The sequence below is a fragment of the Larkinella fluvii genome, assembly GCF_051857545.1.
Lineage (GTDB): Bacteria > Bacteroidota > Bacteroidia > Cytophagales > Spirosomataceae > Larkinella.
In genome coordinates, this window is record NZ_JBPZHB010000010.1 from 121,170 (window position 1) to 236,512 (window position 115,343).

Here is a 115,343-nt window from a genome sequence, read left to right on the forward strand (position 1 = left end):
CTACTTTGGCGTTGGTTTCACCCGTCGTAATCAGAAAGCTGGTCCCCAATACCTGCGTCGAAATCTGGTCGGTATACACCCAAAACGGCATTTTTGGATTTTTCTTAACCGAAAAAAACGCCCGCCCGCTCAGGTAAACTTCCCGTTTGGTGGCCGAAAAACGATTCGGATACCGCAGCGTTCCATTGGGATACAGAACCACCGTGCTGCTGTCGTGGAGCACAAACGTCCGGGGTTCGGAACTTTCGTTGACGGTTTCGGTGTAATCGCTCGCCAGGGCAGGACTAAGTTTTTCAAGGGCCGAAAGACGGGTATCGGCCTGTCGGCGCGCATCGGATTTGACGGCATACGTGAACGCCAGATAACCCAAACCAATAAAAAGCAGGAGGGAAGCCGCCACCCGAAAAACGGTAGTTTGCCACAACGGAACGACGTTCTGCTGATTGGATTGAACGATATTATTAAAAATTTGATCCAGTTCTGCCGGTTGTAAGGCGGTATTTTTCTCCTCCAGCGCCTGCAAAAAAGCCCGGGCTACCTGCACTTTGTCGGTGCAATCCGGATTTTCGGCCAGCCATTCCGACCAGAACGCGCCACTCTGGGCGTTGCGGTCGATGACCCAATGCCGGAAGTACTCGTCCCGCGTCAAATCGTCAACGCTGTAGTTTCGATAATCGGGCGTCCTCATGGTGGTAAGCGTTCATGCTATGAACAGATGGCGGATGATTCGTTTTGATACCCGCCCATGTCCGTTTATTTAAAAAGTGCTGGTTTTGATGAAGTCAATGAAGATGATAAAACCGACCCAGTTGTCGCGGAAGGTTTTGAAGGCAGCCTGCAACAGGTTCGATACCGACTGGGGGTTGACGCCCATGATTTCGGCAATTTCGTCGCGTTCGAGGTTTTGGTAATAGCGGAGGTAAATCACTTCGCGCTGCCGTTTGGGCAACTGATTCAGCGAATCGGCAATCCGTTTGGTGGTTTCCGCCAGACTTTCCTGTTCGATCACCGACCATTCCGGCGAAAATTCCACGAAATTCAGGTCATTTTCGAGGTCCGTCGGCTCATCGTCCCGGTTGATGCGCTGCCGGTAGCCCTCGCGCAACACCCGCTTGCGGACGGAACTGAGCAGGTAGGCCCGGACGCTGTCGGGGACCGCCACGCGTTCACGCCGGTTCCAGATTTCGATGAACACCTCCTGAACACAGTCCTTGACGAAGTCTTCATCCCGCAGAAATTTGTAGCCGTAGTTCTGCAAAGCGTTGAAATACTTCTCGATCAATTTCCGCAAACCGGTTTCGTTCCCGGTCTTGAGCTGCTCCCAAAACAGCAAGTCCATTCCGGCCGACGCATTTCCACTGGTCTTCATACAACAGGAGCCCGGACGATAGCTTCCGGACTCCTGTTAAACGTGAGAATGTAAAATTCCTACTCTTAAAAAAACAATGTTCATTCGTAATGTCGTTATACGCTGTTCTTACTGAAGATAGGGAGGCAGGGGTAAAGCCACGCTCGATTCATCGGGAATAGCCGCCCGACGAACGGTTTCCAGCGGAATGACGCCCGACCAGATCGGTAGCTCCCGATGTTCCGGTTCATCATTGGGCCCTCCCGTCCGGATTTTGGCGGAGGCTTCATCCAGCGAAAACGACAAAACCGTTGTTTTCCGGATTTCACTTTCCGTTTCTTTGCGTAAATCATCCCACCGGTCTGGAATCAATTTATTGGTAATCAGGGTCAACGCTTCCACTTTTTGGGCAAAGTCTTCCACTTTTTCGGCGGTGGCAAAAATGATGACGGAGCGGTAGTTGACCGAGTGGCTGAACCCCGATTTCGCCAGCACCAGGCCGTCGAGCAGCGTCACCGAAATGCAAACCGGAATACCTTTTTCGACTTCCCGAATAAAATGACTGCCCACCGATCCGTGAATCAGCAGACGGTCACCGACCCGGGCGTAAGCCGTTGGAATCGATCCCGGTTGTCCGTCGATGGCATAACTGATGGTACAATAGAGGGCTTCATCGAGAATGGCATAAATCGTTTCGGCTTCATAATGAGCCCGTTTCGCTGAGCGGCTGGGCGTGGTACGTGGGGTTTGCATGTGTTAAGTTGGTTTACGGTTTTCAGTATTTGGTTTACGGTGGCTGGCGCGCTCTTATCATGCGCCAGCCACCGTAAACCAAATACTGAAAACCGTAAACGATTTAAAATTGTGAGTTGTCCTGCAAATTTGCACCTTTACCGGACTATCTATGTCGTCCGGTTTTTCAAAAATAAGTAGTCCGGTATGTTGCCTTTCAAAACACTAATCACGATTGACAAATCCACCGAAGCCTCGGTCTACCTCCAATTGGCCGAACAACTCCGGCGGCTGATCGGCGACGGCGTTTTAAAAACCGGCCAGAAGTTGCCGGGAACGCGACAGTTGGCCGAACTGCTTCTGTTTCACCGCAAAACGATCGTTGCTGCCTATGACGAATTGCTGGCGGAAGGCTGGCTTGAATCGCGGGCGGGCAGCGGCACGTTCGTGGCCGATACGTTGCCGCTGGTTCGGCCACAATCCCTTGTCAGTGAGGTTGATGGACAACGGACTAATCGCGAACCCGGTTTTCAATTCGAATCCAGATCGCATCTGGTTCGTTCGTTGCTGTTGATGGGAGAGGGCCTGCGGCTGGACGACGGTTTTCCGGACATCCGGCTGGCCCCGATGGAGGAACTGGCCCGCGCCTACCGGAGCTATTTTCGCTGGGGAAATCCGCAGCAGCATTTTGGTTACGGCGATCCGAAGGGCAACCGGCTTTTGCGCGAAGAATTATCGGTTTTCCTGAACGAAACCCGGGCGTTGCGAACAACCGCCGACAACATCCTGATTTCGCGTGGCAGCATGATGGGCATTCACCTGGCCAGTACGCTGCTGCTGAAACCGGGTCAGACGGCGGTGGTGGGCGAAACCAACTGGTCGGGGGCCAACATGAATTTTCAGCAGGCCGGGGCCGAATTACTGACTGTTCCCGTCGACCAGCACGGTCTGGATGTGGAAGCGCTGGCGGAGCTTTGTCAGCATCGCCCGGTTCGGCTGGTCTATGTGACGCCCCACCACCATTATCCGACCACGGTCACTCTGCCGCCCGATCGGCGGCTCCGGCTGTTGCAACTGAGTCAGCAACACGGTTTTGTCATTTTGGAAGATGATTACGATTATGAGTTCCACTACCTCCGCCGACCGGTTTTGCCGCTTGCCAGTGCCGATCCAAATGGCATGGTGGTGTACATTGGTTCACTATCGAAATCGGTGGCCCCGGCTTTTCGGATGGGCTACGTGGTCGCGTCCGAAACCGTCATCGATGAACTGGCCCGTTTGCGACGCATCATCGACCGGCAGGGCGACGCGATGCTGGAATTTGCGATTGGGCAATTGTTCCGAAACGGTGACATGCGACGGCATTTAAAGAAGGCGCACCAGACTTATCTGTCACGCTGCAATCAATTTTGTTCGCTGCTAACCAGTGCGTTACCGGATCAGGTGCAATATGTCAAGCCGGAGGGCGGTCTGGCGGTTTGGGCGACCTTCGATCCAACCATCGATCTCGCCCAACTTGCTCAAAAAGCCAAGGCGGAAGGGCTTACCTTTTCGGATGGTGTTGCGCACAACCCGCCCGGAAAAGTGCTGAACAGCACCCGGTTGGGGTTTGCGTCCAGCACCGAAACCGAGTTGGAACAAAGTGTATCGATTTTGCGGAAATTGGTCAAAGGGAAAGGTGTTTGTTCAACTGGGTAAATAATTGTCCTTCAGTGGAGTAACAGCTCAGTTTCGCCGGATTGTTGGCAAATGGCAACCAATCTATCCCTCTATCCCGCAGGGATTAAACAGCGCAGCGTCGGTAGCAAAAGGATGATTTGTTTTTCCAGCGTACCGTCAGGCACGCAACCATTCACAGAAATCTGACAGTTGCGTACCTCATGGCAACGGGAGGAGCGAATCACCCTTTTTTTCTACCGACGCTGCGCTGTTTTGCCCCTCATGGGGCATATTGAAAATCGTGAAGGGATTTTTGATAGTAAACGTCAATTTGACCACTACTCAAACTGAAACGCGAAATAGGTACACGAACCGTTGGTGGTATTCAGAATACCGTGGGGAACGTTGGATTCCAGGAAAATGATATCGCCGACTTTCGCCGGTTGCATCACGCCATTGATGCTTTCCTGGGCGGTGTTTTCAATCAGGAGCAGGATTTCGGCGGCCCGGTGTGTGTGGGGCGGATGACTCCACAAGCCTTCATTGAGCGTCGTAACGTGCATTTCAAACCGTTTACACATGACCGTCGCCCGGTCAAAGATGTTGCGCCGACCGCCTTTGGCGTTGGGTTGGTAGGCCACATCCTTCCAGTCGACCCAGAACGATTGCCCTTTCATTTGTTCTAAATCCAGATCCGGCACTTCTTTCGAGGTATACCGCATGAGGTGATACGTGACGGGTGCGGCACTTTTGTTTTCAATCCGGTGGGCATCGCCGGGCATGATCAGCACCACGCTGCCGGGGCCTACGGTTTTGATCCGGCTCCCGAGCGAAACCGTCAGTTCCCCGGTTTTGACGATAATCAGAATCTCATCATCCAGCGTTTGGGCGGGTTGCGGGGCTCGGTTGGGAGGAATCGTGATGCCGTGGACGGAGAAATCGTTGAAATCCCGCGTGGTGCCTTCTAAAATCGTTCGATCGATCATGCCGTCTTTTTTGACCACCGGCGCGTTATCCCAGGAATAGACTTTGGAAGGAATGGTCTGGGCGAAGACTGGACAAGTGGCGAAGACGAACAGCAGGAAAAGCAAAAACGGTTTCATGGGTAAAGCGATTCGTGGGATTCCATTCAAAGGTAGTGCAAAAAGTGCCACGAATTTAAGCAGGCAAGGCTTGCCGGGGTATTAAAAAAGCGGCCCCTGAAAAAGAAGGGGCCGCTTTTTTTCAGGCTGTAATCCTATTTATCGAACCACTGGGGGGTATCTACCGCTAAACCCGTCGGTGTCTTCGGGTTGGAGTTAATTTCCTCACTGCGGTAAAGTAACCGCCGAACCAGCCCCGCAACGGGAGCGCCAGCCGGTGTGGTCATGGCCGGAATTTCCTGACCCACGGGCCCCGACCGACGGAGTTGTACCCACCCCTCAACGGGCCTCATGAACAGATCGAGGTATTGTTGCTGGGCCAATACCGTCCGGTGGTTTGCCGCTGTCAGCGCGGGGAGTTGGTTGGCATAGGCATCAGACTGGGCGGCTGGTACACCAAACGACACCAGAGATGCCCTAACGCCCGCCCGCATCCGTTGCGTCGCCAGATCGAATCCTCCCGGTGCAAAACCGCGGGCGATGGCTTCGGCTTCCAAAAGCAGTTGTTCGGAGTAGGAAAAAGAAACTTCAGGCAAGTCGGGCTTGAGCAGGTTCATGTTCACCAGAGACGACTTGGGTGAGTATTCTTCGGTGGTGTTAAGGGCTACAAACTCATTGGCGGAGGCACCCGGTCCTGCCTGGAAGAAGTACGGAATACGCGGGTCGTTTAGGGATGCAAGCAAATTATAAACGACTTTGGAAGCGTACCAGTCCGACTGAACACCTCCCCGGAAAATGGCCGTGAACGAAAAGCGCGGATTTTGTCGGCCGGGTTGGTTGTAATACTGAAACTGCATGGCATCGGAGGGGGCGGAAATCAGGTTACCAGCCGCCAGGAGTTGACCGATGGCCGCTGCTTTCGTGGGGTCAGCATCGACCATGGAAAACAGAAGGCGCAATTTGAGCGAATTGGCAAACTTGCGCCATTTCGTCATGTCCCCGCCATAATACAGGTCATTCGGGGCAATGATGCCCTTGCCGGCCGGATCGATTTGCGTGATGGCCTCGTCAAGTAAAGCAATACACCCATTCAGTACGTCGGCCTGCTTATCAAATTTGGGGAGATCGACAGTGCCGGTAGCGGCTTCCGAAAATGGAATGTCACCCCAGAGCAAGGAGGTCTGGGAATAAGCGAATGCTTTCATGATTTTGCACTGCGCCACGGCATTGGTATTGACGGGCTGGGTGCTCTGGGCGAGAGTAATCGCTACCTCCAGGTTTTTGAGCACATCCGTGTAGGTGCGTCCCCAAACCGAGCGGATACGGGTCTGGTCGTATTGGGCCTGGGCCAATCCCCAGCGCCCACCCGAAGCCCACATTTGGCTCATCAGGGCTACGGGCCAGGTTAGTTCGCCGACGCGCAGGAGCGAAAACTGGGTGCTTGCTCCGGAAAAAAGCAGCGCCGGGGCGACGGTAGTCGAACGATTGGGGTCAATGTTGAGGTCGCTGTTCCTGAAACAGCCGGTGGACGTCAGTGCCAGCAGGCCGGCATACAGTATCTTTTTCATGGTGAAGGAAGCCTTTATACGTGAGCGAATGGTTGATCAAAAGGTGAAACGGAGGTTGGCGCCAATGCTGCGGTTGCTGGGAATGCTACCCCGTTCCAGCCCTTCGCCAATCAGACCCGTGCCGAGCACGTTCGCTTCGGGATCAATGTGGGGTACGTTCGAGTGAATAATCCAGAGGTTGCGACCTTCCAGACCAAGAGCAATGCTGCCAAATGGGGTCCGGTTCACCAGGGTCCGGGGCAGGTTGTAGGCAATCCGTACTTCCCGCAGTTTGGTGTATGAACCGTCGAATGTATTCGTTTCGGGACTCACCGAGTTGTCTTGCTGGCTCCAGTATTGCTGCACACTGGCCACCGGCACATCGTTCGGTCGGTACGTTCCGTCGGCATTGCGAATTACCCCGGGATCGATGAACGGTGTCCGGTTATTGACGGCGGTTTCGGCCGCCTGGCCACCGCTCCGTACAATACCGACCGTTTGCGAATTGATGACTCCCCCTTTGCGCATGTCGATCAGGAAGCTAAAATCAATCCCTTTGAACGAAAAGCTGTTGTTGATCCCCATCGTCCAGTCGGGGTAAATGTTGCCGAGGAGCTTCCGTGGTCCCGGTGTGCGCAGGCCGGTGGTCGGGTTGATGACGATATTTCCCTGCGGATCGCGCAACCAGCCAACCCCCTGAATATTGAAGGTTTCGCCGGGGCGGGCTACGACGAAAATGCCAAAACCGTCGCCCGAGGTGGTCACGAATTCGGTGAGCCCATCGGCCAGTGACTCTACCCGGTTGCGGTTGCGGTTAAAGTTCAATGCGGCATCCCAGCGGAAGCCCGACCGGGTTTTTAGGGGCGTCGCGGTCAGCATGGCTTCAACGCCCGTATTCGAGATCTCACCCACGTTGAGCCGCCGGGCCGAATAGCCGGTTGATTGCGGTATGGCAATCGAAATTATCTGGTCGTAGTTCAGGTTCCGGTAGTAGGTCAGGTCCAGACCCAGGCGACCGCCAAAAAATTTGAGTTCGGTACCAAATTCATACGACGTTTGCTGCTGCGGACGCAGGTTGGTGGGAGGCAGCACATTCGTGGCGCCGAAGGCCGATGCGCCCCCAATCGGATACAGGATATTGAACGTATAAATGTCGCTGGCCTGGGTGAGCGGGTTGTAGGTGAAGGCCAGTTGGTACGGATCTTCGTCGGAGCCCACATTGGCGTAGTTGGCCCGAAACTTGGCGTAACTCAGGATGTCGCGTTTGACAAGGCCGAGGTTCGGGAAAGCTTCCGTCAGAATAAACGACGCACTGACCGACGGGTAGAAGTAGGAATTGTTGCTAACCGGCAAGGTGCTCGACCAGTCATTCCGGCCTGTGACGTTCAGGAAGAGGAAGTTGCGGAAGTCGAAGCTGAAATCCCCATATACCCCAAAAATCTCCCGGCGGCTGTAGAAGTTTGACGCTACGTTCGATTGAGCGTTGGCAAATGTGTAGAGTTGGTCGATGTTCAGCCCGTCGGACAACACCCGCGACCGGCGAACGGTCCGTTGATTGAACTGATGTCCGACAATACCCTTAAACGTCCAGTCACTCGACAATCGACGCGTTAGGGTACCGATCAGGTCCGACTGGAGCTCCCGCTCGTAGATTTCGTTGGTGTCGAATTGTCCGTTCAGACGTCCGCGGGTACCCCGGCGGGTGGTCGACCGTCGGTTTTCAGTGAAGAAGTCCGTACCGACGCGTCCGGTTACATTGAACCAGGGCGTTACCTCATAGCCCAGGCTGGTACCCCCATAGACCCGGTCCACCGAGTTGGAGAACTTGTTGAACGCCGTAATGAAATACGGATTGTTCTGAATGCCGTCGAGGTCGATCGCCCGCGCCAGATCGCCCGTCCAACCCGCCGGTACGGCCTGCGTCGGGGGAGCGAAAAGGTTGTTTTTCAGATCATTGATATCGATAGTCGTGTTTATGCCGGTCAATATGGTGGTAAGAATGTTGGTCGTGTTGGAACCCTGCTGCGGTCGGCCGTCGCTGGTTGTCCGAACGTAGTTGAGCCAGGCCCGTGAGGTAAGTTTGTCGGTGATTTTGCGCCCTGCGTTGATGGCGAACGTATTCCGGCCCAGCTCGGAACCCGGTACGGTACCCGTTTGCCGGAGGTTGGTAAATCCGATCCGGTAGTCGCCCTGCTCACTGGCCCCATCCATTGACACGCTGTTAATGAGTGTATGCCCCGTGACGAAAAAGTTCTTCCAGTTGTCCGGATGGGCGCTTAATCCCTGAACGGTTGCGCCCGTATAATCCTGAACCGGCCCGGTTAGGCTCGATAGAGCCGGTCCCCAGCCATTGCCCTGACGTGGGTTGTAGACGCCCTGGTTGCCCTGGGCATACAGGTTCTGCGTATCGGGTACGCGCAGGACATTGTCAGTCCGGTACGACGAGTTGAACGACAGGTTCATCTTTTTCGACCCCACCTTGCCCCGCTTGGTCGTAATGACGATAACCCCGTTTCGCGCCCGGGACCCGTACAGGGCCGACGCTGCTGCCCCTTTCAATACGTTCATCGACTCAATATCGTCGGGATTGAGGTCACCCGCCCGGTTGCCGACATCGACGCCCCCCGTTACAATATCGGTTTCGGAGCCGTTGAAAGAAGAGTTGGAGATCGGTACGCCATCGACAACGAACAACGGTTCGCTGGAACTCGACAGGGAGTTCGCTCCGCGAATCATGACTCTGGTTGAGCCGCCCACCGACCCCGATTGCTGCGAAATGCGTACCCCGGCCACGCGCCCTGCCAGCGAGTTCAACAGGTTGGGATCGCGGGCTTTCACCAATTCCGCCCCGCCCACCGTCGAAACGGCGTAGCCCAGCTCTTTTTTCTCCCGAACAATGGCATTGGCCGTCACCACAACCTCGTTGAGATTGACCAGATCGGCCACCAATTTTACGTCCAGCGTATTGCGTCCGTCGAGGGCTATTTCGGCGGTTTTGTAGCCAATGAACGAGAAAACGAGCGTTTTTGCGTTGGCAGGAACCGTAATCTGATACGTCCCTTCGGCATTGGTAACCGTACCGGTCGTGGCATCTTTCAGTAAGATGTTCACCCCGGGAATGCCCTCATTTTCGGGCGAGGTAACTTTTCCTGACACAACTCGGGTTTGGGCATGTGTCATCCATCCACAGAGCAGCAGGAACGCCAGTAGCGTTTTTTTCATAGGTGTACTTGTTGAAAAGGTGGAACAAAAAAAAGGATCCCGCTTTCCCGGCTACTGAGCCAGCGGAGAGATTGACATACCGTTTACTAAATCCGGTTGATGCGAAGGATGCGAACGGGTTTTTTGAGCAGTTGCAAGGGATTCGAGTACGCATTGGTGGGGCCTGGCTGCCCGGTTTCACCCTGCTGAATCCGGCGCACGATCTCCATGCCTTCGACCACGCGGCCAAACGCGGCAAAGCCCTGGCCGTCGGGGTTGCGTTTGCCACCAAAATCCAGTTCGGGCTGGGCATTGATACAGATGAAAAATTCCGAAGCTCCGCTGTTGGGCAAACCACGCGCCATCGATAATGTACCGTCGAGGTGTTTTAGCCCGGTTTTTTGGGTAGTTTCCTGCGCAATAGGCGGAAACATTCGGGTCGAATCAGTACTGAGTCCACCCTGGATCACCTCGATCTTGACGGGGCTGGTAGCCTGGTTATCCAGCCGGACAACCCGGTAGAACGCGGCCCCGTCGTAGCGATTCCCGTCGACATACCGCAGAAAATTAGCTACCGTGGCGGGTGCTTTGTCGGCATATAGTTCTAAAACCAGTGAACCCGCTTCGGTATCGATACGAACCCGCTGGGCATTCGCGCCTGAAAAAAAGAAAAAAAGGATCAGGAAAAAATGTAGCGTTTGTTTCATATGTTGTTTTAAATGAGTTATTTACCGGGACTTTTTGCTTTATTCTGTTGATTTATTGATCTTATTTAAGAAGATTTTAATCTTCAATAGAATCTATTGGTAATACAGCAATCTATAGTATAAACACTTGCAAGACAAGTAGTTTGGGGGTCATTATTCTTGAAAAATCAGTATTTGCCTCTTTTTTAATTTTGATGTCTCTTGCTACCCGGTTCGCGACTCTCTTTCTACGGGTAGCAATACTGTATTGTGAAGGTTTCTTGATGGAAACGTGTAAACTTTCCAGTAAAACCTGCGGTTATCTCTTCAGCTTCACGAAGCTTCAACGACTCCATTTTATTGTTAACAGTATGGCAGAAATCATCAAAACCGCCCTCGTTACCGGCGGATCGAAAGGCATTGGATACGGCATTGCCGAAGTGTTGATCAACGAAGGAATCCGGGTGGCCATCACCAGCCGCTCGCAGGAAGCAGCCGGGGAAGCGGCCGCTTCGCTCAACAAAATCAAAGACGGTTTTGCACTGGGCATTGCCGCCGACGTCCGTGATCTGGTGTCGCAGCAACGCGCCGTCGATGCCATCACCCAGCAGTGGGGGCGGCTGGATTACGTGATCGCCAACGCGGGGGTAGGTCACTTTGCGCCGATTCAGGAACTGACCTCCGACCAATGGCAGGAAACCATCGACATCAACCTGACCGGCGTTTTCAATTCCATCAAGGCAACCCTGGACGAGTTGAAAAAATCGGAAGGCTACTTTATCACGATTTCGAGCCTGGCCGGCACCAACTTTTTCGAAAACGGCACGGCCTATAACGCCAGCAAGTTCGGGCTGGTCGGTTTTTCCCAGGCGCTGATGCTCGACCTTCGCAGCGAAGGCATCAAGGTGACAACCATCATGCCCGGTTCGGTGGCTTCGTATTTCAACAACCACGAGCCAAGTGAAAAAGACGCCTGGAAAATCCAGCCCGAAGACATCGGCCAGATCGTTGCCGACCTGATCCGGATGCCCGCCCGGACGCTCCCCAGCAAAATCGAGGTGCGTCCTTCCCGGCCCGGTGGCAAATGAGAGAATGACTTTAAAAAACGAAAGAAGCCGACTGAAAAGCCGGCTTCTTTCGTATACTACGATGTTTTCGGGTCTTAGTTCATGGCAATGTGACGTTCCGTGGTCGCCGTTGGCGCAGAGGTATGTAACTTTACTTCTTTCACCTGTTTGGTGTTGCCGTCCGAAATTTCAACCTGATAAATACCGTCCTGCAGTTGGTTCAGGTCAAATCGAATGGCCGAGGACTCGTGGCCTTTTCCCAATTTTTCCGAAGCCAGGATCTCGCCGGATTCGTTTTTCAGCGTGACATTGATTTTGGCATTTTTGTCCTTGTTGACATTCACCCGAATTTTCGACGTGTTGATTACCGGGTAGACAACCGATTGGTACGTAGATTGGGTTCCGGCGGTTTCTTTGTGATCAGCCGCAAAGCTGGATGAAGAAGTGGCAATGGTTAAAGCGAGGAAAGCGGAAGCGATGAGTGATTTCATGGTATTTGTTGTTTTTGTGTTGTGTTTCGTATCTGTTGTTTTCTGCGGCAGCTTGTGATTCGCCGTTTCGATGGGTCAAAACAACGGCGAAATGTGCTACCTTGCTATGCATAGTACTTCGGCGGTTAAACGGATCGATGAATGGTTTGCTGGATGGATGAATAATTAATCGGCGCGAACTGTGTATCTTTAAAAACCCATCAAAATCCCCCTCATGCGAGCATCCATACACTTCATCGGCCTTATGCTGGTCAGTTTCCTGAGTTTGAAACCGGCTTTTGCGCAGGTTATCACGTCACCCCAAATCGATCAACTGGTTGAAAAAACCCTGAAAACGTTCGAGGTGCCGGGAATTGCCGTCGCCCTTGTGAAAGATGGGAACGTGATTCATTCGAAAGGGTACGGTGTCCGGTCCATGCATTCCACGCGGAAGGTCGATGCCAATACGTTGTTCGGCATTGCCTCCAACAGCAAGGCATTCACGGCGGCCACGCTCGGCATTCTGGTCGATGAGGGCAAACTGAGCTGGGACGATAAGGTGATCGACTACATTCCGGAGTTTCGGCTGTACAATGCGTACGTCACCGAGGATTTTACGATTCGCGATTTGCTGACCCACCGCAGTGGCCTCGGTCTCGGCGCCGGAGATTTGATGTTCTTTCCCGATTCCAGCGATTTTCAGTTGAAAGACGTCATTCATAACCTGCGGTATCTGAAACAGACGTCCGGTTTTCGCACCAAATACGATTACGATAATCTGCTGTATATGGTCGCGGGTGAGGTGGTGAAACGGGCATCGGGCCAGAGTTGGGAAGAGTTCGTGGAAACCCGGATTATGAAACCGCTCCAGATGGAGAACAGCGCAGCGTCGTTTTCCCGGCTCAAAAATAAATCGAACGTCATCGATGCCCACGCTGTCATTGAGGGCAAATTGCGGACGGTCAGGCGCGGTCGGCTGGACGTCGGAAATTCGGCGGGTGGCATCAACAGCAGCATCAACGACCTGAGCAAATGGGTGATCATGCAACTCAATGGGGGAAAATACGGCGACGGGTTGAGCAAAACCCTGTTCAGTACGAAAGTGCAGGATGACATGTGGTCGCCCCAAACGATCATTCCCGTGCGCGCGCCCGGACCCTATAACACCCATTTCAGTTCCTACGGTTTGGGCTGGCGACTGAACGATGCGAAGGGCTACAAGCAGATTTCGCACACCGGCGGCTTGCCCGGTATGGTGACGCAGGTGATGCTGGTGCCGGAGCTAAAACTGGGCATCATCGTGCTGACCAACCAACAATCCGGAGCGGCTTTTACGGCCATTACCAACCAGATTCTCGACAGTTATTTCGGGATCACTGGCACCGACCGGGTGAAAGAATACAGCGACCGGCTGCGCGAAAATACCGCCAGTGCCGACAAAGTAACCGATGAGGTTTGGAAAACCGTTGCGGCTGAAAAGGAGAGCACCGCGTCAAAACCGCCGATTCATTTTTACACCGGCACCTACCACGATAAGTGGCTGGGTGACGTTTCCATTGTGCCGGATAACCTGAGACTCCTGTTTGTTTCGAAGCGGTCACCCCGATTAACTGGCGAGCTGTTTCATTACAAAGGCAACACCTTCGTGGTCAAATGGAACGACCGGAGTCTGGAAGCGGATGCGTTTGTGATGTTTGGGCTGGATTATGAAGGGAAACCGGTTTCGATGAAAATGAAGGCCATTTCACCCCTAACGGATTTTAGCTACGACTTCCACGACCTGGATTTTACGAAAAAGAAGTAGAGACAAGAGAGTTGAGACCAGAGAATAGAGACTGTCTTTACTCTCTTGTCTCACCTCTCTTGTCTCAGTCAATGCTATCGCGCCACTTCAATCTTATACTTTTTACCTTTCATCTTTTCGTCCTTGATCTTCGCCAGCAGCTCCTTGACTTTGGACTTTCGGACGGCCGCGAAGGAGATAAAATCCTTGACTTCGATCAGGCCCAGATCGCCTTTTTCAAGGCCGCCTTTTTGGGAGAAAAAACCGACAATGTCAATTTTGTTGAGTTTGTTTTTCTTGCCGCCACTGACGTAAATCGTCTGGAACTGGGGTGGATGGGGCAGCGGCTGATTGGCCGGAATGACAAACTCGTCGAGCGATTCGGGCAGATAGCGGGGGCGCTCTTCGTTGCGGTGCAGCAGGATGTAGGCGGTTCCGGAAGCGTGCATCCGGGCCGTCCGGCCGTTGCGGTGCAGAAACTCGTGTTCGTGCAGCGGCAGGTGGTAATGAATGACGTATTTCATCTCGGGAATGTCTAGTCCCCGGGCGGCCAAGTCGGTCGTAATGAGGTAACTGACACTGCCGTTTCGGAACTGAATCAGGGCCCGTTCGCGGTCGTCCTGCTCCATGCCGCCGTGGTAGAAGGTCGAAAAAATGCCCATTTCATTCAGGATGGCGCTGGTTCGTTCGGCGGCATCACGGTGGTTACAAAAGATCAAAGCCGCTTCCGAATCCAGGGCGCAGAGCAGCCGAAACAGCGTCTCGACTTTGTCTTTTTCTTCTGAAATGACAATTTTGGTCGTCAGGCTTTTGTCGCGGTCATCGTCGGGAATAAAATCAAGTTTGACCGGAGAACGCACGCCCGTAAACTCCGGAATGGAAATACCGGACGTGGCCGAGACCAGCACACGTTTTTGAAGATTTCGCAGACCGCCGATGATGTAGGACATCTGGTCGTGAAAACCGAGTTCCAGCGATTTGTCGAACTCATCCAGCACCAGCGTATGAATGCCGTCGAGGTCGACCGTTTTGCGGTCGATGTGGTCGGCGATGCGCCCCGGCGTTCCAATCAATACGGCGGGTGGCGTACTCAGATTTTGGATTTCGGTCGCCATCGGGTGCCCGCCGTAGCAGACGTTGACCTTAAAACCCGTCCCCATTTTTTTCCAGACCTGCTCAATCTGCAACGCCAGTTCGCGCGAAGGTGCCAGAATCAGACATTGGACTGTTTTTTGCTCGGGTTTAAGAAGTTGCAGAATGGGTAACAAAAAGGCGAGGGTTTTGCCGGAACCGGTCGGAGCCAGCAACAAAACCGCTTTCTCGGCCACTACGGCTTCCCGGGCTTCCCGCTGCATGGGGTTGAAGGCTTCAATTCCCAGGTTCGAAAGCAGGGGAGCAAGGTCTTGGTTGGTTTCCATCCTGCAAAAGTAAGGGATTTTAACCGACCCCGATGGTTTGTCGGGAATAACCTGGTGTTCGGAACGGTTTTCGCTTCAGGAAAGTATTTTTCAGAAATCGACAATCCCCGGCAGCAATTCGGAGAATCTTGTTCATTTTTGTGGTTCAACCCATTCCATTTCTTCAGAAACCGCTATAAGCGGACGGCATTTTTATGAAAGAACAATCACGCAGAGCATTTGTCAAAAGCAGTGTCGGGGCCGGACTTGGCCTGGGTATATCAGGCAGCGCACCGAAAGAACTGTTTGTCCATCACGTTTATTTTTACCTGAAAAATCCGGGCAGCGAGGCCGATAAAGCCAAATTGATCGAAGGGCTGAATAAACTGGCTAAAGTACCGACGATCAAGCTGGTACACATCGGCACACCGGCACCGACCACCCGTTCCGTCATCGAACGATCGTATGCGGTGTCGTGGCTGTGCTTTTTTGATAACCTGATGGATGAAGAGATTTACCAGACGCATCCCATCCACCTGAAATTCGTGGAGGAGTATTCGGCCCTGTGGGAAAAAGTAATCGTCTATGATTCCGTCGGCCCGAAGCGGTAAGAACCCTGTCAAGGTTCAAAGAAGTCAAGTTCCGGATTGATTTTTACGAACGGTTGTCCCATCGGGACATCACAGCAACGCGTCGGTAGTTGTGGAGGTGTTTGTTTCAAGCCCCCGGCGTGCCTTTGGGTACCTAACTAACGGTGGTGGTTGCGTACCCAAAGGCACGCTGAGTGAATTGATCATGATTTTGGCTACTACCGACGCTACGCTGTTGAACCCCTGCGGGGTAAAAAAACATAACCCATTCTCCCTCAAATGACTATTTACTCAACCGCTGCGGCTAAAAACACCGTTCTGACCATTCTGCTGGGTGGTTTTCTTTTAATGCAGGGCTGCACCCCAAAACAACCGGTCGAAACCGCCAATACAAACCCGGCAACTGACTTTATGTACCAGTATTCCATCATTGATGCCTTGCTCGCCGGGGTCTTCGATGGCAATCTGACGCTGGGGCAGCTAAAAACCAAAGGTGATTTTGGCATCGGAACCTTCAACCGGGTGGACGGCGAACTGATTGTGGATCAAGGTAGGGTGTACAAAGTGAGTTCCGACGGCAGCATTCACGAGATGCCGGACACCGACAGCACGTCGATTGCGTTTGTGAAGTTTTTCAAGGCTGATTCCACGTTTACCATCAACGGGACAACCACGCTTGACCAGCTTGAAAAGGACCTGCTGGCGGCATTGCCCGCCAACGAAATGTATGCCATCCGGATGAAAGGCGATTTCCCGAAACTGACGGCCCGCGCCCCCGGAGCTGCCAAAAAACCGTATCCGACGCTGAAAGACCACCTCGCCAAAGAACAGTATTTATTCAATCTGACCAACACGCGGGGTGTCGTGATCGGGTTTCTGTTGCCGGGCTATCTGGCGAAGGTCAACGTCCCCGGCTTTCACTTTCATTACCTGACCGACGACCACAAAGCCGGTGGACATATCTTCGATTTTACGACGAACAACCTCACCGTCGAGATTGACAAGATTCAGGGATACAGCGTGGAACTGAACACCAACGCCGACTTCGACAAAGTCAGTCTGGACAAAGACCGGCAGGAGGAACTAAAGAAGATTGAGTAGCTGATTTGGCGTTTAGAGCTACGCAATAGCTTTGTTTTCTGTAATTCTCCATAAAATATATGGCAATCATTATAAATGATAAAATTATATTTTGTAACTGATTTATCGAATCAGAAAATTAGCTTATTTCGTCTTACCAACGAACTAATCCGATTTCCTATGAGAAGACATTTTTTACACGGTTTATTCTTCTTGCTGGTTTTGAATCTGACGGCTGCTCAGGCTCAGACAATTCCTTCACCCAAAGAACATTTCGGTTTCAACATCGGTGACGACTACCAACTCGCCACCTACACCCAAACCGAAGCGTATTTCAAAAAACTCGCAGCTTCGGACCGCACCAAACTGGTCGATATTGGCATGACGGAAGAGGGCCGTCACCAGTATATGATCATCGTGTCGTCGCCCGAAAACCTCAAAAAGCTCGACCGGTACAAGGAAATTTCCACGAAACTGGCCCGCGCCGAAGGCATCAGCGATGAGCAGGCCCGCGCGATGGCGGCCGAAGGAAAAGCCGTGGTCTGGATCGACGGTGGCCTGCATGCAACCGAAACCGTCGGCACCATGCAACTGATCGAAACCGCCTGGCAACTGGTGAGCCGCAAAGACCCCGAAACGCTGCGGATTTTGGATAATGTGGTAATTCTGCTCACCCACGCCAATCCCGACGGGCAGGAATTGGTCAGTAGCTGGTACATGCGCGAACCCAAACCGGAAAAGCGTTTGCTGGAAAATGTGCCGCGTCTGTATCAGAAATACGCGGGACACGACAACAACCGCGACTTCTTCATCATGAACATGAAAGAGTCGCAAAATATTGGCCGTCAGTTGTTTATCGAATGGTTGCCGCAAATTATGTACAACCACCACCAGCGTGGCCCGGCGGGTTCGGTGCTGGCGGGACCGCCGTATCGCGATCCATTCAATTACGTGTTTGAGCCGCTGATGATCACCGGAATCGATGCCCTCGGCGCGGCCATGATCAACCGGCTGAATTCCGAAAACAAGCCCGGTTTTACGAGATTGGGCGGTTCGGTTTTCTCGACCTGGTACAACGGCGGGTTGCGCACCACGACGCACTTCCACAACATGATCGGTTTGCTGACGGAAATCATCGGAAATCCGACGCCGGAAGATGTGCCGCTCGTTCCCAATCGGCTGATACCTAACGGTAATACGCCGTTTCCGGTGACACCCCAGAAATGGCATTTCAAGCAATCGATCGATTATTCAATTTCGCTCAATTACGCCACGCTGGATTACGCAGCCCGTCACGGCGATCAGTTGCTATACAACATTTATAAGATGGGCAAAAATGCCATCGAACACGGTAGCACCGATTACTGGACGCTTTCGCCGAAACGCGTCGATGCGATCAACCAGTTGCACCAGGCGGATTTGAAAAAAGCCGCGCCGGGAGCCGCCGGGGCTACGACACCCGATCAATACGGTTTGCTGCCCCGTGGCGGTGGAATTCCGGTGAAATATTTCGATGCGGTTTTGAAAGATCCGGCCCTGCGGGACCCGCGCGGCTTTATCATTTCGGCTGACCAACCGGATTTTGCCACGGCGGTCAAGTTTGTCAATGCCCTCATCAAAACCGGCATCCAGATTCAGGAAGCCACGGCTGATTTTACGGTGGCAGGCAAGAAATACCCGGCGGGTTCGTACGTCGTGAAAACCGATCAGGCGTTCCGGCCTCACGTGCTGGATATGTTCGAACCGCAGGATCACCCGAACGATTTTCAGTATCCCGGTGGCCCGCCGGTTCGTCCGTATGATGCCGCCGGATGGACTTTGGCGTTCCAGATGGGTGTGAAAGTAGACCGGATTCTGGAAGGGTTCGACGGGCCGTTCAAAAAGCTGCCGTATGGCGAATTGCAGTCGCCAAAAGGAAAAATCGATGCGACGGCTGCGGCTGGCTATGCCCTGAGCGCGCAGGCCAATAACACCTTCATTGCGGTCAATGATTTGCTGAAATCGGGCGTAGAGGTGTTCCGGTTACCGACCGGTGTTAGCGGCAAATCGTCGCTTGGTGCGGGCGCTTTTTTTGTTCCGGCTTCTGCCAAAGCGAAGGCAATACTGGACAAATCCGCCAAAGAAATGGGTCTGGAAGTAGCGGGTGTGGCCAAACGGCCGACGGGCGCGATGGTCAAAGTAGCACCGATGCGGATTGCCCTGTGGGATGCTTACGGCGGATCGATGCCATCGGGCTGGGTGCGCTGGATCATGGAACAATACCATTTTCCGATGCAGGTGGTTTATTCGCAGGACATCGACGCGGGTGATCTGAAAAAGAAATATGATGTGATCGTGTTCGTGACCCGGGCCATTCCGGCCACAGGCCCGGGCGGTGCCTCTCAGGGCGGTGGCGGTTATGCCAGCCGGGAACCCAAAGCGGAAGAGTTGCCCGCCGAATTCCGGCCGTGGTTGGGCAAGATTACCGCCGAAAAGTCGATCCCGGAACTCCGGAAATTTCTGGAAGCGGGTGGCAATGTTGTTACCATCGGCAGCAGTACCAACCTCGCCTATCACCTGGGTTTGCCGGTTAAAAACGCGCTGGTCGAAATGACCAACGCGGGTCAGGAACGGCCCTTGTCGAACGAAAAATACTACATTCCGGGCAGCATTCTGCGGATCGATCTGGATTCGACCCAGCAGGCGACCTGGGGCATGGCCAAGCAAACGGATGTGTATTTCGACGCCAGCCCGGTTTTCAAAATCTCGCCGGATGCCGTGGCGAAAGGGACCGTAAAACCGCTGGCGTGGTTCTCCACCGACAAACCGCTGCGGAGTGGCTGGGCCTGGGGTCAGGCCTATTTGCAGGACGGCGTAGCGGCTTTCATGGCACCCGTCGGTTCCGGCAAACTCTACGCCTTCGGTCCGGAAATTACCTTCCGCGCCCAGGCACAGGGCACATTCAAGCTGCTGTTTAACCAGTTGTATTCGACGTCAATGCCCTAACCGGGGTCGAAACTGATTGATTCCGCTGGCCGGGATTGGAGCTGCAAAACGCAGTTCTGATCCCGGCCAGTTTTGTTTTAGGAGCCTGTTGCTAAGGATTTGGCGGGATGATTTTTGGTTTGTTATAATTTACATTTATTTTGCATTATAAAATTGATGTAAAATGATTCAGGTAATTAACCGCGCTCTTGACCTGCTCGAGCAAATTGCGAACGAACCGGAGAAGCCCAAATCTCTGACGGAACTGGCCGATGGCTTAAGTCTGAACCACGGCACCTGCGCCAACATTCTCAAGACGCTGGTAACCCGGGGGTATGTCGAGCAGATCGGAACCAAAAAAGGGTATATTCTGGGGGCCAAATCGTATTACTTAACGGGGAATAAGTCGTATCAAAAAGACCTTTTGGAAGCGGCCCGCGAAGAAATGGATGCCCTGACACTGCTCATCAATGAAAACTGTTTGCTGGCCGTTCTTAAAGATAATCAGCGGATTGCGTTGTATCGAACCTTCGCCGAGCAGGATTTGCAGGTGCGGACGACCGACATCAAACCGGTGTACGATTCGGCATCCGGGCGGCTTTTGATAGCGATGCTTCCCGACGAAAAGAAGCAACGGTTTATCGCAAAATATGGTCTTCCATCCGGCGACTCCTGGCCCGAAATTCAGTCCGAATCGAATCTGCTGGAGACCCTGGCGCTTATTCGCCGGGAAGAACTGGCCTTGCAAACGATTGCCAACCGGCACGTCATGGGATTGGCAGTGCCCATTTACAAGAATGGCCTGGTGGTGGCCAGCCTCAGCATCTACCTGCCCGAATACCGCTACATGGCATTGGACAAAAGACAACTGATTGCCTCACTTCGTGATTCGGCCGAAAAGATTAATAAGCGATTGATTTAAAGGTAATTATATTGAATTGTAACAGGGCTTCGGCCCTTTTTTTGTGTCCGGAGAAATTCAGCGATCGACCGAAAGCACTATTTTTTATAAAAAAACTGAAAATAATTTGGAGTGAACCCAAATTTGTGATTAGAATTGCAATGAAATAAAATTAGATTTTATAATATAAAAATTAAATACTGAACCCTATGAAAAAAAACCTTTATAGATGGCTTCGTGTCTGTCTGGCGGTTCTGCTGATCCCGTCGACCGGATGGACGCAATCGGTGGTGATAACGGGCCGGGTGACCGGAGCGGCCGACAATGCGCCCTTGCCGGGTACATCGGTTTCGCTCAAAGGAACCACAACGGGAACCACAACGGATGCGGAAGGAAATTACCGGCTAACGTTGGCAAACCAGGCTAACGCAACGCTGGTCATTTCGTCGGTGGGCTATGTGGCGCAGGAAATCGCCGTCGGAAACCAGTCGGTGGTCAATGCAGCGCTGGTGGTCGATTCCCGGCAACTGGATGAGGTCGTCGTGGTAGGCTACGGAACCGTTCGGAAGTCGGATTTGACCGGCTCCCTGGCGCAGGTGAAGGCCAAAGAGTTGAACGCTTTTCCGGCAACGAATGTCCTCCAGGCATTGTCGGGCCGGGCGCCGGGCGTGCAGGTGACGCAGAACACGGGGGCGCCAGGGGCCGGTATCAGCGTCCGGATTCGGGGAACCAATTCGATTCAGGGCAGCAACGAACCGCTCTACGTCGTGGACGGTTTTCCGACTTCGGGCAGCAATCCGACCATCATCAACAACACGGATATTGAAAGCATTGAAATTCTGAAAGATGCCTCGGCGACGGCCATTTACGGGTCGCGGGGCGCCAACGGGGTGGTTTTGATTACGACCAAGCAGGGCAAATCCGGCAAAATGCAGGTGGATTACGAAGGCAGCTACAGCATCCAGACCCTGCGCAAAAAGCTGGATTTGATGAATGCCCGGGAGTATGCGACGTTCTATAACGAACAGGCCACGACCGATAAAGTGACCCCGTATTTCACGCAGGCACAGATCGATGGTTTTGGCGAAGGGTTCGACTGGCAGGATTTGATTTTCCGGAAAGCACCCATGCAGACGCACAACCTGACCATCAGCGGAGGCAATGAGAAAACGCGGTATTCGGTGGGCGGCAGTATTTTTAACCAGCAGGGCATCGTGATCGGCAGTGACTACAAGCGGTATTCGCTCCGGGCCAACATCTCGTCGGATGTCAGCCGGAAGCTCAACCTGTCGTACGGTGCCACGCTGACCAAAATCACAACGAGCCGCCAGAATTCGGGGGGCGGCAACCGGGGCGGATCGCTCATCTCGGCAGCCATTTCGGCCCCGCCAACCCTGACGCCGTACAACGAAGACGGTTCGTACCGCGTGCTGGCAACGGCTTATCCCTTCATTTCCAATGTATTGACTAATCCGCTGAATTACATCTACCAGTCTTCCGACGATGTCGATGCCAACCGGGTGCTGGCCAACGCGGCCCTGACGTTCAAACCGTTCGACGGCCTGGCCATCAAGATTTCCGGCGGTATTGAAAACAGCGATGACCGCACAGACTCCTACACAACGACCAAATTTGTCAACTCCCAGGGCAGTGCCAGCGTGTCGACGAGCCGGGGAATGAGCCTGTTGAGTGAAAACACGATCAGCTACATCAAAACCGTGGCCGTCAAACACAGCATTTCGGCAGTGGCTGGTTTTACCTACCAGGATTTTCTGAGCAAATCGTTGAACGCGTCGGGTGTGGGCTTTCTGAGCGACATCACCGAAACCGCCAATCTGGGTTCGGCGGCAACACCGGGTATTCCGGGGACGGGCTATTCGCTCAGTACGTTGCTGTCGTATCTGGGGCGTGTGAATTACAGCTACAACAATAAGTATCTGGCTACGATCAGTTTCCGGGCCGACGGGTCTTCCAAATACAGCGAAGGCAACAAATGGGGCTACTTCCCCTCCGGCGCTCTGGCCTGGCGGGTATCGGAAGAAGAGTTCATGAAAAATGTGCCGTTCATTACCGACCTGAAGGCGCGGGCAAGCTGGGGCCTGACGGGTAGCCAGGCGATTGGGGCGTATGCGACCCTCAACAACCTGTCGGCGGGAAAAACCGTGTTTGACGATGCGCTCTTCAACACCTTCGCCCCCGGAACGCAGTTGCCCGGCAACCTGAAGTGGGAAACTACGGAGCAAACCGACTTCGGGATCGACGCGGGTTTTCTCAGCAACCGCTTCCGCCTGACCCTCGATTATTACATCAAAAACACCCGCGACCTGCTCAATACGGTGCAGTTACCGAGCGGTTTTGGGTTTACGAGCACGATTCGGAACGTTGGCGAAATTCAGAACAAAGGGCTTGAAATTGGGCTGGAAGCCCGCATTTTTGACAAGGCCTTTAAATGGGATGTCAACGGCAATATTTCGTTCAACCGCAGCAAGGTGGTCAAGCTGAACGGCGGGCAGGACATTCTGGGCGGCAGTGTGGGTGTGACGCTCATCAGCGATGCCGCCAACCTGTTGCGTGAAGGCCAGCCGATGAGTATTTTTTACGGCTACGTGGAAAAAGGCTACACCGAACAGGGCAAGGTGAAGTATGTGGATCAGAACGGCGACAACGTGATCAACCAGCTCGACAAAACCATTATCGGTAATCCGAACCCCGACTTTATTTACGGTTTTAATTCGGCCATGTCGTTCCGGGGCTTCGACCTGACGTTCTTCGTGCAGGGTACGCAGGGTAACAACCTGGTCAACGTCAGTTCGATCAACAACACGCTCGACTACGGTTTTGGGCTGAACATGCCGCGTGAAGTGCTGTATAATCACTGGACACCGACCAACACCACGGCGAAATACCCGGTTATTTCCCGCGCCAACAGCTACAATTACTCCAACCGCTTTGTCGAAGACGGGTCGTATTTACGCCTGCGTAACATTCAACTGGCCTACAACCTGCCGTTGCAGAAAATGGGCGTCACCTGGATGCGGACGGCGCAGGTCTACGCCAGTGGCCAGAACCTGCTGACGCTCACGAAATACTCGTGGTGGGACCCCGAAACCAACTCGCAGGGGGGCGCCAATTCCATCGGTCAGGGTATCGACCATTACAGCTATCCCACTTCGAAGTCCGTCACCTTTGGCCTGCGGGTCGGTTTTTAATTTTATTGAGCGAATTAGTGAATGAGCGATTGAGTGGCTGTCGCATGGATAATTCACTCAATCACTCATTCGCTCAATCACAAATAGCTATGAAAAAGATCCTATTCCTTCCCTTATTCCTCAGTCTGCTGGCTTGCGAGGATGTGTTGGTTGAGAAGCCCAAAGCCGTCGCGGTGGAGACGTTTTACAATACCGCCAGTGAAGTAGAAGCGGCCGTGAATGCGGCATACGCCCAGCTCCGGGCCACCAATGGCATCACGGGGCAGTTGGGCGCGCAGCTCGAAGCGTATACGGACTACAGTTACGGGCGGGGTAGCTACCAGGTGCTGAGCGATTTTCAGGGACTGAACAGCACGAACATTCCACGGACCGACGACGGCTGGCGGTTGTTCTACCTCAGCATCCGAAATGCCAATCTGGTGATTCAGAATGCCCCGAAAGGCAGCAGCATCAGTCCGGCCGACGTTACGAAATTTGTGGCTGAAGCCAAATACCTGCGCGCTTTCGCGTATTTCTGGCTGGTTCGCAACTGGGGCGGGGTGCCGATCCGCACCGAAGCGACGCTCAACGAACCCAATGTCAAGCGCAACACCGCCGAAGAAGTGTACGCCTTGATTCTGAGTGATTTAAAAGAAGCCGAAGCCAATCTGCCCGACAAAGGCACGCAGGTGGGCAGGGCCACCAAATGGGCGGCCAAGGCGGCTCTGGCCGAAGTATATTTTACCCGGAGCCAGTACGCCGAAGCCCGTGACAAAGCCGATGAAATCATCAAATCCGGGAAGTTTTCGCTGGTGCCGGTGGCAGTTGCCGCCGATTTTGACAGCAAGGTGTTCGGGCCGACGGTCGTTACTTCGACGGAAGAAATCTGGTATCTGAAAGCAACCCGTCAGGGCGGGCAGGGCATGTATCTGGCGATGTTTTCGCACCATCCGGGTTCGAAACTCCACGGCGCGGGCGGTTTTTATGCGCATTACAGCGACACCCAGAACAATCCGGTGCAAAAAGCCTGGGACGAAAAAGATTTACGGAAAACCGCCTTCTGGTATAGCTGGGACATTGGCCTGGGGAAAAACAGCATTTTGTGCAAGAAGTTTTCGGACCCGATTGCGGCTACCAGCGACGGTGCGGGGAATGATTTCCCAATCTACCGCTACGCCGATATTTTGCTGCTGTATGCCGAAGCCGCCAGCCGGGCCGGAACCGGGCCAACGGCTGCTGCGATGGAAGCATTGAATCAGGTGCACCGCCGGGCCTACGGAAAGGTGCCAACGATGGCTTCGGACGTGGATTTCAAACTGGCGGACTATACCGCGACGACCTTTCATGACCTGGTGCTGAAAGAGCGGGGCTACGAAACGCAGTATGAAGCCAAACGCTGGCTCGACCTGAAACGGCTCGGAACGGCCAAATTGAAAGAGGTGATCAAAACCGCTACCGGAAAAGACGTGGCCGATAAACACCTGTTCTGGCCCATTCCGGTTTCGGAGCTGAATTACAACACCGCCCTTTCCGCAACTGACCAGAATCCGGGGTATTGATCAGCGGGTTTCGGTATCCGATATGATGGATTATAAAAACGGGCGCAATCGGGCAATTAAGCTTTCAAAAAAAACAACTAGCCCGCCAATTTCCAACCGGTTAACCTTTCAAAATGAAACACATTGCCACGGCAGCATTCCTAACCTTATCGGCCCTTCAGGCTTCGGCCCAGCTTTCCGACGAGTATAAAAATCAGTGGAACGACCCCGCCATCCAACAACGCATTGCCGATGGCATCCGCGAAAACCGGATGGGGGCCTTCACCATTCAGTTTACGGATAAAGAAGGGAATCCCATATCAAGCGGGGAGGTTTCGTTAACACTAACCCGCCACGATTTTTACTTCGGAGCCAACGGCTTCATGGTGAAGGGGTTCCGGAATCCGAAAGAAGATGCACTGTATGAGGAGCATTTTGCCAAACTGTTCAATTTCGTGACCATTCCGTTCTACTGGCCCGAACTGGAGCCTGAGCCGGGCAAACTCCGTTTTGGAAAAGATAGCCCCTATAGTTACCGCCGTCCTGCACCCGACGTCGTGATGGAGTTTGTCCGGAAATACAATCTGACGCCCAAAGGCCATACGCTCGTGTGGGACAATCCACGCTGGTCGCTGCCAACCTGGCTACCGAAGGATGAAAAAATCATGGAGCAGAAACTCAGCAAACGGATCCAGGAAATCGGCGAGCGGTATGGCCACGACATTCAGATTTGGGACGTTGTCAATGAAGTAACCGACCGCCACCCCGACGTGCTGATGCCTAAAGATTTCGCGTTCAAGGCATTCAAAGAAAGCGAGCGCCATTTCCCAAACAGCAATGTGTTTACGCTCAACTTCACTACCGGAATCTGGGGACGTAGCAACAAGCGTGAATACAATGCCGATTACCTGCTCACCGAAAATCTGCTGTTGCGGAATGCCAAAATCAATGCGATCGGTATGCAGTTTCATAACTTCAGCGAGCCTGAATATGAGCAGATTCTGAAAGGGAAAGCCATGACGCCTTCTACCTTGTTCCACACCCTCGATTTGTACGCCGACTTCAATTTGCCCATTCACATTACCGAAATCACGGTATCGGCTTTGTCCGAAAAAGGCCCGGAATACCAGGCCACCATGACGGAGAATTACTACAAACTATGGTTTAGCCACCCCAAAGTAGAAGGTATTATCTGGTGGAATCTGGTCGATGGAACAGCCGCTCCCGCCCGGATTAAACCGGATGGTACGGTAGTGCCCGGCGAAGACAAGTGGAAAGGCGGCCTGTTGAACCGGGACTTTACCAAAAAGCCCGCTTACGACGTATTAGACCGGCTTATCAATCAGGAATGGCGTACGAATGTAACGACTTCGCCCAAAAATAACGCGGTAAGTTACAAGGGGTTTTACGGTACGTATAAAGTGGTCACGCAACGGAACGGGAAGAAATACGAGAAAGAAGTTCAGTTTCCGAAAAGTGGCGCCCGCACGCAGGTCGTGGTGCTGGACTAAAAAGGCGCATGGTCGATTCGTATTAAAATCGTAGAATAAGGCTCTTTTACGGCACTCAAAAAAACAAGCATGAAAATCATTGACCTGCGAACCCGCTGCGTGGCCATTCCGCTCAATGCCCAGCTTCGCCACAATACCGGCGTGCATCCCGGTTATTTTCTCCGGACTATTGTCGAAGTTATCACTGACGAAGGCATTGTCGGACTGGGTGAAGTGGGCGGGGGAGACCAGCGGGGCGCTTTGCAAAAGCTGAAACCGCGCATCATCGGGCTCGATCCGTTTCAACTGGAAATTATGAAGTTGAAAGTACTGCGGAGTATTTATTACCTGTCCAATGCCCGCCTGTATGCCGCCCTCGAAATGGCCTGTCTCGACATTCAGGGCAAAGTGCTGGGTCGCCCGATGAGCGATTTGCTGGGCGGACGCATCCGCGACGAAGTGCCGTTTATTGCGTATCTGTTCTGGCGGTATGACCGGCCGGGCGATGGCAAGCACGACGAAACCGCCGAGGATCTGGCCGACTATTGCCAGGAGCTGCACGAAACGCTGGGCGTCAAGGCGATGAAGCTCAAGGCGGGGGTGATGGCTCCCAAAGAGGAGGCTCGGGTTTTGGAACTCTGCCGCAGGCAATTGGGCGACGATTTCGGCTTGCGAATCGATCCGAACGGCTTGTGGTCGGTGCAAACCGCCGTGCAGATGGGCCGCCGGATGGAAGACCTGAACCTCGAATATTTTGAAGATCCGTCGTGGGGACTGGAAGGCAATGCCGCCGTCCGCAAACAGATTCGCATTCCGGTGGCAACGAACATGTATCCCGCCAGATTCGACGACCTCGCCCCGGCAATCCGGATGGGTTCGGTGGACATTGTGCTGACCGACCTGCACTATTGGGAGGGGCCGCGCGGGGTGAAAGACCTGGCTGCGGTTTGCAACACCTTCAATCTGGGCGTTGCCATGCATTCCGGGGCGGAGTTCGGTGTTGAACTGGCGGCCATGATACATACCGCTTCGACCATTCCGACCATGAATTTTGCCGGTGATGCCCACTACCATTACCTCACTGACGACATCATCGAAGGCGGTTTGATGAAATACGAAAACGGTTGCATCAAGGTGCCGACCGGGCCGGGGCTGGGTGTCTCGCTCGATGAGGACAAGATGAAACATTACGAAAAATACTACGAAGAGAAAGGCGATTACTACGCCCGTTTTCACCAGGATCCGTATCGTCCGGATTGGTTTCCGACGGTGGGAGGGATGTGAAAGGAAGTGGGGATAGTAAATATTGAACATCGAATAGCGCATTCTGCCCCTAAATCCCCTGAAGGGGACTTGGACGCAGAAACCTCAGGTGCCAAAAGTCCCCTTTAGGGGATTTAGGGGCAGAATGCGATGGTGTCAAAAATAATAACGACTAGCGAACAACATTAATAGAAATGCTGAATGAGGAGATTGACGGGTAAAAAAGCCCTGGTTACGGGGGCGTCGGGCGGTATTGGAAAGGCCATTGCGCTGCGGCTGGCGGAGGAAGGGTGTGAGGTGGTGATTCACTTTCACGAAAACCGGGCCGACGCCGAAACCGTTGCCGACGCGATCCGGCAGAAGGGCAGTGTTGCTCATGTGCTGCAGGCCGATTTGCAGCAAACCGCTCAGGCCATCCGCCTGGGCGAACAGGCGTGGGAACTGGCGGGGTCGCTGGATGTGCTGGTCAACAACGCGGGGGTTTCGTACAAAAAACACTTTCTGGACGTAACGGAGGCTGATTTTGAGCAGTTTAATACGGTCAATTTCAAAAGCACCACCTTCCTGACCCAAACGGTGGCCCAAAACATGGTGAAGCTGGGTGTTGCGGGAAGCATCTGGACGATTACATCAGTCAACGGGATTCGACCCGGTTTGGGGTTGAGCCTGTACGGCGCAACCAAGGGCGCGCTAGAAACCCTGATGAAAGGCGTTGCGATGGAACTGGCTCCGCACCAGATTCGGGTGAACACGCTCGCCATCGGGGCCATTCAGACCGGCATCAACCGGGCGGTCTGGGAAAATCCGGCCCTGCTTCAGGAAGTCAGTCAGGGGATTCCGGCCGGGCGACTGGGGCAGGCCGATGAGGTGGCGGCAGTGCTGGTCGATCTGGTGGCGTCGGGCAGTTACATGACCGGTTCAACGATCACGCTTGACGGCGGTTTGCTGCTGATGCGCGGATACGGAAAACCGGGGCCTTATGAAGCCGGAAAATGAGCGTGAAACACCTCGACGGTGTCGATTAATGTAACGCCTTCGCTTGCGCAGGGAATTTGAAAATCAGAATCGTAAGAAGCTAAGTAATGGATACCCGCAGTCAGGCAATGTGCCAAAATAATGGCATCATTCGGAAGCAAATTGTATGTTTTCATCAAGCGGATCACAGTCGAAGAAGAAGGCTCGGGATTATAAACTTGTTCAAACAAGCTAAGCAGTCCAAGCGGTTCGTTCTGAATCACAATTTCAGGAATCCGTTTATTTTCTTTCAAGGTGCGTGGAGATTTTGTACCGTGATGCCCCAGAAAGTAGTAGATGTATTCCGTAAGAACAATGCTATTGTAATAAAGTGGAAGACTTTGAATGAACATCTCTTCCAGCAGTACGGTCTTTTGATCTTTGATGTATTCTATCAAAATCGAAGAATCGACAAATATTTTCATTCCTGCGTATACATTTCGTCTTCAAAATCAGGGCCGGGCTCCCATTTTGGTAAGGTACCTCTGTATTTGCGAAGAATTTCCAGCTTTTCTTCTTTCGTAAGTTCCGGTTTTGGAATCGATTCTTTCTTCAAAACAATCACCTCGACCTCCTGCTCCCGATACGATGGGGGCATCGGCAACACCAGCGTATCGTCGGTAACTCTTTGTACAAATTTGAGTGCTTCCATGACCTTAGCTTTTTAACAATGAAAGATAATCCGATTTATTTGTTCTTCCTACTCACAACACTGCTGACGGTCGGTTCGGTTTCGGCCCAGCCGGGATTGGCGCCGTCGGATGACAAAAGCCCGAAACTCTGGAGCCCGTACCGCATCAGCCCCCGCACCGGAGCGCAGCACATCGCGTTGTCGGGGAGCGGCTGGGAATTGTCGCACACCGATGCCCCCGTAGCGGATTTGAAGACGCCCCGGAAAGACCCGTTCCCGACTACCGTCCCTAATTCGGTTCACTGGGCGTATTTCAAAGCCGGAAAATTACCACATCCCTATTACCACAAGAACTCGACGCAATACCGCTGGCTGGAAGAAAAGGTCTGGTATTACAGGAAAACCGTAAATCTCCCGGCCTCTGCGCAGGGGTCGTTACTCTTTCTGTGCTTCGATGGCGTCGATTATTTCTCGAAAGTCTGGGTAAACGACAGCCTGGTGGGGGTTCACGAGGGCATGTTTGGCGGACCTTCGGTTGAAATCAGCCGTCTGGTCAGGTGGGGTCAGGCGAATGAGATTACGGTGGAAGTGCGCGCCGGAAACTGGGGCAACAAGGCCACGGATTACGAAAATCTGCCCCGAACCTCGACCGGCGACTACGATTTTTCCAAACGAACCGGCTTCAACCCGCGGGCCAGTGGCCGGATCATCAAACCCTGGGTAATCTCGGGTGGTTCGGGGGGGGAAGCGTTCTTCAGCGTGGGCATGTGGCAGGGGGCACGTCTGGAAATTGTGCCGCCGATTCACCTGGAGCGACCCTATCTGACCACCAAAACCGTGACGAACGGGAAAGCCGAGTTACACCTTTCGGGCGAAGTGTTTGCCAACCGCCATTCGCTGCAACAGCAACTGCACCCTTGGAACAATACGCAGTTGAACCATCCCAACGAAAAAGGGACGGTTTTTAGCCCGATCAACGAGAAACTGAGCCTGCTGGTCGAACTGATCTCGGCCCAAAGCACGGTTTTGTCCAAAGAATTCCCGCTCAGCGTGTATGAAGGGCGCAACTGGTTTGAACACGACCTGACCCTGCCCAACCCCAAACTCTGGCAGCCGAACGGGCTGGGAGAGCCGAACCGGTACACGGTGAAAGTAACCCTGAAACGGGCCGGGAAAACCGCCGATGTCCTGCAATTCGACTACGGGATTCGCACCATCGACCGGGTCGCCACCGCCGGACCACGCATTGCCGACCGCTGGGAAAACTGGCAATTTGTGGTCAACGGCCGGAAGATTTTTGTCAAAGGGATGAATTTTACCCCCCAGGACATTCTGCTCGATTTGCCGAAAGAACGCTACCGCTGGACGCTCGAAGCAGCGAAAAAAATGGGCGTGCAACTGATCCGCATCTGGGGCGGTGGCCTGCTCGAAACCGACGCCTTCTACGACATCTGCAACGAACTGGGCATCATGGTCTGGCAGGATTTTCCGATCGGCAACCAGGACACGCCCGATTTTCCGCAGGACATCTGGGAAGCGCAGGTCGTTCAAAACATCACCCGTTTGCGCAATCACCCGTCGCTGGTGATCTGGTGCGGGGGCAACGAATTCAATCCGTATTCGTCCGGCAATGCGAAGTCCATCGGGATTCTGGAACGCAACCTGGATATTTTTGACAAATCGCGGCTGTTTGTACGCACCACACCCGACGACGGCTCCATGCACGCCTATCCCGACATGGACCCAACCTGGTATAACCGCAGTTACCAGTTCGAACCCTGGGTGTCGGAAACCGGGATGCACAGCATTCCCGAAGCGAGTTTGTTCTACGAAACGGTTGATAACAAGGAGTTTACGGGCCTGGGCAACATGTGGGACAAAAGTTTTGGGGCTGCTCACCCGGAATTTATCCACCATTTTACGGAATACGGCCCCGGTCGTGTTCCCCGGATGTTAAGCCGGGCGTCGCACGTTGCCGACATGGCCGACCCCACCATTGAAACCATTGCGGAGGCATCCCAAATCGGGGCAGGGGAGTTTTACCAGATTCTGTCGGAAAAAATGCAGGGCAATTACCCCGTCACGGCGGGGCTGATGCCGTGGGTTTTCAAACGCCACTGGCCCGTGATTGCCATTCAGATGCTGGACTGGTTCGGGAATGCCGGAGCGCCGTATTACTTCCTGAAACGAACCTACGAACCCACCCACGTGGCCATCGACCTGCCGCGTCTGCTCTGGAAACCGGGGGAACGCCTGGCGCTTCCTGTGAAGATAACGAATTCAGTACCAACGGGAATCGCCGGTGCGAAAGTAAGCGTTCGGGTGTTCGACGACACGTTCAAAACCCTCTGGCAACAGGAGAAGTCGGTGAACGTCGGCGCAGGCACTTCGGTGAGCAAGGTGAACGCCGGGGATTACCCGATTCCTGCCGACTACCGCGACCGGTTTCTGTTGATTCTCATTGAACTGCGCGATGCTGGTGGAAAGCTGCTGTCCCGTTCGTTTTATTTTCCCCGCAGCCTTTCGATACTGGAAGAGGACGGTTTTTATCAGAAATACGTCAGCACCCCCATTCCGTGGCCGACGCTGGAAAAAGGGCCGTTTCTGAAGGCTACCGTTGCCAAAACTGCTACGTCGCTGACCTCGGCGGTGGTGTCCGCCGAACCGCTCGGGAAAGACCAGAGCCGCCTTCGGGTCCGAATCCGCAATGCCGGAAACGTCCCGGCTTTCATGACTAAAGTCGACATTGCCGGCACCAAACGGGCTATCGTCGCGTCGGACAATTACAACTGGCTGGCCCCCGGCGAAACGCAGGAACTGACGCTCGATGTCCTCTGGCGGGAACCCGAAACCCGCAAGAATGCCACCCTGTCGGTCAGTGCCTGGAATGCCCCAACGATCACCGCTAAACTTCCCTGATGATGACCGAACCCGCCCCCGTTGTAACGCAAAAACCGGTCGGTTTTCGCTGGGAGTTGCTGACGCTGCTCTGGCTGGCGTTTTTTCTGAACCAGGCCGACCGGCAGATTTTCAGCGTCGTGCTGCCCCTCATCCGCCAGGACCTCGGCCTGACCGATGCCGAGCTGGGCCTGATTGCTTCTGCGCTGGTCTGGACCTACGGGCTGCTGGTTCCCATCGCCGGTTTTGTCGGCGACCGGTTTTCGCGCCGGAACATTCTTGGATTTTGCCTGCTGTTCTGGTCGTGCGCAACCCTGTTGACGGGTTTCTGTGCGACGGTTTTGCAATTTATTCTGCTCCGGGGCATTGCGACGGGCGGGGGCGAAGCGTTTTATGCGCCCTCGGCCAACGCACTTCTCGGCGAAAACTACCGGGAAAGCCGGTCGTTCGCCCTGTCGATTCACCAGACGGCGGTGTATTTCGGGATTATCCTGAGTGGCATCATTGCCGGGTACATTGGGGAGCAATACGGCTGGCAGAAAGCTTTTTACCTCTTCGGCGGGTTGGGGATTTTACTGGCGGTGGTGTTTTTTGTCCGGATTCCGAAAGACACGCCCGTTCTGAAAACCGACCCGCAAAAACCGCTGCTTGCCGAAATCGGCGAAACCGCCCGCATTGTGATTCGAAAACCGACGGTGATTCTGCTGACGCTGGGCTTTGGCTGCATGGTTTTTGTCAACGTCGGCTACCTGACCTGGATGCCTTCCTTTCTGGTCGACAAGTTCGGGATGAGCCTGACCGATGCCGGTTTTTCAGCCCTGTTCTACCACCACCTCGGAGCTTTTCTGGGCGTGTTGTCGGGCGCCAGAATTTCCGATCATTTCGCGAAAACCAACCCCCGCAGCCGGCTGGTCGTTCAGGCGCTGGGCTTGTTGCTGGGGGCGCCGTTTATCTACTGGATCAGCATGAGCCAGACGCAAACCATGACTTACGTCGCCCTGTTTCTGTTTGGTATTTTTCGGGGCTGGTACGATTCCAACATTGTCGCTTCGCTGTATGAGGTGGTGTCTCCCAAAATCCGATCATCGGCTTACGGGTTGATGCTGGCCTGTGCTTTCCTGATTGGCGCTTCGGCACCCTACCTGCTTGGTGTTCTGAAACCCACGCTGGGTCTGACGCTGGGTCTTGCCAGTCTTTCGGGGGTGTACGTGCTGGGAAGCCTGTTTATCGGCAGCGGAGCGATCTGGTTTTTTGACAAAGACCGCGAACCAACCGAATGAACCGACGAACTTTTTTAACGCAAACCACCCTGCTCAGCGGTATGATCATGAATCCGTCCAGTAAAGCCACACCCTCGGATCAATCCCTTGTGTCGGTTCCGAATTTGCTGTGCCTGTGGGATTTTTCGGAGAAACAGCCTTTGCTCTCCAAAGGGAAATATGCCTACCGGTTGCAGGAGCCAACCGGGCCGGTGCCCAGGGTGAAAGGTGGTGTTTTGTCGGAGTATTCTCTCCATATCAGGGAGCATGAATACCTGACGATTCTCCGAGCCGATTGTCCCGGCCTGAACATTCACGGCAAAAATGCCCAGGTGACGGTGCTGGCCTGGGTGAAACGCCAACCCAAAAGCAACCACAACGCCGAATGTGAAGCCATTGCCGGTCTATGGAATGAAACCCGGAAAATGCGGCAGTACTGCCTGTTTCTGAACATCCGGCTGCACCAGAGTGCAGACCAGGTGTGCGGCCACATTTCGGGTGTGGGCGGACCAACGCCCGGCGAAAAATGGTGCGTCGATGTGTCCATCGGCCAGACGCCCGTGGCGTTTGATGCGTGGACGTTTGTGGCCATGACGTACGACGGACGGGAAATCCGGTCGTACCGCAACGGCCAGTTCGACGCGCGGCCCGACCGGAATCCGTATCCGTATGCCGAAGGTATTTTCGACGGGGGCGAATCCGGCTCCGACTTCACGGTAGGGGCCGTCCACCGGTTGGGGGCCATCGGCAACGATTTTGTCGGACAACTGGGCGGTTTGGCGGTTTTCGACCGGGCGTTGTCCGCCGGAGAAATTCAGCAGATTCATCACAATCATCCGCTGCCGAACCCGGTCGGGAACGGCGGTTAACAACAATAAACCGAGTATCAACTCACTAACTACGTAGCATAATGGAAGTAATGACGAATTCGTATCCTGTTCGGCAAGTGGAAGTTAACTATGACTGGCAGGAAATCCAGAGTCGGTACCTCACGCTGTATACGGGCCTGGTTTCGGACGCCCTTGAACACCTCGGGTATCACAAACAATGCATGGCCAGCGGGGTTTATCCACTGACCCACACCATGAAAGTGGCCGGCCCGGCGTTTACGGCCCACGGGGTGGCGACGCCCAGCCGGGACACGAAAGTCCACGACATCCGACTCGGCATGTTCAAAAGCATGAAACCGGGGATTGTCCAGATCCGCGACACGCAGGGCGACACTTCCTGCGGGCATTTTGGTGAAATTTCGGCCACGGCTGCGGCTGCCCACGGCTGCGTCGGGGCGGTCATCGACGGTTCCACGCGGGATTCCAACTACCTGATCGACATGGACTTCCCGACGTTCTGCCGGTTTCGGAACCCGGTCGAAGCCTTCGGGCGGTTTATGGTGGTGGATTACCAGATTCCCATTTTTGTGAAGGGAATGGATGGGTTGCTGAAAGTGAACCCCGGCGACTACATTTTCGGCGACAACGACGGTGTGGTGGTGGTGCCGTCCGACCTGACGATTCCGGTTCTGGAACTGGCCGAAGCGTGGTTTGCCAGCGAATCCCGCAGCCGGGAAGCCATGGCAACCGGACGAGATCCCTTCGACGTCTACAAAGAATTCGGGCGGTTCTAAAAAGGAGAGTTGGGTCTGAGCCGGTGACGTTTTATTGATTCATACAAAATAATTGCCTGATTGAATGTTTATCAGCCCACCGCTTTAGCTGTGGGTAGATGGAAATAAACCCGAAGCATGACGGAACCGTTTTAACGGATTCATCGTCCCGCAAACCGTTACAACGGTTTTGTTAGAAGGGGGTACTTCTCGCTATACCCACCGCTAAAGCAGTGGGCTGATAAGCCCAATTTGAATCCGGCGGTTATTTTGCTGGTTGACCCCTGACCCTCAAGGGGGAGCTTGGAGCGCGGGTAACTCAACTCCCCCTTGAGGGGCGGGGGGCAAGGCTGGGGGCAAATGCGGTTGAGGAGCAACCAGTGATGGTTCTAAGGTAACATTAGCGAAATAATTGTTGCGCTTTATGAACATCTATCGTATCTAGCCTGCGGTTTTAAGACCCTTTAAAATGACCCGGTTCGTTCGGCTCCTCAAGCGAAACCTCTTTTCCTGTTGTTTTCGCGGCCTCCTGATGCTGGCTTTCGGGATCACCGGTCATTTCGTACTGGCGCAAGGCAAATTTACACCAGCGCCTTCGGACTACACCATTACCAAGCGGTTGCTTTCCATTGAAAATGGCCTGGCTTCTCACGAGGTGTTTTGCGGGCTACAGGATGCCGCCGGTTTTCTGTGGTTTGGCACCCGCAACGGCTTGAACCGCTACGATGGGAAAGACTGTCTGCTCTTTACCCGGCAACGGAATAAACTGCAGGATAATAAAGTGGTGCAACTAGCAAAAGATGATGCTAATCACCTGTTCATTGCCTACAGCAGTACGGGTTTTCAGCTCACCACCAATGGGAAAGTGGATGTGATGGATGCCACGACGCAGGAAGTTAAAACACTGAAGGCGGTTTTTCCCAACCTGCCGTTTCAAGAGAAGGATGTCTACTGGATCGCCAATGACGGCACTGATGAAGTTAGTTTTTTAACAGCCTTTCCGTTCCGGTATTGGAAATACTCTTCCAAACGGGGGTTTCGGCTCCGTTACGAACTGAAAAGCTGGAATCAAACCCAGTCAGCCGTTAATCCCCGCGTCACCGGGCCTTTTTGCGTTTTCGGAAACGGGAGTGCCCTGCTGAAATTAACCAACCAGGACCCCCAGTATCTGATCACGAACGATACGGTAATGGCCTTTACGCAAAAGGATGTGTTGCGATCATTACCCCTGGGATTTACGCGTCAAAATGAACTGCTTGTTACTTACAACACCAAAACCGAGGTGGATCGTTTTGCCGTTGGCAGGATAACCCAGAAAGGCCGGTTTGAATCCGTCGGTGATCTGCATAAATACCACCTGAATGCGGTAAAAGACCGATATTGGTATCAGATTGTGGTCGCAACCAATGCCCTTTCTTCCATTTTGTACATCAGTACGGATGCGCTTTACCTGTGGAGGGAAGATGCTTTTTTGAAAGTGATTTCTAAATCTGACTGGAAGGGATTTGAGAATCTGTTTATCTACGGGCTTTTTCCGGACAATCTGGGCAACCTCTGGCTCTGTACTTCCCTCGGGGTTCTGCAACTGGCGATCGAAAAGAACCGGTTCGAGCCGTATTTTTCCATCAGTCAGCAATCCCTCCAGCCCAACAGCCAGGCCCGGGGAATCTATGCGGATGATACCGGCCCGATCGTTGCCAATATCTGGACGCACACCTTCAGTCAGCAGGGTGGTAAACTACAGGCGGTTTCCGATGAGGAAATTAAATACGCGATTGTTAAACACGATTCGGCACTCTACGTCGGCGGTTATAACCTGTTTCGGTACGATGCAGCGAAAAATACGATCAGGGCCTCTCCGGGCGGGCAGGGGTCGGAAATCTGGTCGATGTTTTCGTTGAACGACAGCCTGTTGCTTCTGGGACGAACCACCGGTTTGTCGGTGTTCAATTCCCGTACCCGCCAGTTTGATTCGCTTTCCGTGGCGACTCCCAACACGCCCGAAGCCAAATTTGTGTACCGGTTTTTCAAAGACAAAACCGGTACCGTCTGGGCCGTTGCCGAGAACGGGTTGTATAAACTGACGATTGACGATGGCCAATCGTCGGTGGTCAATCGTCCATTGTCATTCGTCAAAATCCAATCCGCTTTTCTCAATGGCCTGAGTTTACTGGATGCCTACCGGGATGCCAACGGGATTTTCTGGCTGGCCACCAACGGCGAAGGGTTATACCGCTGGGACCCCAAAGCCAACACATTCCGGCAGTTCAACATCACAGCCGGTTTTCCGTCCGATGTGTTGTACCGGATTGAACCCGACGAATTTGATCATCTCTGGATCAGTTCAGACTACGGCCTGGTCCGCTTTCACCGGAAGTCGTTCTCCGTCAATACCTACACCACCGTTGACGGCATTACGCACAATGAGTTCAACCGAACCTCTTCGTTTAGAGCCAGCGACGGTCGGCTCTTTTTTGGGGGCATCGACGGGGTCAATGCGTTTCACCCCCGGGATTTCAGAGCTGATACCACGACGCTTCAGGTGCCGTTGCGAATCATTGCGTTTAACCAGTTTGTTAGTTCACGAAACGAGCTGGTCAACAAAACAACCGAGCTGCTGAATACGGCACACATCACGCTGAAACCCAATGACCGGTTTTTTACCCTGGAATTTCAGTTGCTGGATTTTACCAAAGAGGAAGCGCACCGGTATGCGTATAAAATCGAAGGCATTGACAAGGATTGGAATTACATTACGGAGAATTCCATCCGCATCAGTGGGTTGCCCTACGGCGATTTTACCCTGCACATCAAGGGCCAAAACGGGGAGGGAGCCTGGAGTAAAAGTGAATTGATCCTTCCCCTGACCGTTTTAAAGCCGTTTTATTGGCAATGGTGGTTTATTTCCGGAGCCATCCTGCTGTTTCTCCTGGCTGTTTCCGTCTTCATTCGTTTCAGAATAAAACAACTGGCGGCCGACAAAAAGAAGCTGGAGCAAATGGTAAACGAACGGACTGTCCAGTTGAAGCGCTCCCTGTCCGAACAGTCGGATTTGTTGCTGGAAAAGGATGTGCTGATGAAGGAAATTCACCACCGGGTCAAGAATAACTTACAGGTTATTTCGGGCTTGCTGGAACTACAGAGCAAGAGCTTGACGGATGAAACCGCAAAAGATGCTTTGCGGGATGGACAAAACCGGGTCCGCAGCATTGCGCTGATTCACCAGAACCTGTACCAGTTCGAAAACCTCAGTACCATTGATCTGAAACGATTTATCAATGACCTTTGTAGGCAGGTTCAGAGTGTTTTTCAAAAACAAAAACCGGTTACCATCCGGATTGCCGTGCCGGATTTGCACCTGGATATCGATTCCGCCGTTCCGCTGGGGTTAATTCTGAATGAGCTGTTGTCCAATTCGTTTAAATATGCTTTTTCGGAAGGAGCCGCCGGTGAAATTCAACTGGAGATCCGTTCGCTCACCGAGGGCAGGTACCAGTTGCGGTACGCCGATGATGGCCCCGGTCTGCCGCCCGGTTTCGATCTGGCCCGGGCGTCGACGCTGGGTCTGCAACTGGTCAATGACCTGAGCCGGCAAATTGGTGGAAGCGTGCAGTATGCAATGAAAAACGGAGCTGCTTTTACCATTTACTTTACCAACCGCGATCAGCGGAAAAACGAAGACTAAAGGTCATGGCTGTTTTAAAAATAGGCGTTGTGGAGGATGAACTGGTGATTGCCCGGACAATTCTGAATACCCTCGATGAGCTGGGGTATTCGCACTGCGGACCGGCCATCACCTACACCGAAGCCCTGGAAATGCTTGAACACGACAAGCCGGATCTGGTTTTGCTCGACATCCAGTTGGCCGGTCGGAAAGACGGGATCGATGTGGCGCAGAAGCTGAATGAAGCTGATCCGGTTCCGTTCATTTTTTTAACGGCCAACAGCGATGCCGATACGATTGACCGGGCCAAAAAGGTAAAACCGCATGCGTACATTGTAAAACCGTTTACGAAAGAAGAACTGTTTGCGGCCATTGAAATCGCCTTCAGCAACTTTACCGGGAAACAGGCGGGTGGAAAGCCCGCTTCGCTAGCCACGTCCTCCACCCGAAATTTCATGTTTGTGAAGGACGGGTATGTGTTCAGAAAGGTGTTTTTTGAAGAACTTCTTTACCTGGAGAGCGACGCCAATTATGTAACTCTGCACCTGGCCTCCCAAAAGAAAGTCATGGTTCGTTCCACCATTCATGATTTTTTGGAACAGTTGGAGCCCGGCCTGTTCATCCGCATCCACCGGAGTTACGCCGTAAACATCAACCACATCGAGGATATTTTTCCGACGGAAATTGACTTGCAAGGCACTAAAATACCCATCGGGAAATCCTACCGGGAAGAGCTTTTCAAAGCGTTGGGCCTACCTGAATCCTGATTGTATACATTGACCAGGAACACGGATTAAACAGATGGAACGGATTTGCGCAGATTACGATCGGTGTTGATCTGTTCAATCCGTCTAATCCGTGTTCCTATCGTCACAGACTTCCTCCCCAAGTTCCCTGCGTTCATCCCTGAAAAGCCACATTCGTCCCTTTTAGTTGGCCATTTGCCCAAACGGTAACAGTTTTGGTTCCGTTATGGGATTGCTCGATCTGGACAAAATCATCATCAAACGAAATATTCTGGGGATTCGCTGCAGCCATTGTGGCGGTAATCTGGTGCTTTCTCCCCAACGATCCATCGCCGGGCGGTTTATCAAGCTGGTATCCCTGGGCACCCTAACGCCCAAAAATTACGAATGCGAACAGTGCCAAAAACGATACATGCTGCTCTAACCATTTTACAAACCTTCCAAAAATCAAACACCATGAGTCTCAGATTAGGTGACATTGCTCCTGATTTCCAGGCGGAAACAACCCAAGGAACCCTGAATTTTCATGATTGGATCGGCGACGGCTGGGCCATTCTCTTTTCCCACCCGAAAGATTTTACCCCGGTTTGCACCACTGAGTTGGGGTACATGGCCAAACTGGCTTCCGATTTTGAACAACGCAACTGCAAAGTGCTTGGCCTCAGCGTCGATCCGGTCGAGAACCACCTGAAATGGAAAGCCGACATTGAAGAAACGCAACACTATCCGGTCAACTACCCGATGATTGGGGATACCGACCTGGCCATTGCCAAGCTGTACGACATGCTGCCGGCCGATGAGCCCGGAACGTCGGAAGGCCGGACGGCGGCTACCAACCACACCGTCCGGACGGTTTTTATCGTGGGTCCCGACAAGAAAATCAAACTGCACCTGACCTACCCGATGACCACCGGTCGCAACTTCCACGAAATCCTGCGTGTGCTGGATTCCATGCAACTGACGGCGGCTCATAAAGTAGCGACGCCGGTCAACTGGCAGAATGGCGACGATGTGATCATTGTGCCGGCTGTTTCGGATGCGGAGGCCAAAGAAAAATACCCCAATGGTTGGAAAACCGTCAAACCGTACCTGCGCATCGTGGCTCAACCAGGCCAAAACTAAGGTTCGCATCAAGGCAATTTCCAATCAAACAGCCCCCTAAAAGCCGTGCTATGAAATTACGTGTACTGGTACTCGGAGCAGGCTTTGGAGGCCTGGAACTCAGCACCATTCTTTCGGAATCCCTCGGAACGGAGCTGGATCTGACATTGATCGATCAACATGATTCCTTTTTCTTCGGTTTTTCCAAACTGGATGTGATGTTTGGGCGAAAACCGGCGGATGCGGTCAGGGTTCCGTACCGTCATCTGGTCAAGCCGGGCGTCCGGTTCCGGCAGGAAACCATCACGGCGATTGATCCGGTTGCCAAAAAAGTTACCACCCAAAATGCCACGTACGAAGCGGATGTGCTGGTGGTTGCGTTGGGTGCCAATTATGACCTGGCGGCCACGCCGGGACTGGCAGAAGGCGGGAATGAATATTATTCTTTTGCCGGAGCCGAAACGTTGCGGAACGTGATTCCGCAGTTTACCCGTGGTCATGCCATCGTCGGCGTATGTGGGGCACCGTTCAAGTGTCCGCCCGCCCCGAGCGAAGCGGCTTTGATGCTGCATGATTACCTGCTCAAACGCGGGGTGCGGGACGCTTGCTCCATCAGCATCGTCATGCCGTTTGGCTCACCCATTCCGCCGTCGCCCGATACGTCGAAAGCCTTGCTCCGGGCGTTTGAAGAACGGCACATCCAGTTCATTCCCCAGCGGAAAGTCCGTTCGCTCGACGCATCGCGTCAGGTCGCTACTCTGGATGACGGCACCGAAATGCCTTACAATTTATTCCTTGGTATTCCCAAACACGTGGCTCCGGAGGTGGTACTGGAAAGCGGTCTGGCCGAAAACGGGTGGATTCCGGTCACTAAAACGGATCTGCTCACCCGGTTTCCCGGCGTGTATGCCATCGGCGATGTCACCAGCGTCGGAACCCCCAAAGCCGGGGTTTTTGCGGAAGGGGCGGCCAAAATTGCGGCCGCTTCCATCATTGCCTCGTTTCGGGGGAACAACAACGCGTCCGTTTATACGGGTGCAGGTTCCTGTTACATCGAATTTGGCGAAGGCCGGGTTGGCCGGGTGGATGTCGATTTTTTCTCGGGACCCAAACCCCACGGGATTCACCACGAACCCTCCGAAATGCTGGTCGTCGACAAGGACCATTTTGGCTCCAGCCGGAAAGCCCGCTGGTTCGGAATTCCGACCCGTTAACATAGAATCATTACTCACCCCTGAACACGCAGAAAATGCCAACCTACCTCGTTGAAATTCCGCACTCGGAGACGGTGTCGGAATGTAAAAAAGTGATCAACGTTTTTTTGAACTCCGGTTCGCACATCATCTCCCACGCGCACTGGGGTTGTAAAGACGGCGTTCATAAAATGTGGTTTATCTACGATTTTGAGGACAAAGAAAGTGTTCTTCGGGCCATACCGCCCCTGTTAAGGCCCAATGCGCAGGTCATCGAGCTGGTTAAATTCCGGGTGGAAGATGTTATGCTGTATACCGCCGATTGACGATTGAGAACGACCATTGACCATTGCCGATTGACCATTAGCAACCGCCGATGGTCAATCGGCAATGGTCAATAAAACAGAATATTCCATGAGAGAACCCTTACTAAACCTTACAATGAATAACTCCGCCCGCCGGAGAGTTGCTGCCCGGCGGTTTTGGCTTTTACTTCCGATGTTCATTTGGGTAACCAGCAGCGTGTTTGCGCAGACCACCTGGACCGGGGGTATCGATACCGCCTGGGACAAACCGGGCAACTGGTCGGCGGGGGTGCCGGATGCAGCCGACGATGTCGTTATTCCCGACGTAACGAACGACCCCGTCATTGCCGGAGGTACGGCGGCTTTGGCCCAATCGGTGCTCATTCAGGCCAGTGGCTTGCTGACCATCAACGCGACCGGAAGCCTGACCATCAACGGTTTTGCCACGTACAGCACCCCGTCTGAGTTCACGGCGGGTTTGAACAACCTGGGGACAGTCGACAACAGCGGCAACCTGACCCTGGGTTCGGTCGCCAGCGTCGGAAAATACGGAATGATCAACCAGGGAAGTTTTACCAACAAAACCGGTGGTGAAATCCACATGGACCGTTCGACCGATACCGGAATTTTTCAGGCCAGCGGTACTTTTACGAACGAAGCAGACATTTCCATCGGACTGCTGGCTGATATTGGGCTGCACGGTATCTGGAACGATGCCACCTTCAACAATACCGCAGGGACCATCCGCATTGATCGCGCGACGTTTCGGGGGCTGGTGAACTATGCCGAAGCCGCAAAATCGATCGACGCTACCTTTACCAATTCTGCCACCATCACCATTACCAATGCCACGACCGTTTCGGCCGGGACCTCGACGACGGCTGGCAGTGCGGGCATTGAAACACGGGGAACGTTCAACAATAATGCAGAGGGCGCCATCACCATCGATCGCACCAGCGGAACGGGGCTTTATCACGCCGACGGCACCTTCACCAATGCTGCGGCCATCACCATCGGGGCCACAGAACCGGCGGGAAATTATGGGTTGTCGAGCTGGGGAACGTTCAACCACACGGGCGGCCAGATCCGGATCGACCGCGTCAACGAAATCGGGCTGCTCAACGCGTCGGGGTCGTTCACCAATTCGGCGTCCATCACCATCGGCGCGAACGCCGGTGTCGGAGCTACGGGAGTAGAAAACCAGGCGACTTTTATCAACAAAGCGGGGGCCGACCTCCACATCGATCGTTCCTCGTACGTCGGCCTTCATCAGGCCGCCAGCACCTTTACCAATTCCGGGACCGTCACCATCGGGGCCTCGGAGATTGTGGGGACGTACGGTCTGATCAGCCGGGCGGCTTTTACCAACCAGGGGAGCGGCCAAATCCGCATTGATCGGTACGGCACCACCGCGCTGTTTCACCGGTCCGATACCTTCACCAATGCGGCCACCATCACCATCGGGGCGCAGGCCAGCGTCGGGCTTCAGGGAATCAGGAACGATGCGACGTTCAACAACACCATCGGCGGGAGCATCCACATCGATCGTACCTCCGAATGGGCGGTGATGAACAATGGGGACGTCGCCCAGTCGATCCATGCGACCTTCACCAATTCGGCCGACCTCACCATCGGAGCAAACACCAACGTGGGGGCTTATGGCGTCTGGAACAAGGCTACGTTCAACAACAATCCGGGAGGTCATATCCGAATCGACCGCTCGACCGACACCGGGCTTTATCACGCCAGCGGTACCTTCACCAACGCAGCCGACCTTACCATCGGTGCAAATGCCACGGTGGGGTATCACGGCCTCTGGAATAGTGCCACCTTCAACAACACGGGTGGAACCACCCAAATTGATCGCTCCTCGCTGCGGGCGCTGGTGAACCATGCCGACGAACTCGAGTCGATCAATGGAATCTTTACCAATTCGACGACCATTTCCATCGGATCTATCGCTGCAGTGGGACACTCGGGTATTGAAAACCGGGGCACTTTTAACAACAATTCGGGCGGAACGATTGCTATTGATCGTTCCGATAACTACGGGGTTAATCTCATCGCCGGCACAATCACCAATGCAGCCGCCATCACCATCGGTGGCATTGCCGGTGTGGGATATGTGGGCATTCGCGTTCAGGAAGCCGGTAATTTCAAGAATAATGCCGGGGGAAACATCCGCATCGATCGCTCCACGACGATCGGAGTGTACATTGCCGAAGGAAGTTTTACCAATTCGGCGACCCTCACCATCGGCGGATCAGAAACTATCGGGCAGTACGGTATTTATAATTACGGCGTATTTTCGAATGCAGGCGGCCACATCCGGGTTGACCGCTCGACCAAATATGGAATTTACAATGCTTCGAATCTCGGCCTTTCGGGTTCGTTCACCAATTCGGCGACCATTACCATCGGTGGCGTAGCGGGTGTCGGCGAGTACGGGATTTACAACGTTGGTCCCCTCAACAATTCCGGAGGAACCATCAGCATCGATCGCTTTACTGAAGCCGGTATTATCAATACGAAAATTTCGAATGATCAGGGTAAAGGTACGGTGACCAATGAGGCCGCCATCACCATTGGAGCATCTGAAAGTACAGGGAAGTATGGTATTGTAAATGAGAATTCCTTTACAAATACCGGAACGGGCGGCCATGTCCGGATTGACCGTTCCAGCGAAATTGGGCTTTACAACCGTTTGGGAACGTTCACGAATGCAGCCGCCATCACCATCGGCGGGGTAGCGGGTGTGGGTTCGACGGGTCTGGAGAACCAGGCCACCTTTGCCAACCAAGCGGGAGGAGACCTCAAAATCGACCGTTCCTCGTACGTCGGGCTTCACAACATCACCCTGACAGCGCCCGCTTCCTTTACCAATGCCGGAACCCTCATTATTGGGAGCCTTGACGTTGTGATGCAGTATGGCATCATCAACCGGGCGGGTTTTGCCAACCAAACGGGGGGGCAAATCAACATCGACCATTTCTTTCTGGGCGGTTTGGATATCGAAAAGGACGACTTCGCGAATGCCGGAACCGTTACCATTGGCGCATTAACGCCAGCGGATAACAAACTACTGGCGCATTTTAATGAGTCATTCGGTAGTACCTTCACCAATAAAACCGGCGGGGTATTCCAAGGAACCGGTGCCATTGATGGCGCCAACTTCCTCCACGCGGGCGGCACGCTGTCGCCGGGGTATTCGCCTGGCTGGATCAGTTTTAACGGGAGCCGGGATTTTGGCAACAGCACCCTGGAAATCGATGTGAAAGGAACCGGCACGGCGGGTGTCGACTACGATCAGATTTCCGTGAACTACACCGCCACCATCAGCGGTACGTTAACCGTTTCAGTTGCCTATACCCCGACCAATGGCGATGAAGTGACCCTATTAAAGGCACCCTGGGGGCTCAATGGAACGTTCAGCTCCGTTACCGTTCCGTCTGGCTGGACGGTTTTGTATACCGCCAACGATGTCAAACTTGTTTATCAGGGAGCGGCTGCCGTTCCCAGCCTGACGGGTTTTACGGCCAATTCGGCTTCCGTTTGCGTAGGGAGTCCGGTCACCTTCACCGCCACTGTCGGGAATGTCACGGGCAGTTATGCCTACACGCTCACCAACGGCAATACACCGGTAACAGGCACGAGCAGCAGCAACCCGTTCAGCCAGACGCTGGTAGCCAGTGGCTCGGGTACCCAACGTTTCACCCTGACGATTCGTGCGGATGAGCAGTCAACCTCGGCCATGAGTGAGCTGGTCGTTGCTGCAATACCGTCCGTTCCCAACCTCACCAGCACCACCGTCACGCAGGGGGGGGCAGCGGTCAATTTAACGGCCAGTAATTGTTCGGGGACGATCCATTGGACCGGGCCGGGCGGTTCTTCGGGGACCGGGGCCATCACCGTTGTCACCAGCACGCCCGGAGCCTTTGTCTATCAGGTCGTTTGTACGGCCAATGCCTGTACCAGCGATCCCGCCAGTGTAACCGTGGTGGTCAACCCTCCAACCATCACTGGTTCCTTCGATGGGTTCATTTACGGGGCCGATTGCGCCACGTTCCGGGGTTGGGCCTGGGATCGCAACAAACCCAATACCGTCCTTTCGATTGACATTCTCGACGGCGCGAACGTGATTGCCACCCTCATGGCCGACCAGTTTCGGCAGGATTTGCTGAACGCAGGGAAGGGGAACGGAAAACACGCCTTTATCTGGTCGATTCCCGAAAATCTTAAAGACGGTTTGCCCCATAGTCTCTCGGCGCGGGTGACGGGCAGCAGCTTTGTGCTGAGAGATTCGCCAAAAGCCCTGATCTGTCAGGGAAACGCCGGACCGGGGGGCAACAGGGCTCCGCAACCGCCCACGCCGACGGTTTTGATTACGCCCGTGGTGGCTCAGGTCGGCGTTCCTTTCTCGGGAACGCTGGTGGCCTTCACCGATCCGGATGGTGATGCGCTGATGTATGCCCTGAGCGGACTGCCGGAGGGCTTGTCGATCGACCCCACCACGCGGGTCATCAGCGGAACGCCTACCGAAGCGGGCACCTTTGTGCTGGCCTACTCGGCCACGGATGGCCACCTCACCAACTCGGTGAGTTTCCCGTTGACGGTTCAGCCGACATCGACCACGACGGTGACGGGCAGCTTCGAAGGCTATCTGGACAAACTGGATTGCGGAGGCATCCGGGGCTGGGTTTGGGACCGCAACAAACCCAACACACCACTGACGGTCGAGTTTTACCTCGAACCCAGTCCGGGCAACATCACGGTGTTGGGCAGCACCCTGGCCAATATTTCCCGCCAGGATCTGAAGGACGCGGGCAAAGGCAACGGCGCACATGCCTATCAGTTTACGCCACCGGGCAGTGTCACCACCGGGACGCTGGTGCTGGCGCGGGTGTTGGGGTCGAACTTTGTGCTGAAAGGTTCACCCAAAGTGTTCCAGTGCGCCCCGGCCCGGTTGTCGGCCGAATTGAAACCGGAACTTCAGGTCACGATTCTGGGAAACCCGGTTTCTGGAGATCAGGTGGCGGTAGAAATCCGGGGTGCCGGGGGCCAGGCGGTTGACCTGCAATTGACGGATGTGAATGGTCGGCTGGTGAGTCACCACCGGATCGATCAGGCGAAAGCGGTTGAGCGTCAGTCGCTATCCGTCGGGCAACAACCAGCGGGCCTGTTCTTTCTTCGGGTACTACAGGGCGGGAGCCAGGTTACGCTGAAAATACAGAAACTGTAACCTGGCTTTTTCAGGATCGATTCCCCAAACCGGAATGGCAAATTCCGGTTTGGGGAATTTTGTTTTATGAGCTATTGGTTTGTGTAAATCATCCTATTAGATCATTTGCTGATTGATAATTCGGTATCTTGGGTTTTGACTGGTACTCTTCCTATCCCATGCAGAAAAATATCGATGATAACGACTTTGAGGAACGTTTATATCCGCAGAAAAGCACTCTTTTTTTACGAATCAACAAAAAGGAAAATTCAACCTACGAAGCCATACTTTCGTTAAAATCCGAAGGTAGCACGTCAATTAATCAGATTCTCGAAACTGTTCAATTGAACATTTCTGAAGATCTTTTTCTACAGGTTAACAGCTTTCAGAGTCTTCGGCGGGGAGTAGCTGTTAGTATTTTGCGAAGCGGTTTTGAAACAAACCTAACCGAGAATTGGGAAGCAACGCTTTCAGAAGCCATTTATCAGACCTTTTTTTCGGGAGAAATCGGGATCATTTGCCACGATTTTCTCGATAAACTACAAAGGAATAAAATTCAGGAGCTTCTTCTTGTCATTTCGACGGTAGACGAGCGCATTCAAAACCTGCCTTGGGAGATGGTTTTACCCAGGCTGAACCCCGACGGTGATTACGGTTTGCCGAAAAACAATTTTGGACTAATCCGTAGCAGGGAGGAGACCTGGAATCAATTCGATCTGCGAGGTTCAACTGTGGAATACGCTCCTCTAAAGTTGCTCTTCATTCCAGCATTGCCAGAAAACTTGCCAGAAACGAGTAAGACGCTTGAAATTGAGAAAGAGCAACGTAAGATCATTGATGCCGTGCGCGCTCTGGAAGTTACGGGTGACCTGCGTCCAAAATTGGTCATGGAAATTCTGGACTGCGCTGATCTGGAAGAAATTAAGAAATCTTTACGATCCAATAGCCATGATATTGTCCATATCAGCGGACATGGGGCCTATGCGGAAGAAATAAAAGCTGGTATTCTCCATCTGGAGAATGAGGATGGAGATGAGCAAAAAACCACCGGTCATGAGTTAGGAAAGGTCTTGAAGGAATTCTCTTCGATCAAGTTGGTGGTATTGAGTGCCTGTGAAACCGCAGTTGGAGGGGCAGAAGGCAGCACCGCCGAACAAATAGCTGCCGTAGGCTTGCCCGCTGTGTTGGCGATGCGGTTTTCGGTATCGGATGAAGGAGCAATCCGGTTTAGCGAAAAGCTCTATGAACGACTTGCTGATGGGGATACTCTGACTAAGGCCGTTCATGAAGCCCGGATACGTTTATGGGAGGATGAAATGGGTCGGCAAAGGAATGCTTCAGTGAATAAACGGGCCGAGTGGTATACACCCGTTTTGTATCAAAATCAGCCGATAAGCTCTCTTGTCAAACTGGAACGACCTGAGCAATACAACTTCGAGATTCTAAACCGCATTTATCCCAAAGTAGCCTTTGTAAAAGAAAACCACACCCGACTGATTGGTGAGGGATTTATTGGTCGCAAACGGTTATTGATCCAATTGCGGCAATTGTTTAAGCAGGGTAAACATGTTTGTCTGCATGGTTTAGGCGGTTTGGGGAAAACCACAACAGCCGAAGCCTTCGCTAATCATTATCAGCCAAGGTGTAATACTATTATTTTTCGAAATGGTGCTGAAATTAATGAAGCCGTTATACTGGAAAGGGTTTTTACCGAATGGAACGAGATTACGAAGCCCAAAGCAACAGTAGCACAGCAATTGAAAGCTCGGTTGGATGATCCAAATGTTGAAATTGAGCAGAAAATACAAGCCCTGATCAACAACTGTTTGAATGGACACCGCACCATTCTAATTTTCGACAATTTTGAGGATGTGCAGACCGACGAAGACGGGGAATTGCAGCAAACGATTGTTTCGGAAAGTCTACGACTTTTCTTACGCAATTTGCTCCAGAAAGCGCCACGGACCTGTCACGTTCTCTTCACGACTCGATATCTCATTCCCGATTTCGATAATCTGGTGACACATCGGGCTATCAATAAAATGAGTTATGCTGAACAATATCGGTTTCTAAATTTCTCTGAAACGCTCCGTAGACTGCCCGAAAAAGAACGAGATATTATTCACCGCCGGATTGATGGACATCCTCGCGCGCTGGAGTTTCTGGAAGGCTTATTCACAAAAGACCAGACCTTCGATCTGGCATATCTGGATAAAGTAGATGTCGACTTTTCAGAGAAAGTGCTGCTGGAACGCATCCTGAGCCGGTTAAATGCAGCTGAACAGGAAGTCTTTACAGTAGCTTCTGTATTTTTCAGCCGTTCGCCTTTAGCGGCTTTGAGTGCCGTCATGGAAAAAGAAAATGAGGAGTTAATGCCGGTTTTGGCTTCTCTACGTGACTGGTCGCTTTGTTTTTGGGATGAAATGGCGCAGACGTTTGAGGTGCATGCGTTGACAAGGGCTTGGATGAGGAGTAAGGGAAAACCGGATCAACAACAATTTGAAGGACTGTCAGAAAACGCAGGAGATTACTTTAGAAAACTTGCATCTGTAGAGGCTTTATTAAATGCGATTGGATATTTTGAGAATGCTAAAGTTTGGAGTAAGTATACGGAAACTATATTTCGGTTGGAAAATTATTTTAATTTGATAGGATATTACCCTGCTGAAATCGAATTAAATATATTAATATTAAAAAATAATATTTTACCTAAAAATAATGCTCAAGCATTGAATAATTTAGGTACTATTAAACTTGCTTTGGGCGATTATAAGGAGGCTCTAGAGTATTTTGAACAGAGTTTGGTAATATTGCGCCAAGTAGGAGATAGAAGTGGAGAATACGAAGTACTTGGGAATATAAGTCATATATTTAAAGCTTGGGGTGACTACAGAAAAGCTTTTGAATATTCGAAAAATAATTTGGAAATATATCGTAAAGATGGGTATAAGAAGGGGGAAGGACACGCTTTAGAAAGTATTGGACGACTATATTACCTACAAGGCAGTTTTTCAATAGCACTAAAGAATTTACAAGATAGTTTGAAAATTTATCAACAGCTGAAATATAAAAGAGGAGAAGGTGCTGTGTTAAATAATATTGGTCTTGTTTATATAGGACTAGAGGAGTATCCTACAGCACTAAAATATTTAGAAGACAGCTTAAGGATTTATAATGATATTCAAGATGTTCGTGGACAAGGTTCTTCATTTAATGATATCGGACAGATTTATTTAAACAAGGGAGAATATGAGTTAGCCATTGAGTTTTTTGAGAAAAGTCGAACAATTCGCCAAAAAATAGGAGATAAAGATGGTATTGGAATTACATATAATTGTCTTGGAAATGCTTATTTTTATCTTGGAGAATATAAGTTGTCTTTAGAATACTTTGAGCAAAGCTTAGATATTCATCGTCAAACTGGAAATTTAGGAGAAGAAAGTAGATGTCTCAATAATATTAGCCAAATTTGCATTCGAAAAGGTGCTTATAAAAAGGCATTAGATTTCCTAGGTGAAAGCCTGAAAATCCAAGATTTTGTTGGAGATAAAGAGTTTATAGGTGTTATTCTGTGCAATATGGCAGAGATTTATTTTCAATATTATGAAGATTATGTAAAAGCAATTCGCTTGTTATTTAACAGCTATCTTCAATTAAAAAGTATAAAATCTCCCCAAATCTATCTTACCCAAAATTTGAGCAATCATTTTATTCAAAAAATAGGAAAAGATCGCTTCAACCAAATCCTCGAATCCATTAAAAACAACCCACCAACCTAAACCCCCGGCCGCTGCTGAAAAATCTCCTCCAACCGCGCAAACAACTCCGGGTGTTGTTCCTTCAGCAAATCCGGGCGTTTAAAGAAATATTCCGACACCACGGCGAAGAATTCGGCTTCGTTGGTCAGGGCGTAGGGGTCGATGTCGGAGCGGTTGGCCTGGATGTCAGCCAGGGTGGCGTGGATCAGTTGCAGCCAGGGTTTGACGTGGTTGCGGTCAAGGAAAAACCGTGGGGTTCCGTCGGTGGCGCCGTCGGCTTTGTCGAGGAGGTGGACAAACTCGTGAATGCCGGTATTCTCGGTGCTGGCTTCGTCCGCAAAGCCTTCGTGGAGCGCCGGTTTCGACAACGCCATCGTGCTTTGCAATGCGCCACCTTCACCCACCATGCCCAGGATATTGCGCCCTTTTCCGTCGGTTTCAAAAGCCGTATTGAAGCGGTCCTCGTACAGCAAGACCGTCGTCAGCCGGTAAAACGACCAGTCCTTAAATCCAAAAAGGATGATCACCGCGCTGCTGGCCACCAGCACTTTATCCAGTTCATCGACCGTCGTGCCGACGCCCTCGATGCGGGTTTGACTTAAAAACTGGTTGACGCGCTCTTCAAATTTCTTTTTATTGTCGTCGCTCAAGGCGCGGTAATACGCGACGTGTTCCTGCAACAACGGGCGGTAATCCGTCGTTGCGGGTGGGCTAATCGGGCGGCTCCGTCGCCGGTAGTGCCAGATTAGCCCGCCGAGCAGCAGGACAGCAAGACCAAAAATCAAATAGGCCATGCAAAAAAGAATTTACAACTTCGAAACCGGCAGTACGATGCGGCTGGCGGCTTTTCCGCTATGGTGAATTTTGATCGTTGCTTTCTGGAAATCAGCGTCTTTGGCGTGGTAGATGTCCACGAATTTCTGCGGATTCCGGTCTACCAGCGGGAACCAGCTACTTTGAATTTGCACCATCAGCCGGTGACCTTTTTTGAACGTATGCGCAACGTCCGGCAAAGTATATTTGACGGTCGTGACCTGATCCGGCACAAAAGCGACCGGTTTTTCAAAACTGTTGCGGAAACGCCCCCGCATCACTTCGCCCCGCACCATCATCTGGTAGCCGTTCATCAGGTATTGATCGGTTTTGCTGTACTCGAAATCGTCCGGGAAAACGTCGATCAGCTTCACCACAAAATCGGCGTCGGTGCCGCTGATGCTTACCTGCAAATCGGCGGTGAGCGGCCCGGCCAGCGTCAGATCTTCTTTCAGAACATCGGTTTCGAAAACCAGCACGTCCGGGCGGGCAGCCGCAAACCGCTGGTCGTCCGTCATGTATTCGCGGGTGCGGTTCACGATGACGCCGTCGGTGTACGGAACGGGTTTGGCCGGATCACTCACGTAAGCCGTAAACGAGGGCGTGGCGGTGGTCGGTTTGGTAAAGTTCAACGCGCCGTTGGGTTGCAGGTAAAGGGCGGTTTCGGTGGTGCTGACCGGGGGCCATTGGTCGAACTGATGCCACTGGTTTTCGCCGGTAAAAAAAATGTTGGCTTCCTTGATCTGGTCGATATTCCCTTTGCCTTTCAGGTGAAAATTGAAAAACGGAACTTCCATTTTGCTGGCATACCATTCGCTGGTGGGGCTGCCAAACTGCACGTTGCCCAGCGAAGAACCATCGCTGCCGCGCCCGGCCCACTGCCCGTGAAACCAGGGGCCCATGATGATTTTGTTGTTATTTTTGGCCTTTTTTTCAATGTCGGTATACGTGGCCCAGGCACCGTAGCAGTCTTCTGCGTCGAACAAACCGCCGACGATCAGCGTGGCAATACCGGGGGCAATGTCACCGACGAAGTTGCCGACATTGCGACTCTTCCAGAAGGCGTCGTAATTCGGATGTTGCATGAGGTCTTTCCAGAACCGGATGCTGTCACCGGCATACTTCGTGAAGTTCGGAATGGCTCCGGTGCGCAGGAAAAAATCGTAGCTGTCTTTGGTCGGGGGCGAGAAGCCTTTGGGACCCACGGTGGTGGGCTTGGGTCGGGGCGCTCCGAAACCGCGCCGGATGTAGAAATTGAACGCATCCATGAGCATCAAAGCGCCGTTGTGGTGGAAATCGTCTCCCTTAAACCACTCGGTCACCGGGGCTTGCGGGCTTACCGCTTTCAGGGCCGGGTGTTTGCTCAGGGCCGCCATGGTCGAATAAAAACCGGGGTACGAAATGCCGAATACACCGACTTTGCCGTTGTTATCCGCCAGATTTTTCACAAGCCAGTCGATGGTGTCGTACGTGTCGCTGGCTTCATCGACATCCGTTTTGGCGGTTTTGGTCGGATTATACGGACGAATATCTTCAAAAACCCCCTCGCTCATCCAGCGCCCGCGCACGTCCTGCACCACCATGATATAGCCTTCTTTCAGGTATTCTTTGTAGTGATTGGAGTAGAAATTCCGGTATGCCTTGTCGCCGTACGGTGCGCAGGAATAGGGCGTTCGGGACATCAAAATCGGGTGTTTTTCGGACTGATCGGTGGGGGCGTAAATAGAGGTGAAGAGCTTTGTTCCGTCCCGCATCGGAATGTAGATTTCCTGTTTGGTGTAGTGGTTACGGAACCAGGTGGAATCGGGGGTTTGGGCGTGAGCGAGCACTGGCAGCAAGGCCAGCAGAATCCAGTAAAAACGTTTCATGGTTGTATTCGATTGATTGAGCGATGAACGGGAAGTAAGATAAGGAAGAAACTCAGAAAACCGTTACCTTGCTTTCAATTAAAATGGTGGGCCTTTCCACTCTCAAACGTTTCGATTTTCATGCAGTTTCTCTGGCTGATTTGCCTGTTGGTTTCCCTGCCCGGTTTTGCGCAGGAGAGCCGGGTTTTCGATGATCTGACGATCAAAAGCTCTCTCCTGAAAAAAGACAAGAAGTTTGCGCTCTACCTGCCACCCGGTTACGAAACTTCCCAGCGGGCCTACCCGGTTTTGTATCTGCTCCACGGCGGGGGCGACGACCAGACGGCCTGGCTCCAGTCGGGGAATATGCAAGCCATTGTCGATAAGGAGATTAAAGAAGGTCGAATCTCGCCGGTGATTGTGGTGATGCCGGATGCCGAGATGACGTTCTACATGAACAACGTGGCCGGGAAATACCAGTATGAAGACTTTTTTATGAAAGAATTGATCCCGTTTATCGAAAAAACGTACCGTTGTCGGACGGAGAAACGGTTCCGGGCGGTGGCGGGTTTGTCGATGGGCGGTTTTGGTTCGCTCCTGTATGCGATGCATCATCCCGATTTGTTCGGTTCCTGTGCGGCCCTGAGCTCGGGCGTTCGGACCGATCAGCAGATTAAGGAAATGCCGCATCAGGAATATTTGCGCCGGTACCGTTCCACAATGGGCGAGTTGAAGGAAGGCGAAAACCGCATCACCGATTTCTGGAATCAGAACAGCATTCTGTATCTGGTTCAGAAAATGCCGGAAGCGCAAAAGAAAGCTGTCCGGTTTTACCTCGATTGCGGAGACGATGATTTACTGCTCTACCGGGGCAATTCCGAGTTGCATGACCTGATGCGGGATGTGAACATTCCGCACGAATATCGGGTCCGGAATGGTGGTCATACCTGGGAATACTGGCGTACGGGTTTGCCGGATGCATTGAACTTTATCAACCAGAGTTTTCAGTAGATTGGTTACAACTGTTTTACCCGCACCGCTACCTTCGATTGCACATGGATCAGTGCCTGAATCCCGTCGGGCCGGATCGCGATTTTCTGCGGGGTAAACCGGAACGACTGGATGCCGAGATCGGTTTTTTTGCCGGTTTCTCCTTTTTTGAACGACTCGCTGATGGTTTGCGGGAGCTTTTCGATTTCACCGCCCAGCGAAATCGTCAGAAAACTTTCCAACACTTTGATGAGGCCGTTGTGGACGAGAGAGTTTGAAAATTTGGAGAGTTCACGGACGGTTCCGGCGTCGAAGTCCAGGTTTTTGATGCGGAGCGTGTTGGACAGCGTATCAAACGTGGGGCGACCTTTCAAGTAAAGTGTGCCGTTGAGCAGCCCGCTGACCTCGGTTTTGACAATCAACGAACGTTGACCGCCGTACACCGAGGCTTTCCGGATGGTCAGCGCACCCAGCAGAATCTTCTTTTTCTCTTTGGCCAGTGTTCGGGTTAGCATTCGGTTGATGTCGGCATACGGAATCACACTCAACAGACGAAGGTCCGAGACCTGAGAAACCTTTTCCCGTTTTTGTAGAAGTGGCAATTTAACTTCCGAGTGGCCCGGTTTTGTGGGTTGCAACACGGTTTTGGTGGCGAAAGCAATCCGTAAGTGCGTCGTGATGTTGACCGAATCCCCGTCGATGGGACTGGCCTCGACGCCGAGTGGTATGGGCAGAAGCCAGAGACCGAACTGGCGGTCGATCAACAGCGGTTTCTGGATATTCTGCCAGATCGGCATTACCATCTGGTCGAGCCGGAGTTCCTTGTAAACCGCTGTATCAATGGCAGACTCAATGTCCGACTGGTGTTTGTCAAGAAGTTTTTTGGCAAAATTGGTCAGCGAAATGTCTTTGCCCAGAAACCGGATCTCAGGTTCGACAATCCATTCATAGTTCGTGAATTGCACCTTGCTGGCCAGCCGCCAGTTCGGCGTCACCGTCAGCGGACTTTGAAAGTTGACGTGAAGCGAACAGAAGGGCCGCTGTTCGGCGGTTTTGCCGGCGCTGAATGGCGAGTTGATATACAGTCCCAAAGGGGCCGAAAATTTCACCTGATTGTTGACATACTGGATGCGAACCGGCCCGGAACGCACGACCTTGAACGGGAAAATACCGCCCGACTTTCCACTCGATGAGCCTTTGCCAACCAGCACGGGATCAAGCTCCTGGTTAATTTTTTCCTGTAATTCCTTCAGTGTAAATGTGATTGGGCCGGCCAGATAAGACGTGTCGCCGGGAATGGCGGGATCGAAGCCTTCGGCTTTAGGTGGTTGAGGGGCGGTTTCCTGGCACCGCGTCAACGTAAGAAGGAGGGCCAGGCCAAGGGTCAGGCGAAATAAAAACCGTATTGTCATTCAAGAGGGAAGGCCGTAAGCGGAGAACCTTAACCTTACAAACTATGGTTCTTTTGTGGTTGTTTGCGCCGAACCGTAATTTCTGCCGGTTCTTTTCTATTCCATTTCATATCCAATCGCCGTTATTTCCAAAATTTCTTCTCCCTGTACGGTCCGCAGGGAAACCACATCGCCTACCCGCTTGCCCTGAATGGCGCGGGCAATGGGCGCCGTAAAAGCGATAAGTCCCTGCGAAGCATCAGCCTCATCGACGCCAACAATCGTAAACCGGCGTTCAGTCCCCGGTGATTTTCCGGTTTTGGTTTTCAGAACGACGGTGGCTCCAAAGCGAACTTCGTCCTGCGGGTGAGAATCCACCACTTTTGCACTCGAAATCCGTTGGTTGAGGTTGGCGATTCGCCCGTTCAGCAGCGCCATTTGTCGGCTGCGTTCATTTTCATCGAGTACCTCACTGGCTTGTAAGTGAGCATGTTCCGTTTCCAGTTCAATCAGTTCCTCACGCAGCCGCGCCAGTCCTCGTGGTGTTACATAATTCGTTACGCCGGGTGGCAAGGGCGCGCGGGCGGGGATCACCACCGGCGCATCGGCGGTTTCGTTTTTTAAGAAGGCACTGCTCATTCCGGTAGTTTGCTGGAGGCAAAATGGTTGGGTCCAAAGAATTGAAACCACCGGGATAACCAATTGTTTAGATTAGCCTATAACGTTACCTTCCCGAAGTCGAAATGGGTGTTCAGTTCTACGTAATAGCCTTTGGTGCGGTCGATCTCGACGGTAACTTGGGTGGCCGTAAAATCGTAAACGTGCCCGCCTGATTTAAGGTCGTCCGCCAGATAATGAAAGTGAAAACCGGGAACGTTCACCTTTTCCATATACGTCGGCACCAGAAAGCCGACGGCAACGCCGGTGGTATTCGTCAGGTTGAAAATGACCTGTGATTTGGCCAGGTGATCGTTTAACGTCGGATACGGTTTTTGGGCAGGGGCGGGGGCGCGCGTGGTCAGTTTCGCAAAAGTGCCTTTGATGCGGATGGCGTAAATTTCGTTGACGGGCAGCGCTGCCGCGATCCTTTTTTGAAGCTGGTCCAGGGTCATCCCGGCGGTTTGGACGGTAAAACTGGAGTCGGCTTTGAAAAACTTCACGAACGCCAGCGACGTGCTGTCGCGGTCGGCCACCTCGGAAACGCTGCCATTGGAGCGAATCCGGTACCGTTTGCCTTCGTTGATCACCAGTTCGCCATCCACCCGGTTGAAGGTACCGACGCCAAAATCGCCGTGTTTTTTCAACTCGCCGAATGTCAGGTTGCCGTCGAAAACGCCCGCCAGCAGCGCATTGATGATGGAGTACTGGTAGAGGAAATCCGTGGTGGAACTGGTAGCGGACGGGGCGTCTTCTTTGGTCGTACAGGACTGTCCGGTTAGGAAAATTAAACTGACAATTGAATAGAAAAAGGCACGTTTTATTCCATTTTTAATTTCCATTCAGGTCGTTGAGTAAGGCATATGAGGGGAGAACGAAAACGGTATTTGCTAATTGTGCTGATCGGGATAGCAAATCCTGATCAGCACAATCAGCAAATGTCACTTACGAAACGCCTTTGAAAACTTCCGTTTCAACAAAAGGCTGGTTATACAACCGTTTGCCGGTGGCTTTGAAAATGGCGTTGGCCACGGCTGCGCCCGCGGGTGGGAGTGAGGGTTCGCCCAAACCGGTTGGCTCGATCTCATTCTGAACAAAATGGACATCGACCTCCGGTACTTCATTCATCCGAATCAGCTTGTAATCGTTGAAGTTTTTCTGATCGGGAATGCCGTCTTTGAACGTGATATTGCCGTACATGGCGTGACCGATGCCATCGACCACACACCCGCGAACCTGCTGCTGCGCCCCGCTCTGGTTGATTACGATGCCACAGTCGGCGGCTGAGTATACTTTTTTCAAAACCGGTTTGCCTTTTTCAACCACCACTTCGCCAATCTGGGCCACATAGGAGCGGTGGGAGAAATAAACACTAAATCCCTGCGAAACGCCGGTCTTTTTCCCCCAGCCCGATTTCTCAACCGCCAGTTGAATCACGCCCTTCATCCGGTCGATGTCGTAGGTGATTTTGCCCGTCGGTTTTTGCTTGGCTTTGTCCAGTAATTCGAGCCGGAACTGCACCGGATCTTTGCCCGCGGCCTGGGCTACTTCGTCCAGAAACGCCTGTTCGGCAAACGCCAGGAAGTTGGTGATCGGCGCGCGCCAGGGGCCGGTCGTAATGGGCGATTTGTGGTCGATGCTGTCGATCAGGAGGTTGTCGACGGCACCCGACGGGAAGTTGTCTTCGCGGGTAGCATTCCCGGCATTGATGCTGGCACCCCGCAATTTATAGCCAATCAGGTTGTTCTGCGCATCCAGGGCCGCTTCGAAGCGGTAGCGAACGGCCGGGCGATAAATCCCACCGGTCATGTCGTCTTCGCGCGTCCACATCACTTTCACCGGCGCATTGACGGCTTTGGAAACCTGAACGGCTTCAATGGCGTAGTCGGTATTAAGTCGCCGACCAAAACCGCCCCCCATGCGGGTCAGTTGCACGCTTACTTTTTCGGGCGGCAAACCCAGCAGTTTTGCTGTCTGATTACGGGCTGCTTCCGGCGTCTGGCTTGGTCCCACCAGCTCCGCGCTGTCGGGTTTGACGTGGGCGAAGAAGTTCATCGGTTCCAGTGGACTGTGCGGCAGAAACGGACATTGGTATTCGGCTTTCACGACTTTGGCGGCATTTTTGAAAGCGGTTTCAACATCACCATCTTTCCGCCGAACGGTCGTATTCGGGCTATCCAGCATTTCTTTAAATAGGCGGTTGTGATCCGAGGTGCTTTCCAGATTACCGTCTTTTTCCCACTCGATCTTGAGGGCATCTTTGGCCTTCTTAACCTGCCAGGTCGATTTGCCGACGACGGCCACGCTGTTGTTGATCGTCACGACGTTGACGATGCCGGGCATGGCTTTGGCCGCTGCCGAATCGACGGATTTCAGTTTATAGCCAAAAGCCGGGCGTTGCAACATGCCGATTAGCATGCCTTCGCGGTGGAAATCAAGCCCGAACAGCGGTTTTCCGGTCAGAATGCCGGGATTGTCAACATTTTTGATCGTTTGCCCGATCAGCTTGAAATCTTTGATTTCTTTCAGCTTGACATCCGCCGGAACCGGCATTTTTGAAGCCTCATTAGCTAACTCGCCGTAGCTCAGTTTGCGTTTGCTGGCAGCATGGAGCACGAATCCTTTGCTGGTGGTGCAGTCCGACGCCGACACGTTCCAGCGTTTGGCGGCAGCCTCCAGCAGCATGTGCCGGGCCGTAGCACCGGCCACGCGCAGCCGTTTCCAGGAGTGCGGAATAGAGCCGCTTCCCCCGGCGACCTGCCGTTCAAATTTCTGGGTATCGAGCGGGGCCTGTTCGACCACCACGTTTTTCCAGTCGGCATCCAATTCTTCCGCCACGATGATCGGGAAGGCGGTTTTGATCCCCTGGCCTACTTCCGGATTGGGCGACAAAATGGTGATGACGCCCTGTGGATTGATGGACAGGTAACTATTGAAATCGATGGCCGGAGCGGCCACGCCTTTGAGGGGCGCGCCAGCAACTGCGGCTTCGGAATCCGTCCAGTTGAAGCCCAGCAGGAGGCCTCCTCCGGTTGCTGCGGCAATTTTTAGAAAATTCCGGCGGTTATGATTGAGTTGTGAAGACATGTTGGTTTGGGGTTTGGGGTATTCGGTTTACGGTTTACGGTGGCTGACGCATTCATTTAGCGTGCGTCAGCCACCGTAAACTGAAAACCGTAAACCGTAAACTTATTTTGTTTTTGCGGCTACTTTCACGGCTTCTTTGATGCGGTGGTAGGTTCCGCAGCGGCAAATATTTCCGGACATGGTGGCTTCAATCTCCGCATCGGTGGGTTGGGGTTTGCGTTTCAGCAACGCAGCCGCCGTCATGATTTGTCCGGCCTGGCAGTAGCCACACTGGGCTACGTCCACCTCATCCCAGGCTTTCTGAACCGGGTGGTCGCCATTTTTGGACAATCCTTCAATCGTGGTAACTTTGGACGTGCCGATGGCCGAAACGGGTAACGTGCAGGAACGGGTGGCTTCGCCGTTAAGGTGGACGGTGCAGGCACCGCATTGGGCAATTCCGCAACCGTATTTGGTGCCGAACAGCCCCAGATTATCGCGCAATACCCACAACAACGGGGTGTCGGCTTCGGCTTCGGTCTGGTAGCTTTTGCCGTTGATTTGCAGTTTGAACAAGGCCATAGTGAAGGAGTGAGTTTGGAATCGGAGCTAAATTACAAATTTAGCGCACGAATCCGGAAGATTTGCCCGAATTTATACGGTTTGAGGTCTATTGTCTGTTAATTTTAAAAGCTGATTGAATTGGATGGGAACGCTGATTGAACGGATGGGACGGATTAAAACGGATTTTATCTGTTTAAATCTGTTTTGATCCGTCCCATCCGCGTTCCCATCCACAATTCATTGAAAAATGCGGCTATGACGGCACCGGTTTATTCAAAAGTAGCGGGCGTATTTCGCAATCCGGCGGTTCGTCGCGAACTGCAACAGCTCGACCCACGGCAGGACTACCAGCGCATGGTGCAATTGCTGGTGGGTTATGAATTTCCGTTCGACATCACGCGGGCCCTTGAGCTGGCTCTTTTTCACACCTACGCCAGTCCCCGTACCTCGGCCTTGCTGATGCGCACGGGCGAGTTTGAGAAACACGGGCAGAAGCGTTACGATGACACCAGCATCCTGATTGCCTGGTTTATGCAATACGGTTTGAACACCGAAACCGGGTTGCGCGCCATCACGCACATGAACCGCATCCACGGTTTTTACAGCATTCCGAACGAAGATTTCCTGATGGTGCTGGCCACCTTCATTTTTTATCCCATCAACTGGATTAACCGCTTTGGCTGGCGGAAGCTCATTCCGGCGGAGGAGCAGGCTTTCTTTCTATTTTTCCGGGAAGTCGGGCAGCGGATGAATTTAACAGATATTCCTGAAACCATCGACGATCTGAAAATCTTCACCGAAGCCTACGAAGCGGAACATTTCCGGTATGCCGACAGCAACCGCCAGGTCGCCGATTCCACCGTCCGAATTGTGCAGGGCTGGGTTCCCAAACCGTTGCGCCCGGTCGTGAAGCCGGTTTTTGCTGCCCTCATCAACGACAAACTGCGGGAAGCATTTGGCTACCAAAAACCGCCGGCCTGGTTCTGCGGGTTGCTGGAGGGTTCGTTCTGGCTTCGGAAAGGACCACTGCGCTGGATCACGTTTGAACCGTATCCCAAACTGGTCGAAAATACGTTCCATCGCTCGTATAAAACCGGTCTGCCCGCCATCGAGGAGTTGGGGCCAACAAAACTGATGAAGAAAGAACCTCGGCTGCGTAGCCGTGAGTAGACTCAATCCGGTTTTTTCTTATGGCAGCAATCAACATAAAGCTTCAAACTGATGATATTCTATACTGAGAAATTATTACACAGGGTTAATCAGAGGATAGCAGAGCTTATCAGGGAAACGCTGATTAACGCTGATATTCTCTGCTTAACTCTGCGATACAGCCTTTTTCTTCTTTTCTTCCAACCCGCTTTCGCCCAGAAAAACGACCCGAAAAAAGAAGAATGGATTCAACTGTTCAATGGCAAAGACCTGAGCGGCTGGGACATAAAAATTGCCGGGGAAGACTTGAACGTTAACTATAAGAATACGTTTCGGGCCGAAAACGGCATGATGCGGATCATGTATGATCAATACAAGACCTTCGACAACAAATACGGACACATTTACTACAAAGAGCCCTTTTCTTATTACATCCTCAAGTTTGACTACCGGTTTCTGGGTGAACAGGTGCCGGGTGGTGCCAACTGGAATGTGCGCAACAGCGGAGTGATGATCCACTCGCAGTCGGCGAAAAGCCTGACCAAAGACCAGGATTTTCCGATTTCGCTGGAGATTCAGACGTTGGGCGGTTTGGGCAAGGGCGTCCGGCACACGGCCAACCTCTGCACGCCGGGGACCATCGTCGAGATGGGTGGCAAAGTAATTCCCGATCACTGCATCGACTCGCAGTCGAAAACGTACGATGGCGATCAGTGGGTCACGGTGACGGCGGTGGTGCTGGGCGGAGAAATCATTCACCACATCATCGAAGGCGACACGGTGTTGACCTATGAAAAACCGAAAATTGGCGGTGGGTACATCAGCAAACAGAATGACTTTGCCTCCGGTCACGTGGGAAACCCGGACTACTGGCTCAAAAAAGACAATACGTTGTTGACGGGCGGCTACATCGCCCTGCAAAGTGAAAGCCACGCCATCGACTTCCGGAACATCGAAGTGTTGAATCTGAAGGGTTGCATGGTGAAGAAGGCGCTTAACTACAAGTCGTATTACCGGGTGGCGGATAATTCCAAGTGTACGTATAAGAAGTGAGTAAAAAGAGTTGTATCGCAGAGTTGAGCGGAGTAAAAGGGAGTTAAGCAGAGAAAATAAATAACTCTGCTTAACTCTTTTTTACTCCGCTCAACTCCGCGATACAACTCTTTTTACTCACTCTTCAACACCTTCGCCGGGTTGCTCCTTGCCGCTTTCAAGGTCTGCGATCCGATCAGCAGGAAAGCCAGCACCATGACCACCAGCACACTCATGAGTAATTCACTCAGCCCGATCGGCTGGTGGTAAACGAATTTCGTCAGGATGAACTGGTCGAAGAAGAGGTACGTCACCGGCAATGCGATTAGGGTGGCAATGAGCAGCAGCACCAAAAAGCCTTTACTCAGGTGAAAAATCAGTCCGCCTTCGCTGGCACCCAGCACCTTGCGGATGCTGATCTCTTTCAGCCGGGTTTCCGTCGTGAACACCACCATCCCAAACAATCCCATCGACGCGATGCAGATGGCCAGGAAGGTGATGAAACCGATCACTTTCACCATCACCTCGAATTGCTTGTAGGCTTCTTCAAGCTGCTCATCGTAGAAGACGGCTTTCAGCGGATGCACTTTGTCGATTTTGCGCCAGGCCTCTTCGATACTGGACAGAGCCGCCGGGTAGTCTTCGGATTTGATACCAACGTTCAGATAACCACCGGGTTGGTCGGCAGAATACCGGAAAACGGTTGGCTCAATTTTCTGATCCATCGTGCCGTAGTGAAAGTCTTTTAAAACTCCCACAATCGTCATCGTCTTGTTGTCGATCGTCACCTGCTTGCCGATTGCTTCGGCCGGGTTTCGGTCGGCCATCCGAAACCGTTTCAAAACCTGCTCGTTTACAACGACTTCCGTTTCGTTGCCGCTGGTCGGACGGTTTTTGAAATTAGCACCGGCAACAAACTGATGTCGGTGAAGCGGAATGTAATTTTCATCGACAAAGTTTTGCCACACATTCGCCGAATCCTTTCCCCCTTTGTCCTGGTATTTCAACTGGGTTCCGTACAGGCTCCCGAGGCTCGTGATCATGCTTGAGGTGGCGATCTGGTTCACCGCCGGAATTTCGGCCAGTTCCTTTTTCAAGAGCGAAGATTTATTCCCCTGCATCCGGATGTTCAGGATGTTTTCGGTGGTAAAGCCCAGATCGAACGACAGAAATCCCCGGTATTGTCTGTAGCCGATCAGGGTTGCCGTAATAAAGATCAGTGAAAAGGTATACTGGATGACAATCAATGCCTTGCGCAGGTTGACGTGCCGAAATACTTTCAGCGAAGAGGCATCTTTCAGAACCTGAACCGCCTGGATTCGGGCGAAAAACAGCGCGGGAATGAATCCGGCAGCCAGACCAACCACCACAGCCATCGCGAGAAAATACAGAATGAGTTGGGGAGAAAGATCAAGCGAAACCACATCGGCCAGTTGGGGGGCCAGCGAAAGGAACTGGGTTCGCAGCACTAAAAACAGAAGAAATGAAAAGACCAGCGCCATCACGGAAATAATAACCGACTCGGCCAGAAACTGACCCAGCACGTGGCCTCTCAGCGCCCCAACGATTTTGCGAATGCCCACCTCGCGCGACCGACGCATCGACCGGGCAATGGAGAGGTTGGTGTAATTGAAACAGGCCGATAGGATAACAACGAACGCCAGACCGATCAGCACCCAGACCACCGTTTTTGGAATATTGACACCAATCTCATTGGACAATCGCCCGCCGAGAACAATGGTGTCCATCGGCTGGAGCGAAAGATTGATTTTCTGACGATCAAGCAGCGCATTTTCGGCGGCACAAAGCCGATCAAGTCCGGCCTGAATGGCGGACAGATTCGCGTTTTCGGGGAGCGTCAGGTAGATGTAGTTTTGATAGATGTTATTCCAGTCCATGATACCACCGTCCGAATCGGCTTTTTGTCCGAGCATCGACGACAATGAAATCAGGGCTTCAAACCGCATGTGCGACAGTTTTGGAATGTTTTTGAGAACCCCCGTAACCGTGTAATTCAAGGTGTCGAATCGGACGGTTTTCCCCATCGCTTCCGCTTCGCCAAACAGTTTCCGGGCAGTTTTTTCGGTAATGACCAGCGAGTACGGTTCCTTCAGCGCGGTAGCCGGATTTCCTTTGAGCAACGGGAACGTAAAAATCTTCAAGAACGACGGATCTGCCCACGTAGCCTCCAGCGGGATAATGGTTTCGTCGCTGACTTTCGCATCGCTGTAAAACCCGCGACGGATCAGCGTTACGTCTTCAACGCCCGGAATCGTTTCCCGGATTTTGAAACCCGCTTTTAGGGAAGTGGACGCCAGATCCATGACAGATTTGTCCGCCGATTCGTTTCGGGTCAGAACTCGGTACGTCCGATGCCTTTTTTCCTGAAACTGGTCGTAGGAAAACAGGTCGGTCAGAAACGCGATCACCAGCAAACCGACGGACAGGCTGACGGCCAGCCCGATGATGTTGATGAAGGAGAATAGTTTGTTGCGCACCAGACTGCGCCGGGAGGTTTTGAGGTAACTGCCAAGCATAAGCCAATGGATGAAAAGGTTGAGGAATTCGGGTTTGCGAATGGTATACGGTCTGAAAAATTTCAACGCGTCGAGGATGAAGATCCAGCGGGCGCATTTGGCCCCTTTCGTTTTCAGATTTCGCTCAAAATATTCGTTCATGTCGCCTTCCAGATCTTCGAGCAAGTCGGGCCGGCAGTACCAGCGGAGCAGATTAAGGGCCCAGCGCGGTGGTTCAGGCGGTTTTTGAGCTGTCGTTTTCATACGGAACCCTCCAGATTAAAACCGGGAATGATGCGCCAAAGGGCTTCACGAACCTCCTTGGAACGCGTTAGGGCGACTTTTCCGGCGTGGGTAACTTCGTAATACCGTTTGCGTTTTCCACCTCGGGCGTTGGTCGCTTCGCCCATCCGGCTTTTGACCAGGCCTTTTTCTTCCAGGCGGTTCAGGACGGCATGAACCACGCCCAGCTTGGCGGCTCTTCCGGTGTATTTTTCCAATTCGTCGCAAATGGCTACGCTGTAGGCATCGCTGATGAGGGCGGCAATGGTCAGCAGCACCAGTTCCTCAAATTCTCCCAGATTCGTCCCCTTCATGGGTTCGTTCGTTAAGCGGTTTTTATTAATTCACCAAATGTATGTAAAATAGATTTATTAATTCATGAAATGTATGTAAAATGTTTTGGGCAATGGACGAACTTCACCACACCACCCGAAAAGCCCAACGGGTCGCCCATCACTAGCCCCGGATGAAATCCGTGGGACAAAATTGGCGTCGTTCCAATCCAACCCTGAAAGGGTTAAATTCGAATAAGCGTCGGTCGGGAGCCGAATGGTTAGCCCGGTTTGGAGAAAAAAGATTGCCGGACGCGCCGGGACATCATGATTGCCGTACCGTTCGTAAGCTTAACCGTTCCATCCCGGTCGATCTGTTCGACAAACTGCAAGTTGACGAGGTGGGATTTATGAACTCGCACGAAATCGTGTTCTCGCAACATGGTTTCGAACTCTTTCAGGGTTTTGGAAGCACAAAACCGGCGGTTTCCGGTCAGGTAAAAGAACGTATAATTGTTGTCGGCTTCGCAGCGGATGATGTCGGCAATGGTCAGGAGGTGCATGCCTTCAGTGGTCTGAATGGGCAGTTTGTGCTGGCTTGGGTTGGGTGTTTTGAGGTTATGAACCAGGTTTTTGATCAGAACACCGGGAGGGATCGGTTGCGGTTGTCGGCGCAGAAATTTGTCGAAGGCAATCCGCAATTCATCGATATCGATCGGTTTCAGCAAATAATCCAGCGCACTTACTTTGATGGCCTGCAAGGCAAACTGGTGGTAGGCCGTGGTAAAAATAACCTCGAAATCCCAGCGGCTGGTGCCCCAGGTGTCGATGGCATTCAATACGTCAAAACCGTTCAGAACCGGCATTTCGACGTCCAGGAAAACCAAGTGGGGCTTGAAGGAACGAATGAGGGAAATGCCTTCCTGCGGACTTAGCGCGGTTTTGAAGGCCGTGATTTCGGGCAGGTATTTCCCTGCCAAAATTTGGAGGACGTGGCAGGCTCGGGGTTCGTCGTCAATGACCAGGGCGCGATACATAGGCAGTGGGATAGAGGGGGCTGGCGCGGACGGCAATCTGGGTGATGATCGAAAAGTGAACCCGGACGCAGGTTCCGGCGGGGTGTCCTTCAGCGTCGACCAAGTCTTCAATCTGCAAGGTTCCGCGCCCGTGACCCGCCGGTTCGAGCAATTGCAAACGTTCCGTGACCAGCGCCAGTCCGCGGGTGGTGCGGGTCACCAGTTTTTGGGCCGAAAGCGCAGCCGCGCGCTGGCGACCGACGCCGTTGTCTTCGAGAATGCACGTCAACGTCTGGTCGTCATTTTGCCGGATTTCCAGCCGAAGCTGGCGCGATTCCGACTGGTGGATGAGGCCGTGCCAGATGGCATTCTCGACCAGCGGTTGCAGGAGGAGCGAGGGAATTTGCCAGTTTTGCGTATCGATGGCAGGATCGACGTCGATGCTGTAGTGCATCGGCTGGTCGAAGCGCATGGATTCCAGTTCCAGATAAAGCTGGATCAACTCCAGTTCGTGTTGGATGGCGTGAAAATTCCGGGCCGATTCTTCCAGAACCATGCGCAAGAGCCGCGAAAACTTCGATAGATACCGGTAAGCCGCATCGGTATGGTCGGCCAGAATGCATTCCTGAATCGAATTGAGGCAATTAAATATGAAGTGCGGGTTCATTTGTGCCCGAATGGCCCGGGTTTCCAGGTCGGCAATCAACTGGGCCAGGCGGTTTTTCTCCACTTCCCGACGCTTGATTTGCTGTTCCCGGTACCGGATCAATCCCCAAATCCCGAGACTCAGCCCGGCGAGCACCAGCGCGATAAACCACGTTCGTTGCCAGATGGGAGGTAAAATCTCGAACGGAAACGAAACGACGGAACTCCAGATTCCATTGGCCGAAGCCCCCACCATCCGAAAGGTGTACGAACCCGGTTTCAGACCCGCGTAGGTCACCGACCGATCGCTGCCCGATGCCTGCCGCCAGCTTTCGCCACTGCCGTCGAGCCGAAACCGGTAGCGGTTGAACGACGGATTGACCAGACTCGGCAAGGCAAAACCGAACGTCAGGGCGTTCAGGGAAGCCGGTAACTGGCAACGAACGGGCAAACCGCTGCGGGCGTCCCGGCTTTCAGCATACTGAAAAATGGCGTCTTTCCCATCGCGCAACCGAACCAGTGTAATCAGACTGGACGGCGCTTTCCGGATTGGGTCGAGTTGCCGGAGCGGGAAGCGCAGGAGTCCTTCTGAACTGCTGATCCAAAGTGTATCGTTCGGATAATCAAACAGATGCGGGTTTTGAAACGACTCGCCGAAAAAACCGTCCTTGTAGTCAAAATTACGAATCTGGGTGGCGGCTGCGTCGGGAATCAGGCAGGTTAGGGCCGTTGAACCACCCGCCCAGATTCGCCCTTTGCTGTCCACCAACACATCGTTGAACGTATTGGAAGGCAAGCCGTCGCGGGTGGTGTATTGACGGATGGGTCGAAAAAGGCCGCCCACAAACTGACCCTGTAGCAGCCCCTGTCCTTCGGTCGCCAGCCAAACCCTGTCCCGTTTGTCGAGGGCAATTTTGCGGATGGAGCGGACTGTCACCGGCCCGATGGTCAGGCGGTGGTGCGTAAATTTACCGTGTCGAAAAGAGACCAGACCGTAGTCGCTGGCGAGCCAGAGCGTGCCGTCCGGTGCGGCCAGTCCCGAATAAAAAATGGTGAACTTGTACCGGTTGGTGACCGGTTCGTAAAACCGCAGCCGATACCGTCGATCTGCTACGCTGTCAGCCAAAATTTGGGTGATGCCGACGTCGCCCACGGTCCACAGGTTGCCTGTCCGGTCGGGAAAAATGTCGTTGAATCCTTCGTCGCCCAGCCCGTCGGCGGAAGTGTACTTTCTGGCGGTTTGGCCGTCGAACGAAAACAGCCCCTGGTAGGTAGTGGCCAGCCAAAGCGTCCCCTGCGCATCCTCCCGAATGGCGCTGATACCGGAAATCGTTGTCAGATCCCGGCCTATTTTTTGAAGCTGATGGCCTTTTCGGACAAACAGCCGACCATGGGGCGCACCGACCAGCAGTTGACCCCTGAACCGGCCCAAACCGCTGATTTCGTTGCCAGCCACCGAAGTCGGCAGCGGAAACCGCTCAAAGACCGAACGTCGGAGTTTGAGCAGCCCTTCGTTGGTGGCAATCCAGAAAATACCTTCCTGATCGAGCAGCAGTTTGGTGAAGCTGCCGCTGGTTTTTCGGTATAAATTGATTTCCTGAATGGGCCGCGCATCGTCGGCGCCCTGGCGGTAAAGTCCGTAGGAGAGGTGCCAGAACTGGTTATTTTGCCAGATGACATCGCTGGAAATCCGGTCGGTCAACAGCCGCTCTTCCTGGCCGTTCCGGAGCCGAATCACACACGGCAGGCCGAGGGTGGTGAACATCAGGTCGCTGGAAGACCGTACGGCCAGCGACTGAATCTCCACTTTGGGCCCCGGACTTTGCCAGATTCGTTCCAGCGGTTTTCCCGGTTGGTAGCGGAATAAATCGAATTTTCCGCCGATGTAGAGCCGGTTTTGCTCGTCGAAAGCCAGCGAAAACACCCGCCGATCCGCCAATTTCGGAACCCATTTTTCATAATCGGGCAAAGCCCTGGGTTGAACGGTCGCGGCAGGATTGGCGGTGAGGGTTTGCAAATCCGCCTGATCGATCCGGTAAGCCCCGCTGCTGGTGGCACACCAGAGGTTCTGCCGGTGATCGAAGAGCAGGTGGTTCATGCGCACGAAACGACCGGTTTGCAGGCTCCGAACCGCGTGAGCGATGCCGTGTTGAACCACAAACAAACCGTCTTCCGTTCCAACCCACAACTGCCCGTTGCGGTCTTCGGTGATGGCATTGACCAGGCCCAGCCACCGCCCTTCCTGCGCCACGCTGATGGTTTCAAAACCGTAGCCGTCGTAGCGAACCAGCCCGATGTCGGTGCCCAGCCAGAGGTAACCGTTAGTATCCCGGAACAAGGCGTGAATATCGGAAGTCGGCAAACCCTGACGCAACCCGATGGTTTCGATCACAAACGACTCCGTCTGTCCCTGCGAAAGGAAGGGCAACAGGCTCAACATCAACCCCATCAACAGCCGGGCAACGCGCTTCATATCCGGAAAGGCTTTCGCCCACAAGGTACGCCCGGATTTCTACGTTGTCAACGCCCGGCGGTGCCGTTTCCTCAATCGCTGCATCCGTTCCCTCAACGCATTGGATTTTAAGCAAGTCCGCGCCCACCTTGGGGTCAGATTGACCCAACTGCCCGCGTAGTGAAAATGAATTTGACAGCCTGTTGAGGCCAGCAGGTTCCGGAAATACTAAATGACCTTTTTATGGAACGTCGTGATTTTCTTGCGGCAACGGTCGCATCTGGTTTCTTAGCAGGGTTCCCTTCGGCGACTTTGGCTGATCAGTCCGAACCCGGTGAGCACCTGCTGCCTTTTTACCTTCCGCCCGCAACCGAACCGCTGTTGCCGGGTCCACAGGGGATCGGCATTCGAACCCGGGTTCGCCAACGGCAGACCAATGGGCAATATTCCAGTGTTGAGTTTGTGGTCGGTCCGAAAATAATGGGTCCGGCTCCGCATCTCCACGAAGCCCTCGATGAATTGATGTATGTACTGGAAGGAACCGTCAGTGTGCTGGTCGGTCAGGAGGTTTTTCAGGTTCAGGCGGGGGGGTGGCACCTGCGTCCGCGGGGGATCGTCCATACGTTCTGGAATGCGACCGACCAGACCGTCCGCGCCATCGATATGTACTTCCAGCAGCCGTTTGAAGACTATCTGGAAGCCGTTTTTTACACCCTTCCCCGGGAAGCGCAGGCGAAGGGATTATCGATGGATGCTCCGGAAATCCGGGCCAGGCACCGGGCATTGGCCGAACAGTTCGGAATGAAAGGGTTTCCTGAAAAGCGGCAGGCTCTCGTGGAAAAATATGGTCTCCGGGGCTGATGCGGTTCGCGTCGTACCCCACACCGGCTTATTGTAAACCGCATGGAAACCATGGCAAAAGGAAAAACGATTCTCTTTTTTTTATTCGGTTTGGCGGTCATCAGTTGGGGCATTTACGAGTGGAAGTATTACTTCAGCTACCGGAACGACCTGGCAGATCGTCCGTGGGCTTACAGCGAAGACAAAGCTGCCCATTTGCTGGTGGGCGAATGGCAGGGCAACTTTCAGGACCCCGACGGCGTGCGGAAAACCATGCGGCTCGAGATTCTGGTGCCGATGACGGAAGACGACCGGGCCAAAAAAGCCAGCCGCCGAACCCGGCGCCGGAGTGGTTTGGGTTCCCGATCCGACCAACAGCGGTTCGACGGTTTTGCGACCGTCACCAGCCAACGGGGTATTGAGGAATACGAATGCTACGGTGCCGTTAGAGACAAAACCGGAAGCCGGCTCAACACGGTTCATTTTCGGGCATTGGATGAAAAGCAGCAACTGCGCAAAAATTTCAATGTCCTGTCGGCGGTCGATGGCGGGCAGTGGCAGAACGACAGCCTGACGCTCACGCTCGCTTTTACGTACACGACGGCCACCGGTTCAGGCTATTCGAGCAGTGCCGACCCACGGTTTGATAAAAAAGTGACTGTCCATTTTTCCCGCGTGAAATCATGAAAAAACTTTCGGCTTTGAGACTTTTCCTGGCGGTTTCAACGATTGAGTAAGCAAAAGAGTAACAGAACGATCAGACGTAAGTCCTACATAGAATCACAAAAGACATGGATCTTACTTTCCAGAAAAATACCGGGCGAATGGGTTTTCGACCCGGATTCAGCGCAGCCTTGGTCTTCCTGTTGTTGCTCCCGCAATCCTGTAAGCAGAAAGAAAACGATCTGACGGCCACTTCCGACGGGCCAAAAGAAACCCGGTATCACCAGCTCCTCATCGAGTGTACGGAAGCCGCTACCCAAAACAAGGGCGTGGCCATCCTGGATTTTCGGTTTGATGTATATGCGAATCAGGAAGTAGCCGGGTTCATGTCGGCGCAATACCTGGCCTACAAAACCACCCGCTTTACCGCCATCGATGCGGCCATTCAAACCGCGCAGGCGGACATTGCCGCCAAAACTGCCGAAGTCAAAAGTTTCGAAACCATGACTGATTTCATGGTCAGCCGACTCACGAAAGTCGCTGATTACAGTGCCACCCGATCCAATTTGAGCGAAAACACCATCTGGGGTATTTTGGCAAACGAAGGAACGGTACTGGCCAATCTGCACCGGAAGTCCAGCCTGTTCGATCTGGAGGAATTTCTGGTTGCACTATTGGCAACACCCGCCCGGGCACAGACGCTGGGACGAAATCAGGGTGTCAACTACCACAGTGGATATTTCTACTCGCCACCACCCCAGCCCGGTTCGCCCTTGCCCGAATACCGGTTTGTCAATCCGGTTCCGCAGGCAAAAATGCCTTCCGATGCCACCCCGGTGCAACGAAACTCGCGGGGAGAAACGCCCGCCGAGCAAGCGGCCCGCGAAGAAGCCGCCCGCGCAGCCGCCCAGGCCGGGCGCACCAACCGCGGTCCGAGGAGTGTCAGCGATGCCTTCAACGGCATTTTTGATCGACTGGGGGATGCTTTGGGCAATGCGGCTGCTGCGGCAGGCCGGGCCATGGGTGACCCGCATGTCATTACGCACGACGGACTGGATTACGGTTTTCAGGCCGTAGGGGAGTTTGTCGCCACCAAAGGCGCGTTGATTGAAATTCAGGCCCGGCAGGAAGATGCCTACAAGACCAACCGCGCAACCGTTACGACGGGCGTTGCGGCCCGCATCGGCACCGATGAAATCTGTTTTTTGGTAAACCCCGCTTCGCTGGAAGCGCCCCGGCTTTTTGTCAACAAGAAAGAAACCGCGCTGTCCTCCTTTACCCTATTGACGCTCGCCAATGGAAACCAACTGCGGGTAGCCGCAAAAGAAAAGCTGGTGTTTACGAATGCACAGGGCGAGGGCGTCACGATTCGTTGGAATACGCCCTACCTCGACTATGCCGTTCTGCTCGGCGATAGCCGCAAAGGAAATGTGACCGGTCTGATGGGCAATTTCGACGGAGACGATAAGAATGATTTTAAACTGGCCAATGGAACTGCCATCGAACGAAGCTTTCCGACGATCCACACCTCCTTTGCTGATAGCTGGCGGATTACCGGCCCCAACTCGCTTTTTGTGTACGAAAATGGAAAAAATACCGATTCGTACACCGACCGCGCCTTTCCCAAAACGTTTCCGGTCATTGACCCTGAAAAATACAAATGGGCGGAGGGCGTGTGTCAGGCTGCGGGCGTTAGCCGCCAGCCTGAACTCGGCCATTGCATTTTTGACGTGGCCATGACGGGCGACGAACGGCTGGCGCGGTCGGCGGTTTTGGGTCAGCAGGAGTTTCCGGCCAGCCCCGACGTCCGCGTGTTCACCAACCTGAAACTGGACCTGAAAGAAGGGCAGTCGAACGACCCGCAAACCCGCAATGTACTGGATCTCGACAACGGCACGTTCTACCGGTTTGCCGATGGCGCAAAAGTCGCTTACGAAATCGATGTGGTGTTTGATTACTATTCCGGTCCCTGGTTTGCCGGGCCGCGGGCGGTCCAAAACTGCGGGGTTTCCTGCGGAGCCTACACCATCTGGCCGCTGATCGACCAGCAGCAGTGGCCGTTTTTCGCGAACACGTTCCTGCGTTATACCACCATTCCGGCCAACCAGTGGGAGACGTTCAGCGATGCCGCGGCCCTGCGCAAAGCCTGGACGTTCGATGCGGGAGCCGACGAGAAAACGGAACTCGTCAAAGGACTGACGGATCTCAGCACGTCGGCTCCACTCACGCCGTATTTGTGGTCGTTTCGCACCCAGCAGGGCAAAAAAGGCCTGATCCGGTTCACGCAGGGACAGGTCAACAAAGCGGGCGGAACGGCTTCGTTTACGTTCGATGTGAAAATTGAACGATAGGCCGGAGTTCTATTCTGGCTCGGAAACTTCAATGTCCATTTTATACCGGCCGGTGGCCCCGGCATAGGCCGGTACGAACAGCGTCGTGAGGGAATTCTGGAAACTCCCGACATTGCGGACGCGGACTTTCATGGGTTTGTTTTCGGGGACATACCGGGCCGTAATCTTGTACTTTCCAAGGGGAACATCATCAATGTACAGGTAGTCCGGTTTCTGAACGATCTTCTTCCCGGTGGTGCCGTCGATGAGCGGGGCGACGGGTTCCAGCGTAAGTTCCACATTCTCGGTGTCGTAGAAACCGATGGGCGTAAACACCTCGATTTTGCCGCCGTAAACACCGTCGTCGCCGAAATTCCCGGTTCGCTCACCGGTCAGTTTCAAGGTCATGTTTTTAACGGCACCGTCGGAACCGGCAAAAGCACCGTCGTCTTCCACGAACAGATCCAGCACGTAATTCTGGCCTTCATACTTCATTTTGACGGTTCCGCGAACATAAAAAGAACCATTGCCGACCTCCAGTTTGTAGTTGCCTTTGGCATCGGTTTGCCCCAGCACGTTGCTGTTGTAATACCGGGTATCATCGGCCACAATGTCAGCTTTGGCGATCGGTTTGCCCTGCGAATCGACCACTTTGCCGGACACGAAACCGGCCTGAGCGTCTCCCGGCTCAACGGGATCTTTGGTTTTGGAACACGAGGAAAGGCTGAGCGCTGCAACGGTCAGCAGCGCGAGAAGGGTTGGTTTCATGAGAAAGTCGGTTGTTTACTTTCTCAAATGTGTAGGCAAACCTTCCCGAATTCATCCGAATCCGGTATTAACTGACAAAAACCGGTGGTGAAATGGAAGTTCGAACCGGTGAAACGACAGCCGAGCTCAATTCGCTTCCGTAATCTCCAGCACCACGCTGGCCCGGCGCGCATCGACCGCGGGGTTAAAGCCGACCGTCATCAAATAATCGCCCGAATAAACCGTCTGATTACTGTTAATCGGTGAATTGGTGCCCGGATACACATTCACTTCCTGAATCCGGTACTTCTTCGCCGGATGCAAACCGCTCAGCCGAATGGCTCCCTGGCTACCTTCCCGATAGCGGTTTCCGACCAGGTAGTTAAACCACATGGCTTTGTCCTGTTTTTCGCTGACATACAGCAACGACGCCATGTCGGAAGTCTGCGGGGATACCAGCCGGAACAGGTCGCCTTTCCAGATCACATCCTTCACCCGGCTGTAGGTTTTCAAGGCTTCCTGACTGAAGGCCAGCTCTTTTTCGTCCAGTTTGCTGACCACAATATCGTACCCCATTTTACCCATCATCGCGACGTCGGTGCGGAATTTGATCGGTTGTTTGCCCCAGTCCGTAATATGGTTACACATTGCGATGGCGGGGAAGAAATAGGAGTAATTCCACTGGATGAAAATGCGCTCCAGACCGTCGGTGTTGTCGCTCGGCCAGAATTCCGTAAAGTATTTCAAGGCCCCATAATCGACCCGGCCACCTCCGCCCGAGCACAGCATCAGCGGCAGAGTCGGGTATTTGACCCGCAGTTTTTCCAGCACCTTGTAAAGCCCTTGTACGTACTCCACATACAGGTGCGACGGGTTGGGGTTGGTGGCTGAATAGGCGTTGTAAATCACCGCATTACAGTCCCATTTGATGTAGCCCAGCGTCGGATTTTTGGTCAGAATCCCGTCAACGACGCCGTAGACAAAATCCTGTACCTTTGGATTAGACAAATCCAGGACCAACTGATTCCGGAAATAGTATTCCGGGCGGTTGGGCAGTTTGATCACCCAGTCGGGATGTTTTTCGTAGAGTTCGCTCTTCGGGCTCACCATTTCCGGTTCCAGCCAGATCCCGAATTTGATGCCCGCGCTTTCGGCCTCTTTCACCAGATAACCCAGTCCGTGCGGGAGTTTCTGCTTGTTTTCCTGCCAGTCGCCGAGACCGGTATGGTCGTCGTTGCGGGGGTATTTGTTGGCAAACCAGCCGTCATCCAGGAGGAATAGGTCGACGCCCAGTTTCTTGCCGTCTTTGAATAGAGTTGTCAGCTTTTCTTCGTTGAAGTCGAAATACGTCGCTTCCCAGTTGTTTAACAGAGTTAACCGATTGCCCTCGCCCTGTGGAATGCGGTGTTTCCGCGCCCAGCGATGCATATTCCGGCTGGCCTGTCCTTTGCCCGAATCCGAATACGTATACAGAAAAGCCGGGGTGACAAACTCCTTGTCCGGGGCCAGCAGATACTCCGAAGCGTAGGGATTGATGCCCGCAATCAGTCGCAGATTCCGCAGCGGATCGACCTCAAACTGAATCTGGTAATTCCCCGACCAGGCCAGCGTTCCGGCGATTACTTCACCGGTTTCTTCTTCTGCCGGTTTGTTCAGCGACAGCAGAAAGGAGGGCGGCTGGAACAAATGAGCGCGGGTTCCGAGCTTGGAATCGAGCACTTTCAAGCCCGCCGTCAATGGAATTTCTTCGGGATTCATCTCCTTCGCCCAGTCACCGTGGAAGTGCGTCAGGTAGTAGTTTTTTGCGGGAATGTAGAGATTGGCCGACGCGTATTTCTGCAAACGAACGTTTTTTTTCTCCGTATGGCGAATACTAGACCATTGTTCAATCACATCTTCCTGCTGATAGGCTTTGTAAAACAGCTTTACTTCAAACGGATACTGGGGATCTTTCAGGAAAACCGTGGTCAGAACAACGCCGTCGGAAACCGTCTGTGTTTCGTGCCGGACATATTTAAGGTCGGAGGAAGGATTGCCGTCGGCGTGGGCAACCTGAAGCGCCGGTTCGAGCAGATTGCGCGCCCCCGCTGGGGTGTAGGCCGAATTGTAAAGTTGCGTATAATCTTCTCCGCGCTTTCCATTGTCTGATAAAAGGCCGTATTCGGTGGTGTTTTGCAACCGTTTTCCGAGGTGAATAATTGTGGGATCGCCCGCTTTATCGATCCGGATGACCAGCGCCGTTCGCCGGGTTTCGATGGCAATTTGGGTGTCGCCGGGGGCTTTCGGGTAGGCAACAGCGTTCAGGCAAAGGAAGGTTAGGAAAATGCAAAAGTTTCTCATGATAGCACGAAGTATAGGCCGCAAAGCTAACAAAAGTAACTGTACAGGGACTCAATCAAAACCGTACAGGCCCCAAAAACCGGCAAAATTTAACGGACAGCCCGGTTCGTATGGTCACTAAACGGAAAATCGTCAATCCCCATCGCTGTTATGCTACGATTTAAAAATCTGACAAATTCTTGCCCATCCATTCCCATTTCCTGCTATCTTGTTAGAAAATAGAACGTTAGTTTACCAGAGGCTGTCGTTATGGACAAAATTCAGCTTTCGAGAAGTTATTTGAAAAGGCCAACGTATGCCATTTACTCCCTGTTGTTCGCAGCCCTTTTGTTTGAAATCGCAAACTGGATGCTTCTTCCCGAAAGAAAACTTGAAATGGTAGAGAGCTATGGTGGTATATTGGGTTACCTCTACATTGCCATTCGAGGGGGTATTCTGCCTGAGCTTGTTACCCTTTCAATCGTAGTAGCCTTGATCGATGGGATGCATAAAGTATTGAGAATCAAAGAATTTAATCTGTCTTGGTGGTCGTTGCTACGCTATAATCTGTATTTTTTGCCTGTCATGTTGCTGGCTTTTTTTGTATTTAACCCCATCACGCAATCCGTTCGGTACTTGTTGGTCGAGTTTCCCCGGTACGATCTGAGGACCTTCTGGGAGAATTTCATTGTAGGTACCTACACCTGGAAATTTTATTTCAAGTCGCTGGTCGTCGTCCTTTTACTGGGCTATTTTGCGCTCAACAGCTCTCTTCTGCGCGATTTCGTAAAAGCTTGCCGTAACCCGGTACTTTCTCGGTAAGCCCAAATTCCCTCCTCAGCACCAGATTGGCAGCCGGGAGCGGATTTTGCTTTTTTTAAAACGTTTACTCCACTTCAACGATCATCTCTACCTCAACCGCGTAATCTGATGGCAGTGCGGCCACCCCGACGGCCGAGCGGGCGTGTTTGCCTTTGTCGCCGAACACGTTTACCAGTAAATCAGAGCAGCCATTGACCACTTTGGGGTGATCGGCGAATTCGGGAGCGGAGTTGACCATCCCCAACACCTTGACGATGCGTTTTACCTTGTTGAGGTCGCCAATTTCGGCTTTCAGGGATGATAGTAAGCCGATGGCCGATAATTTGGCCGCTTCGTAGCCCTGCTCAACCGTGAGGTCTTTGCCTAGTTTACCTTTAATACCGGTTCCATCGGCCCGGTTGGAGACGTGGCCCGACAGGAAAACCAGATTGCCGGTGCGGACGGCTTTGACGTAATTCGCCAGTGAAGCGGTTGGTTTAGCCAGTTCGATGCCCTGCTCTTTTAATTTGGCTTCGACCGATTGACTGAATGCCGCACCCGAAACAATGGATAGACCGATAACAAGAACCGTACAGATTTTTCTCACAAAGGGTAACGTTTATGGTGAATTGAAAATGGGTAATCAATTAATAATAAGGTATTTACTAACTTCTCATTTCCTTCATGACCTGCTGAATGGTATCGACAAACTTTTCGGTTACTTCCCGTTTGGGTGTCGTATCCCAGTTGCCGACCAATCCGTTGCCCCCCAGGTAAATCCCGTCTTTCCGCGAAATGATGCTGGCACCCCGGGCGTTGAGCTTGTAGGTCACCTCGTTCTGCGGAATCAGGCAGGCGAGTTGCCCGGAAATCGGCGTCAGTTCTTCGTCATTGAAGATTTCCTTGGCACCCAGCCCCATGCAGTTGACGACGCACATTTCGGGCAGGGCGTCGATATCTTCCAGTTTCTTGATCTCCTGCACCTTGAGTTTTCCCCCCAGCATGATAAACGTACTCAGTTGGTGGTGGAGGTAACTCGGAATATTGAACATCATGCTCGACCGCCAGGAAACGTATTTGGCCCCAAACGAATGCTCTTTCGGCGTCAGCTCTTTCCGCTCGGGAATCAACCCGGCCAGATGGTAGACTTCACCCCCGATGGCCGGGTCCGTTTGTTGCCGGAACGGTTCGTTGCTGACCCCATATTCGTCGACCCACGACACAATATCGTCTAATCCGAGCATAAATTGAAACCGCCGGAACGAAAACCGTGTGGCGTTTTCCCACAAAGCGTGAAATTCGGGCGTGGCCACTTTGGGGTCACACACGCGGGAAGCGGGCGACCAGGTGCCGGTTGCCAGGTTGCTCGTCACATTGGGCGGCAGGTCTTTGGTGTAAATGGTTACTTCACAGCCCTTTTCCTGCAGCAAGCGGGCCGTAGCTAGTCCCACCGTTCCCGATCCCAAAACCGCCACTTTTTTCTCGCCGGTCGACAGGACGAGCTCGCGGGCGAGATTGCCGGTTCCCCACGAGAGCGACCAGCCGCTGCCGCCGTGGCCGTAGTTGTGAACCAGGGTTTTGCTGCCCAGTGTTTCCCTGGCGATGCGTGGGCCGGACGCCCGGAAGGGTCGTAGTCCCACGGTTTCTTTCACAATGCGGTCCAGCGAGAGTTTCAGTTTCGGAACGCGGTGCAGGGGCTGGCCGGACATGGCGCTCAGGCGGGGAGCGCAGGATGAGACGCCGGAAGCCAGGGCGAGCGAACTCAGACTGGCCGTGTGAAGAAAATGTCGACGGTTCATAGTCGCAGGCCGGACGAATCGCCCGGTTGATGGTTTGATTGGGTGATGAAACGGAAAAATAACCAGATCAGGCTATCTGAAAAGAGAATTACGCGGCCGGAATAAATCTACTATATATTTCGAAATATCAAAATATACTTTTGGTATTATAGGGGATATGTCCTATTTGTTTTTCGAATTGGACTATTAGGCGATAAAGGTTCTTGTTGGACTATTTTGCGGAATGCTTTAAAGCCGGAGCCGGGTTGGAATGGTGGGTGTTGCAGCGAAGGTATACTCATGCCGTAATCTTGTGGGAAAATTCACCTATTTTAAAGCTGTTTTACAAAGTTGAAAACCATACTATTCAGATTTTGAACCATGTATTCCGTTGATATTGTGCTTGATATGTCAAAAACCGGGTTTGATGAATCGGCCTACAATCGTTCCTTATTTCTCGAGGGTTTATACGACTCGCGACAGATTTGTACGAATAGTTACCAGTTCATTCGGAATGGAAATCAGATCAGAATTCCGGTGACCTGTCCGGAAAAGGACTCGCTGGACGACCGAAACGCAACGGATTACGCGAAAAAGTGGCGTTCTGCGTTGGAGAGCCAGCTTGGCGCGTCCATCGAGTATGTGCACACGGGCGTGGAAGCGGCTTACGAAGGGTATGAAGTTCCCGAAAATTCCAGCTTTTATATCCTGTATTACAGAGGGTTTTCGCCCTTGGTATGCGGAGATACGCATCAGGAAATCCCGCTTTATAGAATCCCCTACACGTACACGGCCCTTAAAAATTACAAGGACATCAGCGGGTGGCAGTGGGAATACGAGACTTTTTATGATCTGTGGTACAGTATCGATGGGTACGAAAAACGAGCCCGCAAGGAAATGGAAGATGTCAACTCGAACTTGTCAAAGCGGGGAAGGGAAATCTGTCAACGCATTGAAGAAGCAACCGGAGTGCCTACATTCTACTACTTGCTGAATTACCGGGATTGGGGACGGAAAAAGGATTTAGCCCGTAAATGCCCAATTACCGGCAAAGACTGGTTGATTGAAGGATCGACCTTCAACGATTTTATAGGGTTCAAATGCGACGAATCCCGGCTGGTTTCCGGATTGTCGAGTAGTAGATAGAGTCAGTTGTTGTAAAAGTAGTGAACCGGTTTTAGAGATTGGGTAAGTTCTCCAGATCACGCAAATCCTGTGGTCGGCCGACTGCTTTTTTGTTCTTTATTAAGTCTGGTAGGCTGATAAAATTGACAGGAGTATCCTGAATGGTCAGGACGACGCGGTTTTGGTAACATTCTTCAAATGTGACTCCTAAGTCCGCCCAAAACGACATACTTAACGCTTTCCTCGTTCAATAGGCGTATTAGATTTATGTATTCGGTTTCCATTGGCAAGGGGAGGATTAGCCGGATTGGAACGGTAGATTTCCTTAGCATGCTGGATCAATTTTAGGGCAGCTTGCAATCGTTCCTCTGGTGTTTTTGACCACCAATACATTTTGTCGTAGCTTGGTATGTCCTCTCGCGAACGAGCTTTGGAAATCTTACGCATAGACCTTCTGGTTTGTAAGTGACATTACTTCAACAACGCCATCACGGCATCATCACCGACCACCGCGTTGGCCGGTCGCGGATTAGCGTTCGTAAAAACCTGCAAATCAGCCGGTTTTAACAGCACGTTCGGGCTTTCATCGATGTGGCCGTCTTTCATTACTTTGTTTAGATCAAGCTTGAGATGCAGGGCCAGAAAGCGGTAGGCAGCCGTTCGTTTGGAAGGGCCGAAGTCGTGCTTTTCGTTCGGCAGGTGAACATTCTCGACCCGGTTTTTGGCGTTGTAAAAACCGTAGATCCGCTGGACGTGCGGGAATTCGACATTCGGCGTGTTTTTGGTCCAGTCACCACCGTCCGAAATCATGATCATGGGCCGGGGAGCGGCCAGGGCGGCAATCTCAACGTTGTTGGTTTCGTGGGTCGGGCGTTTGTGAATCGGCATGCCACTTTCGCAAACGCAACCGCCGAAGAAGTGCGCCGAAACCATGACAACTGGCACCGAAACTTTCACGCGTGAATCCAGCGCCGTGAGCAGAAAGGTCTGCGTTCCTCCGCCGGATTCGCCCGAAACCGCCACGCGTTCGGGATCGACTTCCGGCAAACCGGTCAGAAAATCCAGCGCCCGGATGCTGTTCAGCGTCTGCAATTTGGCGGCTTCCGGTAGCTTGTGGCTACACTGTTTCGAATCGCCATAGCCCAGCATATCGTAGACAAACACAACCGCACCCATTTTTGCCATCGTGATGCAGCGTTGCTGGGTCTGTTCCACAAACCGGGCATCCGAATTAGCTACATGGCCGTGCGGGCAAAGAACGGCGGCTGTTTTCCCGGAAATACTGGCCGGTTTGTACAGATTTCCGGTTACGTAAAAACCGGGTAAACTTTCAAACGCAACGTTCTCGACCGTATAGCCGTCCATTTTTCGAAGACTGTGCCGGATAGGATTGAGCGGAGCAAAGGCCGGTTTTTCCGGCAGTTTCAGCCCCTCGCGGATGCCTTGCCGGATCTGGACGGCCCGCTTTTCCCAGGAAGCCCGGTCATTATACGCAATGGCGCAATTCTGGAGGGCTTTTGCACCGTCGGGTTCGCTATAGTAGGCCCCCTGCCGCAACTCGGGCCGGTCGGGATTCGGTTGGGCAACCACGCGCAGGGAAAGGAGGGAGAGCAATGAAAGAGCGGCAAACGAAGATCGCATTTCAGGTTGAATTTAGGGTTATGCTAAAGTAAATGTTTTTGGAATGGAGACAAAATAAGATGCAGTTTCCCGTGGACTAATCGCGATTTATACCGTTTATTTACGGTTCCAATCAAAACCGGAACTCCCATGAATCATTTTCACAAAACCGCATGGTTAATTTCTATACTGGTACTATGGACTTTGTATGATGTAAGGGCGCAGTCGGCCAAACAACCCAACTTTATCATCATTCTGGCGGATGATTTGGGCTACGGTGATTTGAGTTGCTACGGTCACCCCACCATTCGAACGCCCCACCTGGATCAAATGGCCGCCGAAGGAACCCGCTTTACCCAGTTTTACGTGGCCGCCAACGTCTGCACACCCAGTCGGGCGGCTCTGCTAACGGGGCGGTTGCCGATTCGGAACGGCATTTTCGGCAAGCGGGCGGTCTTTTTTCCCAACTCGGCCAACGGGTTACCGCACAGCGAAATGACGATTGCGAAAGCCCTGAAAAGCAAGGGGTATCGAACGGGCATCGTCGGAAAATGGCATTTGGGTTCGAAACCGGAGTTTCTACCTTTGCAGTACGGTTTTGATTCGTATTTCGGACTTCCGTATTCGAACGACATGGGAAAGGTAGGCTCCTTTCCAACGCAGCCCGCTCCCCCGAACAACAATCCGCTCTTGCCCTTGTACCGGGATAATACCGTGATCGAAACCGAACCGGATCAGCGATTACTAACCAAACGGTATACCGACGAGGTGCTGAACTTCATTTCGAAGAACCAGGGAAAATCGTTCTTTATGTACTACGCCAGCCCATTTCCGCACGTGCCGCTGTATGCTTCGGACGATTTTGCCGGCAAGAGCAAACGCGGTTTGTACGGCGATGTGGTGGAGGAACTGGACTGGAGCGTGGGTCAGATTCTGAAAAAGCTGAAGGATCTGAAGCTGGATAAAAACACATTCGTCGTTTTTCTGAGCGATAATGGCCCGTGGCTGATCAAAAACCGGCTGGAAGAAAACGGCGGTTCGGCTGGGCCATTGTTTGAAGCGAAAGGGTCAACCTACGAGGGCGGGATGCGCGTCCCGGCCATCGTCTGGGGCCCCGGCCTGGTGAAAGCCAACACCGTGTCGTCCGCCGTGGCGACGTCGATGGATTTGTTTCCAACCATTCTGAATCTGGCGAAGGTGCCACTGCCGAAAGATCAGGTGCTGGATGGGCAGAACATCAAAGACCTGTTGACCGGCCAAAAGGACAAGGTGACCGATCTGGTGTATTATTACGATTCCGACCGTTTGTACGCCATTCGGAAAGGCCCCTGGAAAGCGCATTTCACGACGCATCCGTCCTATTCGCCGGAAGCTCCGGTGCCGCACGACCCGGCCTGGTTGTATAACCTGGAAGTTGATCCCGGCGAGCGGTATGAGGTGGGCCGCAAACACCCGGAAATTCTGGAGGAGCTGAAAAAGGAGTTTGAAAAACACCGGGCGGGGGTGGTGCCGGTAGCGCCCTTGCTGGATGCCATTGTGGAGAAATAGACGGTTTTATGACGGAATACCGCTTACTTTGCGATTCTGGAAGGAACATCCTGAACCGTTTCGATGAACTGTATGAAAAAGATACTCGCGCTGGTATTGCTGGCTACGACCTCCTGGGCTAATGTCACCTTGCCGTCTGTGTTAAATTCCAACATGGTGCTGCAACAGCAGACCGAAATCATGATCTGGGGCTGGGCTGATCCGACGGAAAAAGTGACGGTTTCGGCCAGTTGGGAAAGCCAGCCGGTGAGCACCACCTGCGCCGACAATGCCATCTGGAAGGTGAGTCTGCGAACACCCAAGGCGGGCGGACCTTACACGATCACGATCAATGGGTATAATAAAGTCGAATTGACCAACATCCTGATTGGCGAGGTGTGGCTGTGTTCCGGGCAGTCGAACATGGAAATGACGGCGAGTGGGGGCGCCAAAGATGCCCGCGCCGAACTGCCAACGGCGTTCAATGCCAACATCCGGTTCTTCAAGATTCCGAAACGGGCCGCGGATTCGCCCCAGGTCGATGTTCGGGGCAACTGGGCGGTTTGCGATTCGCTGACGATGAAGTATTTCAGCGCGGTCGGTTATTTTTTCGGGAAAAAATTGCAGAACACCCTCAACGTTCCCATCGGTTTGATCGATATGTCGTGGGGCGGTTCGTTCATGGACTCCTGGGTGCCGGAACCCATCGCAATGCTCTACCCGGAAACCCGCCGGTCGGCCCAAACGATGCCGAAAGCGCCCTGGGCCCCCAATAAACCGGGCGTGCTTTACAACGGCATGGCCGCACCGATCACATCGTTTCCGATTGCCGGCGTAATCTGGTACCAGGGTGAAGCCAACCGCCACGATGCACCGGCCTACCACAAACTGACGCACGCGCTGGTCGACTCCTGGCGGGGCGTATGGCAGACGGATTTTCCGTTTTATTACGTCCAGATTGCCCCCTATACCTACGGCGATAAATACCAGACCGCAGCCACGCGGGAAAGTCAGACGAAAGCGATGGACATTCGGAAATCAGGAATGATCGTGACAACGGATCTGGTGGACAACCTGAAGGATATTCACCCGGCTTATAAAAAAGAAGTGGGTAACCGGCTGGCTAACTGGGCCTTGGCGGAAACCTACGGGCAGAATGTGGGGCTGTATAAAAGCCCGCAATACCGTTCGATGCAGGTGGACGGCAATAAAATCCGGATTACGTTCGACAACGCGCCCAACGGCTTGATCGCCAAAGGGACAGACATTGCCGAGCTGGAAATTGCGGAAGCCGACAAAGTATTTTCCAAAGCGCAGGCCCGCATCAAAGGAAACACGCTGGAGGTTTGGGCCGAGAACATCAAAAATCCGGTGGCAGTGCGGTTTGCGTTCCGCGATGCCCCGGTGCCGAATCTCTTTAGCAAGGAAGGACTGCCGGTGATTCCGTTTCGCACGGATGCGTGGGATTTGGGATTAATTTCTGCCCCGAAGCCATAAGAATGGGGATTTCGGGATTTTCAACAAATGTATCGACTTGGTTGTTTGTAAATTAAGCAAACAAAACCAGTTAGTAATAATCGATCACGACCTATGCACTACGGAGACACGGTAAAACATGCGGATGCGAGCGTCAACAACGGTCATACACTGACGGTTTCGAGCCTGAACGAAGAAGAAACGCAGGTACTCTGCCGACTGGATGACGATTCAGAAGAATGGTTCGACGTGAATGACCTGACCGTTGTTGACGAGTTTGATGATAGCTTTATCTGAAAGAGAATAGGTGAATGTAAAATTTTAACAGGGACGCCCTTTGGGTTTGTGAATTGGTAAGAAACCAAGATTACCAACGCATGGATTACTCCATTGCGCAGACGTTTATTCAAGAATTAACTCTTTTTTCAGAAACGAGTTTGAGTGCGTCGTTAGCCAAAGGGCAGGTTGAAGTGTTGTCAATGTACCATCCGTTGAAAATAACGAAATCGTTAATGCCTGGTTCAGCAGGTGGTTTTTAAGCGGGAAGTAAAAGGTCACATTGCCATCGACCGTATCGATGTGCTCCCAGTTGTTGTACGGAAACGACGGGCTCCGATCGTTGGGAGCGATCACCTCATTTCCGAAATGAATGGCTGCAAACAACCCCTCGGTTTTGTAATTTCCTGGTACGGCCAGGGCCAGATAGCTGCCTGAATCGGCCTCCGCGATTGAAAAAGAATGCGCCCAGGCCAGCTTCGCTTCTTTCTCTTTTTCGAATAAATTGCTGGCTTTCCACGAGCGGGCTGGAAGTTTCCGGCCCTGATAAAACCCTTCGATTTCCCGAACCGACAGCGGAGCATTGGCAATTTTTACATACCGATAGGATCCATCCCCCGGAACTGTCAGGTGCAAATCGTCCCCGGTTCGTTTCATGGTTGCCGACTGCCAGTGAACCAGATCATTGGAAAAAGCAACGGAACCGGGTTGGTAGTCAGCGGGAATCCGGCGGAGAACAAGTTGATCGATTCGCGTCGGATTTTGCAAATCGATCCGCAGCGCACCGGGCTGAATGACACCTTTTGTGTAGGTACTGGCGTAGGCGTTAAAGGCCGTACCAGTATCGCCATCAAAGGCGTAACGATCCCACGAACCGGTTTGAACAAAGGTCGGATCGTTGAAAAAAGCGTCGCGGGCGGCCTGGACTTCCGGGTGTTGCGTTTTTCCCGCACGCGCCAGACTGCGTACTTCCAGCGCATTGTTGTCGTTGGCAAAACACATTGTTTCGTACATCGACGGATGCGTGGACGGTAGCTTGATTGGCGAAAGCGTGCCAACGAAGCGATGGGAAGCCGCCTTTTGCACCTTTCCGGGAAATGACACCTTCATTTCAGAACCAACAGCGTTGGTGGTTATTCCATCCAGCGTCGCTCGGGTGAACGCACGGTTTCCGGTCTTGATCCGGACGGTATGGGTTATCCCCGCTTTCCCCAGTAGCTGCATTACCAGCGGTTTGCCGGGCTGGTCATTGATGATTTTATAATCGATTCCGGTGACCGAAAAGTCGGTATCCTCGGCGGTTATCGTAAACAAAGCCGACCGAAACGGTTGAACTTCCACCGGTACCTGTTTCCCGTATTCGAAAACGCCAATGACTTTTTCGGTGGGATGAATCTGTTTGACGGTGTAACGTGGTGCTGGTTCCAGGCCGATGGAACGGTCACACCGGATGGCACGAGTTTCGCTGGTCCAGCCCAGGTTTCGCAACGTAATAAACCGCGTGGTGGCATTTCCGCGGGAAACCGCCTTGTAACCGTAATCCGTTTCGGGTAACGGCATGGCTTGGGTAAGAATTGACCGGTATTGCCGGTGCAGGTTGTAGATGCGGGCCAGCGTTGGAAATTCGTCGTCGCGCAACAGCCACGGATTGCCATAAATCTCCGGCGCCATGATCAGGCTGCGGTTAAAAGCCTGCAGAATGAGGTCGTCTTCCCAGAAATCAAGCGCGGAGGAAAGGCAAATACCGTGGTCTTCGGTCAGGCGCAGCAGGTTGGGCGGGTACCCCCGTTTCATGTTCCCCTGCCGGTGATGAATGGCCGTCGCATCGTTGAAATTATTGACATCGATGTAGGTTTCCTTGCCTTCCCACAAAAAGGTCGTGGTATATTTTTTAGCCGCTTCACTCAGTGAAATGCGGTGGTTCAGTACGATCAGATCGGGCGAATACTGCCGGGCTTTTTGCATCGCCTGAATGAAGTACGGTTCTTTTTCAGGACGTAAATCGCTGCAACAGGCGTCCATTTTGAAAATTTTGAACCGGTAGTCCCGGCAAAGATTGCCCAGCAGATCCACGCGCTGTTGAGCCTCCTGGGGCGTGTTGCCGTATCCGTCGGGACCAATCCACAATCCCAGGCGCGTTCCGATGCTGTCGGCGCGTTGGGCAATGGTCCTGAAGCCGTTGGGAAACGCTTTTCGGAACCAGGGCGAGTTCAGGTTGCCATACGCCATTTCTTTCGGCGTCGACGAGCAGTTTGGCCCGTTGTCGAACACGCCCGCGTCGAGCAGAAACACGTCGAGTTGCATCCCATACTGCCGCTTCATCCAGCCGAAGAAGTCAAGGTTTCGCAGGGTTTTATGCTCGTTGGAGCCATTCCAATTCCGGTTGATCCAGTCGAAATACATGGCCATCGAAGGTGTTTTTTCGTCGGCTCCGGGATAAACGGGTTGGTCGGTCTGGGCGTAAACGGAGGTGAACGTAAAAAAGGCAAGCAGGCAGCGGATCAGGCGGGTCATTGGAAATAGGGTTTCGAACGGAATTATTTCTTTCGCAATCGGACTACGTAACCGCCCCCCGGTGCCAGGTGGACTGGTAGCACGGTATTTTTGGTGACGGTTTTTGTCGATAATTTATAATCGGAAGCGTAACGGTCAGCATTCAGACCGTCTTCGCAAATGGTGGCTTCGTAGGTTCCCATATCCAGAAAATCTAGGGGGAACGTCAGATCCCGAGCCGTTGAATCCGTCATTGCGCCCACGAACCAATCCTGATTTTTTTTACGAGCCGTCACGAGATAGTCGCCCAGGCGGGCGTCCAGCACCCGGGTCGTATCCCAGGTTGTCGGAATGCTGCCCATCAATTCCATAAAAGCCGGTTCGGTCAGGCCCTGCGATGGATTGCCGGAGAAAAACTGAATCGGACTTTCGTAGACGATAAACATTGCTAATTGCTGGCAACGCGTGGTCATCGACATCACGTTTTCGCCAATGGGCCGGAAGGTCCTGGGCGTCGCATTCGCGAGCAAACCCGGTTCGTAATCCATCGGACCGCTGAGCATCCGGATGAACGGCAGCAACAGATTGTGGTCGGGCGAGGGTTTGTCGCTCCAGATGTTGAACTCCGAACCCAATACCGCTTCGCGGGCTATGGCGTGCGGGTAGGTGCGATTGAAACCGGCGGGTTTGTAAGCCCCGTGAAACATAATCATAAGCTTATGCCGCGCGCAGGCTTCGGCAATTTTCTGGATCAAGCGGACGGTTTTCTGGTCGTCGCGATCGAAGAAATCCGTCATGATGAAATCAATCCCCCAGCGATTGAATTGCTCCAGGGCGGGTTCTAATTGACGCTCCAGGGTCATCGCCAGGGTCCACATGCTGACGCCGATGCCTTGCTTTTTGGCATGGGACATGATGTCGTTCATGTTAATTTCTGGCCGGATTTTGAACAAATCCTGCGTATCACTCCAGCCCGCGTCCATCATAATCCGCTCGAAACCAAATCGTTTGGCGAAGTCGATGTAAAACTTATAGGTCTCGGTGTTGATGCCGCTTTTGAAGGGCACATTGAACAAATTTGAGGAAATAATCCATTCGTCGGTCGATTTTCCCGGTTTTACCCACGAAACGTCGGCCACACGCGAAGGTGACGCCAGCCGGTACACCAGATCATTGCCGGGTAAATCCTTATCACTTGGGGCCACGATCAGCACGCGCCAGGGAAACCTTCGTGTTCCGGCGGTTTTGGCGATGAAGTCGGCCCGTTTGGTCACGCACTTTTGGGAATATTCACCACCCGTTACGGCTTCGTCCAACGGATAAGGTGCAAAATCGCCCTGCAAAGCCTGGGAACCGGTGCCGGTCAAAAACATCCCCGGATAATCTTCCAGATCGGATTCGGTAATGGCGATTTTGGGCGTGGTCGTCGGCACCACCAAAACCGGCGTAAAAAACAGGTTCCGGCTGGTCAGACTATCCAGCGGTTTGACGGTATACGTTTCTTCAAAACTGGTGTGGTAACGGTCCTGGTCTGGCCGTTTGACAACTTCCGGAAAATACAGGCGGTGGTTTTCGGGAAACTGAAACCGGGCCGTTTCGCTTTTTACGATAATACTGTCTTTCAACGTCGATGTGATTCGGTAGGCAATTCCGTCGTTGTAGGCCCGAAAAACCAAGCCAAACGAATTGCGGAGGTCAACCGTCAGTTCCTGATAAACATCCGGGATGATTCTCCTTTTTTCCGGAATGGGCGAAACGATCGTCCCTCGGTTCTGTCTGTTTGTAAACCTCGGATTTCCGGAGCGGGCTGACAGCTTTTTGCCATCCTGCAAAACCAGATCGATTTCAGACGGAGCGATGATCAGCCGGTTCTGGTAGTAAACCTGGTATGTGATCGTGGATGCCAGGTTGAGAACCACTTTCAGCGATCGGTCGGGGGAGTTAATTTCGCGGATAATCGCATTTTGGGCGAAGCAGGCTTCGAAAAACCAGCAATAGAAAAAGCCAACCAGAAAAAAACTTACTAGCGTACGTTTCATGGGATAAGAGAAAAGCCCCCTTTGAACAAGCCAGCCGCCGAAAGGTTTCGGCCTGCTCAAAGGGGTTTTCCAAATGGTGTGGATCAGATTAATAGCCCGGATTTTGTGCCGCAACACCACCCGAACCCAGGGCGGTGTTGCGGTCGATTTCGGATTGGGGAATCGGCAATAACTCGTGTTTATTGGCCTGAAAATAGGGAATAGGTTCTCCGCCCGGCAACGCCAGTTTGCCAGCCGCCCGCCAGCGCAGCAGGTCGCGGTTCCGTACCTGTTCACCCGCCAGTTCCACCCGCTTCTCGTGCATGACGGCCTTCAGGATTTCATCCTTCGTGTTGCACGGAAACTTCGTATTCGGATACGTCGGCAGACCGGCGGTTTTTAGCTCGGCACGGTTTCGGATGTCGTTCAGTCGGGCGATGGCGGCCGGGGCCGTACCGGTTTCGTTCTCGCACTCGGCCAGCATCAGCAGCACTTCGGCGTAGCGAATCCGGCGGTTCATGGCGCTGGTGACGTTACCGGGCGTTGGATTCTTGTAACTCAGGGTGTATTTTTTCCAGGATTCCTGGGTCATCACGCCCCCGGCCCACTGATCGCCGACTTCATAAATCGTCGTTTTTTTGCGCGGATCGCCGGGTTCAAATTCGCTTTTGAGTCCCGGCGAAGGAAGAACGATCCCGTTGCCGGTGTTCATATCGTACTGCCGGGTTCCGTTGGTCGATTCGCGGTATTGGCCCTGGGCGTAGTCGTCGCCTTCGTCTTCAGCCGCCGAGGGCGAAGGCGCAAAAACGTACTCGAAAACCGACTCTTTGTTGAATTCGGTTTCTTCCTGAAAATTCTCCGTGCTGGTCGGAGAAAGCGCGTACAAACCCGAACTCCGAACCTTTTCGAGCACGGTTTTGGCGTTGGCGTAATCGTTCATCTGCATATACGCCCGGCCCAGCAGGGTGTTGGCCGCTCCGCTGGTGGCTCGGCCGTTATCGGCCGCTTCGAAGGTTGGGGGCAGGGCGGCTGCCGCGTCTTTCAAATCCTGAATGGCCGCTTCATAAACGGCTTTCTGCGTCGAACGGGGCACAAAACCGCCAAAATCGGTCACGGGTTTCGTTATCAAAGGAACCCCGCCCCACAGGCTGGCGAGTTCAAAATACGCCAATCCCCGCAGAAACCTGGCTTCGGCCACTACCCGGTTTTTGAGCTGACCCGACGGATCATCCGGGTCGCTGGTAACGGTATTGTTAATCACCACGTTGCAGCGGTGAATCACAATGTAAAAGCCTTTCCAAACCCGTTCGGTGTAGGCGTTGTTGACGCCCAGCGTCCCGCGCAGAATCTCGCCCCGATCGTCGGCCAGGGTCGTGCCCACAAAATCATCCGACCGCAGGTCGTGCAGCCAGATGTAGGCGTTGCCGACTAAATAACTGCCGTTCAGAGTGGTGTAGGCCGCGTTGACGCCCTTCAGCAATTCAGCGCTGGTTTTAAAATACGTTTCCGCCGTGACCGCGTTCGGATTGACCTTGTCCAGGCTATTTTCACAACTGCTCAGCCCGATAAACCAGCCGATCAGTCCGATGAGTAGTGTCTGTTTTTTCATGGAAGTGATGTCTATCGTTGGAAGTTAAAAACCGATTTGCAACCCCAGGGAGAAGGAACGAGCGGCCGGATACTGTCCGTAGTCAATGCCGTTGGTCAGGTTACCCGCACCCCGGTTACTGCCGATCTTCATCCCGATTTCCGGGTCGTAGCCCAGGTCGTAGCCGGTAAACGTGAGCAAATTCTGCGAGGCCACGTAGATCCGAAATTTCGAAATCGCTCCGTTCGTTTTGGCCGCGAGGATATCCGCCGGTAATTCGTAACCGATGTTGATGTTTTTCAACCGCAGGTACGACGCATCCTGCAACCAGCGAGTCGATACCCGGGAATTGTCGTTCGGGTCGCTCCACTTGATGCGCGGATTGGTCGTGCTCGGATTCTCTTTCGTCCACGCATTTTCGTAGGCCGAAAGACTCCCACCCAACGGCCAGCGGAAGGCCCCGGCATACACCCCAATCCCACTGTAGATTTCCCCCCCATGCACCCCCTGAAACAGAATCGACAAGTCGAAATGCTTGTAGGAAGTCGTCAGGTTCATTCCATACGTAAAGTTGGGCAGGAAGGAACCGATCACTTTGCGATCTTTGTCGTCCACAAAACCGTCACCGTTCAGGTCGCGAAACCGCACATCGCCGGGGGCCGTGGCCTGGTTTTGGTAATAGGCCGTTGCATTGCCGGTTTTCGAACGGGCGGCCGCATTGTCGGCATCGACCTCAGCCTGAGTCTGATAAATCCGGTCCAAATCCCAGCCGTAGAACGACTGAATCGGATCGCCCGCGACGGTTCGGGTCACGGGAACGCCCCAGCTTGAGAAGTAATTGCCATCGCCCCCGAATATGGCCCCGCTCGGCGAATCGAGCCGCAGGACTTTGTTGCGTACCCGGCTGATGTTCCCGCTGATGCCCCAGCTAAATTCCCGTTTGCGGGGTGCGCGGTAACCCAATTGCAATTCCCAGCCTTTGTTCTGCATTTTCCCGATGTTGACGTCCGTAAACTGCACGTAGCCGAACGAGGGCGGGGTGGGCGCTTTCAGAATCAGGTTGTCGGTCACCCGGTCGAAATACTCGACGGTGAGCGAAACCGTGTTGTTGAATAAACTGGCATCCATCCCGACGTTGAACTGGTTTGTTTTTTCCCACTCCAGGTTCTGGTTGGCCAGTTTGTTGTAAAAAGCCGTATTGACAACAGGGTTGTTGTTGAACGGATACGACGAATTGTAAATCAGGGATTGCCACGGATAGTTGCTCAGTGCCGACGGATTCAGGCCCGTGACGCCGTAACTGGCCCGCAGTTTCAGGTCTGAGAAAACCGCTGCTTTCCGGAAGAAAGGCTCGTCACCCACGTTCCAGCCGATGGAAGCCGCCGGGAAGTTGGCGTATTTGTTGCGCGGTGCCCAGACCGACGAACCGTCGCGCCGGATGCTGGCATTCAGGATGTATTTCCCCTTGTACGCGTACCCGACCCGGGCGACATACGACAGCAGCATGTTCTCCTCGATGGTGTTGAGTGCGCTGACATTCGTAGCACCATTGAGCGTTTTAATGGCCGGGTTCGATTGCTTTCCGGTCATCAGTTCGGTGCGAATATTGGTTTTTTGACCTTCAAAAACGACGACCGCGTTCAGATGGTGAGCCGACGCAAACGTCTTGTCGTAGGTCAGTTGTTCTGAAAACAGGAGGGACGAATAGGCGTTCCGGTTGTTGGTGATGCTGGAAAGCCCATCGTTGGTTTTGAAGATATTCTGTCCGTCGTTGACCATATAACTCTGATCGATACCGTCTTCCAGCCCGTTGGCGTAGTCTACCCCGAAGGTGCTCCGGAATTTCAGCGATTCCAGCAGTTTCACATCCAGAAAGGCGCTGCCTAAAATCTTGACGGTTTTCCGCTTGAAGACAATGTTTTCAATGTCGGCAATCAGGTTCGGAAACGGGTGCCCGTCGATCGCGTCGCCCCCGGCTTTGATCCAGATACCGGTGTTCGGGTCTTTAACCGGCAAGTGCGGTAGCGCAAATTGCAGCAACGAAAGGGGCGTGCCCTGATCGCCGGTCTGGCCGTCGGCGTTGTTGTAAAGTTGCGAGGTGTAGGCCACCAACAGATTCTGCCCGAACGTAAACCGGGAACCTAAGTCGTGCGTCGAATTGACCCGAAAGTTATACCGCTCAAAACCGACGCCTTTGAGAATACCGTCCTGTTTCATGTACCCTGCCGAGCTGTAAAACGTCGATGTTTTGCTCCCGCCTGAAACCGACACATTGTTGTTCGTCAGAAATCCGGTTTTGAAGTACAAATCCTGCCAGTTAGTGTTGGTCTGGCCGTAGGTTTGCGTCACGCCTGGATACGGGTATTTGTTCATTTCGGTGGGCGTATACCGACTTGGTCGGGCCGGAGCATTTTCGAGGTTATCGCCCGAATACATGCTGTCCATGAATCGGTTACGTTGGCCGGTATTCATCGGGTCGAGCAGCCGCCAGGCCGATTCGACGCCCGCGTACGAATCGAGGCTGACCCGAAGTTTGCTGTCTTTCTGGCCTTTTTTGGTGGTCAGCAGAATCACGCCGTTGGTGGCCCGTGACCCGTAAATAGCCGCAGCACTGGCGTCTTTCAGGACTTCCACCGATTCTACATCCTTGTTATCGAAACTCGCCAGATTCGTCGTTGGAAAACCGTCAACCACATACAGCGGATCGGTCGAAAAACTCACCGAACTAACCCCCCGAATGCGGATATTGGGGGAGGTTCCCGGCGAACTGACGTTGGTGACGGTCAGCCCCGGCACGCGGCCCTGCAAGGCCTGCCCGACTTCAGCCACCGGCAACTCGTTCAATTCTTTGGTATTGACTTTGGAAATGGCACTTGTTACTTCCCGCTTCGTCTGGGTACCGTAACCGACTACCACCACTTCATTCAACGACCGGGAGCCGGGCACGAGCTGAACTGTCACTGTGGTTTGATTGCCCGCGATAACCTCCCTGGTTTCGTAACCCAGAAACGAGAAAACCAGCGTGGCCGATGGGTTGGGAACCTGGATTCGGAACTGCCCACTGGCGTCGGTCACCGTGCCCTGGGTGGTGTTTTTCACCAGCACGCTGACGCCAGGCAGGCCATCGCCCTTTTCATCAGTTACCTTTCCGGTAACGGTATTATCCGTCTGTTTTTTCTCAAGGGGAGCCGTATTTTCAGGCGAAGAACCGGTTTCAATGCGGTCCAAAATAATCTGTCGGCCCGATAACTCGTATTTAATCCGCAGCGGCCGGAACAGTTTTTCCAACGTTTCCTGCATGGTGCTGTTCGTCACGATCAGCGTCACAGGCTGGTTGATATCGATCACCCGGGAACTGTAGACGAATTTCACCGTCGTTTGTTTTTCCAGCAGTTGCAGAACGTCCTTAAACTTCCGGTCAACAATTTTCAGGCTCACGACCTGATCCAGCACGTTCTGCGCCCGGGTGATATGGGCCGAAGCGAGGTTGATGAACAGTCCCAGCAGGAGGAGTTGGTACAGGGTTAGTTTGAGCATTTTGGTACACCAATGCTGAAGTTGTAGTTTCTTCTTCATACTTTTGATTGTTAAAATCTAGACATTTTGACAATACAAATCCGGCTCATCCGGCACGATGAGTTGGGATTTATCAGGGCGTTGAAACGGCACTTTCAACGCCCTTCTTCGATGCGGCACGCTACTTCATAAAGATTTAAGAATAAGGGTTTAGGAATAAGGGTTTAGGATGGCTGGGTTAGTTGCAGCCTTTTCCGGTTACAACGACTTCGCCGTTCACGATCTCATATTGTGCCCGAATGGCCCGGCACGTCAGTTTCAGTTTTTCGTACAGCGGTTCATCCGTGAGGGAGGCCGTCACCGGGCAATTTCCAAGAAGGGCATGGTCGTAAGCAATCCGGATGTTATACGTCTTTTCCAGTTGGCTAAAAATCTGGCTGACCGGTGTTTCATCGTATTCAAAAACCATTTCCTGAATGGTTCCGGACTGCGGAGAAGCAACCGGAGTCACGGTATGCTTCACCAGCCGGGTTTCCATCGGATTGGCGTCTTTGGAAAAAACCACCTCTTGTCCGGGGTTCAGAATTAGCCCTTCCAGTTGAGGGGTTTGGGCCTGTTGGGCGGCTTCCGGGCTTTTGGCTTCATACACGGACACTTTTCCGGTTTTAACGGTAACCTGTATACGTTTGTCGTTGGGAAATGCTATTACGTTAAAGCTTGTCCCCAGTACCTTCGTAACGATTTCGTTGGCAAATACGTAGAGAGGACGATTGGGATCTTTGGCAATTTCGAAGAACGCTTCGCCCGACAGGTAAATTTCCCGGACGTTCCGGCTGAAATACGCCGGATAGGAGAGTTTGCTGCCTTTTTTCAGTAAGACGGAACTTCCATCTGGCAGAACAATCAAGCGGGTTGGTTTGGTCTGGTTATCCACTTCGACCAGATCGTATTTTTCGGTAGCCTGCTTCACCAGTTGGGTGTATCCGGCTTTACTTTCGCGTTCCTGCGTCATAAAGTACCAGCCTCCCAAGCTGACTAAACCGGCCACAAGGGCGGCTGCCCAATACCATTTGAAAAACAGGGGACGAATAACGGTTTGGGTAGGTTCATCGGCCTCGATGCGGTCAAAGACCGACTGTTTTAACACCGCGATTTCTGATTCGGGAACGGCGGGTACCGGTAGGTGGTTGGCAACCAAAACCAGTTGGCGGGCGATTTCGACATCGTTGCGCTTGAAGGGATAAACCTCCAGCCAGTTTTGCCAGAAAGTTTCGGCTTCCAGGTCGGTCGACAGAACCCAATGGATGAAAAAGTCGTCCGTTGCAAATTCCTCCGATGTATACTGCAAATAGTCGCTCATTGATACTTAGTCAGGAAATAGTTATCCTATTTTAAGTACAGAGAGCCTATTTTCAGTTTACTACCAAAGCAGAAGTCATAATTTTCGAAAATAAATTAAACCAGCAGGTACAAAAAGAGAAGATGGACGAGGTGCTTGCGCAGCTTGAGCAGGGCATTTTGCAGGGTATTGGCAACGGTTTGTTCCTTTAGGTCAAGCAGCGTGGCGATCTGGCGGATCTTCAGGCCGGTGTAGTATTTCAGCGAAACGACCTCGTATTCCCGATTCGATAAGGTCTGTAGCCCGTTGGAAATCCGGGCCTGTTGCAGGTCTCCCGTTTCCGACTCCATCCACTGGGTTTCGGCGGAGGACTCAGCCTGACCGGACATTTCGACTTCGGCCCAATCGGAGGACAAATGCCGTCGGTCTTTCAACTGTTTGAGCAGGGTTCTTCGCAGGCAGCTATACAGATAAAACCGGACTTCGACGGTTGGAGAAATCGTTTCGCGGTAAGCCCAAAGATCGACAAACACATCCTGAACGGCGTCTTTCGTCAAGGCCATATCCTGGCAAAAACGGTAGCCATACGTCAGCAATTCGCGCACATAGGCATCGAACAGTTTTCCCAGTGCGTTGCGGTCACTGGCGCGCAAAGCCGTCCAGAGAAGCAAATCCTCTTCCGTCCGTTTTTCGCTGTTTGTCTTTCGATGCATAGATCTGCTAAATTCGTGCAATTTTAACGCATTTTATTTATAAAAACTAGTTCGGTTTTGTAGACCTGAAAAAGAAAGCATCTATATGGCGCAGCACATTTCGACCCCACCTTCCGTGTAACGATTGCTCAATATACCATAGGCGTTGCGCCGGATCTTTCACCTGGTCTGGCAAAATGAACCGTTATTATTTTACATTCCGTTCATAAATACGTAAACGGATTTTTGGAATCGATGTACGTGATCTTCATTCCGGGTAGTTTCGGTTGCAGCCACGGCACCAGCCACTGCATTCCCGGCGCTTCGCTCATGATGTGCCCCAAAATACCGAGGGAAATTTTCTGGCCCTGCTGGCGCGCATCCCGGACGTATTCGGCGGTTTCCCACTCGCTGATTTCCCCGCACAGAATCACATCCGGTTTGTCCTGCTGAATCGCCAGGATGTGGCTTCGGCCACCCGAAGCACCCGGCATGAGCAAAATCCGCCGACACGACTGCGCCGGATCGCCCACCACCCGCATCATCGCGATGCCCAGTTTCTCTTTGGCATGGGCTATAATCTGTTTCAACGGCAGGGGGGCGGGGAGCGTGATCATCCGCGGGTTGCCGGCATCCATATACTTCTCCCAGCCGAGGGCTGTCACCACACCCATCCGGATGCCGTCGGGGCGGTGCGAATGCCAGTAGTCGTGAAATCGCCAGACGGCAATGCCGTGTTTTGCCAGCAGATCGTGTTTCCGTTTGAACACCTCGTCTTTGTCCAGCCAGTCGGTTTCGTCGGCGTGGTTGTAGAAGGTCGGCTCGTGAACGATGATGAAATTGGCTCCCAGCCGGGCGGTTTGCTCGATGACGTCCATGGTGGCAAACATTGTGGAAACGATACCGGTCACCTTCTGATCGGCGGTGCCGGATTTCAGCGTGTCGACGGTTTTCGGAAACGGGGCGTTCGGAATGGTTTTCAGAATCAACTCCATGACCTGACCCACAGTAACGGGTTCGGCGGGTTGCCAAAAGGCGGCTGTGGGCATACTGCCCGGAAGGGTCAATAGTAGTGATGCTTTGGCGAGCGTGTCGACAAATTCGCGTCGTCCTGGTTTTTCCGGGGTCATCATGGCTTTGGTTGTTTTTTGAACGCTTCGATCATTTTTTGCCGTTGGGCCGGGGTCATGTTCTGGAAGCCTGCCGGGTCGAATGCCGCCCCTTTTTTGTAGTCTTTCGGAATGTCGAACAGCGAAGCCGCCACCGGTTTGGTGTCATACTGAATCAGATCCATGGTCATCCCCGCGTTTTTCATGCGTACGAAAAAACCGTCGGCACCGCTCTTTTTCAGTTCGGTATAGAGATTCTCTCCACCAAAGTCCTGGTTGGAACGCCAGTACGACAGCAGTTTTTCGTACCCCGGAATATCTTTGCTGGTCCAGATTTCCATTGACCCTTTTTCAAATGTGACCAGCGCGTGGGTGCAGTTCAGATTCTGAATTTTCTCTTTTCCGACCACCTTGACCGTGGCCTTCATTGCCGGGGTGTTTTTCGACGGACTGGGGCGGTTTTCCGTGTACGTCTTGCTCGACTCGTTCAGCATGTAGGTCACGTTGGGCGTTTTCGCCAACATCAGAATCGTCTGTTTCATCGGTTTCGCTGCGCCCGGCAACGGAATGTTGATGTCGGTCCGGACGTTGCCGTTGGAAAAATACATCGTGCTGGTAGTCGTTCGGGACTGAGCGCCCTGCGACATGGTCATTTTGTATTCGACAGTTCCCTGCTGCGCCCAAACGGTGGCGTGCAACAGAAGAGCGGGTAGAAGGCTAAGGAGTTTTTTCATGCCGAAAGGACGTTGTGGTTCGGCAAGCTTAACCAAAATTGCGGACATTTCGGGCGAATGCGCCATAAAAAATGCCCCACTTTGCAGCGGGGCATTTCGGATGTTTAGGTTAAGAAAGACGGTTTGTTCCAAAGAGAAGACGGCTTTATTTCCCGATCATTTCGGTCGGGGCACTTTTCTCAACGGCTTTCATGACCCGGAAGAAATTGCCGCTCCAGATTTTCTCGATGTCTTTTTTGGAATACCCGCGACGCACAAACTCGACCGTGAAGTTTTCGTACTGGCTGACATCGAAACAGTCGGCCAGGGCGCCACCGCCGTCGAAGTCAGCTCCCATGCCCACGTGGTCGATGCCGATCAGCTTCACAATGTGGTCGATGTGATCGACGGCATCTTTCACCGTGGCGAGTTGCACCGGGTATTTTTGGTTGAGTTCCATGAAATCAGCGCGAATTTTCTTCTGATCCTCCTCCGATAGCTTGCTCATGGCACCCATCATCGACCGGCGGTCTTTGACGCCCCATTTTTCCAGCATGGCTTTCTGGGCTGCTTCCCGCTCGGGACTGGGCGGAATGGTTTTTACGTAATCGCTCAAGAGGTTCAACTGCACCACGCCCCCGTTTTTCGCCAGGGCTTTCAGCATGTCGTCGGTCAGGTTGCGGGGATGATCGCAAACGGCTTTGGCACCCGAGTGGGAGGCAATGATGGGGACTTTCGACAGCCGGACGACATCGTAAAACGTGGAGTCGGAAACGTGCGAAACGTCGATCATCATGCCGAGTCGGTTCATCTCCGCAACAACCTGCTCACCCAACGGGCTAAGGCCCTGGTATTCGGCTCCTTTCGGATCGGTTGAGGAGTCGCAGATGTCATTGTTGCTCGAATGGCAAAGCGTCATGTAGCGAGCGCCGAGGTCATAAAACTTCTTCAGCATCGACACATCATGCCCCATCGGATAGCCGTTTTCCACGCCGATAAAAATGACGCGCTTCCCGGTTTTTCCGATTCGGAGGGCATCCTGGGGTGTCGTCGCCAGTTCCGCTTCCGAAGCCGTGCTTTTGAGCGTCGCATGAACCGCATCGAAGATGCCGAGGGCTTTCTGTTTGGCCGCTTCGTGGCCTTCCGGCGTGCGCGGTCCCTGTCCGAGATAAACCGCCCAGAAAATAGCATCCAAACCGCCTTTTTTCATGCGCGGATAATCCACTTTGCTGTTGGTTGTGCGGGCGTCGTTTTCCTTCGTGACATCGAATCCCCCGCGTGACAGCAGCATGGGCGTGTCGGCGTGTGTGTCCACGGTAAACGCTTTTTCGTGGATTTTCTTCGCTTTTTTCAGCAGGGCTTTGTCATCGTCGGTGGCCGATGCGGGCAGCACGCCGGTTGCCAGACAGGCGAGGAGGGTTGGGAAGAGCCAGTTTTTCATTTCGCAAACCAGAGTTTAAGTTTCTTGTCGTTTTGTCCTCCCTGACTTTTCAGCGCGGCATTGAAATTGGTGAAGTTCAGCGATTCCTCCGAGCCGGGATAGGGTAAGCGGGTGGGAACCACCCCGTTGTTGGTGTTCAATGCGGGTGCCGTCAGCGTCGGGATGCCCGTCCGGCGGTATTCCGACCAGGCTTCCAGGCCCTGACCGTAGAGCGCGATCCACTTCTGTTCCATCAACTGGGTGTAGCCCACAGCGCCGTCTTTCAGGGCATTGGCCGTCAGGTAAGCCGGTGAAACTGTGAGTTTATACTGATCGTGCGATGCCGTGATGGCGCTGTTGTAGAGCGTGGCCGCCGTACCGGCTGCGGTGATGCCTTTGTAGGCAAATTCCGCTTTGATAAACAGCAGTTCGGCGTAGCTCAGGATGACACCCGGTGCCGTTGCGCTGGTGAAATACGTCCCGACTTTCGAGGTTTTCGACAAACCCAGGGCATTGGCATCCGAAGCCGATAAGCCGTTCGGAACTCCTTTGTATTCGCCCCCGTCGGCGGGTCGGTCGGCATACACCGCCAACCGTGCATCGCTCAATGCCAGCATTTTGTTGACGATGGTTGCGCTGATGCGGTGGTCATCGCGGGTTTTGCGGTTTTCGTTGATTGGATTGTTGTTGGGAACAGCCGCCAGGTAGTTCAACTGAATATTATCGGCGTTGGAAGCCAAGACCGGGTATTTGGCGGGATCGCTCAGAATCCGGGTGATTTCGGCTTTCACGTCGATGGGCGCGTCGGTTTTGCTCAACATCCGGTTGAGCAGGCGCAGGCTGAGCGAGTTGGCAAACTTCTTCCACTTGGTCAGGTCACCGGCGAGCAGAATGTCACCCGCAATGGCCTTGCTTTTGTCGGTCACGTCGATCAGGTCACTGGCTGCTTTCAGTTCGGCCACCAAACCGGCGTAGACGTCTTTCTGGGCGTCGTATTTCGGTTGAAGCGAGCCTTCCAATCCCATGATCGCTTCTTTGTAGGGAATGTCGCCGTAAATATCCGTCAGCAACGAGAACACCCAGGAGCGCAGAATAACGGCCACGGCCTGGTAATTCGTGTTGCCGGTTTCGGCCCCTATCTTATAAATACGCTGGTAATCAGCCAGGGATTCGATGTAAAAATCCCGCCAGCTATTGCTAATGATGTCGTTCGAAATCGTGTATTGATCGACGTCGGTATACTGAATCCGGGCCCAGTGCTGCGAAATGCCGGAGCCAATGTCCTGCCCCAGCGAACCACCCCAATATACATCGACCGCGCTCTGAATACCATGGGGCATAAAGAGGTCGGCGGAGGCTACCGTCGGGTTGTTGGGATTGGTGTTGAGTTCATCAAAATTCTCCGTGCAGGACGACATGCTCAAAAAGAGCGCGGCCACAGCGGCTTTATAGCGGAATGAAAAAGTGTTGCGTTTCATGATATGTTGGTTTGGGGTTTTCAGTTTTCAGTTTTCGGTAGGCTGCCGCACGAATAAGGACGCGTCAGCCAACCGTATCCCGTATACTGAAACCCGTAAACTGATTACAGGTTGAAGCCGATGTTGAAGCCAACGGAGCGGGTGGTGGGAATCTGACCGTTTTCGATGCCCTGCAGGTTTCCGTCGTTGTAAAAGCTGGTTTCCGGATCGATGTGCGGTACTTTGCTGTGCAGCAACGCCAGGTTCCGGCCCACGATCGAGAACGAGATGTCCCGGAAAGGCAGCCGCTTGAACACCTGACCGGCGAGGACGTAGCTCAACCGGACTTCCCGCAGTTTGACGAAACTGCCGTCGAAAATGGTGCCTTCGTTGTTGGTCAGCGAGTAGTATTTGTGGTGCCACTCTTCCGACGAAACCCGCACATCGTTCGGCACGTAGTTGGGTTCGGCCGCAGTTCCGATGTTTTTAACGCCCTCGCCGATGATGCCGTCTTCCCGACCGAAAGTCGTTTCTTTCAGCACCCCGGTGTAGCGACCAATGTTGATCGATTGCGAGAAGATGTCGCCACCCTGCTTGATGTCGATCAGTGTGCTCAGCGAAAGCGCTTTATAGGTAAAGGTGTTCTGGATGCCGCCAATCCATTTCGGGGTAAAGTTGCCCAGAATCCGGCGAACCGGGTCGATTTGGGGCACTCCGCCACTGTAAACGATGTTGCCGTTCGGGTCGCGCAGGAAGCCTTGTCCGAAAAATGTGCCGTACGGCTGACCGATGCGTGCTTCAACGCCCATGCCGCGGATGTTGGTCGTCGGGTTCAGCGTATACGTCGTCAGCCCTTCCGCCAGTTCCAGTACCTTGTTGCGGTTGCGGGCCCAGTTCAGGACAACATCCCACTGAAAAGCACCGGTTTTGACCGGCGTGGCCGACAGTTGCAGTTCGATCCCTTTGTTTTCCAACCGTCCTGCGTTCAGCAGCTTGGAGGAGAAACCGGTTGCGTTGGAGATGTTGACGTTCAAAATCTGGTTGAACGACTGTTTGTTGTAATACGTCACATCGACGCCCACGCGGTTGTTCCAGAGTTTCACTTCCGCCCCAATTTCGTACGAATTCGTGATTTCCGGTTTCAGATTGGCGTTCAGCATGGCGTTGCTTTCGGCCAGTGAAGGCGTGCTGCCCCAGGCGTTGGCGTAGGCGTAGGTTTGCAGCAGGTTAAACGGCTCGGTATCGTTCCCGACGCGGGCAATACCGCCCCGGATTTTGGCAAACGACAGCACCGGCGAGTTCACATTGAACATATCGGTCAAAACCGCACTGACGGCGGCCGAGGGGTAGAAATACGAGCGGTTATTCGATGGCAACGTGCTCGACCAGTCGTTTCGGGCGGTCAAATCCACGAACAGGTAATTCCGGAAACCAACGTTGGCCGACGCGTAGGCACTGTTGATGACGCGTTGGTTGTAGGAATTTTCCGTTACCGGCCGCTGGCGGGAGTTCCCCATGTTCCAGACACGCGGGATAGCTAACTCCGTAGCACCCATGTAGTTGCGCTGGTAGAAATTTTTGCGGTGGTTTCCGCCGATGTTGGCCGTTACATCGAATTCGCCGAATTTATGCGTGGCGTTCAGCAGGAAGTCGGAGTTCGATTCCTGCACGTAAATCTGCTCTTCATTGTAGCTGTCGAACAGGTTGGAGGTCCGGGCAGCATTCTTCGTTTTCCGGCGGTCCTCGTAGAAATCCGTTCCCGTGCGGGCCGTCAGGGTCAGCCAGGGCGTGAATTTGTAGGTAGCGGCCAGGTTGCCAAACAGGCGGTCGCGCTCGTTTTCGCGGGCGCTGACGTTGAGCTGGTAATAGGGGTTGGTCCAGTAATTGTAGTTCCAGTTGTTCTGGTAAATACTGCCCGGAGCCTGATACTGTTTCAGTTTTTCCATATCGACCTGCCGCCCGAACCAGATGAAATACAGGCCCCAGTTGGTGCGGTTGTCGCTGCCGTCTTTCACGTAGTTTCCGGTGGCGCGAATGCTCAGTTTTTTGGTTAGATTCCAGCCCGCATTCAGCGAAACCGTCCGCCGTTTGTAGTCGGTATTGGGCAGAATGCCGGTTTGATTCAGGTCGGTGAACGAGAGCCGGAAATCGCCTTTTTCACTGGCGCCCGTCACGGAAACGTTGTTGGTCAGCGTCCGGCCGGTTTCAAAAAACTGGTTGACATTGTCCGGGTGTGCTACCCAGGGCGTGGGCGTCCGTTTGCCATCGGCACCGATGGGCGAGTCGAACTGCGGCAACAACCGGCCGTCCAGTTTGGGTCCCCAGCTTTCATCGACGCCGTCGTTGACGCCACCACCCCGCCCATCGACGTACGAGAACAGGCCTTTACCACCCTGTCCGTATTCATTTTGCCATTCCGGCAGTCGGAACGGGCTGTCGAAAGCCGTATTGGAGTTGACCGAAACGCCGATGCCCCGGCCTCCTTTACCGCTTTTCAGCGTGATCAGCACCACGCCGTTGGCTCCGCGAGAACCGTACAAGGCGGCCGCGCTGGGACCTTTCAGGACGCTAACCGACTCAATATCATCCGGGTTGAGCGAACCGGCACCGTTGCCGTAGTCCACCGCCGTCGAAGAACCGTAGTTGCCGTTGTCGATGGGAACACCGTCGACCACGAACAAAGGCTGGTTGTTGCTGCCGATGGAACTGGCTCCCCGGATCACCATCCGCGAGGAGGCACCGGGTGCGCCGTTGGAGTTGGTCACCTGCACCCCGGCTACTTTGCCGGACAGGGCGTTGACGAGGTTCGTCTCCCGCGCCTGGGTGAGTTGTTTGCCGCTTACCTCCTGAACTGAATAGCCCAGAGCTTTCTTTTCGCGGGTGATACCAAGGGCCGTTACGACAATTTCGCCGAGCAGTGCCGCGTCTTCTTCCAGTGCCACATCAATGGAGGTTTTGCTGCCGATGGCCACTTCGATGGGTTTAAAACCGATAAAAGAGACAATGACCGTTGCATTGGCGGGGGCGTTCAGCGTAAACTCACCATTCGCATTCGTGGTACTTCCGCGGTCGGTGCCTTTGATCAATACGTTGGCGCCCGGAAGGCCCCCGCCATCCTTTTTGGAGGTCACCCGTCCTTTCAGGGTAAGGTCCTGTGCATAGCTGGCCAAACTGAGCAGCATAGCAAACAGCACATAACATGAGGTAGATACTCTTTTCATAGAGAATGGGAAATTAATGAAGTGAAATAGAACTATTTTTATTTTAAGGCTTAAAAATTAGAAAATCGGTAAGTATTGAAATCGAGGGATGAGCAAGGAAAAAAAACTAGTTTTAGGAAAAACATAGTTAAATAATAATGGTAAAATTTAGATTAATAAGAATTATTTTAAAAATCTAATGTAACTGAATGATTGAGTAATTGCCAAATAATATTCTAAAGTTTAATAAATAATTAAAATTATTATTGTAAAAATTGAATTTATTGGTATTATAAAGTTGTGTATTTGATTTTTGTCCATATAAATATTTTTAGCTTAAAATATATTTTTTATATTCTTTATTTTATATAAATTTTCAAAGTATACCGGGTGTATTGTCTCGTAGAGAATGACAAAGGGGTTGAGCAGTAAATACGACGGCAATCCGGCTTTATAGAGTTCAGCCCCAGACCGATGAAAATAAACCGCCTGTTCCTGCCCGGATTTTTACTACTCAGTATTCAGCTGGTGTTTGCCCAACCCCAACCGCCCCGGCTGATTGTTCGGGGAGACGACATGGGGTATTCGCATTCGGGCAACGAAGCGTTGGTGAAATGCTATAAAGAAGGCATCGAGTCGTCCATCGAAGTGATTGTACCCTCGCCCTGGTTTCCCGAAGCCGTCGAGATGCTGAAAGAAATACCGGACATCGACGTGGGCATTCACCTGGCCCTGACCAGCGAGTGGGACAATGTAAAGTGGCGACCGGTTTCGGCCTGCCCCAGTCTGCGCGATGCCGACGGGTATTTCTATCCGATGATTTATCCGAACAAAAACTACCCCAAACGCGCACTGGTCGAGAACGACTGGAAACTGGAGGACGTTGAAAAAGAGTTTCGGGCGCAGATTGAAATGGGCCTGAAAAAGATTCCCCGCATCAGCCACGTTTCGGGTCACATGGGTTGCACCGGCATGGGCGACGACGTGAAAGCCCTGATTCTGAAGCTGGCGAAAGAATACAACCTCCTGATCCTGGATCGGAACATGCAGGATTGGGGCGTGACAGGCGTCGGTTACCTGGGCGCCCACGCGACCTCGGAAGAGAAAATTGAGAGCTTTTCCAAAATGCTCGAAAGCCTGGAACCCGGCAAAACCTACCTGTTTGTCGACCATCCCGGTCTCGACACGCCGGAACTCCGGGCCATTCACCACATTGGATACGAGCAGGTGGCCGTCGACCGTCAGGGTGTCACCGACGCCTGGACCAGCCCTAAAGTCAAAGCGCTCATCAAGGCCAAAGGCATTCAGTTGATTGGATACCGGGATTTGCGGAAATAGACCCAGGCTTCGGGGAAAATCAACCCTTTAACAAAATTTGGTAACACCTGCAACGAGCAGAAGCATTCCCGCGTATCTACAGGTAAAGAACCGTATTGAACGACTGCCGGGCGGTCCACCTCCCTTCATGCCTTGATTTTGCGGTATTTATTTTAAGTTACGATATTTAAAAAAGAGTAACTTTAGTAGTCTGAATGGTTTTTTAAAAAATACGTTCGTATCGCCCATTTCTACTGTCTGACCCATGCTTCCCGTTTTTAACCGAGCTTTGCTCTGGCTTCTGCTGCTGGGCTTTGCCTTTCCGGTTTTGGCTACCCACCAGGTCGGAGGGCAGATCGAAATGCGGGCCATTGGCGATGTGCCGGGACACTTTCAAATCACGGTAATCAATTACCTCGAAGACAATAACCGGGCGGCCCAAACCACCGGGGGGCAGATCGGGATTTTCCGACTGCGCGACAACGCCCGGATGCTGGTATTCACCGTATCGGAAACCGCTCAACGGGAACGCGTGGTCTTTACGAATGAGGCCTGTGCTACTTCCCAAAACCAGCGGGTAATTGCCGCCACGTTCGGGGCTGACATTCAGCTCGATCCAGCCCTTTACAGTGACGCCGGCGGCTATTACATGTCGTTCCAGACCCAAAACCGCAACGCCGGGATCAACAACATCAACAACCCCGTGCAAACGGGTTTTACCTTTTACCTCGAATTTCCGGCCGTGCAAAAAAGCGGTCAGTATTTCAACAACTCGTCCCCCCGCTTCAATCCCATCAACGGAGAGTACCTCTGTATCAACGAGTCTTTTTCGTTTGCCTTTGGCGGCACCGACCCCGACGGCGATGAACTGCGGTATTCGATGGTGACGCCCCTCAACAGAATTGGAACGGGCCGCAACCAGGAAGCCACCGCCGGGCCGTATCCGGATGTCCAATGGCTGAGCGGTTTTAGCGCCAACAGTGCCATTCCCGGCAGTCCGACGCTGGCGGTCGATCCCCGGAGCGGGCAATTGTCGGTGACGCCCAATCAACTGGGTTTGTTCGTTTTTGCGGTTAAAGTAGAAGAATACCGCAACGGCGTAAAAATAGGGGAGGTTCGGCGCGACTTCCAGTTTCTGGTGATCGACTGTCCCCCGGTTACAGCCCCTAACCCAACGGTATGGGCCACCGGTTTGCCGGCCAACACCGAATTTACGATCTGCAAAGGAAAAACGCTGGAACTCCAGACGACCGTCAACCCGGACTGGAATTACCAGTGGCGACGCGACGGACTGAATCTGCCCGATGCCACCGGCACTAAACTTCAGGTTAGCGAACCGGGTGCCTATTCGGTTTTTGTTTCCATGAAAACCCAGTGCGGCAAGGCCAGCGGTTCCCAGAATGTAACACTCAAGGTGGTGGATCTCACCTCGGATCTCAATGTAACCGGGCAGTTGTGCGCCACGGACGGTTCCGTCGTCCTGCGGGTTTTGGGAGGGGACGACATGGCTTACCAATGGTTTCGGGACGGGAAATTGCTAACAACGCCTTCCGCCGATAATGCCCTGACTGTCAATCAGCCGGGAGAATACCGGGCTGTGTTAACCCAGACGCAGTACGGCTGTATCTACAATACCGGTGCCCTTTCGATTACCCGCGCACCCGCCGTGCAGGCGGTTATCCGTTCATCGCAAAACCGGATTTGCCCAGGTGCTACGTTACCGCTGGAAGGCGTCGGTGGAGTCAGCTTTGCCTGGCAACGGGATGGTCAGCCGGTGGCAACGGTCACCGATCCGGTTTTACCGGTGCAAACTGCCGGAACGTATGTCGTAGAAGTAACAGCGGATAATGGTTGCAAAGCGACATCAGATCCCTTCGCAGTTGCGCAGATTCCCGCTATCACCGTTACGATGGACGCCGTTCCGCCGGTTTGCGGTACCGAAGGCCCGGTTTATTCTCTGACGGGAACACCGGCAGGAGGGACTTTCGCCGGGCCGGGCGTGTCGGGAACGCAATACGATGCGAAAGCCGCCGGGATCGGCAACCACGTGCTGACATATTCGGTCAACTTTGCGCCGGAATGTCCGGCGGCCGTGGCGCAGCAAACTGCCGTGGTAGCTCCCATTCCGACGATTCTGTTACCGGAAGAAATGATCACATCGCTGGGTACTTCGCTGACCATCAGCCCGGTTCTGACCGGTGATCCGGTGAAATTTGAGTGGTCACCACCCACCTACCTGGTTGATCCGACTGAAGCCAATGCGCGGGTGGTCGCCATCGAAGACGATATTGTTTATACGTTAAAGGTTGAAAACGCGACAGGCTGTCAGGCCGAAGGAACGGCGGTGGTGACGGTCTATGAGCGAATCTGGGTGCCGGGCGCGTTCACACCCAACGCCGACGGCCAGAATGATGTCTGGGAATTAAAAGGTGTGGAAGCGTTCCCGGCCGTAGAAGTAGCGGTTTTCAACCGCTGGGGTGAGGTGATTTACCAATCGGCCGACGGCTATGCGCATCCCTTCGACGGCAAGCTGAAAGGTGATCTGGTGCCACCAGGGGCTTACGTATATACAATCCGTTACAAGCCGGATGCGCCTTTGCTGCGGGGAACCGTGGTGATTTTGCGTTAAGAGTAAGTTTCCAAGTTAAGGCTAATAATGGAATGGTTTTTAAACCGAGACAGCCCCGGAATGAAAATTCCGGGGCTGTCTAATGGTAGTATTTTAAACTCTATTATTTCACCGGAATGGTTTTTACCGCAATGGATGCCCCGGCGGCTGAGGTAATTCCCAGCGGTTTTCCAAAGGTGTCAATCAGGTTTTTCCAGTACAAATCACCCGGAGCGGTTGAGTTTCCGGCGATTTGACGGGCAATGTCAAAATTCGTCTCGGTAAGGGTCGTTATGTTCCAGACATCCGGTGTTGGAATTTGGGTCGTCGTGAGTGATAATTTAGTGTCATTGTCCGTCAAAGCCCATTTGCCCGATGAAGACGTTCCGTCCAGACTGGTTTGTACGAAGTCTCCACCCGTTTTAAATTCAAGCTTGAACTTGCTCATATCAACAAGATTGGCTGCACCACCACCTTTGGTGTATCCCGTTATTGGCGTTGCAGTGCCTAAACCGATAGAACCAGTTTGCACTTCCCAGGTGCGGACCAACATTTCAGATTTGGTTTTAACCGCCGGGGTGTCGTCGTCATCTTTGCTACAACTTACGAACAGCGTAGTTCCCATCAACAGGAGCAGGAGGGCTTTTTTCATACAGATCGATTTTTCAGGCTTATTTTGTGGCTGCAATTTATTGAAATATTTTTAGTTCGGTGGTTTTCACCGCCGAATAAGAAACGGATTGCCAGACTAATATATTATACGGCAAAAATACATGGGTCAATGCAACCCCTGACACACGCAGTGAATGTGTCCGAAGCTCTGCGTTTCGGCGTGCCAGTCGAAGGCGTCGTTGGATCGGTTGTTTTCCCAGAAAAACTTGCCGCGCGTCCGGGTGTAATTCCCGGTTTCATTCATTGTGGCGGCATCGAATAGCCGTCCGTTGATCATCACATACTGAATGAACTGGCTGTTGCGCAGGTCCTGCAATGGGTTTTTATCGAGCACCAGCAAATCCGCCAGTTTTCCAGCTTCCAGCGAACCAATTTCTTTGTCTAATCCCAGGTTTCTGGCCGGGCCAATCGTGGCCTGTTTCAGCGCCTGCAAATTCGAAATGCCGCCCTGGCCGAGCATCCAGAGTTCCCAGTGCGCACCCAGTCCCTGCAACTGCCCGTGGGCACCGAGGTGAACGCTCACCCCCGCATCCGTGAGTTGTTTGGCGGTTTGCGAGTTACCAATGTGACCGAATTCTTCATCGGGCAACATCGTCCGCCGACGCGACCGGCTGTCGATCACGGCGCGGGGCGTAAACCGCAGCAAGCGTTCCTGTTCCCAGACATTCATTTTCTGGTACCAGTAATATTCGCCGGAAACACTCCCAAAACTCACGATCAAGGTCGGTGTATAACCGGTTTTGCTGTTACTCCACAACGACACAACATCCTTGTAAATCGGATCGACCGGCAGATTGTGCTCCACCGTCGTGTGGCCGTCCATGACCATCGTCAGGTTGTGGTTAAAGAACGAACCGCCCTCGGGCACCACCATCATGCCCAGTTCGCGGGCGGCCTGAATGATCTGCTGGCGTTGGTTCCGGCGGGGCTGGTTGTAACTTTTAACGGAAAATGCACCGACGGCTTTCATCCGGCGCAGGTGCGAACGGGCGTCGTCCAGGCTGTTGACCACGGCTTTGAAATCGCCGTCGGCACCGTAAATAATCGTTCCGGTCGAATACACCCGGGGTCCGAGCATCCGGCCGGTTTTTACCATTTCCGACTGGCTGAAAACCATCTCGGTATTCGACGACGGATCATGAACCGTCGTCACGCCATAGGCCAGGTTTGTAAAATACGACCACTGTTGCTGGGGCGATTTGCCGTCGCCGGTGCCGATGTGGGCGTGGGAGTCGATTAAACCGGGCATGATGGTTTTGCCCGTGGCGTCGATGATTTTGGCACCCGCTGGAATCGTGACCGAGCTGGCCGGGCCGACCGCCAGAATCTTGTTGTCCTGCACCACCAGCACGCCATTTTCAATCACCGCATCGTCTTTCATCGTCAGAATAGTAGCTCCTTTAAATGCCACGATGCCTTTTGGGACGTCGGTCGTCAGCTTCAGGCCGATCGGTATTCCGGTGCTGTCGATGGCGGGCAGTTTTTCGGGGGCACCTTCCACAAAGGCAAAACTGTTCTGAATGGATCGGGTGAAATAGTCCGGCCCAATGGTCCAGTGCAGTTTCTGGCTGTCGTTCGACCAGTGCAGGTAATCACCGGCGTCGCGGGTTACTTTATAAATGGGGAAAGCTTTCGTTCCACCCGAGAGATCGGCGGCTTTTCCGCTCATCGGGAAGGGCGCGATGTAGAGCTGAAAAAGCTCCTGAAACGCAATCCAGCGGTTGTCGGGGCTCGGCACAAACCGGGTGGCATACTGCGAGGTAAAATGCGTTTGCTCGTCGGCATTGTTGAGCGTAACGCTTTTGAAGGCTTTCGTCGCCCCATCTTCTACGAAGAAAATCCGGTCGCCGGTGGGGTTGAACAGCGGTTCATCGCCGTTTTCCCGAATGAATCGGGCCGCACCGCCGTTGCCCGGCATGACGTACAAACCCGGTTCTTTGCCGTATGCAAAGCCCATAAAACCGTTTCCGGTTCCTTTGCGATACACAATTTGGGAGCCATCGGGCGAGAAAACCGGCGTGTTGTAAAAGCCTTTTTCGCGGGTCAGCGTCTCGGTTTTGCGGGAATGGAGGTTCAGTTTGCGGATGCTGCCCGTCAACGAATCGTTCCAGGTGGTGTAGAGCAGGAATTTGCCGTCGGGGCTAAAACTGGGTTCGTATTCAAAACTGGCGGTTTCTTTGGTCAACCGTTCGGGCTGGCCGTTGGGCAGTTTTTTCAGGTAGAGATAACCCGCTGCGTGAAAAACCAGCGTTTTTTCGTCGGGCGAGGTCCGGGCGTGGCGGATCATTTTGGAATCGAACGTGGGCGAAAAAACCGTCTGCGGAAAGCGCACCGCATCCTGAACCGTCAGTTTGGCGTTCACCGTGAACGGGATTTCAACGGCTTTGGCCGATTGAATAGTCACCCGAAACAGCTTGCCTTTGGCCCAGATCACGAGTTCCTTTCCGTCGGGCAGCCAGTCATAGTTGGGATAAAGGCCCATAATCGCCCAGGCTTCCTGCTGGTCTTTGTTGAGCTGATCGAAGACCGGAAATTCCTCCCCGGTTTTCAGGTCGTGGATATACAGCACAGTTTTCGTCCGAACCCGCCGGACAAACGCCAGTTGCTGTCCGTCGGGCGAAACCTGCGGGCGGGTCGCACCACCGGGGCCGGTCACAATATTCTTGATGTCGCCCGTCTGCCGGTCAAACCGTTTGATGGTGTAAATCTGGCCGTTGGGATCTTTGTTGTACTGAAAAATCGGCCCCGGACTCACGTCTTCACTGAAATAGACGTACCGCCCGTCGGGCGAAACGCAGGGTTCTCCGGCATCCTGCTGGTCATTTTTCCGTTTGGTCAACTGCAAACCGGCGGTTGCGCCCCCGGCATGATAGAGCCAGAGTTCACCCGCCCCCAATGAACGGCGACTCGTAAAGTGCTTGCGGGCCACGAGATACTGGCCGTCGGGCGTCCAGACGGCGTTGTTCAGCAATCGAAAGTCTTCGTTCGTGATCTGGCGCAACCCGGAGCCGTCGCGGTTCATCGTCCAGATGTTATCGCCCCCGGCGCGGTCGCTGGTGAACGAAATCCGTTGGCCGTCGGGGCTGTAGCGGGGTTGAACTTCCAGGGGCAAACCGCCGGACAGAAGCTTCGCGGTGCCGCCGGTGATGGGTAGCGTGTAAAGATCGCCCAGAAGATCGAACACGATTTCGCGGCCGTCCGGACTCACGTCGAGGTTCATCCAAGTGCCTTCGGTGGTCGTTAGGCTGACTTCTTTGGCGGGTCCTCTGGGTGTGGCAACGTCCCAGGTGTCTTTGGGTTTTTGGGCAAATGAAAGGATAGAAGCCAGCAAGGCAACGGCTACGGTGTACAGTTTCTTCATGTTGGGCGTGTAAGGCTCCGAAAGATACTGAATGAGTCGCAAAGACGACGACCGAAACCGCCAAATCTTGCCGTATGACTATTGAAAGTATAAATTTGAAAATTTTACCAATTGTTGTATTATTCGGTGATGTAGCGTGACGATAGAATAAACCTTTGTTAAGAAATAAATTCTGTAAAACTCTTTTGATCAGAATATTGTAGTATTGTGTAGAAGATTAGTAGTGAACTGAAAATGTATCGTTAAAGTCTTGTAATTGTACTAAATTAATTGTTGATTCACACACCCTACGCATTTACACCATGAAAAACATAGAAAAACAACTGGCTGATTTACAGCTTCAAATTGAACACCTGAACAAAAAAGTTACCGTATTGCTGGAACATACACCCGCGAGCGAAGGCTTTTTAAGCCGGTCGCTGGTGCACAAGCAGCAACACAAAGCCAATCCGGGAGACCGCTTATTTAATCCGTCCAAAGGCATCAACCGGTTTCGCTCTTTGCAGAATAACGGTTAAAAACCGGATCGGATTCGGCGGTATGAAATTGATAATCAGGTCGACATCCGCTTTATTTGTAGCTTTCAATGGGCCACTCCAGATGCCCTCCCTGGGTCTGTTTTCCAACATACGCCGTACGGCAGTCTACCGCCGGGCGACCCGGTTTTTTTTGAGACATCGTCTTCCCATTCGCTTTTTGAACCGCCGGTACCACATTACCCGGTTTTTTGGTTCGAACGACCCCGTAGTCGGGTCCACCGGCAGCCAGAATGGCCAGGCCAATCACGAGCCCCAACGCGGAGGGGACTAAGTTTACATTCAGATTCATCAGGTGTGTTGTTACGTTTACTGCCGCAAGGTAAAACGGAACCCGCCTACGGTGGAAAATAATTTGGTTAAGTGGAAAAAACGGTGCCTTGAGTGGAGGATTCTTTTCCGGAAACGCGAACTGGTACTGACAATACCGGCACCTTCGTCGTAAAATGAATAGTAAAAATCGGTGCGTCGTCGCTTATGGTTACAGATATACCCCCAACCCCCTAAAGGGGGCTGCAAAATGACGAACATTTGGCCCCCTTTAGGGGGTTGGGGGCTGTAGGTTTCTACTAAAAAAGCCTCTTCAAACCTTGCTAACTATGGCACCGGAAAAAAAATCAGTGGTCTCCCGGAGAAAATTTCTCGACCTGACCACCAAAGGAGCCCTCGCAACAACCGCGCTCGTCAGCGGTTTTCCAACCATCGTACCGGCCTCGGTATTTGGTAAAAATGCCCCCAGCAACCGCATCAACGTCGGCGCGATTGGCGTTGGCCGCATTTCGCGGACGCACGACATGCCGGGTGTCTGGCAATATGACAACGCCCTGATCATGGCCGTTTGCGACGTAGACAGCAAGCGGGTCGAAGAAGGGAAACAACTCGTCAATGGCGTCTATGCCAAGAAAACCGGTAAATCGTACGATGGTGTGCGGGGTTATGGCGACTACCGCGAGTTGCTGGCCAATAAGGACATCGATGCGGTTTTGATCAGTACGCCCGATCACTGGCACGCGCCGATGGTGGTTCACGCCGTTAATGCCGGGAAAGATGTCTACATGCAAAAACCGGCGTCGCTGACCATTTCGGAAGGCCGGTTGATGGCCGATGCGGTCAAACGGACGGGGCGGATTATGCAGGTGGGAAGCCAGCAGCGGTCGTCGCACCAGTTCCGGTTTGCGGCCGAACTCGTTCGCAACGGGCGGATTGGTCAACTGAAAACCGTCTCCGTCGGCTTGCCCGGCGACCCTTCCGGCGATGAAGAACCGGAAATGCCGATCCCGAAAAACCTCAATTACGACATGTGGCTCGGCACAACGCCCGAGGTGTATTATACCGAAAAACGGGTGCATCCGCAGAAAGATTACGACCGTCCGGGCTGGTTGCGCTGCGAACAGTTCGGCGCGGGTATGATCACCGGCTGGGGCTCGCACCACATCGACTGTTCCCACTGGGCGATGAATACTGAATATACCGGGCCGGTAGAAATCTGGGGGAAAGCCGATTTTCCGAAGAAAGGGCTGTGGGATGTACACGGTATTTTCCGCACCGAAGCCTTGTACGAAAACGGCGTCCGGATGGTGGTCAGCAACGAGTTGCCCAACGGAATCAAGTTTGAAGGCACCGACGGCTGGATTTTTGTGTCACGGGGCGACTCCTCCGTTACCGCCAGCGATCCCATTGCCAAACAGAAAGCCGCCAAAGCCCTGGATGCCAGCGATCCGAAGATTCTGGAGT

80 protein-coding genes (2 of these 80 cut by a window edge) are annotated in these 115,343 nt (G+C 53.0%); 39 read left to right on the forward strand and 41 right to left on the reverse strand.

What is annotated here, in order from left to right; translation table 11 throughout:
- The 3 genes from ACS5NO_RS25885 to ACS5NO_RS25895 form a co-directional block, all read right to left on the reverse strand.
- Positions 1-688, reverse strand: the 5' portion of a protein-coding gene (locus tag ACS5NO_RS25885) for a FecR family protein (protein WP_439417819.1). Its footprint begins 422 nt before the window's first position; the window shows 688 of its 1,110 coding nt (coding positions 1-688); it begins with the start codon at positions 686-688; its stop codon lies beyond the left edge, outside the window.
- A gap of 69 nt (positions 689-757) precedes the next feature.
- A complete protein-coding gene (locus ACS5NO_RS25890) occupies positions 758-1,369 on the reverse strand; it encodes an RNA polymerase sigma factor (protein WP_439417820.1) in 612 nt (203 codons plus the stop codon).
- Positions 1,370-1,477: 108 nt separating this feature from the next.
- Positions 1,478-2,101: a pyridoxamine 5'-phosphate oxidase family protein gene (locus ACS5NO_RS25895; RefSeq protein ID WP_439417821.1), complete on the reverse strand. Its 624-nt coding sequence runs from the start codon at positions 2,099-2,101 to the stop codon at positions 1,478-1,480.
- Between the two features lie 186 nt (positions 2,102-2,287).
- On the opposite strand from ACS5NO_RS25895, the gene ACS5NO_RS25900 reads away from it, so the two are divergent.
- Entirely contained in the window at positions 2,288-3,778 is a 1,491-nt protein-coding gene (locus ACS5NO_RS25900) for an aminotransferase-like domain-containing protein (RefSeq protein WP_439417822.1), read from the forward strand.
- A 299-nt stretch (positions 3,779-4,077) separates the two neighbouring features.
- On the opposite strand, the gene ACS5NO_RS25905 is transcribed toward ACS5NO_RS25900, so the two are convergent.
- From ACS5NO_RS25905 to ACS5NO_RS25920, 4 genes are all read right to left on the reverse strand, one after another.
- Positions 4,078-4,842, reverse strand: a complete 765-nt coding sequence (locus tag ACS5NO_RS25905; RefSeq protein ID WP_439417823.1) for a cupin domain-containing protein — start codon at positions 4,840-4,842, stop codon at positions 4,078-4,080.
- A gap of 134 nt (positions 4,843-4,976) precedes the next feature.
- Complete coding sequence (locus ACS5NO_RS25910; protein ID WP_439417824.1) at positions 4,977-6,389, reverse strand: SusD/RagB family nutrient-binding outer membrane lipoprotein; 1,413 nt, start codon at positions 6,387-6,389, stop codon at positions 4,977-4,979.
- Positions 6,390-6,425: 36 nt separating this feature from the next.
- Positions 6,426-9,590, reverse strand: coding sequence for a SusC/RagA family TonB-linked outer membrane protein (locus ACS5NO_RS25915; RefSeq protein ID WP_439417825.1), 3,165 nt, complete (start codon positions 9,588-9,590; stop codon positions 6,426-6,428).
- Between the two features lie 86 nt (positions 9,591-9,676).
- Positions 9,677-10,276, reverse strand: a complete 600-nt coding sequence (locus tag ACS5NO_RS25920; protein ID WP_439417826.1) for a peptidylprolyl isomerase — start codon at positions 10,274-10,276, stop codon at positions 9,677-9,679.
- 350 nt (positions 10,277-10,626) lie between these two features.
- Between ACS5NO_RS25920 and ACS5NO_RS25925 the strand changes: the two genes are divergently transcribed.
- Complete coding sequence (locus ACS5NO_RS25925) at positions 10,627-11,343, forward strand: SDR family oxidoreductase (protein ID WP_439417827.1); 717 nt, start codon at positions 10,627-10,629, stop codon at positions 11,341-11,343.
- 74 nt (positions 11,344-11,417) lie between these two features.
- Here the strand turns inward: ACS5NO_RS25925 and ACS5NO_RS25930 are convergent, their stop codons facing one another.
- Positions 11,418-11,813 (reverse strand): T9SS type A sorting domain-containing protein, encoded by a 396-nt coding sequence (locus ACS5NO_RS25930; RefSeq protein ID WP_439417828.1) that lies wholly within the window; start codon positions 11,811-11,813, stop codon positions 11,418-11,420.
- 214 nt (positions 11,814-12,027) lie between these two features.
- On the opposite strand from ACS5NO_RS25930, the gene ACS5NO_RS25935 reads away from it, so the two are divergent.
- Complete coding sequence (locus ACS5NO_RS25935; protein WP_439417829.1) at positions 12,028-13,596, forward strand: serine hydrolase; 1,569 nt, start codon at positions 12,028-12,030, stop codon at positions 13,594-13,596.
- Between the two features lie 74 nt (positions 13,597-13,670).
- On the opposite strand, the gene ACS5NO_RS25940 is transcribed toward ACS5NO_RS25935, so the two are convergent.
- Positions 13,671-14,993: a DEAD/DEAH box helicase gene (locus tag ACS5NO_RS25940; RefSeq protein ID WP_439417830.1), complete on the reverse strand. Its 1,323-nt coding sequence runs from the start codon at positions 14,991-14,993 to the stop codon at positions 13,671-13,673.
- Positions 14,994-15,187: 194 nt separating this feature from the next.
- Between ACS5NO_RS25940 and ACS5NO_RS25945 the strand changes: the two genes are divergently transcribed.
- The 9 genes from ACS5NO_RS25945 (at position 15,188) to ACS5NO_RS25985 (ending at position 28,982) form a co-directional block, all read left to right on the forward strand.
- Positions 15,188-15,583 (forward strand): Dabb family protein, encoded by a 396-nt coding sequence (locus tag ACS5NO_RS25945; protein WP_439417831.1) that lies wholly within the window; start codon positions 15,188-15,190, stop codon positions 15,581-15,583.
- Positions 15,584-15,841: 258 nt separating this feature from the next.
- Entirely contained in the window at positions 15,842-16,663 is an 822-nt protein-coding gene (gene budA / locus ACS5NO_RS25950) for an acetolactate decarboxylase (RefSeq protein WP_439417832.1), read from the forward strand.
- A gap of 159 nt (positions 16,664-16,822) precedes the next feature.
- Entirely contained in the window at positions 16,823-19,627 is a 2,805-nt protein-coding gene (locus ACS5NO_RS25955) for a M14 family metallopeptidase (RefSeq protein ID WP_439417833.1), read from the forward strand.
- A 163-nt stretch (positions 19,628-19,790) separates the two neighbouring features.
- A complete protein-coding gene (locus ACS5NO_RS25960; protein ID WP_439417834.1) occupies positions 19,791-20,528 on the forward strand; it encodes an IclR family transcriptional regulator in 738 nt (245 codons plus the stop codon).
- A 188-nt stretch (positions 20,529-20,716) separates the two neighbouring features.
- Complete coding sequence (locus tag ACS5NO_RS25965) at positions 20,717-23,716, forward strand: SusC/RagA family TonB-linked outer membrane protein (RefSeq protein WP_439417835.1); 3,000 nt, start codon at positions 20,717-20,719, stop codon at positions 23,714-23,716.
- An 89-nt stretch (positions 23,717-23,805) separates the two neighbouring features.
- Entirely contained in the window at positions 23,806-25,254 is a 1,449-nt protein-coding gene (locus ACS5NO_RS25970; RefSeq protein WP_439417836.1) for a RagB/SusD family nutrient uptake outer membrane protein, read from the forward strand.
- A 113-nt stretch (positions 25,255-25,367) separates the two neighbouring features.
- Positions 25,368-26,744: an endo-1,4-beta-xylanase gene (locus tag ACS5NO_RS25975; RefSeq protein WP_439417837.1), complete on the forward strand. Its 1,377-nt coding sequence runs from the start codon at positions 25,368-25,370 to the stop codon at positions 26,742-26,744.
- Positions 26,745-26,813: 69 nt separating this feature from the next.
- Positions 26,814-28,007: an enolase C-terminal domain-like protein gene (locus ACS5NO_RS25980; RefSeq protein WP_439417838.1), complete on the forward strand. Its 1,194-nt coding sequence runs from the start codon at positions 26,814-26,816 to the stop codon at positions 28,005-28,007.
- Between the two features lie 180 nt (positions 28,008-28,187).
- Positions 28,188-28,982 carry an SDR family NAD(P)-dependent oxidoreductase gene (locus ACS5NO_RS25985; protein WP_439417839.1) on the forward strand — a complete coding sequence of 265 codons (795 nt, stop codon included), beginning with the start codon at positions 28,188-28,190 and terminating at the stop codon, positions 28,980-28,982.
- Here the strand turns inward: ACS5NO_RS25985 and ACS5NO_RS25990 are convergent.
- Both ACS5NO_RS25990 and ACS5NO_RS25995 read right to left on the reverse strand, forming a co-directional pair.
- Positions 28,964-29,425 carry a type II toxin-antitoxin system VapC family toxin gene (locus ACS5NO_RS25990; RefSeq protein ID WP_439417840.1) on the reverse strand — a complete coding sequence of 154 codons (462 nt, stop codon included), beginning with the start codon at positions 29,423-29,425 and terminating at the stop codon, positions 28,964-28,966. The two genes, ACS5NO_RS25985 and ACS5NO_RS25990, sit on opposite strands and share 19 nt — an antisense overlap.
- Positions 29,422-29,652 carry a hypothetical protein gene (locus ACS5NO_RS25995; RefSeq protein ID WP_114406677.1) on the reverse strand — a complete coding sequence of 77 codons (231 nt, stop codon included), beginning with the start codon at positions 29,650-29,652 and terminating at the stop codon, positions 29,422-29,424. The genes ACS5NO_RS25990 and ACS5NO_RS25995 overlap by 4 nt, the downstream gene beginning before the upstream one ends.
- Positions 29,653-29,670: 18 nt before the next feature.
- Here ACS5NO_RS25995 and ACS5NO_RS26000 point away from each other — a divergent pair, with 18 nt between their 5' ends.
- The 12 genes from ACS5NO_RS26000 (at position 29,671) to ACS5NO_RS26055 (ending at position 51,397) form a co-directional block, all read left to right on the forward strand.
- Positions 29,671-32,550: a glycoside hydrolase family 2 protein gene (locus tag ACS5NO_RS26000; protein ID WP_439417841.1), complete on the forward strand. Its 2,880-nt coding sequence runs from the start codon at positions 29,671-29,673 to the stop codon at positions 32,548-32,550.
- A 2-nt stretch (positions 32,551-32,552) separates the two neighbouring features.
- Complete coding sequence (locus ACS5NO_RS26005; RefSeq protein WP_439417842.1) at positions 32,553-33,809, forward strand: spinster family MFS transporter; 1,257 nt, start codon at positions 32,553-32,555, stop codon at positions 33,807-33,809.
- Complete coding sequence (locus tag ACS5NO_RS26010; RefSeq protein WP_439417843.1) at positions 33,806-34,657, forward strand: LamG-like jellyroll fold domain-containing protein; 852 nt, start codon at positions 33,806-33,808, stop codon at positions 34,655-34,657. The genes ACS5NO_RS26005 and ACS5NO_RS26010 overlap by 4 nt, the downstream gene beginning before the upstream one ends.
- Positions 34,658-34,698: 41 nt before the next feature.
- Entirely contained in the window at positions 34,699-35,412 is a 714-nt protein-coding gene (locus ACS5NO_RS26015; protein ID WP_439417844.1) for an RraA family protein, read from the forward strand.
- A gap of 448 nt (positions 35,413-35,860) precedes the next feature.
- Positions 35,861-39,076: a histidine kinase dimerization/phosphoacceptor domain -containing protein gene (locus ACS5NO_RS26020; RefSeq protein WP_439417845.1), complete on the forward strand. Its 3,216-nt coding sequence runs from the start codon at positions 35,861-35,863 to the stop codon at positions 39,074-39,076.
- 5 nt (positions 39,077-39,081) lie between these two features.
- Positions 39,082-39,822, forward strand: a complete 741-nt coding sequence (locus tag ACS5NO_RS26025; protein WP_439417846.1) for a LytR/AlgR family response regulator transcription factor — start codon at positions 39,082-39,084, stop codon at positions 39,820-39,822.
- A gap of 205 nt (positions 39,823-40,027) precedes the next feature.
- On the forward strand, positions 40,028-40,225 hold the full coding sequence (locus ACS5NO_RS26030; RefSeq protein ID WP_439417847.1) for a hypothetical protein: 198 nt from the start codon (positions 40,028-40,030) through the stop codon (positions 40,223-40,225).
- A gap of 32 nt (positions 40,226-40,257) precedes the next feature.
- Positions 40,258-40,923 (forward strand): peroxiredoxin, encoded by a 666-nt coding sequence (locus ACS5NO_RS26035; protein WP_439417848.1) that lies wholly within the window; start codon positions 40,258-40,260, stop codon positions 40,921-40,923.
- Positions 40,924-40,973: 50 nt separating this feature from the next.
- Positions 40,974-42,116, forward strand: a complete 1,143-nt coding sequence (locus ACS5NO_RS26040; protein WP_439417849.1) for an NAD(P)/FAD-dependent oxidoreductase — start codon at positions 40,974-40,976, stop codon at positions 42,114-42,116.
- A 35-nt stretch (positions 42,117-42,151) separates the two neighbouring features.
- A complete protein-coding gene (locus ACS5NO_RS26045) occupies positions 42,152-42,421 on the forward strand; it encodes a hypothetical protein (RefSeq protein WP_439417850.1) in 270 nt (89 codons plus the stop codon).
- Positions 42,422-42,536: 115 nt separating this feature from the next.
- Positions 42,537-47,639, forward strand: coding sequence for a DUF8693 domain-containing protein (locus tag ACS5NO_RS26050; protein WP_439417851.1), 5,103 nt, complete (start codon positions 42,537-42,539; stop codon positions 47,637-47,639).
- A 158-nt stretch (positions 47,640-47,797) separates the two neighbouring features.
- Positions 47,798-51,397: a tetratricopeptide repeat protein gene (locus ACS5NO_RS26055; protein ID WP_439417852.1), complete on the forward strand. Its 3,600-nt coding sequence runs from the start codon at positions 47,798-47,800 to the stop codon at positions 51,395-51,397.
- On the opposite strand, the gene ACS5NO_RS26060 is transcribed toward ACS5NO_RS26055, so the two are convergent.
- The gene (locus ACS5NO_RS26060) at positions 51,394-52,170 is read right to left on the reverse strand and encodes a M90 family metallopeptidase (RefSeq protein ID WP_439417853.1); all 777 of its coding nucleotides are present in this window, start codon (positions 52,168-52,170) and stop codon (positions 51,394-51,396) included. The genes ACS5NO_RS26055 and ACS5NO_RS26060 overlap by 4 nt on opposite strands.
- A 12-nt stretch (positions 52,171-52,182) precedes the next feature.
- Positions 52,183-54,057, reverse strand: coding sequence for a CocE/NonD family hydrolase (locus ACS5NO_RS26065; protein WP_439417854.1), 1,875 nt, complete (start codon positions 54,055-54,057; stop codon positions 52,183-52,185).
- Between the two features lie 120 nt (positions 54,058-54,177).
- Between ACS5NO_RS26065 and ACS5NO_RS26070 the strand changes: the two genes are divergently transcribed.
- The gene (locus tag ACS5NO_RS26070; protein ID WP_439417855.1) at positions 54,178-55,047 is read left to right on the forward strand and encodes an alpha/beta hydrolase; all 870 of its coding nucleotides are present in this window, start codon (positions 54,178-54,180) and stop codon (positions 55,045-55,047) included.
- A gap of 5 nt (positions 55,048-55,052) precedes the next feature.
- Here ACS5NO_RS26070 and ACS5NO_RS26075 read toward each other — a convergent pair whose 3' ends face one another.
- From ACS5NO_RS26075 to ACS5NO_RS26095, 5 genes are all read right to left on the reverse strand, one after another.
- Positions 55,053-56,438 (reverse strand): DUF4403 family protein, encoded by a 1,386-nt coding sequence (locus tag ACS5NO_RS26075; protein ID WP_439417856.1) that lies wholly within the window; start codon positions 56,436-56,438, stop codon positions 55,053-55,055.
- 96 nt (positions 56,439-56,534) lie between these two features.
- Positions 56,535-57,056 (reverse strand): GreA/GreB family elongation factor, encoded by a 522-nt coding sequence (locus ACS5NO_RS26080; protein WP_439417857.1) that lies wholly within the window; start codon positions 57,054-57,056, stop codon positions 56,535-56,537.
- A 77-nt stretch (positions 57,057-57,133) separates the two neighbouring features.
- Complete coding sequence (gene budA, locus ACS5NO_RS26085; protein ID WP_439417858.1) at positions 57,134-57,916, reverse strand: acetolactate decarboxylase; 783 nt, start codon at positions 57,914-57,916, stop codon at positions 57,134-57,136.
- A gap of 103 nt (positions 57,917-58,019) precedes the next feature.
- Positions 58,020-60,161 (reverse strand): xanthine dehydrogenase family protein molybdopterin-binding subunit, encoded by a 2,142-nt coding sequence (locus tag ACS5NO_RS26090; RefSeq protein ID WP_439417859.1) that lies wholly within the window; start codon positions 60,159-60,161, stop codon positions 58,020-58,022.
- Positions 60,162-60,263: 102 nt separating this feature from the next.
- Entirely contained in the window at positions 60,264-60,722 is a 459-nt protein-coding gene (locus tag ACS5NO_RS26095) for a (2Fe-2S)-binding protein (RefSeq protein WP_138991778.1), read from the reverse strand.
- 186 nt (positions 60,723-60,908) lie between these two features.
- On the opposite strand from ACS5NO_RS26095, the gene ACS5NO_RS26100 reads away from it, so the two are divergent.
- Together ACS5NO_RS26100 and ACS5NO_RS26105 are read left to right on the forward strand one after the other, a co-directional pair.
- Complete coding sequence (locus ACS5NO_RS26100; protein ID WP_439417860.1) at positions 60,909-61,874, forward strand: oxygenase MpaB family protein; 966 nt, start codon at positions 60,909-60,911, stop codon at positions 61,872-61,874.
- A 51-nt stretch (positions 61,875-61,925) separates the two neighbouring features.
- Positions 61,926-62,906 (forward strand): 3-keto-disaccharide hydrolase, encoded by a 981-nt coding sequence (locus ACS5NO_RS26105; RefSeq protein WP_439417861.1) that lies wholly within the window; start codon positions 61,926-61,928, stop codon positions 62,904-62,906.
- Between the two features lie 113 nt (positions 62,907-63,019).
- On the opposite strand, the gene ACS5NO_RS26110 is transcribed toward ACS5NO_RS26105, so the two are convergent.
- The 4 genes from ACS5NO_RS26110 to ACS5NO_RS26125 all read right to left on the reverse strand — a co-directional run bounded on the left by ACS5NO_RS26110 (position 63,020) and on the right by ACS5NO_RS26125 (position 70,089).
- Positions 63,020-65,665, reverse strand: coding sequence for an ABC transporter permease (locus tag ACS5NO_RS26110; protein WP_439417862.1), 2,646 nt, complete (start codon positions 65,663-65,665; stop codon positions 63,020-63,022).
- Positions 65,662-65,997: a PadR family transcriptional regulator gene (locus ACS5NO_RS26115; RefSeq protein ID WP_150874688.1), complete on the reverse strand. Its 336-nt coding sequence runs from the start codon at positions 65,995-65,997 to the stop codon at positions 65,662-65,664. Before ACS5NO_RS26115 ends, ACS5NO_RS26110 begins: the two co-directional genes overlap by 4 nt.
- A gap of 239 nt (positions 65,998-66,236) precedes the next feature.
- Positions 66,237-66,992, reverse strand: a complete 756-nt coding sequence (locus ACS5NO_RS26120; protein WP_439417863.1) for a LytR/AlgR family response regulator transcription factor — start codon at positions 66,990-66,992, stop codon at positions 66,237-66,239.
- A complete protein-coding gene (locus tag ACS5NO_RS26125) occupies positions 66,970-70,089 on the reverse strand; it encodes a sensor histidine kinase (protein ID WP_439417864.1) in 3,120 nt (1,039 codons plus the stop codon). Before ACS5NO_RS26125 ends, ACS5NO_RS26120 begins: the two co-directional genes overlap by 23 nt.
- A gap of 291 nt (positions 70,090-70,380) precedes the next feature.
- Here ACS5NO_RS26125 and ACS5NO_RS26130 point away from each other — a divergent pair, with 291 nt between their 5' ends.
- The 3 genes from ACS5NO_RS26130 (at position 70,381) to ACS5NO_RS26140 (ending at position 73,922) form a co-directional block, all read left to right on the forward strand.
- On the forward strand, positions 70,381-70,929 hold the full coding sequence (locus ACS5NO_RS26130) for a cupin domain-containing protein (protein WP_439417865.1): 549 nt from the start codon (positions 70,381-70,383) through the stop codon (positions 70,927-70,929).
- A 42-nt stretch (positions 70,930-70,971) separates the two neighbouring features.
- Positions 70,972-71,595, forward strand: coding sequence for a hypothetical protein (locus ACS5NO_RS26135; protein ID WP_439417866.1), 624 nt, complete (start codon positions 70,972-70,974; stop codon positions 71,593-71,595).
- Between the two features lie 104 nt (positions 71,596-71,699).
- Entirely contained in the window at positions 71,700-73,922 is a 2,223-nt protein-coding gene (locus tag ACS5NO_RS26140) for a VWD domain-containing protein (protein WP_439417867.1), read from the forward strand.
- A 9-nt stretch (positions 73,923-73,931) separates the two neighbouring features.
- On the opposite strand, the gene ACS5NO_RS26145 is transcribed toward ACS5NO_RS26140, so the two are convergent.
- Both ACS5NO_RS26145 and ACS5NO_RS26150 read right to left on the reverse strand, forming a co-directional pair.
- Positions 73,932-74,669, reverse strand: a complete 738-nt coding sequence (locus tag ACS5NO_RS26145) for a carboxypeptidase-like regulatory domain-containing protein (protein WP_150874695.1) — start codon at positions 74,667-74,669, stop codon at positions 73,932-73,934.
- Positions 74,670-74,795: 126 nt separating this feature from the next.
- A complete protein-coding gene (locus ACS5NO_RS26150) occupies positions 74,796-76,988 on the reverse strand; it encodes an alpha-galactosidase (RefSeq protein WP_439417868.1) in 2,193 nt (730 codons plus the stop codon).
- A 249-nt stretch (positions 76,989-77,237) separates the two neighbouring features.
- Here ACS5NO_RS26150 and ACS5NO_RS26155 point away from each other — a divergent pair, with 249 nt between their 5' ends.
- Positions 77,238-77,789, forward strand: a complete 552-nt coding sequence (locus ACS5NO_RS26155) for a hypothetical protein (RefSeq protein WP_439417869.1) — start codon at positions 77,238-77,240, stop codon at positions 77,787-77,789.
- A gap of 64 nt (positions 77,790-77,853) precedes the next feature.
- On the opposite strand, the gene ACS5NO_RS26160 is transcribed toward ACS5NO_RS26155, so the two are convergent.
- Complete coding sequence (locus ACS5NO_RS26160) at positions 77,854-78,366, reverse strand: RidA family protein (RefSeq protein WP_439417993.1); 513 nt, start codon at positions 78,364-78,366, stop codon at positions 77,854-77,856.
- 67 nt (positions 78,367-78,433) lie between these two features.
- On the reverse strand, positions 78,434-79,633 hold the full coding sequence (locus ACS5NO_RS26165) for an FAD-dependent oxidoreductase (protein WP_439417994.1): 1,200 nt from the start codon (positions 79,631-79,633) through the stop codon (positions 78,434-78,436).
- Between the two features lie 294 nt (positions 79,634-79,927).
- Here ACS5NO_RS26165 and ACS5NO_RS26170 point away from each other — a divergent pair, with 294 nt between their 5' ends.
- Complete coding sequence (locus ACS5NO_RS26170) at positions 79,928-80,692, forward strand: DUF2310 family Zn-ribbon-containing protein (protein WP_439417870.1); 765 nt, start codon at positions 79,928-79,930, stop codon at positions 80,690-80,692.
- A 450-nt stretch (positions 80,693-81,142) separates the two neighbouring features.
- Here the strand turns inward: ACS5NO_RS26170 and ACS5NO_RS26175 are convergent, their stop codons facing one another.
- Positions 81,143-82,312 (reverse strand): alpha/beta hydrolase family protein, encoded by a 1,170-nt coding sequence (locus tag ACS5NO_RS26175; protein ID WP_439417871.1) that lies wholly within the window; start codon positions 82,310-82,312, stop codon positions 81,143-81,145.
- Positions 82,313-82,441: 129 nt separating this feature from the next.
- Between ACS5NO_RS26175 and ACS5NO_RS26180 the strand changes: the two genes are divergently transcribed.
- From ACS5NO_RS26180 to ACS5NO_RS26190, 3 genes are all read left to right on the forward strand, one after another.
- On the forward strand, positions 82,442-83,839 hold the full coding sequence (locus tag ACS5NO_RS26180) for a sulfatase family protein (protein WP_439417872.1): 1,398 nt from the start codon (positions 82,442-82,444) through the stop codon (positions 83,837-83,839).
- Positions 83,840-83,911: 72 nt separating this feature from the next.
- Positions 83,912-85,315: a sialate O-acetylesterase gene (locus ACS5NO_RS26185; RefSeq protein WP_439417873.1), complete on the forward strand. Its 1,404-nt coding sequence runs from the start codon at positions 83,912-83,914 to the stop codon at positions 85,313-85,315.
- 93 nt (positions 85,316-85,408) lie between these two features.
- Positions 85,409-85,591 (forward strand): hypothetical protein, encoded by a 183-nt coding sequence (locus ACS5NO_RS26190; RefSeq protein WP_138991794.1) that lies wholly within the window; start codon positions 85,409-85,411, stop codon positions 85,589-85,591.
- A 105-nt stretch (positions 85,592-85,696) separates the two neighbouring features.
- Here the strand turns inward: ACS5NO_RS26190 and ACS5NO_RS26195 are convergent, their stop codons facing one another.
- From ACS5NO_RS26195 to ACS5NO_RS26245, 11 genes are all read right to left on the reverse strand, one after another.
- Positions 85,697-88,084 carry a hypothetical protein gene (locus tag ACS5NO_RS26195; protein WP_439417874.1) on the reverse strand — a complete coding sequence of 796 codons (2,388 nt, stop codon included), beginning with the start codon at positions 88,082-88,084 and terminating at the stop codon, positions 85,697-85,699.
- 23 nt (positions 88,085-88,107) lie between these two features.
- Positions 88,108-90,102 carry a glycoside hydrolase family 97 protein gene (locus tag ACS5NO_RS26200; protein WP_439417875.1) on the reverse strand — a complete coding sequence of 665 codons (1,995 nt, stop codon included), beginning with the start codon at positions 90,100-90,102 and terminating at the stop codon, positions 88,108-88,110.
- Positions 90,103-90,190: 88 nt separating this feature from the next.
- Complete coding sequence (locus tag ACS5NO_RS26205) at positions 90,191-91,690, reverse strand: RagB/SusD family nutrient uptake outer membrane protein (protein WP_439417876.1); 1,500 nt, start codon at positions 91,688-91,690, stop codon at positions 90,191-90,193.
- A 24-nt stretch (positions 91,691-91,714) separates the two neighbouring features.
- Positions 91,715-95,245, reverse strand: a complete 3,531-nt coding sequence (locus ACS5NO_RS26210) for a TonB-dependent receptor (protein ID WP_439417877.1) — start codon at positions 95,243-95,245, stop codon at positions 91,715-91,717.
- A 178-nt stretch (positions 95,246-95,423) separates the two neighbouring features.
- Positions 95,424-96,545, reverse strand: a complete 1,122-nt coding sequence (locus tag ACS5NO_RS26215; RefSeq protein WP_439417878.1) for a FecR family protein — start codon at positions 96,543-96,545, stop codon at positions 95,424-95,426.
- 95 nt (positions 96,546-96,640) lie between these two features.
- Positions 96,641-97,237, reverse strand: coding sequence for an RNA polymerase sigma factor (locus tag ACS5NO_RS26220; protein ID WP_439417879.1), 597 nt, complete (start codon positions 97,235-97,237; stop codon positions 96,641-96,643).
- Positions 97,238-97,440: 203 nt separating this feature from the next.
- Complete coding sequence (locus tag ACS5NO_RS26225) at positions 97,441-98,349, reverse strand: Nif3-like dinuclear metal center hexameric protein (protein WP_439417880.1); 909 nt, start codon at positions 98,347-98,349, stop codon at positions 97,441-97,443.
- Positions 98,346-99,059 carry a DUF4412 domain-containing protein gene (locus ACS5NO_RS26230; protein WP_439417881.1) on the reverse strand — a complete coding sequence of 238 codons (714 nt, stop codon included), beginning with the start codon at positions 99,057-99,059 and terminating at the stop codon, positions 98,346-98,348. Before ACS5NO_RS26230 ends, ACS5NO_RS26225 begins: the two co-directional genes overlap by 4 nt.
- 145 nt (positions 99,060-99,204) lie before the next feature.
- On the reverse strand, positions 99,205-100,479 hold the full coding sequence (locus tag ACS5NO_RS26235; protein ID WP_439417882.1) for a dipeptidase: 1,275 nt from the start codon (positions 100,477-100,479) through the stop codon (positions 99,205-99,207).
- Entirely contained in the window at positions 100,476-101,936 is a 1,461-nt protein-coding gene (locus tag ACS5NO_RS26240; protein WP_439417883.1) for a SusD/RagB family nutrient-binding outer membrane lipoprotein, read from the reverse strand. The genes ACS5NO_RS26235 and ACS5NO_RS26240 overlap by 4 nt, the downstream gene beginning before the upstream one ends.
- Positions 101,937-102,040: 104 nt before the next feature.
- A complete protein-coding gene (locus ACS5NO_RS26245) occupies positions 102,041-105,136 on the reverse strand; it encodes a SusC/RagA family TonB-linked outer membrane protein (protein WP_439417884.1) in 3,096 nt (1,031 codons plus the stop codon).
- Positions 105,137-105,589: 453 nt separating this feature from the next.
- Between ACS5NO_RS26245 and ACS5NO_RS26250 the strand changes: the two genes are divergently transcribed.
- Both ACS5NO_RS26250 and ACS5NO_RS26255 read left to right on the forward strand, forming a co-directional pair.
- Complete coding sequence (locus tag ACS5NO_RS26250; protein WP_439417885.1) at positions 105,590-106,453, forward strand: polysaccharide deacetylase family protein; 864 nt, start codon at positions 105,590-105,592, stop codon at positions 106,451-106,453.
- A 244-nt stretch (positions 106,454-106,697) separates the two neighbouring features.
- Positions 106,698-109,061 carry a T9SS type B sorting domain-containing protein gene (locus tag ACS5NO_RS26255; protein ID WP_439417886.1) on the forward strand — a complete coding sequence of 788 codons (2,364 nt, stop codon included), beginning with the start codon at positions 106,698-106,700 and terminating at the stop codon, positions 109,059-109,061.
- A gap of 103 nt (positions 109,062-109,164) precedes the next feature.
- Here the strand turns inward: ACS5NO_RS26255 and ACS5NO_RS26260 are convergent, their stop codons facing one another.
- Both ACS5NO_RS26260 and ACS5NO_RS26265 read right to left on the reverse strand, forming a co-directional pair.
- Complete coding sequence (locus ACS5NO_RS26260) at positions 109,165-109,692, reverse strand: hypothetical protein (RefSeq protein WP_439417887.1); 528 nt, start codon at positions 109,690-109,692, stop codon at positions 109,165-109,167.
- Positions 109,693-109,818: 126 nt separating this feature from the next.
- The gene (locus ACS5NO_RS26265; RefSeq protein ID WP_439417888.1) at positions 109,819-113,073 is read right to left on the reverse strand and encodes an amidohydrolase family protein; all 3,255 of its coding nucleotides are present in this window, start codon (positions 113,071-113,073) and stop codon (positions 109,819-109,821) included.
- 302 nt (positions 113,074-113,375) lie between these two features.
- Here ACS5NO_RS26265 and ACS5NO_RS26270 point away from each other — a divergent pair, with 302 nt between their 5' ends.
- On the forward strand, positions 113,376-113,591 hold the full coding sequence (locus ACS5NO_RS26270) for a hypothetical protein (RefSeq protein WP_439417889.1): 216 nt from the start codon (positions 113,376-113,378) through the stop codon (positions 113,589-113,591).
- A gap of 52 nt (positions 113,592-113,643) precedes the next feature.
- Here the strand turns inward: ACS5NO_RS26270 and ACS5NO_RS26275 are convergent, their stop codons facing one another.
- Positions 113,644-113,901: a hypothetical protein gene (locus ACS5NO_RS26275; protein WP_439417890.1), complete on the reverse strand. Its 258-nt coding sequence runs from the start codon at positions 113,899-113,901 to the stop codon at positions 113,644-113,646.
- A gap of 307 nt (positions 113,902-114,208) precedes the next feature.
- On the opposite strand from ACS5NO_RS26275, the gene ACS5NO_RS26280 reads away from it, so the two are divergent.
- Positions 114,209-115,343, forward strand: the 5' portion of a protein-coding gene (locus ACS5NO_RS26280) for a Gfo/Idh/MocA family protein (RefSeq protein ID WP_439417891.1). Its footprint extends 287 nt past the window's final position; only the first 1,135 of its 1,422 coding nucleotides appear in the window; its start codon is at positions 114,209-114,211; its stop codon lies off the right edge, out of view.

What these genes read in the sequence shown, in the direction of transcription:
- ACS5NO_RS25890 (WP_439417820.1), bottom strand. Translation starts at nt 1,369, where the DNA reads ATGAAGACCAGTGGAAATGCGTCGGCCGGAATGGACTTGCTGTTTTGG.
- ACS5NO_RS25895 (WP_439417821.1), bottom strand. Translation starts at nt 2,101, where the DNA reads ATGCAAACCCCACGTACCACGCCCAGCCGCTCAGCGAAACGGGCTCAT.
- ACS5NO_RS25900 (WP_439417822.1), top strand. Translation starts at nt 2,288, where the DNA reads ATGTTGCCTTTCAAAACACTAATCACGATTGACAAATCCACCGAAGCC.
- ACS5NO_RS25905 (WP_439417823.1), bottom strand. Translation starts at nt 4,842, where the DNA reads ATGAAACCGTTTTTGCTTTTCCTGCTGTTCGTCTTCGCCACTTGTCCA.
- ACS5NO_RS25910 (WP_439417824.1), bottom strand. Translation starts at nt 6,389, where the DNA reads ATGAAAAAGATACTGTATGCCGGCCTGCTGGCACTGACGTCCACCGGC.
- ACS5NO_RS25915 (WP_439417825.1), bottom strand. Translation starts at nt 9,590, where the DNA reads ATGAAAAAAACGCTACTGGCGTTCCTGCTGCTCTGTGGATGGATGACA.
- ACS5NO_RS25920 (WP_439417826.1), bottom strand. Translation starts at nt 10,276, where the DNA reads ATGAAACAAACGCTACATTTTTTCCTGATCCTTTTTTTCTTTTTTTCA.
- ACS5NO_RS25925 (WP_439417827.1), top strand. Translation starts at nt 10,627, where the DNA reads ATGGCAGAAATCATCAAAACCGCCCTCGTTACCGGCGGATCGAAAGGC.
- ACS5NO_RS25930 (WP_439417828.1), bottom strand. Translation starts at nt 11,813, where the DNA reads ATGAAATCACTCATCGCTTCCGCTTTCCTCGCTTTAACCATTGCCACT.
- ACS5NO_RS25935 (WP_439417829.1), top strand. Translation starts at nt 12,028, where the DNA reads ATGCGAGCATCCATACACTTCATCGGCCTTATGCTGGTCAGTTTCCTG.
- ACS5NO_RS25940 (WP_439417830.1), bottom strand. Translation starts at nt 14,993, where the DNA reads ATGGAAACCAACCAAGACCTTGCTCCCCTGCTTTCGAACCTGGGAATT.
- ACS5NO_RS25945 (WP_439417831.1), top strand. Translation starts at nt 15,188, where the DNA reads ATGAAAGAACAATCACGCAGAGCATTTGTCAAAAGCAGTGTCGGGGCC.
- budA (WP_439417832.1), top strand. Translation starts at nt 15,842, where the DNA reads ATGACTATTTACTCAACCGCTGCGGCTAAAAACACCGTTCTGACCATT.
- ACS5NO_RS25955 (WP_439417833.1), top strand. Translation starts at nt 16,823, where the DNA reads ATGAGAAGACATTTTTTACACGGTTTATTCTTCTTGCTGGTTTTGAAT.
- ACS5NO_RS25960 (WP_439417834.1), top strand. Translation starts at nt 19,791, where the DNA reads ATGATTCAGGTAATTAACCGCGCTCTTGACCTGCTCGAGCAAATTGCG.
- ACS5NO_RS25965 (WP_439417835.1), top strand. Translation starts at nt 20,717, where the DNA reads ATGAAAAAAAACCTTTATAGATGGCTTCGTGTCTGTCTGGCGGTTCTG.
- ACS5NO_RS25970 (WP_439417836.1), top strand. Translation starts at nt 23,806, where the DNA reads ATGAAAAAGATCCTATTCCTTCCCTTATTCCTCAGTCTGCTGGCTTGC.
- ACS5NO_RS25975 (WP_439417837.1), top strand. Translation starts at nt 25,368, where the DNA reads ATGAAACACATTGCCACGGCAGCATTCCTAACCTTATCGGCCCTTCAG.
- ACS5NO_RS25980 (WP_439417838.1), top strand. Translation starts at nt 26,814, where the DNA reads ATGAAAATCATTGACCTGCGAACCCGCTGCGTGGCCATTCCGCTCAAT.
- ACS5NO_RS25985 (WP_439417839.1), top strand. Translation starts at nt 28,188, where the DNA reads ATGAGGAGATTGACGGGTAAAAAAGCCCTGGTTACGGGGGCGTCGGGC.
- ACS5NO_RS25990 (WP_439417840.1), bottom strand. Translation starts at nt 29,425, where the DNA reads ATGAAAATATTTGTCGATTCTTCGATTTTGATAGAATACATCAAAGAT.
- ACS5NO_RS25995 (WP_114406677.1), bottom strand. Translation starts at nt 29,652, where the DNA reads ATGGAAGCACTCAAATTTGTACAAAGAGTTACCGACGATACGCTGGTG.
- ACS5NO_RS26000 (WP_439417841.1), top strand. Translation starts at nt 29,671, where the DNA reads ATGAAAGATAATCCGATTTATTTGTTCTTCCTACTCACAACACTGCTG.
- ACS5NO_RS26005 (WP_439417842.1), top strand. Translation starts at nt 32,553, where the DNA reads ATGACCGAACCCGCCCCCGTTGTAACGCAAAAACCGGTCGGTTTTCGC.
- ACS5NO_RS26010 (WP_439417843.1), top strand. Translation starts at nt 33,806, where the DNA reads ATGAACCGACGAACTTTTTTAACGCAAACCACCCTGCTCAGCGGTATG.
- ACS5NO_RS26015 (WP_439417844.1), top strand. Translation starts at nt 34,699, where the DNA reads ATGGAAGTAATGACGAATTCGTATCCTGTTCGGCAAGTGGAAGTTAAC.
- ACS5NO_RS26020 (WP_439417845.1), top strand. Translation starts at nt 35,861, where the DNA reads ATGACCCGGTTCGTTCGGCTCCTCAAGCGAAACCTCTTTTCCTGTTGT.
- ACS5NO_RS26025 (WP_439417846.1), top strand. Translation starts at nt 39,082, where the DNA reads ATGGCTGTTTTAAAAATAGGCGTTGTGGAGGATGAACTGGTGATTGCC.
- ACS5NO_RS26030 (WP_439417847.1), top strand. Translation starts at nt 40,028, where the DNA reads ATGGGATTGCTCGATCTGGACAAAATCATCATCAAACGAAATATTCTG.
- ACS5NO_RS26035 (WP_439417848.1), top strand. Translation starts at nt 40,258, where the DNA reads ATGAGTCTCAGATTAGGTGACATTGCTCCTGATTTCCAGGCGGAAACA.
- ACS5NO_RS26040 (WP_439417849.1), top strand. Translation starts at nt 40,974, where the DNA reads ATGAAATTACGTGTACTGGTACTCGGAGCAGGCTTTGGAGGCCTGGAA.
- ACS5NO_RS26045 (WP_439417850.1), top strand. Translation starts at nt 42,152, where the DNA reads ATGCCAACCTACCTCGTTGAAATTCCGCACTCGGAGACGGTGTCGGAA.
- ACS5NO_RS26050 (WP_439417851.1), top strand. Translation starts at nt 42,537, where the DNA reads ATGAATAACTCCGCCCGCCGGAGAGTTGCTGCCCGGCGGTTTTGGCTT.
- ACS5NO_RS26055 (WP_439417852.1), top strand. Translation starts at nt 47,798, where the DNA reads ATGCAGAAAAATATCGATGATAACGACTTTGAGGAACGTTTATATCCG.
- ACS5NO_RS26060 (WP_439417853.1), bottom strand. Translation starts at nt 52,170, where the DNA reads ATGGCCTATTTGATTTTTGGTCTTGCTGTCCTGCTGCTCGGCGGGCTA.
- ACS5NO_RS26065 (WP_439417854.1), bottom strand. Translation starts at nt 54,057, where the DNA reads ATGAAACGTTTTTACTGGATTCTGCTGGCCTTGCTGCCAGTGCTCGCT.
- ACS5NO_RS26070 (WP_439417855.1), top strand. Translation starts at nt 54,178, where the DNA reads ATGCAGTTTCTCTGGCTGATTTGCCTGTTGGTTTCCCTGCCCGGTTTT.
- ACS5NO_RS26075 (WP_439417856.1), bottom strand. Translation starts at nt 56,438, where the DNA reads ATGACAATACGGTTTTTATTTCGCCTGACCCTTGGCCTGGCCCTCCTT.
- ACS5NO_RS26080 (WP_439417857.1), bottom strand. Translation starts at nt 57,056, where the DNA reads ATGAGCAGTGCCTTCTTAAAAAACGAAACCGCCGATGCGCCGGTGGTG.
- budA (WP_439417858.1), bottom strand. Translation starts at nt 57,916, where the DNA reads ATGGAAATTAAAAATGGAATAAAACGTGCCTTTTTCTATTCAATTGTC.
- ACS5NO_RS26090 (WP_439417859.1), bottom strand. Translation starts at nt 60,161, where the DNA reads ATGTCTTCACAACTCAATCATAACCGCCGGAATTTTCTAAAAATTGCC.
- ACS5NO_RS26095 (WP_138991778.1), bottom strand. Translation starts at nt 60,722, where the DNA reads ATGGCCTTGTTCAAACTGCAAATCAACGGCAAAAGCTACCAGACCGAA.
- ACS5NO_RS26105 (WP_439417861.1), top strand. Translation starts at nt 61,926, where the DNA reads ATGATATTCTATACTGAGAAATTATTACACAGGGTTAATCAGAGGATA.
- ACS5NO_RS26110 (WP_439417862.1), bottom strand. Translation starts at nt 65,665, where the DNA reads ATGAAAACGACAGCTCAAAAACCGCCTGAACCACCGCGCTGGGCCCTT.
- ACS5NO_RS26115 (WP_150874688.1), bottom strand. Translation starts at nt 65,997, where the DNA reads ATGAAGGGGACGAATCTGGGAGAATTTGAGGAACTGGTGCTGCTGACC.
- ACS5NO_RS26120 (WP_439417863.1), bottom strand. Translation starts at nt 66,992, where the DNA reads ATGTATCGCGCCCTGGTCATTGACGACGAACCCCGAGCCTGCCACGTC.
- ACS5NO_RS26125 (WP_439417864.1), bottom strand. Translation starts at nt 70,089, where the DNA reads ATGAAGCGCGTTGCCCGGCTGTTGATGGGGTTGATGTTGAGCCTGTTG.
- ACS5NO_RS26135 (WP_439417866.1), top strand. Translation starts at nt 70,972, where the DNA reads ATGGAAACCATGGCAAAAGGAAAAACGATTCTCTTTTTTTTATTCGGT.
- ACS5NO_RS26140 (WP_439417867.1), top strand. Translation starts at nt 71,700, where the DNA reads ATGGATCTTACTTTCCAGAAAAATACCGGGCGAATGGGTTTTCGACCC.
- ACS5NO_RS26145 (WP_150874695.1), bottom strand. Translation starts at nt 74,669, where the DNA reads ATGAAACCAACCCTTCTCGCGCTGCTGACCGTTGCAGCGCTCAGCCTT.
- ACS5NO_RS26150 (WP_439417868.1), bottom strand. Translation starts at nt 76,988, where the DNA reads ATGAGAAACTTTTGCATTTTCCTAACCTTCCTTTGCCTGAACGCTGTT.
- ACS5NO_RS26155 (WP_439417869.1), top strand. Translation starts at nt 77,238, where the DNA reads ATGGACAAAATTCAGCTTTCGAGAAGTTATTTGAAAAGGCCAACGTAT.
- ACS5NO_RS26170 (WP_439417870.1), top strand. Translation starts at nt 79,928, where the DNA reads ATGTATTCCGTTGATATTGTGCTTGATATGTCAAAAACCGGGTTTGAT.
- ACS5NO_RS26175 (WP_439417871.1), bottom strand. Translation starts at nt 82,312, where the DNA reads ATGCGATCTTCGTTTGCCGCTCTTTCATTGCTCTCCCTCCTTTCCCTG.
- ACS5NO_RS26180 (WP_439417872.1), top strand. Translation starts at nt 82,442, where the DNA reads ATGAATCATTTTCACAAAACCGCATGGTTAATTTCTATACTGGTACTA.
- ACS5NO_RS26185 (WP_439417873.1), top strand. Translation starts at nt 83,912, where the DNA reads ATGAAAAAGATACTCGCGCTGGTATTGCTGGCTACGACCTCCTGGGCT.
- ACS5NO_RS26190 (WP_138991794.1), top strand. Translation starts at nt 85,409, where the DNA reads ATGCACTACGGAGACACGGTAAAACATGCGGATGCGAGCGTCAACAAC.
- ACS5NO_RS26195 (WP_439417874.1), bottom strand. Translation starts at nt 88,084, where the DNA reads ATGACCCGCCTGATCCGCTGCCTGCTTGCCTTTTTTACGTTCACCTCC.
- ACS5NO_RS26200 (WP_439417875.1), bottom strand. Translation starts at nt 90,102, where the DNA reads ATGAAACGTACGCTAGTAAGTTTTTTTCTGGTTGGCTTTTTCTATTGC.
- ACS5NO_RS26205 (WP_439417876.1), bottom strand. Translation starts at nt 91,690, where the DNA reads ATGAAAAAACAGACACTACTCATCGGACTGATCGGCTGGTTTATCGGG.
- ACS5NO_RS26210 (WP_439417877.1), bottom strand. Translation starts at nt 95,245, where the DNA reads ATGAAGAAGAAACTACAACTTCAGCATTGGTGTACCAAAATGCTCAAA.
- ACS5NO_RS26215 (WP_439417878.1), bottom strand. Translation starts at nt 96,545, where the DNA reads ATGAGCGACTATTTGCAGTATACATCGGAGGAATTTGCAACGGACGAC.
- ACS5NO_RS26220 (WP_439417879.1), bottom strand. Translation starts at nt 97,237, where the DNA reads ATGCATCGAAAGACAAACAGCGAAAAACGGACGGAAGAGGATTTGCTT.
- ACS5NO_RS26225 (WP_439417880.1), bottom strand. Translation starts at nt 98,349, where the DNA reads ATGATGACCCCGGAAAAACCAGGACGACGCGAATTTGTCGACACGCTC.
- ACS5NO_RS26230 (WP_439417881.1), bottom strand. Translation starts at nt 99,059, where the DNA reads ATGAAAAAACTCCTTAGCCTTCTACCCGCTCTTCTGTTGCACGCCACC.
- ACS5NO_RS26235 (WP_439417882.1), bottom strand. Translation starts at nt 100,479, where the DNA reads ATGAAAAACTGGCTCTTCCCAACCCTCCTCGCCTGTCTGGCAACCGGC.
- ACS5NO_RS26240 (WP_439417883.1), bottom strand. Translation starts at nt 101,936, where the DNA reads ATGAAACGCAACACTTTTTCATTCCGCTATAAAGCCGCTGTGGCCGCG.
- ACS5NO_RS26245 (WP_439417884.1), bottom strand. Translation starts at nt 105,136, where the DNA reads ATGAAAAGAGTATCTACCTCATGTTATGTGCTGTTTGCTATGCTGCTC.
- ACS5NO_RS26250 (WP_439417885.1), top strand. Translation starts at nt 105,590, where the DNA reads ATGAAAATAAACCGCCTGTTCCTGCCCGGATTTTTACTACTCAGTATT.
- ACS5NO_RS26255 (WP_439417886.1), top strand. Translation starts at nt 106,698, where the DNA reads ATGCTTCCCGTTTTTAACCGAGCTTTGCTCTGGCTTCTGCTGCTGGGC.
- ACS5NO_RS26260 (WP_439417887.1), bottom strand. Translation starts at nt 109,692, where the DNA reads ATGAAAAAAGCCCTCCTGCTCCTGTTGATGGGAACTACGCTGTTCGTA.
- ACS5NO_RS26265 (WP_439417888.1), bottom strand. Translation starts at nt 113,073, where the DNA reads ATGAAGAAACTGTACACCGTAGCCGTTGCCTTGCTGGCTTCTATCCTT.
- ACS5NO_RS26270 (WP_439417889.1), top strand. Translation starts at nt 113,376, where the DNA reads ATGAAAAACATAGAAAAACAACTGGCTGATTTACAGCTTCAAATTGAA.
- ACS5NO_RS26275 (WP_439417890.1), bottom strand. Translation starts at nt 113,901, where the DNA reads ATGAATCTGAATGTAAACTTAGTCCCCTCCGCGTTGGGGCTCGTGATT.